The organism is Kitasatospora sp. NPDC051702, assembly GCF_040681575.1.
Classification (GTDB): domain Bacteria; phylum Actinomycetota; class Actinomycetes; order Streptomycetales; family Streptomycetaceae; genus Kitasatospora.
On record NZ_JBFAZB010000002.1, the window covers coordinates 217,657 to 327,710 of the forward strand.

Annotated in this window: 105 protein-coding genes and 1 riboswitch (1 of these 106 running past the window's edge); of the genes, 50 read left to right on the top strand and 55 right to left on the bottom strand. The window is 74.5% G+C overall.

All coding sequences use genetic code 11. From position 1 onward, the window contains the following. Window positions 1–200 precede the first annotated feature (200 nt). From AB0N04_RS02830 to AB0N04_RS02845, 4 genes are all read right to left on the bottom strand, one after another. Window positions 201–1,376, bottom strand: a complete 1,176-nt coding sequence (locus tag AB0N04_RS02830) for an alpha/beta hydrolase (protein WP_360208101.1) — start codon at window positions 1,374–1,376, stop codon at window positions 201–203. Between the two features lie 213 nt (window positions 1,377–1,589). Beyond that, window positions 1,590–2,660 carry a serine hydrolase domain-containing protein gene (locus AB0N04_RS02835; protein WP_360208098.1) on the bottom strand — a complete coding sequence of 357 codons (1,071 nt, stop codon included), beginning with the start codon at window positions 2,658–2,660 and terminating at the stop codon, window positions 1,590–1,592. 303 nt (window positions 2,661–2,963) lie between these two features. Further along, the gene (locus AB0N04_RS02840) at window positions 2,964–4,055 is read right to left on the bottom strand and encodes a glycoside hydrolase family 19 protein (protein WP_360208095.1); all 1,092 of its coding nucleotides are present in this window, start codon (window positions 4,053–4,055) and stop codon (window positions 2,964–2,966) included. 333 nt (window positions 4,056–4,388) lie between these two features. Further along, on the bottom strand, window positions 4,389–4,814 hold the full coding sequence (locus AB0N04_RS02845; RefSeq protein ID WP_360208092.1) for an HIT family protein: 426 nt from the start codon (window positions 4,812–4,814) through the stop codon (window positions 4,389–4,391). Window positions 4,815–4,983: 169 nt separating this feature from the next. On the opposite strand from AB0N04_RS02845, the gene AB0N04_RS02850 reads away from it, so the two are divergent. Further along, entirely contained in the window at window positions 4,984–5,172 is a 189-nt protein-coding gene (locus AB0N04_RS02850; RefSeq protein ID WP_360208089.1) for a DUF1508 domain-containing protein, read from the top strand. A gap of 214 nt (window positions 5,173–5,386) precedes the next feature. Here the strand turns inward: AB0N04_RS02850 and AB0N04_RS02855 are convergent, their stop codons facing one another. Continuing rightward, entirely contained in the window at window positions 5,387–6,082 is a 696-nt protein-coding gene (locus tag AB0N04_RS02855) for an MSMEG_1061 family FMN-dependent PPOX-type flavoprotein (protein WP_360208086.1), read from the bottom strand. Between the two features lie 166 nt (window positions 6,083–6,248). On the opposite strand from AB0N04_RS02855, the gene AB0N04_RS02860 reads away from it, so the two are divergent. Further along, complete coding sequence (locus AB0N04_RS02860; RefSeq protein WP_360208083.1) at window positions 6,249–6,563, top strand: antibiotic biosynthesis monooxygenase; 315 nt, start codon at window positions 6,249–6,251, stop codon at window positions 6,561–6,563. Between the two features lie 144 nt (window positions 6,564–6,707). On the opposite strand, the gene AB0N04_RS02865 is transcribed toward AB0N04_RS02860, so the two are convergent. Continuing rightward, on the bottom strand, window positions 6,708–6,956 hold the full coding sequence (locus AB0N04_RS02865; protein ID WP_360208080.1) for an SCO4226 family nickel-binding protein: 249 nt from the start codon (window positions 6,954–6,956) through the stop codon (window positions 6,708–6,710). Between the two features lie 299 nt (window positions 6,957–7,255). Then, window positions 7,256–7,383, top strand: a riboswitch (FMN riboswitch). A gap of 209 nt (window positions 7,384–7,592) precedes the next feature. Here AB0N04_RS02865 and AB0N04_RS02870 point away from each other — a divergent pair. The 10 genes from AB0N04_RS02870 to AB0N04_RS02915 all read left to right on the top strand — a co-directional run bounded on the left by AB0N04_RS02870 (window position 7,593) and on the right by AB0N04_RS02915 (window position 16,402). Continuing rightward, window positions 7,593–8,255, top strand: a complete 663-nt coding sequence (locus tag AB0N04_RS02870) for a riboflavin synthase (RefSeq protein ID WP_360208077.1) — start codon at window positions 7,593–7,595, stop codon at window positions 8,253–8,255. 56 nt (window positions 8,256–8,311) lie between these two features. Then, entirely contained in the window at window positions 8,312–8,899 is a 588-nt protein-coding gene (locus tag AB0N04_RS02875; protein WP_360208150.1) for a nicotinamide mononucleotide transporter family protein, read from the top strand. Further along, a complete protein-coding gene (locus tag AB0N04_RS02880; protein ID WP_360208075.1) occupies window positions 8,896–10,155 on the top strand; it encodes a bifunctional 3,4-dihydroxy-2-butanone-4-phosphate synthase/GTP cyclohydrolase II in 1,260 nt (419 codons plus the stop codon). The genes AB0N04_RS02875 and AB0N04_RS02880 overlap by 4 nt, the downstream gene beginning before the upstream one ends. A gap of 62 nt (window positions 10,156–10,217) precedes the next feature. Next, complete coding sequence (gene ribH / locus AB0N04_RS02885) at window positions 10,218–10,691, top strand: 6,7-dimethyl-8-ribityllumazine synthase (protein ID WP_360208072.1); 474 nt, start codon at window positions 10,218–10,220, stop codon at window positions 10,689–10,691. 159 nt (window positions 10,692–10,850) lie between these two features. After that, entirely contained in the window at window positions 10,851–11,123 is a 273-nt protein-coding gene (locus AB0N04_RS02890; protein WP_030242547.1) for a phosphoribosyl-ATP diphosphatase, read from the top strand. 51 nt (window positions 11,124–11,174) lie between these two features. Further along, window positions 11,175–12,023, top strand: a complete 849-nt coding sequence (gene hisG / locus AB0N04_RS02895) for an ATP phosphoribosyltransferase (RefSeq protein WP_360208070.1) — start codon at window positions 11,175–11,177, stop codon at window positions 12,021–12,023. Window positions 12,024–12,167: 144 nt separating this feature from the next. Beyond that, on the top strand, window positions 12,168–12,605 hold the full coding sequence (locus AB0N04_RS02900; RefSeq protein ID WP_360208067.1) for a PH domain-containing protein: 438 nt from the start codon (window positions 12,168–12,170) through the stop codon (window positions 12,603–12,605). Between the two features lie 326 nt (window positions 12,606–12,931). After that, window positions 12,932–14,275, top strand: a complete 1,344-nt coding sequence (locus tag AB0N04_RS02905) for a hemolysin family protein (protein WP_360208064.1) — start codon at window positions 12,932–12,934, stop codon at window positions 14,273–14,275. Beyond that, the gene (locus tag AB0N04_RS02910; RefSeq protein WP_360208062.1) at window positions 14,272–15,318 is read left to right on the top strand and encodes a hemolysin family protein; all 1,047 of its coding nucleotides are present in this window, start codon (window positions 14,272–14,274) and stop codon (window positions 15,316–15,318) included. Before AB0N04_RS02905 ends, AB0N04_RS02910 begins: the two co-directional genes overlap by 4 nt. A gap of 97 nt (window positions 15,319–15,415) precedes the next feature. Further along, complete coding sequence (locus AB0N04_RS02915) at window positions 15,416–16,402, top strand: NAD-dependent epimerase/dehydratase family protein (protein WP_360208059.1); 987 nt, start codon at window positions 15,416–15,418, stop codon at window positions 16,400–16,402. A gap of 100 nt (window positions 16,403–16,502) precedes the next feature. Here AB0N04_RS02915 and AB0N04_RS02920 read toward each other — a convergent pair whose 3' ends face one another. Both AB0N04_RS02920 and AB0N04_RS02925 read right to left on the bottom strand, forming a co-directional pair. Next, window positions 16,503–18,530: an AAA family ATPase gene (locus AB0N04_RS02920; RefSeq protein WP_360208148.1), complete on the bottom strand. Its 2,028-nt coding sequence runs from the start codon at window positions 18,528–18,530 to the stop codon at window positions 16,503–16,505. A gap of 408 nt (window positions 18,531–18,938) precedes the next feature. Next, window positions 18,939–19,517, bottom strand: a complete 579-nt coding sequence (locus AB0N04_RS02925; RefSeq protein ID WP_360208146.1) for a hypothetical protein — start codon at window positions 19,515–19,517, stop codon at window positions 18,939–18,941. A gap of 265 nt (window positions 19,518–19,782) precedes the next feature. On the opposite strand from AB0N04_RS02925, the gene AB0N04_RS02930 reads away from it, so the two are divergent. Then, entirely contained in the window at window positions 19,783–20,946 is a 1,164-nt protein-coding gene (locus tag AB0N04_RS02930) for an acyl-CoA dehydrogenase family protein (protein WP_360208056.1), read from the top strand. Window positions 20,947–21,132: 186 nt separating this feature from the next. On the opposite strand, the gene AB0N04_RS02935 is transcribed toward AB0N04_RS02930, so the two are convergent. Then, window positions 21,133–21,585: a hypothetical protein gene (locus tag AB0N04_RS02935; RefSeq protein ID WP_360208054.1), complete on the bottom strand. Its 453-nt coding sequence runs from the start codon at window positions 21,583–21,585 to the stop codon at window positions 21,133–21,135. A gap of 297 nt (window positions 21,586–21,882) precedes the next feature. Between AB0N04_RS02935 and AB0N04_RS02940 the strand changes: the two genes are divergently transcribed. The 5 genes from AB0N04_RS02940 to fxsA all read left to right on the top strand — a co-directional run bounded on the left by AB0N04_RS02940 (window position 21,883) and on the right by fxsA (window position 26,931). After that, the gene (locus tag AB0N04_RS02940) at window positions 21,883–22,323 is read left to right on the top strand and encodes an Lrp/AsnC family transcriptional regulator (RefSeq protein ID WP_030243361.1); all 441 of its coding nucleotides are present in this window, start codon (window positions 21,883–21,885) and stop codon (window positions 22,321–22,323) included. A 31-nt stretch (window positions 22,324–22,354) separates the two neighbouring features. Further along, a complete protein-coding gene (locus AB0N04_RS02945; protein ID WP_360208052.1) occupies window positions 22,355–23,995 on the top strand; it encodes an amidohydrolase family protein in 1,641 nt (546 codons plus the stop codon). Between the two features lie 48 nt (window positions 23,996–24,043). Continuing rightward, entirely contained in the window at window positions 24,044–24,502 is a 459-nt protein-coding gene (locus AB0N04_RS02950) for an N-acetyltransferase (RefSeq protein ID WP_360208050.1), read from the top strand. A 154-nt stretch (window positions 24,503–24,656) separates the two neighbouring features. After that, window positions 24,657–26,297, top strand: a complete 1,641-nt coding sequence (gene lnt, locus AB0N04_RS02955; RefSeq protein ID WP_360208047.1) for an apolipoprotein N-acyltransferase — start codon at window positions 24,657–24,659, stop codon at window positions 26,295–26,297. A gap of 55 nt (window positions 26,298–26,352) precedes the next feature. Further along, entirely contained in the window at window positions 26,353–26,931 is a 579-nt protein-coding gene (fxsA, locus tag AB0N04_RS02960; RefSeq protein WP_360208045.1) for an FxsA family membrane protein, read from the top strand. Window positions 26,932–27,093: 162 nt separating this feature from the next. On the opposite strand, the gene AB0N04_RS02965 is transcribed toward fxsA, so the two are convergent. From AB0N04_RS02965 to AB0N04_RS02975, 3 genes are all read right to left on the bottom strand, one after another. Next, on the bottom strand, window positions 27,094–27,468 hold the full coding sequence (locus AB0N04_RS02965) for an RNA polymerase-binding protein RbpA (RefSeq protein ID WP_355365562.1): 375 nt from the start codon (window positions 27,466–27,468) through the stop codon (window positions 27,094–27,096). Window positions 27,469–27,744: 276 nt separating this feature from the next. Beyond that, window positions 27,745–29,361 carry a hypothetical protein gene (locus AB0N04_RS02970; protein ID WP_360208042.1) on the bottom strand — a complete coding sequence of 539 codons (1,617 nt, stop codon included), beginning with the start codon at window positions 29,359–29,361 and terminating at the stop codon, window positions 27,745–27,747. 114 nt (window positions 29,362–29,475) lie between these two features. Continuing rightward, complete coding sequence (locus AB0N04_RS02975) at window positions 29,476–29,670, bottom strand: hypothetical protein (RefSeq protein WP_360208039.1); 195 nt, start codon at window positions 29,668–29,670, stop codon at window positions 29,476–29,478. Between the two features lie 384 nt (window positions 29,671–30,054). Here AB0N04_RS02975 and AB0N04_RS02980 point away from each other — a divergent pair, with 384 nt between their 5' ends. The 3 genes from AB0N04_RS02980 to AB0N04_RS02990 are packed head-to-tail and all read left to right on the top strand — an operon-like array spanning window position 30,055 to window position 32,148. Next, window positions 30,055–30,468, top strand: coding sequence for an ankyrin repeat domain-containing protein (locus AB0N04_RS02980; RefSeq protein WP_360208036.1), 414 nt, complete (start codon window positions 30,055–30,057; stop codon window positions 30,466–30,468). 24 nt (window positions 30,469–30,492) lie between these two features. After that, the gene (locus AB0N04_RS02985; protein ID WP_360208033.1) at window positions 30,493–31,005 is read left to right on the top strand and encodes a GNAT family N-acetyltransferase; all 513 of its coding nucleotides are present in this window, start codon (window positions 30,493–30,495) and stop codon (window positions 31,003–31,005) included. A 48-nt stretch (window positions 31,006–31,053) separates the two neighbouring features. Further along, window positions 31,054–32,148 (top strand): serine hydrolase domain-containing protein, encoded by a 1,095-nt coding sequence (locus AB0N04_RS02990; RefSeq protein WP_360208031.1) that lies wholly within the window; start codon window positions 31,054–31,056, stop codon window positions 32,146–32,148. Window positions 32,149–32,173: 25 nt separating this feature from the next. On the opposite strand, the gene AB0N04_RS02995 is transcribed toward AB0N04_RS02990, so the two are convergent. From AB0N04_RS02995 to AB0N04_RS03005, 3 genes are all read right to left on the bottom strand, one after another. Next, a complete protein-coding gene (locus tag AB0N04_RS02995; RefSeq protein WP_360208028.1) occupies window positions 32,174–32,821 on the bottom strand; it encodes a vitamin K epoxide reductase family protein in 648 nt (215 codons plus the stop codon). Window positions 32,822–32,906: 85 nt separating this feature from the next. Next, complete coding sequence (locus tag AB0N04_RS03000) at window positions 32,907–33,725, bottom strand: thioredoxin domain-containing protein (protein ID WP_360208025.1); 819 nt, start codon at window positions 33,723–33,725, stop codon at window positions 32,907–32,909. A 137-nt stretch (window positions 33,726–33,862) separates the two neighbouring features. Then, a complete protein-coding gene (locus AB0N04_RS03005) occupies window positions 33,863–34,537 on the bottom strand; it encodes a hypothetical protein (protein ID WP_360208023.1) in 675 nt (224 codons plus the stop codon). Window positions 34,538–34,921: 384 nt separating this feature from the next. Between AB0N04_RS03005 and AB0N04_RS03010 the strand changes: the two genes are divergently transcribed. Further along, the gene (locus tag AB0N04_RS03010; RefSeq protein ID WP_360208020.1) at window positions 34,922–35,809 is read left to right on the top strand and encodes a CHAD domain-containing protein; all 888 of its coding nucleotides are present in this window, start codon (window positions 34,922–34,924) and stop codon (window positions 35,807–35,809) included. Window positions 35,810–35,981: 172 nt separating this feature from the next. Here AB0N04_RS03010 and AB0N04_RS03015 read toward each other — a convergent pair whose 3' ends face one another. Beyond that, window positions 35,982–36,767, bottom strand: a complete 786-nt coding sequence (locus tag AB0N04_RS03015; protein ID WP_360208018.1) for a uracil-DNA glycosylase — start codon at window positions 36,765–36,767, stop codon at window positions 35,982–35,984. Between the two features lie 148 nt (window positions 36,768–36,915). On the opposite strand from AB0N04_RS03015, the gene AB0N04_RS03020 reads away from it, so the two are divergent. Then, a complete protein-coding gene (locus tag AB0N04_RS03020) occupies window positions 36,916–37,905 on the top strand; it encodes a slipin family protein (protein WP_360208017.1) in 990 nt (329 codons plus the stop codon). Window positions 37,906–37,980: 75 nt separating this feature from the next. Then, the gene (locus AB0N04_RS03025) at window positions 37,981–38,436 is read left to right on the top strand and encodes a CBS domain-containing protein (RefSeq protein ID WP_360208014.1); all 456 of its coding nucleotides are present in this window, start codon (window positions 37,981–37,983) and stop codon (window positions 38,434–38,436) included. 43 nt (window positions 38,437–38,479) lie between these two features. Here the strand turns inward: AB0N04_RS03025 and AB0N04_RS03030 are convergent, their stop codons facing one another. Then, complete coding sequence (locus tag AB0N04_RS03030) at window positions 38,480–38,890, bottom strand: PaaI family thioesterase (RefSeq protein ID WP_360208012.1); 411 nt, start codon at window positions 38,888–38,890, stop codon at window positions 38,480–38,482. Between the two features lie 54 nt (window positions 38,891–38,944). After that, a complete protein-coding gene (locus AB0N04_RS03035; protein ID WP_360208009.1) occupies window positions 38,945–41,866 on the bottom strand; it encodes an FAD-binding and (Fe-S)-binding domain-containing protein in 2,922 nt (973 codons plus the stop codon). Window positions 41,867–41,986: 120 nt separating this feature from the next. Between AB0N04_RS03035 and AB0N04_RS03040 the strand changes: the two genes are divergently transcribed. After that, on the top strand, window positions 41,987–42,610 hold the full coding sequence (locus tag AB0N04_RS03040; RefSeq protein WP_360208008.1) for a hypothetical protein: 624 nt from the start codon (window positions 41,987–41,989) through the stop codon (window positions 42,608–42,610). 83 nt (window positions 42,611–42,693) lie between these two features. Here the strand turns inward: AB0N04_RS03040 and AB0N04_RS03045 are convergent, their stop codons facing one another. The 3 genes from AB0N04_RS03045 to AB0N04_RS03055 all read right to left on the bottom strand — a co-directional run bounded on the left by AB0N04_RS03045 (window position 42,694) and on the right by AB0N04_RS03055 (window position 46,094). Next, the gene (locus tag AB0N04_RS03045; protein ID WP_360208005.1) at window positions 42,694–43,707 is read right to left on the bottom strand and encodes a glycosyltransferase; all 1,014 of its coding nucleotides are present in this window, start codon (window positions 43,705–43,707) and stop codon (window positions 42,694–42,696) included. Window positions 43,708–43,947: 240 nt separating this feature from the next. Continuing rightward, entirely contained in the window at window positions 43,948–44,625 is a 678-nt protein-coding gene (locus AB0N04_RS03050) for a transglycosylase SLT domain-containing protein (protein ID WP_360208002.1), read from the bottom strand. Between the two features lie 608 nt (window positions 44,626–45,233). Beyond that, window positions 45,234–46,094, bottom strand: a complete 861-nt coding sequence (locus tag AB0N04_RS03055; RefSeq protein ID WP_360207999.1) for an EI24 domain-containing protein — start codon at window positions 46,092–46,094, stop codon at window positions 45,234–45,236. A gap of 141 nt (window positions 46,095–46,235) precedes the next feature. Between AB0N04_RS03055 and AB0N04_RS03060 the strand changes: the two genes are divergently transcribed. Beyond that, window positions 46,236–47,036 (top strand): serine protease, encoded by an 801-nt coding sequence (locus tag AB0N04_RS03060; protein WP_360207997.1) that lies wholly within the window; start codon window positions 46,236–46,238, stop codon window positions 47,034–47,036. 136 nt (window positions 47,037–47,172) lie between these two features. Here AB0N04_RS03060 and AB0N04_RS03065 read toward each other — a convergent pair whose 3' ends face one another. From AB0N04_RS03065 to AB0N04_RS03075, 3 genes are all read right to left on the bottom strand, one after another. Beyond that, window positions 47,173–48,387: a helix-turn-helix transcriptional regulator gene (locus AB0N04_RS03065; RefSeq protein ID WP_360207995.1), complete on the bottom strand. Its 1,215-nt coding sequence runs from the start codon at window positions 48,385–48,387 to the stop codon at window positions 47,173–47,175. Window positions 48,388–48,611: 224 nt separating this feature from the next. Then, window positions 48,612–50,054, bottom strand: coding sequence for an amino acid permease (locus tag AB0N04_RS03070; RefSeq protein WP_360207993.1), 1,443 nt, complete (start codon window positions 50,052–50,054; stop codon window positions 48,612–48,614). 244 nt (window positions 50,055–50,298) lie between these two features. Further along, window positions 50,299–50,583 carry a hypothetical protein gene (locus AB0N04_RS03075; protein ID WP_360207990.1) on the bottom strand — a complete coding sequence of 95 codons (285 nt, stop codon included), beginning with the start codon at window positions 50,581–50,583 and terminating at the stop codon, window positions 50,299–50,301. Window positions 50,584–50,715: 132 nt separating this feature from the next. On the opposite strand from AB0N04_RS03075, the gene AB0N04_RS03080 reads away from it, so the two are divergent. Continuing rightward, entirely contained in the window at window positions 50,716–51,798 is a 1,083-nt protein-coding gene (locus tag AB0N04_RS03080; RefSeq protein WP_360207987.1) for a Ku protein, read from the top strand. A gap of 45 nt (window positions 51,799–51,843) precedes the next feature. Next, a complete protein-coding gene (locus AB0N04_RS03085; protein ID WP_360207985.1) occupies window positions 51,844–52,125 on the top strand; it encodes a hypothetical protein in 282 nt (93 codons plus the stop codon). Window positions 52,126–52,158: 33 nt separating this feature from the next. Here AB0N04_RS03085 and AB0N04_RS03090 read toward each other — a convergent pair whose 3' ends face one another. After that, entirely contained in the window at window positions 52,159–53,547 is a 1,389-nt protein-coding gene (locus AB0N04_RS03090; RefSeq protein WP_360207982.1) for an NADP-dependent succinic semialdehyde dehydrogenase, read from the bottom strand. 155 nt (window positions 53,548–53,702) lie between these two features. Beyond that, the gene (locus AB0N04_RS03095; RefSeq protein ID WP_360207980.1) at window positions 53,703–53,981 is read right to left on the bottom strand and encodes a DUF6158 family protein; all 279 of its coding nucleotides are present in this window, start codon (window positions 53,979–53,981) and stop codon (window positions 53,703–53,705) included. 186 nt (window positions 53,982–54,167) lie between these two features. Between AB0N04_RS03095 and AB0N04_RS03100 the strand changes: the two genes are divergently transcribed. After that, complete coding sequence (locus tag AB0N04_RS03100; RefSeq protein WP_360207977.1) at window positions 54,168–55,151, top strand: adenosine deaminase; 984 nt, start codon at window positions 54,168–54,170, stop codon at window positions 55,149–55,151. Between the two features lie 106 nt (window positions 55,152–55,257). On the opposite strand, the gene AB0N04_RS03105 is transcribed toward AB0N04_RS03100, so the two are convergent. From AB0N04_RS03105 to AB0N04_RS03120, 4 genes are all read right to left on the bottom strand, one after another. Then, window positions 55,258–55,875: a vitamin K epoxide reductase family protein gene (locus AB0N04_RS03105; RefSeq protein ID WP_363363110.1), complete on the bottom strand. Its 618-nt coding sequence runs from the start codon at window positions 55,873–55,875 to the stop codon at window positions 55,258–55,260. Further along, window positions 55,872–56,663 (bottom strand): thioredoxin domain-containing protein, encoded by a 792-nt coding sequence (locus AB0N04_RS03110; RefSeq protein WP_360208342.1) that lies wholly within the window; start codon window positions 56,661–56,663, stop codon window positions 55,872–55,874. The genes AB0N04_RS03105 and AB0N04_RS03110 overlap by 4 nt, the downstream gene beginning before the upstream one ends. Window positions 56,664–56,805: 142 nt before the next feature. Continuing rightward, window positions 56,806–57,465 carry a hypothetical protein gene (locus AB0N04_RS03115; RefSeq protein WP_360208345.1) on the bottom strand — a complete coding sequence of 220 codons (660 nt, stop codon included), beginning with the start codon at window positions 57,463–57,465 and terminating at the stop codon, window positions 56,806–56,808. Window positions 57,466–57,563: 98 nt separating this feature from the next. Beyond that, complete coding sequence (locus AB0N04_RS03120) at window positions 57,564–58,016, bottom strand: SRPBCC family protein (RefSeq protein ID WP_360208348.1); 453 nt, start codon at window positions 58,014–58,016, stop codon at window positions 57,564–57,566. A gap of 142 nt (window positions 58,017–58,158) precedes the next feature. On the opposite strand from AB0N04_RS03120, the gene AB0N04_RS03125 reads away from it, so the two are divergent. Further along, window positions 58,159–59,028, top strand: coding sequence for a DNA-formamidopyrimidine glycosylase family protein (locus tag AB0N04_RS03125; protein WP_360208351.1), 870 nt, complete (start codon window positions 58,159–58,161; stop codon window positions 59,026–59,028). 48 nt (window positions 59,029–59,076) lie between these two features. Here AB0N04_RS03125 and AB0N04_RS03130 read toward each other — a convergent pair whose 3' ends face one another. Beyond that, window positions 59,077–59,937 carry an SAM-dependent methyltransferase gene (locus AB0N04_RS03130; RefSeq protein ID WP_360208354.1) on the bottom strand — a complete coding sequence of 287 codons (861 nt, stop codon included), beginning with the start codon at window positions 59,935–59,937 and terminating at the stop codon, window positions 59,077–59,079. Window positions 59,938–60,168: 231 nt separating this feature from the next. On the opposite strand from AB0N04_RS03130, the gene AB0N04_RS03135 reads away from it, so the two are divergent. The 5 genes from AB0N04_RS03135 to AB0N04_RS03155 all read left to right on the top strand — a co-directional run bounded on the left by AB0N04_RS03135 (window position 60,169) and on the right by AB0N04_RS03155 (window position 66,150). Beyond that, complete coding sequence (locus AB0N04_RS03135; RefSeq protein WP_360208357.1) at window positions 60,169–61,008, top strand: polysaccharide deacetylase family protein; 840 nt, start codon at window positions 60,169–60,171, stop codon at window positions 61,006–61,008. Window positions 61,009–61,163: 155 nt separating this feature from the next. Continuing rightward, window positions 61,164–61,496: a hypothetical protein gene (locus tag AB0N04_RS03140; protein WP_360208360.1), complete on the top strand. Its 333-nt coding sequence runs from the start codon at window positions 61,164–61,166 to the stop codon at window positions 61,494–61,496. A 252-nt stretch (window positions 61,497–61,748) separates the two neighbouring features. Next, the gene (locus AB0N04_RS03145) at window positions 61,749–62,621 is read left to right on the top strand and encodes a sulfurtransferase (RefSeq protein WP_360208362.1); all 873 of its coding nucleotides are present in this window, start codon (window positions 61,749–61,751) and stop codon (window positions 62,619–62,621) included. A 169-nt stretch (window positions 62,622–62,790) separates the two neighbouring features. Then, the gene (locus tag AB0N04_RS03150) at window positions 62,791–64,356 is read left to right on the top strand and encodes a M1 family metallopeptidase (protein WP_360208364.1); all 1,566 of its coding nucleotides are present in this window, start codon (window positions 62,791–62,793) and stop codon (window positions 64,354–64,356) included. A 222-nt stretch (window positions 64,357–64,578) separates the two neighbouring features. Beyond that, window positions 64,579–66,150, top strand: a complete 1,572-nt coding sequence (locus AB0N04_RS03155; protein WP_360208367.1) for an MFS transporter — start codon at window positions 64,579–64,581, stop codon at window positions 66,148–66,150. 65 nt (window positions 66,151–66,215) lie between these two features. On the opposite strand, the gene AB0N04_RS03160 is transcribed toward AB0N04_RS03155, so the two are convergent. Continuing rightward, the gene (locus tag AB0N04_RS03160) at window positions 66,216–67,187 is read right to left on the bottom strand and encodes an NAD-dependent epimerase/dehydratase family protein (RefSeq protein ID WP_360208370.1); all 972 of its coding nucleotides are present in this window, start codon (window positions 67,185–67,187) and stop codon (window positions 66,216–66,218) included. A 118-nt stretch (window positions 67,188–67,305) separates the two neighbouring features. Next, complete coding sequence (locus tag AB0N04_RS03165; RefSeq protein WP_360208373.1) at window positions 67,306–68,706, bottom strand: condensation domain-containing protein; 1,401 nt, start codon at window positions 68,704–68,706, stop codon at window positions 67,306–67,308. Window positions 68,707–68,887: 181 nt separating this feature from the next. On the opposite strand from AB0N04_RS03165, the gene AB0N04_RS03170 reads away from it, so the two are divergent. Then, entirely contained in the window at window positions 68,888–69,037 is a 150-nt protein-coding gene (locus AB0N04_RS03170) for a hypothetical protein (RefSeq protein WP_360208376.1), read from the top strand. 73 nt (window positions 69,038–69,110) lie between these two features. On the opposite strand, the gene AB0N04_RS03175 is transcribed toward AB0N04_RS03170, so the two are convergent. Further along, the gene (locus AB0N04_RS03175) at window positions 69,111–69,338 is read right to left on the bottom strand and encodes a hypothetical protein (RefSeq protein WP_360208379.1); all 228 of its coding nucleotides are present in this window, start codon (window positions 69,336–69,338) and stop codon (window positions 69,111–69,113) included. Between the two features lie 425 nt (window positions 69,339–69,763). Here AB0N04_RS03175 and AB0N04_RS03180 point away from each other — a divergent pair, with 425 nt between their 5' ends. Continuing rightward, on the top strand, window positions 69,764–69,967 hold the full coding sequence (locus AB0N04_RS03180; protein ID WP_360208382.1) for a cold-shock protein: 204 nt from the start codon (window positions 69,764–69,766) through the stop codon (window positions 69,965–69,967). 143 nt (window positions 69,968–70,110) lie between these two features. Here the strand turns inward: AB0N04_RS03180 and AB0N04_RS03185 are convergent, their stop codons facing one another. Both AB0N04_RS03185 and AB0N04_RS03190 read right to left on the bottom strand, forming a co-directional pair. Beyond that, entirely contained in the window at window positions 70,111–70,623 is a 513-nt protein-coding gene (locus AB0N04_RS03185; RefSeq protein WP_360208385.1) for a DUF5994 family protein, read from the bottom strand. Between the two features lie 196 nt (window positions 70,624–70,819). Continuing rightward, window positions 70,820–71,632 carry a class I SAM-dependent methyltransferase gene (locus AB0N04_RS03190; protein ID WP_360208388.1) on the bottom strand — a complete coding sequence of 271 codons (813 nt, stop codon included), beginning with the start codon at window positions 71,630–71,632 and terminating at the stop codon, window positions 70,820–70,822. 349 nt (window positions 71,633–71,981) lie between these two features. On the opposite strand from AB0N04_RS03190, the gene AB0N04_RS03195 reads away from it, so the two are divergent. Further along, window positions 71,982–72,440: a DinB family protein gene (locus AB0N04_RS03195; protein WP_360208550.1), complete on the top strand. Its 459-nt coding sequence runs from the start codon at window positions 71,982–71,984 to the stop codon at window positions 72,438–72,440. Between the two features lie 21 nt (window positions 72,441–72,461). Here the strand turns inward: AB0N04_RS03195 and AB0N04_RS03200 are convergent, their stop codons facing one another. Both AB0N04_RS03200 and AB0N04_RS03205 read right to left on the bottom strand, forming a co-directional pair. Continuing rightward, on the bottom strand, window positions 72,462–72,986 hold the full coding sequence (locus AB0N04_RS03200) for an ATP-binding protein (RefSeq protein ID WP_360208390.1): 525 nt from the start codon (window positions 72,984–72,986) through the stop codon (window positions 72,462–72,464). 244 nt (window positions 72,987–73,230) lie between these two features. Beyond that, window positions 73,231–74,799, bottom strand: coding sequence for a CehA/McbA family metallohydrolase (locus AB0N04_RS03205; RefSeq protein WP_360208393.1), 1,569 nt, complete (start codon window positions 74,797–74,799; stop codon window positions 73,231–73,233). 347 nt (window positions 74,800–75,146) lie between these two features. Between AB0N04_RS03205 and AB0N04_RS03210 the strand changes: the two genes are divergently transcribed. Next, window positions 75,147–76,115, top strand: a complete 969-nt coding sequence (locus tag AB0N04_RS03210) for a polysaccharide deacetylase family protein (RefSeq protein ID WP_360208395.1) — start codon at window positions 75,147–75,149, stop codon at window positions 76,113–76,115. 121 nt (window positions 76,116–76,236) lie between these two features. Here AB0N04_RS03210 and AB0N04_RS03215 read toward each other — a convergent pair whose 3' ends face one another. The 9 genes from AB0N04_RS03215 to AB0N04_RS03255 form a co-directional block, all read right to left on the bottom strand. After that, window positions 76,237–76,620 carry a barstar family protein gene (locus tag AB0N04_RS03215; RefSeq protein ID WP_360208398.1) on the bottom strand — a complete coding sequence of 128 codons (384 nt, stop codon included), beginning with the start codon at window positions 76,618–76,620 and terminating at the stop codon, window positions 76,237–76,239. A 103-nt stretch (window positions 76,621–76,723) separates the two neighbouring features. Continuing rightward, on the bottom strand, window positions 76,724–77,377 hold the full coding sequence (locus AB0N04_RS03220) for a 4'-phosphopantetheinyl transferase superfamily protein (RefSeq protein ID WP_360208401.1): 654 nt from the start codon (window positions 77,375–77,377) through the stop codon (window positions 76,724–76,726). Window positions 77,378–77,555: 178 nt separating this feature from the next. Continuing rightward, entirely contained in the window at window positions 77,556–79,922 is a 2,367-nt protein-coding gene (locus AB0N04_RS03225; RefSeq protein ID WP_360208403.1) for an arylsulfatase, read from the bottom strand. Further along, window positions 79,919–81,505, bottom strand: coding sequence for an ABC transporter ATP-binding protein (locus AB0N04_RS03230; protein WP_360208406.1), 1,587 nt, complete (start codon window positions 81,503–81,505; stop codon window positions 79,919–79,921). Before AB0N04_RS03230 ends, AB0N04_RS03225 begins: the two co-directional genes overlap by 4 nt. Further along, window positions 81,502–82,356, bottom strand: coding sequence for an ABC transporter permease (locus AB0N04_RS03235; protein WP_360208409.1), 855 nt, complete (start codon window positions 82,354–82,356; stop codon window positions 81,502–81,504). The genes AB0N04_RS03230 and AB0N04_RS03235 overlap by 4 nt, the downstream gene beginning before the upstream one ends. Before the next feature lie 4 nt (window positions 82,357–82,360). Then, window positions 82,361–83,305: an ABC transporter permease gene (locus tag AB0N04_RS03240; protein WP_360208411.1), complete on the bottom strand. Its 945-nt coding sequence runs from the start codon at window positions 83,303–83,305 to the stop codon at window positions 82,361–82,363. 18 nt (window positions 83,306–83,323) lie between these two features. Then, on the bottom strand, window positions 83,324–84,910 hold the full coding sequence (locus AB0N04_RS03245; RefSeq protein ID WP_360208414.1) for an ABC transporter substrate-binding protein: 1,587 nt from the start codon (window positions 84,908–84,910) through the stop codon (window positions 83,324–83,326). 79 nt (window positions 84,911–84,989) lie between these two features. Beyond that, entirely contained in the window at window positions 84,990–86,234 is a 1,245-nt protein-coding gene (locus tag AB0N04_RS03250) for an ROK family protein (RefSeq protein ID WP_360208417.1), read from the bottom strand. A 22-nt stretch (window positions 86,235–86,256) separates the two neighbouring features. Further along, the gene (locus AB0N04_RS03255; RefSeq protein ID WP_360208420.1) at window positions 86,257–87,207 is read right to left on the bottom strand and encodes a TauD/TfdA family dioxygenase; all 951 of its coding nucleotides are present in this window, start codon (window positions 87,205–87,207) and stop codon (window positions 86,257–86,259) included. Window positions 87,208–87,705: 498 nt separating this feature from the next. On the opposite strand from AB0N04_RS03255, the gene AB0N04_RS03260 reads away from it, so the two are divergent. Then, window positions 87,706–88,746 carry an enolase C-terminal domain-like protein gene (locus AB0N04_RS03260; RefSeq protein WP_360208423.1) on the top strand — a complete coding sequence of 347 codons (1,041 nt, stop codon included), beginning with the start codon at window positions 87,706–87,708 and terminating at the stop codon, window positions 88,744–88,746. A gap of 102 nt (window positions 88,747–88,848) precedes the next feature. Here AB0N04_RS03260 and AB0N04_RS03265 read toward each other — a convergent pair whose 3' ends face one another. Beyond that, window positions 88,849–89,046, bottom strand: a complete 198-nt coding sequence (locus tag AB0N04_RS03265; RefSeq protein WP_360208425.1) for a hypothetical protein — start codon at window positions 89,044–89,046, stop codon at window positions 88,849–88,851. A 255-nt stretch (window positions 89,047–89,301) separates the two neighbouring features. Here AB0N04_RS03265 and AB0N04_RS03270 point away from each other — a divergent pair, with 255 nt between their 5' ends. The 7 genes from AB0N04_RS03270 (at window position 89,302) to AB0N04_RS03300 (ending at window position 94,810) form a co-directional block, all read left to right on the top strand. Continuing rightward, window positions 89,302–89,787 (top strand): cysteine/serine endopeptidase inhibitor, encoded by a 486-nt coding sequence (locus AB0N04_RS03270; RefSeq protein ID WP_360208428.1) that lies wholly within the window; start codon window positions 89,302–89,304, stop codon window positions 89,785–89,787. Window positions 89,788–89,941: 154 nt separating this feature from the next. Continuing rightward, a complete protein-coding gene (locus tag AB0N04_RS03275; protein WP_360208431.1) occupies window positions 89,942–90,439 on the top strand; it encodes a flavoprotein in 498 nt (165 codons plus the stop codon). A 105-nt stretch (window positions 90,440–90,544) separates the two neighbouring features. Continuing rightward, entirely contained in the window at window positions 90,545–91,933 is a 1,389-nt protein-coding gene (locus tag AB0N04_RS03280) for an FAD-binding oxidoreductase (RefSeq protein WP_360208433.1), read from the top strand. A gap of 111 nt (window positions 91,934–92,044) precedes the next feature. Continuing rightward, on the top strand, window positions 92,045–93,004 hold the full coding sequence (locus tag AB0N04_RS03285; protein WP_360208435.1) for a DUF6528 family protein: 960 nt from the start codon (window positions 92,045–92,047) through the stop codon (window positions 93,002–93,004). A 265-nt stretch (window positions 93,005–93,269) separates the two neighbouring features. After that, window positions 93,270–93,581 (top strand): hypothetical protein, encoded by a 312-nt coding sequence (locus AB0N04_RS03290; protein ID WP_360208437.1) that lies wholly within the window; start codon window positions 93,270–93,272, stop codon window positions 93,579–93,581. Continuing rightward, window positions 93,578–94,123, top strand: a complete 546-nt coding sequence (locus AB0N04_RS03295) for a thioesterase family protein (protein WP_360208439.1) — start codon at window positions 93,578–93,580, stop codon at window positions 94,121–94,123. The genes AB0N04_RS03290 and AB0N04_RS03295 overlap by 4 nt, the downstream gene beginning before the upstream one ends. Window positions 94,124–94,414: 291 nt before the next feature. After that, complete coding sequence (locus AB0N04_RS03300) at window positions 94,415–94,810, top strand: DUF2267 domain-containing protein (protein WP_360208441.1); 396 nt, start codon at window positions 94,415–94,417, stop codon at window positions 94,808–94,810. Here AB0N04_RS03300 and manA read toward each other — a convergent pair. From manA to AB0N04_RS03335, 7 genes are all read right to left on the bottom strand, one after another. Beyond that, window positions 94,774–96,108 carry a mannose-6-phosphate isomerase, class I gene (gene manA, locus AB0N04_RS03305; RefSeq protein WP_360208443.1) on the bottom strand — a complete coding sequence of 445 codons (1,335 nt, stop codon included), beginning with the start codon at window positions 96,106–96,108 and terminating at the stop codon, window positions 94,774–94,776. The two genes, AB0N04_RS03300 and manA, sit on opposite strands and share 37 nt — an antisense overlap. Before the next feature lie 24 nt (window positions 96,109–96,132). Beyond that, window positions 96,133–97,083, bottom strand: a complete 951-nt coding sequence (locus AB0N04_RS03310) for an ROK family protein (RefSeq protein WP_360208445.1) — start codon at window positions 97,081–97,083, stop codon at window positions 96,133–96,135. A gap of 135 nt (window positions 97,084–97,218) precedes the next feature. After that, window positions 97,219–100,263 carry a glycoside hydrolase family 38 C-terminal domain-containing protein gene (locus AB0N04_RS03315; protein ID WP_360208447.1) on the bottom strand — a complete coding sequence of 1,015 codons (3,045 nt, stop codon included), beginning with the start codon at window positions 100,261–100,263 and terminating at the stop codon, window positions 97,219–97,221. Window positions 100,264–100,461: 198 nt separating this feature from the next. Next, window positions 100,462–101,718 carry a glycosyl hydrolase gene (locus AB0N04_RS03320; RefSeq protein WP_360208450.1) on the bottom strand — a complete coding sequence of 419 codons (1,257 nt, stop codon included), beginning with the start codon at window positions 101,716–101,718 and terminating at the stop codon, window positions 100,462–100,464. A 67-nt stretch (window positions 101,719–101,785) separates the two neighbouring features. Then, a complete protein-coding gene (locus AB0N04_RS03325) occupies window positions 101,786–102,757 on the bottom strand; it encodes a carbohydrate ABC transporter permease (protein ID WP_360208452.1) in 972 nt (323 codons plus the stop codon). A gap of 4 nt (window positions 102,758–102,761) precedes the next feature. After that, complete coding sequence (locus tag AB0N04_RS03330) at window positions 102,762–103,634, bottom strand: sugar ABC transporter permease (protein ID WP_360208454.1); 873 nt, start codon at window positions 103,632–103,634, stop codon at window positions 102,762–102,764. Window positions 103,635–103,733: 99 nt separating this feature from the next. Beyond that, a complete protein-coding gene (locus AB0N04_RS03335; RefSeq protein WP_360208457.1) occupies window positions 103,734–105,023 on the bottom strand; it encodes a sugar ABC transporter substrate-binding protein in 1,290 nt (429 codons plus the stop codon). Window positions 105,024–105,166: 143 nt separating this feature from the next. Here AB0N04_RS03335 and AB0N04_RS03340 point away from each other — a divergent pair, with 143 nt between their 5' ends. From AB0N04_RS03340 to AB0N04_RS03350, 3 genes are all read left to right on the top strand, one after another. Beyond that, window positions 105,167–106,345, top strand: a complete 1,179-nt coding sequence (locus AB0N04_RS03340; RefSeq protein WP_360208460.1) for a LacI family DNA-binding transcriptional regulator — start codon at window positions 105,167–105,169, stop codon at window positions 106,343–106,345. Window positions 106,346–106,684: 339 nt separating this feature from the next. After that, entirely contained in the window at window positions 106,685–109,135 is a 2,451-nt protein-coding gene (locus AB0N04_RS03345; RefSeq protein ID WP_360208463.1) for a discoidin domain-containing protein, read from the top strand. Between the two features lie 48 nt (window positions 109,136–109,183). Next, window positions 109,184–110,054: the beginning of an NEW3 domain-containing protein gene (locus AB0N04_RS03350; RefSeq protein ID WP_360208466.1), read on the top strand. 3,374 nt of this gene lie beyond the right edge of the window; 871 of the gene's 4,245 nt are visible here — the first part of the coding sequence; it begins with the start codon at window positions 109,184–109,186; the stop codon falls past the right edge of the window.

Below are 110,054 nucleotides of genomic sequence, written 5' to 3' on the forward strand. Positions count from 1 at the left end.
GACTTCCCGTGCGGTAGCCCGCCGCAGCCAGGCCACCCCACCCCCGCCGGGCAGGGCCCGTCGATTCCACAGCCCCGAAGGCCCACGCCCGCCGGGCGCGGCGAGAAGCGGCGGCGCAGGAAGTCGACGTGGCCGACTTCCTGCGCGGTGGGTTCATCGTCGGTGACCCGGGTGGGGAGCTCGCCGCGGACGAGGGCGGGTCAGGGGTGGAAGGTGACCTCGGGGGCGGAGGTGGTGGGGCCGTCGAGGACGGGTTGCGGCTTGTCCTTCAGCTGCAGGTCGAAGAAGGCCGCCACGTAGGAGCGGGTGAGCTCGACGCCGCGTTGCGCGGACATCGTCGTGCCGGGCGGGACGGGCAGGTGGTAGGGCTCGGCGAACAGCGGGTTGTCGGTGAAGGTGCCGTGGTTGGAGCCCTCGAAGGTGAGCCAGCGCTTCCAGCCGTCGAGCCGGGCCCAGCTGGTCGTCCAGGTCGGGTCCTCGGTGCCGGGCAGCGGGTGGCCGATCATCAGGAAGGGCTTCCCGTTCAGCCCGGACTCGGGGACCGTGAGGTCCATGGTGCCGTCGAGGTTCACACCGGCCCGGATCCGGTCGTCGGTCAGCAGGGCCGGGACGGCTGCGGCGCCGCCGAGCGAGTGCCCGGCCATGCCGATCCGGTCCTCGTCGATCATGCGGGCGTAGCGCCAGGCCGGGTGGGGGTGGGAGGTCAGCTGGTCGACGACGAAGGAGACGTCCTTGGCGCGGCTCGCGGACACCGCCTCCGCGCCGCCGAAGTCGTCGAGGTGGCCGCAGACGACGCAGGTGAGCGTGCTGCCGTCGGGGAAGGTGGTCCCGGTGTTCTCGTAGGTGTGGTCGACGGAGGCGACGACGTACCCGCGGCTGGCCAGGTCCTCGGCCAGGCTGGTCAGTTCGCTGCGCGGCATGGTGAAGCCGGGGGAGAGCACGACCAGCGGGAACCGGCCGTGCTGCGGGCGGGCGCCGGACTCCGCCCAGGTGCGGGCCCCGGTCACGGCCTCGACCGGGATGACGTTGCCCGGGACCTTCTCGGCCAGCAGCAGCCGGGCGGCCTCCGGCGTCATGTACGGTGCGGGGCCGCCCGTCCCCGCCTTGGCGGGGTAGTACATCGACACCATCAGCTGGCGCGGCCCGGCGGACGGGACCCACGGGTCGGGCCGGTCCTGGTCCACCAGGTGCAGGACCTCCCGCCCGACCGCGTTGGGACCGGTGGGCCGCGGCAGGTCGACCCGGATCGCGGGCGTGGCGGCGGAGGGGGAGGCGGTGGTGGGCGAGGGCGCGGCCAGGGCGGGCGCGGCGGCGACGGAGAGCGGCAGGGCAAGCAGGAGGGCTGCCGCGGCGGAGGTTCGACGGAGTCGGCTCATGTCTTCGACCGTAGGCTTCCGGCACGGCATCTGACGTCGCCTCAGGGGCGTAGGGGTGGCTCCGGAGACGGTGGCGGCGGTCGCTCCGGGGCACCTCCGTGGGGACCCCTAGGGGGTACGGGCCTCGCACCGCACGACCTCCCGCGATGGCACGGCCCCACGGCCCCACGGCCCCACGACCGCAAGCCCGCAGGCCCCCGTGCCCCCACGGCCTCACGCCGCCGCGAATTCGTTCTGCAGCGTGCGCAGCAGGGCCGTCCCGGCCGCGTCGACCGAGCGGCGGGTGTTGGCGAGGACCACCACGCCGACCTGCTTCTCCGGATCGAAGGCGACGAACGAGCGGAAGCCGCCCGTCTCCCCGTTGTGCCAGATCTGCAGGTGTCCGCCCTGCTGGGTGTGCAGGCGGTGGCCGAGCCACCCCAGGTGCATCCAGGCGAACGGGTTGACGCGGTGTCGGGTCTCCCGGGTGAGGGTGATCGCGGGCGACAGCGGCGCGTCCGGCTCGTGTTCGGCGGCCAGCTGGGCCCGCAGGAGTATCGCGAGGTCGGCGGCGGTGGAGCGGAGCCCGCCCATGCCGGGGATGTCCGCGAGGTCCCAGTGGGGCACCGGACGGGCGCCGGCGGTGTGCCCGTGCGCCATCCGCTCCGCCTGGGCTGCGTTCGGGTGCAGGCAGGTGTCCACCAGGCCCAGCGGCGTGCAGACCTCACGCGTCACCAGCTCCTCGTAGCCGGTGCCGGCCCGGTGGGCGAGGGCGAGCCCGAGCAGTCCGGCGCCGAGGTTGGAGTAGCGGAAGGCGCGCCCCGGGTCGGCCCGCAGCCTCGTCCGGGCGAGGCCGTCGAGGACGTGTGCCGCGGTGCAGTGGGCGTACGGATCGGGCTTGTTGGGCCTGAGCAGGGCCGTCGCCGTCATGCCCCGGGGCAGGCGGGGGAGCCCCGAGGTGTGGGTGGCGAGGTGTCGGAGGGTGATGGGTGTATCGCCCCTGCTCGGCACGGTGGCGCCGCCGGGCCGGGCGTCGGCGAGGACCTCCGCGAGCGGTGCGTCGAGTTCGACGGAGCCGTCGAGCACCAGCCGTGCGAGGACGATCGAGGTGAACACCTTGGTGACGGAACCGATTTCGAAGAGGGTGCGCGGCCCGGGCACGCCGCCGCCCGGGCTCGTCCGCCCGGCGCCGTGGATCTGCACGGCGCCGCCGGCCAGCCCGGCGACCACCGTGCCGACCTGCTGGCCGGCGAGCCGGTCGGCGGTCTGCTGGACGAGGTGGTCGAGGCGGGCGAGTTCGTTCATGGTGGTGAGCCTAGAGCGTCGCGACCAGCGAAATCGTCCGCCGGAACGACGATTTCCACCGGTCCCGACTGCTCCTCCAGGCGTACGCCCCACTACGCTCCGCACGGTACGCACCACGCAGGTCGGTACGCACCTCGAAGCACCGTCCAGCGCCACGAAGCGCAATGCGGCACCACGAAGCGCAACGAAGCGCAACGCGGCACCGGGAAGCGCCACGCAGCGCGACGCGGCACCCGGAAGCGCCGCGCCGCGCCACGGCACCCCGCCCGGGCGGAGCGGGACGCCCGCCCGGGCGACGGCCCGTCAGCAGCTCAGGTTGCCCCCGGGAACGGTGCCGAGGATCTGCGTGAAGCTCTGGTAGAGGCTGATCCGGTGCTGCATCTGCGCGGTGTTGTTGCCGTTGCACTCCAGCGAGCCGTTGATGCTGCGGATCGTCTCACCGAAGCCGGCGCCGTTGACCATGGCGTTGTGCGCGGTCATGGTGCCGGGCCCGTTCTGGGTGTTCCAGTACCAGAGACCGGTCTTCCAGGCCACGGCCGGGTCGGTCTGCACCAGGTTCGGGTTGTGCAGCAGGTCGATCCCGAGCGCGTCGCCGGCGGCCTTGTAGTTGAAGTTCCAGCTCAGCTGGATCGGCCCGCGGCCGTAGTACGCGGCCTGCCCGGCCGGGCACCCGTAGGGCTGCGAGGTGTCGCAGTAGTGGGGGTAGTTGGCGGTGTTCTGCTCGACCACGTAGACCAGTCCGCCGGTCTCGTGACTGACGTTGGCGAGGAACGCGGCGGCTTCCTGCCGGCGGACGGTGTCGCTGCCGGTGGCCGCGAAGCCGGGGTAGGCGCCGAGCGCGTCGACCAGCCCCTGGTAGGTGTAGAAGGCGTTCCGGCTCGGGAACATCTGGTTGAACTGGGCCTGGCTGACGGGGAATCCGCCCGGGTTGGGGGTCGGGGTCGGGTCGGGCGTCGTGCCGCAGGCGTACGGCTCCCAGTACCAGGTGCTGATGACCGGGTCGTAGCCCGGGTTGTCGTGGGTCGCGCGGTAGTAACCGCCGTTGGTGTAGCGGACGATCGCGCCGGTGGTGTAGGTGCGGCCGGCGACCCAGTCGGGGTAGCTGCAGGTGCCGGGGGTGGGCGTCGGCGTGGGCGTCGGGTCGGTGGACCCGCCGCAGCCGCCCTGGTCGGCCCAGACGCCGGAGCCGCCGGCGCTCGGGGGCTCGTTCTGGGTCCACCACTTGGCGGTCCAGTTGTGCCCGTTGTACGAGACGGACGCGCCGCCGGTGTACACGGCGGTCGCGTTCCACGGCGTGCCGCAGGCGGCCGCGCTGGCGGAGGCGGGGAGGAGCACCGCGACCGCCAGCGCCGTGACCACGGCGCAGAGCAGTGCGAGCAGGCGTTTCGTTGACACGTCATCACCCCTTGTGCGGTGGGGGCCGCACGTCGTCGGGACAGGGACCTGAGCGGGGCTGGGAGCCTGGCCCCGGGTGGGGGCGCGTCGTGGGGGACGGCCGACCGGGGTGTGGGCCGGTACGGGGCCGACACCGACTCAAGCGGAGTGGTCTATACCTGTCAAGAGGGTCGGTGAAAGCGGCTCAGTGTGGGCGGGGAACGGCACCGTCCGCGCCGCCCACGAACCACCCCGGCCCCGACCGCCCCGAACCCCCCACCGGCGCCCCGCCGGTCTCCCAGCCCCCACCAACCCCCCACCAACCCGCCCCGACGCCCTACCTGCCCCCGCCCCTCACTCCTCGAGCGCCGCCCGCAGCCGGGCCGCGACCTCCGCCGCCGCCGCCTCGTCCGGGTACGTCCCGCGCGGCCAGAAGAACCCGCGCAGCCCGTCCTTCGGATTGCGCGGCACCACGTGGACGTGCAGGTGCGGCACGGACTGGCTGATCCGGTTGTTCGCCGCCACGAAGCTGCCCGCCGCGCCGAGCCCCCGCTCCACCGCGGCCGCGATCCGCTGGACCCGGAGGAAGAACGGCCCCACCTCGGCGGCCGGCAGGTCCGCGAGGGTGCCGTGGTGGGCGCGCGGCACCACCAGCACGTGGCCGGGGAAGAGCGGCCGCCGGTCCAGGAAGGCGACCGCCGCCTCGTCGTCCAGCACCAGGTGGGCGGGCGCCCCGCCCGCCACCACCGCGCAGAAGACGCAGTCCGTCCGTCCGTCCATCCGTCCATTCAAGCCAGCGGCGGCGGGACGGGCACCCCCGGGAACGGGCCCGTGCCCCGCGTCACCCGTCCGGCCCCGGACGGGGTGCGGCGGCCGGGCGGCGGGGCGCACCGTGCTGGAGGGGGCCGACCAACGTGCGCACTGCGCGCCCCAGGAGGAGGTGGCCCGGATGGCGGGCAAGTTCGAGGTCTACGAGGACGCCGGCGGCAAGTACCGGTTCCGGCTCAAGGCGGGCAACGGCGAGATCGTCGCCACCGGCCAGGGCTACTCCAGCAAGGAGGCCGCCCACAAGGGCGTGGAGGCCGTCCAGCGGGCGGCGGACGGGGCGCCGGTGGTGGACCTCCCCAGGGCCGCCTGAGCGGCCGCCTGAGCGGGGCCGGACCCACGGTCGTGCACGGCGCGGGTGAGCGCCGACCGCGCGCCCACCGTGCCGAACACGGCCGGGGGCCGGTCCACCCGGACCGGCCCCCACCGTGCCGACTGCTCCCGGGCGCCACTCGTAACACCCGGCGCGGGTGGTCGGGCACTCACGTCCAGCGGGCGCCGAGCGGGAGCCCACCGGCAGCGGGCGCTCACTCGTAGCGGTAGAGCAGCGCCTCCCGCTCGTTCTGCTCGATCATCTCGATGGTCAGCGAGTCGTCCCGCAGGTGCGAGAGCGTGACCTCGGCCGAGGTCGGCTGGGCGTCCTTGGCCAGCCAGTTCTCCGGCTTCCAGGCCGAGCCGCGCAGGAGGGCCTTCGGGCAGTGCGCGTACACCTCCTCGACGGCGACCACGATCGCGCTGCGCGGGGGCTTGCCGACGGCGACCAGCCGGCTCAGCAGCTCCGGGTCGGTGGAGACGCAGGCCCGCCCGTTGACGCGCAGCGTGGTCTCCCGGCCGGGCACGACGAAGAGCAGCCCGACCCGGCCGTTCTCGAGGATGTTGTGCAGGGTGTCCAAGCGCTTGTTGCCGGTGGCGTCCGGAATGGCCAGGGTGTACTCGTCGAGGACGGAGACCAGGCCGGCCGGCCCGCCGCGCGGTGAGACGTCGCAGCGCCCGGCGGCGTCGGAGCTGGCCACGAACACCAGCGAGGAGCAGGCGATCAGCTGCCGCGCGACGTCGTGCAGCCGGTCCACCTGCTTGCGCCGGGCGTGGTCGCCGGGCTGCTCGTAGACCTCCCGCAACTGGTCCGGGTCGGTCAGGGCCGTGGCGCTCAGCGCGGCGAACAGGCTGCCCGGCGTGCCCGGGGCGGCGGTTGACGGACTGGCAGCTTCCGGTGTGGTGGTCATACCGCGAATCTAGTCCAGGCCCGAACGGTCACCTCGGGCCGGTCCTGGTGCCGGCTTTCGCAAATACCGGCCGTCCACCCCTCCCCACCAGCGGTTCCACCCGGATAATGGGGGCCAGGGGCGCCCGCTCCCGGGGCGCCGGGGCTGCCGCTCGGAGGTGGTGGTCGTGATCGTCAGGATCTGGGCCGGGCAGGTCATGGCCGGCCACGTCGAGGAGTTCTGCGCGCTGCTGACCTCGCAGGTGATCCCGCAGCTCGGGCGGACCGACGGCTGCCTGGGCGGCGAGCTGTTGCGCTCGGTCACCGAGGACGGGCACCGGGTGCTCGTGGTGAGCCGCTGGCGCGACGAGGATGCCCTGCGGGGCTACGCCGGGCCGATGTGGCGGATCCGGCCGGTGTGGGCGGAGGGCGAGCTGCGCTACCTCGCGCACCCGCCGGTGGTCAGCCACTTCACGCCGATCGCCGCACCCGCCGCGCCCTGAACCGCCGCACCCGCCACGCCCCGGATCACCGCAAGCGCAAAGCGCACCCGCCAGGCCAGGCCCTGCGCGGACCCCGTGAGTCCCCCGAGCCCCCGGGAGCCACCAGGGCTCAAGCCCCGGAGGCCACCCCGGGCGGCGCAGCCGTCACACCTCGAGCGGCACCGGGTGGATCTCGTCCGCCGGGTGCCCCGTGCGGGTGTGGATCCGCTGCACGGCTTCCCGGGACGGGGCCTCGGAGAGGCAGTACACCGTGCCCGATTCGGGATCGGCCCACGCCTGCTCGAACTGCACGCCCTCCTCGCCCTGGATCGCCAGGTCGGCCGCGTGCGCCTGCCTGAGCATGTCCGCGGTGATCCCGGACATCCCGTGGTGGACGTCCATGAACTTCGCCATCGCCCTCGCCTCCGTACCTTCGCTTCACGGGCGCGTGCCCGTCCGCGGCGTTCGCGTGCAGGACGTTCCCGTCGGCGGGCGGCCGGGCCTTACCACCAGCCTGGCCCCGGCCGCCCGGCTCCGCCACCAGACGGCCCCACCCGCCGCAGCCCGTCGCCCCGCCCCACCCCACCCCCCGCCGCCACCGCGTAGCACCCCGGCGCACATTCCCCGCACCCGCGTGAAACAGACCACAGCGGACGGCTCTCCCTGGCCTTGCGTACGGCGTGGCACAATGACGGCATCAAGCAGTGACGTTCAGCGCACTCCGGGGTCGGTGAAAATCCGAACCGGCGGTTACAGTCCGCGACCCGTCCGCAGCCAGCGGCCGGTTGACCAGGTGAAATTCCTGGACCGACGGTTAAAGTCCGGATGGGAGGCGTGCGCGGGCGGACGTAGAGCGGTACCCGTGGTCCCCCGGTGGACCACGGTCAGGTGGACGGCGGGAGCGGTGTCTCCCGTGCCGGGCGAGCGATCTCCCGGCGGTCCCGGCACCCCCGGCGACGGGTCGTGCCGTCGGCCCGTGCGCCGCTGCCCGTCCGTGTCATCTCCCTCTGCCGCCCCGGAGTCCGCGCCCCAAGCGCGAGGAGAACCCGGGTGTTCACCGGCATCATCGAAGAGCTCGGCGAGGTCGTGTCGATCGAGGAGATCGGCGACTCCTCGCGGATCCGCCTGCGCGGCCCGGTGGTCTGTTCGGACGCGCACCACGGCGACTCCATCGCGGTCAACGGCGTCTGCCTGACCGTCGTCGACAGCCCCGAGGAACTGGCGGCCGCCGGCGGCGAGTTCAGCGCCGACGTGATGGCCGAGACGCTGCACCGCTCCAGCCTCGGCGAGCTGAAGCCCGGGTCCCGGGTGAACCTGGAGCGCGCCATGGCGCTCGGCGCCCGGCTCGGCGGACACCTCGTCCAGGGCCACGTCGACGCGACCGGGCGGCTGCTGTCCCGCGAGCCCGGTGAGCGCGACGCCGCGGGCGAGCTGCGCTGGGAGGTGCTGCGCTTCTCGCTCCCCGACAGCATCTCCCGCTACCTGGTCGAGAAGGGCTCGATCACGGTCGACGGCGTCAGCCTCACCGTGGTCGAGGCGGCCCGGGACAGCTTCACCGTCAGCCTGATCCCCGCCACCCTCGCGCTGACCACGCTGGGCGCCAAGGCCGTCGGCGAGAGCGTCAACCTCGAGGTGGACGTCCTCGCCAAGTACGTGGAGCGGCTGCTCGACTCCCGCACCCTCCCCCCGACCATCGCCGGGGAGTCCGAGTGAGCTGGCTCAGCGGAGAAGCGTTCACCGTCCTCGGCGAGCACGTGAAGTGGGCCGACATGTTCGGCAACCTGCTCGGGCTGTCCGCGCTCGCGCTCGGCTGGCGCCGTTCGGTGTGGAGCTGGCCGGTCCAGCTCCTGTCCGGCGCCGTGCTGATCACCGCCTACCTCGGCGGCCACGTCCCCGGTCTGATCGGCAAGCAGCTGATCGTGGTCGTCACCGCCGCCTGGGGCTGGACCCAGTGGCGGCGGGGGCGCCGGGACACCGGCACGATCGCCGTCCGGTTCGCCACCTGGCCCGAGCGGGCCGCCCTGGTGGCCGGCACGGCGGCCGGCACCGTCGGTCTGGCCCTGCTGTTCCAGTCCTACCCCAGCCTGTCCTGGAGCCCGTGGTCGGACGCCTACATCTTCGTCGGCACGCTGGCCGCGATGGTGGCCCAGGCCCGCGGCTGGCTGGAGTTCTGGTTCGCCTGGATCGCCGTCGACGTGGTCGGCGTCCCGCTCGCCTTCAACAGCGGCTACTCCTTCTCCGGACTCACCTACTCGATCTACTTCGTCCTGGTGCTGCTCGGCCTGCGCTCCTGGTGGCTGAGCACCCGTGAGCCGCGCGTCCAGTCCGCCACCGTCCCGCAGGGAGTCACGGCATGACCGAGAACCAGACCGACGGCCTCGAACTCGTCCTCGACCCGGTCGAGCGGGCGATCGCCGACATCGCGCTCGGCCGCGCCGTGATCGTGGTCGACGACGAGGACCGCGAGAACGAGGGCGACATCGTCTTCGCCGCCTCCGCGGCCACCCCCGAGCTGATGGCCTTCACCATCCGCTACAGCTCCGGCGTGATCTGCACCCCGATGACGGGGGAGGAGCTGGACCGCCTCAAGCTCCCGCCGATGACGCAGGTCAACGAGGACCGCAAGGGCACCGCCTACGCCGTCTCGGTGGACGCCCGGGACGGGGTGGACACCGGCATCTCCGCCGCCGACCGCGCCCGCACCGTCCGGCTGCTGGCCTCCTCCGGCACCGAGCCGGGCGACCTGACCCGCCCCGGGCACGTCTTCCCGCTGCGCGCGGTCGAGGGCGGCGTGCTGGTGCGGCCGGGCCACACCGAGGCCGCCGTCGACCTGGCCCGGCTCGCCGGGCTGGCGCCGGCCGGCGCGATCGCCGAGGTGGTCAACGACGACGGCACGATGGCCCGGCTGCCCGAACTGGTGGCCTTCGCCCGCGAGCACGGCCTCGCGATCATCTCCATCGAGGACCTGATCGCCTACCGGCGCCGCACCGAGCTGCACGTCGACCGGGCCGCCACCACCGCCCTGCCCACCGTCCACGGCGAGTTCACCGCGGTCGGGTACCGGGGCACCATCGACGGCGTCGAGCACATCGCGCTGGTGGCCGGCGGCCTGGGCGCCGACGGCCGGCTGCCCGAGGACGAGGACGTCCTGGTCCGGGTCCACTCCGAGTGCCTGACGGGTGACGTCTTCGGCTCGCTGCGCTGCGACTGCGGCCCCCAGCTGGAGGCCTCCCTGGAGCGGGTCGCCGAGGCCGGCCGCGGCGTGGTGCTCTACCTGCGCGGCCACGAGGGCCGCGGCATCGGCCTGGCGCACAAGCTGCGCGCCTACGAGCTCCAGGAGCAGGGGCGCGACACCGTCGACGCCAACCTCGACCTCGGACTGCCGGCCGACGCCCGGGACTACAGCATCGCGGCGCAGATGCTGGTGGACCTCGGGGTCCGCTCGCTCACCCTGCTCACCAACAACCCGGACAAGCTGACCGCGCTCACCGAGCACGGCCTGAAGGTCAAGGGGCGCGAGGCGGTCGAGATCGCGCCGGGTGAGCACAACCTGCGCTACCTGCGCACCAAGCGCGACCGGATGGGCCACGACCTGCCCGGCCTCGGCTCCTGAACTCCCCCCGCCCCACAGCGACACCACGACACCACGAACCACGACGGACAGGAAGTACCCCCATGAGCGGCCACGGAGCCCCCGAGCTGACCATCGACGGCGTCGCCGACCTCAAGGTCGCGGTCATCGCCGCGCAGTGGCACGACCAGGTGATGAACGGCCTGCTGGACGGCGCCCACCGGGCGCTCAAGGAGCTGGGCATCGCCGAGCCGACCGTACTGCGCGTCCCCGGCACCTTCGAACTGCCGGTCGCCGCCAAGCGCCTCGCCGACCGCGGCTACGACGCCGTGATCGCGCTCGGCGTCGTGATCCGCGGCGGCACCCCGCACTTCGACTACGTCTGCCAGGCGGCCACCGCCGGCCTCACCCAGGTCAGCGTCGACACCGGTGTCCCGGTCGGGTTCGGCGTGCTGACCTGCGACAACGAGGAGCAGGCGCTCGACCGCGCGGGCCTGCCGGGCTCCGCCGAGGACAAGGGGCACGAGGCCGTCACCGCGGCCGTCGCCACCGCCGCGGTGCTGCGCGCCGCGCTCTGACCGCAGCGCTCCGGCGGCCGCGCCGGAGCGACCGCGCCACCACCGGCGCCCCCGCACGACCTGCGCGCCGACCCCCCGGACCGTGGACGTCCACCGGACTGTCCACGGTCCGGGACCGTTTACCGCCCGTCAGCCCGCACGCCGTATGGTGAGTCCATCATGGCTTCGAAGACATTCGAGGAGCTCTTCGCCGAGCTCCAGCAGAAGGCCGCCACCGGCGACCCCTCGTCCTCCCGCACCGCGCAGCTCGTCCAGCAGGGCGTCCATGCGATCGGCAAGAAGGTCGTCGAGGAGGCCGCCGAGGTCTGGATGGCCGCCGAGTTCCAGTCGGACGAGCAGACGGCCGAGGAGGTCTCCCAGCTGCTCTACCACCTTCAGGTGATGATGATCGCCCGTGGGCTGACGCTCGACGACGTCTACAAGTACCTCTGAGACCGGCCCGGAACCGCACACCCCTCCCAACAGGTAAGGAACCAACCTCCCATGCTGCGCATCGCCGTCCCCAACAAGGGTTCTCTCTCGGGTCCCGCGGCGGAGATGCTCCATGAGGCCGGCTACCGCCAGCGGAAGGACCCCAAGGAGCTCGTCCTCGTCGACCCGAACAACGAGGTGGAGTTCTTCTTCCTGCGCCCGCGCGACATCGCCGTCTACGTCGGCTCCGGCCGGCTGGACGTCGGCATCACCGGCCGCGACCTGCTGCTCGACTCGCACTCCAACGCCGAGGAGGTGCTCGCCCTCGGCTTCGCCGGGTCGACCTTCCGATTCGCCCGCCCCGAGGGCGTCGACGTCGAGGACGTGAAGGGCCTGGAGGGCCTGCGGATCGCCACCTCCTACACCGGCCTGGTCGAGCAGCACCTGGCCGACCACGGCGTGAAGGCGACCGTCACCAAGCTGGACGGCGCGGTGGAGACCGCGGTCCAGCTCGGCGTCGCCGACGTGATCGCCGACGTCGTGGAGACCGGCACCAGCCTGCGCAACGCCGGCCTGGAGGTCTTCGGCGAGCCGATCCTGATCTCGGACGCCGTGGTGATCCGGCCCAAGGGCGCGGGCGACGACCCGGCGGTGGAGCAGTTCCTGCGCCGCCTCCAGGGCGTGCTGGTGGCCCGCCGCTACGTGCTGATGGACTACGACATCCGTGCCGAGAAGGTCGGCGCCGCCGTGGCGCTCACCCCGGGCCTGGAGTCGCCGACCGTCTCCCCGCTGCACACCGAGGGCTGGGTCGCGGTGCGGTCGATGGTGCTCCGCAAGGAGGCGCAGCAGATCATGGACGACCTCTGGGGCATCGGCGCCCGCGCCATCCTGGTCACCAACATCCACGCCTGCCGCCTCTGACCTGCCGGTCGTCACCGGGGTAAGACACGGTTGAATGGGGCGGGGGCGCCGAGCGGCGCCCCCGCCCCATCGCTGCGAGCACCCCGGAACGGCCGGACGGCCCGCCGCAGTCGAACCGCCCGAAGCACCCACCGGAGATCCCCCGTGTCCACGCCGCCCGTCGAGTTCCCCGTCACCTGGGCGCCGCGCCGCACCCGCGCCGTGCTGCTGCCGGTCTGCGCCCTGCTGGTGGTGCTGTTCGCCGCGATGGCCGTGCTGCTGCCGGCGAACTGGCAGCTCAACGACCGGATCATGATGGTGTCCAGCGGCGTGCTGTTCGCGGCCGTCGGCCTGATGCTGGCCCGCCCGCGGGTCCGCGCCGACGCGCAGGGCGTGACGGTGGTCAACTTCGTCCGCAGTCGCCGGCTCGCCTGGGCGGAGATCGTCCGGGTCAACTTCCGCCAGGGTGACCCGTGGGCCACCCTCGACCTGGCCGACGGCACCTCGCTGGCCGTGGTCGGCATCCAGTCCGGGGTCGGCAAGGCCCAGGCCATCGCGGACGCCCGCGCCCTGCGCGACCTGGTCGAGCAGCACGCCGCCTGAGCGACGCGAGGGGACGGGGGTCCGTCCGGCCCTCCACCCCGCGGTCCCTCCACCCCGATCGGCTCCCGTCCCGGCCGGCTCCCGGCCGGCTCCCGTCCGCCCCCGTCCGGCCCTCGACCGGAGCGCCACCCGGCCTGGGATTCCGGGGCAGGTGCGTCCGAACACCCTTCCTACCGTCGCCCGGGTATGGTCTACGCTGGTAAAAGCGGGGCAAAGTCCCCGCCCTTTCCGACCCGACCTGAGGAGTGACACCCCCCCTCGATGGACGATCCGTCCGGTAGTACCCACGCCGTCGACCTTCCCCCGAGCGGAAGGCAGGCGGCACTGTGATCACCGCCTGGCTGCTGTTGCTCGCAGCCCTCCTGCTGATCCTCGCCAACGGCCTCTTCGTGGCGGCCGAGTTCGCCTTCGTGACCGTCGAACGCGGTGCGGTGGAACGTTCCGCCGGGAGCGGCGACGCCAAGTCCGCCCGCGTCTCCCGGGCCCTGCGGCACCTCTCCTTCGAGCTCTCCGGCGCCCAGCTCGGCATCACCGTCACCTCGCTGGTGGTCGGCATGCTCGCCGAGCCGGCGCTGTCGACCCTGCTCGGCCCGGTCATGACCGGCATCGGCGTGCCCGAGTCGGCCGCCCGCGGCACCGCCGTGATCGTCGGCATGGTGCTGGCCACCGTCGTGCAGATGGTGATCGGCGAGCTGGTCCCGAAGAACTGGGCGATCTCCCGCCCGCTCCAGGTGGCCCGCGCGGTCGCCGCCCCGCACATGGCCTTCTCCTTCGTCTGCCGCCCGCTGATCAGCTTCCTCAACGGGGCGGCCGACCGGACGGTGCGCGCCTTCGGCGTCGAGCCGCAGGAGGAGCTGGACCACGCCCGCACCCCGGCCGAACTGGTCTCGCTGGCCCGCCACTCGGCCAAGGCCGGCGCGATAGACGAGGAGTCGGCGACCCTGTTCGTCCGCACCCTCGGCCTGGGCGAGCTCACCGCGGAGTCCGTGATGACCCCGCGGGTCGACGTCGCCGCCCTGCAGCGCGACGCCACCGCCTCCGACGTGGTCAACCTGACCCGCGCCACCGGCCTGTCCCGCTTCCCGGTCTACGCCGACAGCCTGGACGAGGTCACCGGCATCGTGACGCTCAAGGACGCGCTGGCCGTCCCGGCCGCCCGGCGCGGCCTGGTCCGGGTGGCCGAGCTGGCCTCGGCGCCGCTGCTGGTGCCCGAGACGCTGCCCGCCGAGCGGCTGCTCGACCGGCTGCGCCGCCTTCAGCCGATGGCCATCGTGGTCGACGAGTACGGCGGCACCGCCGGTGTCGTCACCGTCGAGGACATCGTCGAGGAGATCGTCGGCGAGGTGCAGGACGAGCACGACCCCGCGGACCGCCCCGAGCTGTTCCCGCTGCCCCCGGTGGACGGCCTGCCGGTCTGGGAGGCCGACGGCCGCGCCCGGATCGACCAGCTGGAGGCCATCGGCCTGAACGCCCCCGACGGCCCGTACGAGACCCTGGCCGGCCTGGTCGCCGACCTGCTCGGCAAGCTGCCCGCGGTGGGTGAGCAGGCGGTGCTGCCGGGCTGGCGCTTCACCGTGACGGGTGTCGACCGGCACCGCACCAGCCAGGTCCGGGTGGAGCGCACCAGCGCTCCGTCCGTGTTCGACGACAACGACGGGGACGACCGATGACCGCGCTCCAACTGGCCGTCGCCGTCCTGCTGCTGCTGGGCAACGCCTTCTTCGTCGGCGCCGAGTTCGCCGTGGTGTCGGTGCGCCGCAGCCAGATCGAACCGCTCGCCGAGGCGGGCCACAAGCGCGCCCGCACGGTGCTGCACGCCCTGTCCAACGTGTCCGCGATGCTGGCCGCGGCCCAGCTCGGCATCACCGTCTGCTCGCTGGGCCTCGGTGCGCTCGCCGAGCCGACCATCGCGAGCCTGCTGGAGGGTCCGTTCCACGCGATCGGCGTCCCCTCCGGCCTGATGCACCCGCTCTCCTACGGGATCTCGCTCGCCGTCGTGGTCTTCCTCCACATGGTGATGGGCGAGATGGTGCCGAAGAACATGGCGATGGCCGGCCCGGAGAAGGCCGCGCTCTGGCTCGGCCCGCCGCTGGACCGGCTGGCGCGCTGGCTCGCCCCGGTCATCCGGATGCTGAACTCGCTGGCCAACGGCGTGCTGAAGCTGTTCCGGGTCGAGGCCAGGGACGAGGTCGAGTCGGTGTTCACCACCGAGCAGCTGATGTACCTGCTGGTCGACTCCCGGGACGCGGGCCTGCTCGACGAGGGCCGCCAGGAGCGCCTGGAGGACGCCCTGGAGCTGGGCCACCGCCCGGTCACCGAGGTACTGCTCAAGCCCGAGCAGCTGGTCACGGTGGACACCAAGGTGACCGCCGCCGAGGTCGAGGAGCTGGCGCTGCGCACCGGCTTCTCGCGCTTCCCGGTCACCGACGGCGACCCGGCCGGCCACGGCTACCTGGGCTACCTGCACCTCAAGGACATCCTCGACGTGGACGACCCGTCCGCGCCGGTCCCGGCCCGCCTGTGGCGCCCGATCACGGTGCTGCGCGGCAGCCTCCCGCTGGACGACGCGCTGGGCGCGATGCGCAGGGCGACCTGCCACCTGGCCGCCGTGCTGGACCAGGACGGGCGCACGCTCGGCGTGGTCACGCTGGAGGACGTGCTGGAGGAGCTGGTGGGCGAGATGCACGACCCCGACCACCGCTCCGCCGCCTGAGGTTCCCGGTTCCGCCGACGGCGTGTCCGCCGTCGGCGATTCTGCCCAGAGCAGGGAGCCGTTCCCATGCCGGCCACCCCGGGGCAGGGTGGTCGGCATGAGGCTTCTGCTGCTGGGTGGAACGAAGTTCGTCGGACGGGCCGTCGCCGAGGAGGCGCTGGCCAGGGGCTGGGAGGTGACGGCCCTCAACCGCGGCACGCGGCCCGCGCCCGAGGGCGTGCGGGTGGTGCGGGGCGACCGCACCGCCGAGGGCGGGCTCGCGGCGCTGGCCGCGGGGGAGTGGGACGCGGTGGTGGACACCTGGTCCTGGGCCCCGGCGGCGGTGCGCGACAGCGCCCGCCTGCTGAACGGCCGGGTGGGGCACTACGCCTACGTCTCCAGCCGCTCCGTGTACGCCTACCCGTCGGGGGCCGGGGCGGACGAGTCGGCGGGGGTCGTCGAGGCCTCCCCGGACGCCGGGGAGGGGGCGCCGTACGCCGAGGCCAAACGCGGCGCCGAGCTGGCCCTGGAGGCGGAGTTCGGCGGGAGCGCCCTGCTCGCCCGGGCCGGGCTGATCCTCGGCCCGTACGAGGACGTCGGCCGGCTGCCCTGGTGGCTGAACCGGATCGCCCGCGGCGGCCCGGTGCTCGCCCCCGGTCCGCGTGACCTCGCCCTGCAGTACGTCGACGCCCGCGACCTGGCGAGCTGGACCCTGGACGCCGCGGCGGCCCGGCTCGGCGGGGCCTACAACGTGGTCAGCCCGGCCGGGCACACCACGATGGGCGGGCTGCTGGAGGCCTGCGTGCGGGCCACCGGCTCGGACGCGCGGCTGCGCTGGACCGACCCCGAGCGCATCCTGGCGGCCGGGGTGGAGCCGTGGACGGAGCTGCCGGTCTGGCTGGCGCCCGGGGAGCTGTACGACTTCCTGCACGGCGCGTCGGTGGAGCGGGCGGTGGCGGCCGGGCTGCGCTGCCGCCCGGTGGCCGAGACGGTCGAGGACACCTGGGCCTGGCTGCGGTCGCTCGGCGGCGGTGCCCCGCAGCGCGCCGACCGCCCGAAGGTCGGGCTGGACCCGGAGCGCGAGGCGGCGCTGCTGCAGGGCTGAGCCCCGGCCCCGGGAGCCGGGTCCGGCCGCGGGGAACCCCTCTCGGCCCCGGGGCCGATAGCACCCCCGGGAGCCGGGGCCCGGCAACGCGGAGCAGGTCTCAGCCGCGGCCGTCGATCAGCTCCCCGTAGGCCTGGACGAGGTCGGGCAGCCGCAGGGTCGCCAGGTCCTCGCGGCCCGGCGGCTCGCGCAGCAGCGAGAGCCGCAGGTCGCGGTAGGCGCAGGACTTCTCGTACAGGGTGCGGATGAACCGGCCGTTGCCCAGTTCGTCGATCCAGCCCTCGCGGACCACGTGGGTGCAGATGCTGGCGAGCTCCTCGGCCGCGTCCTCGTCCCAGCCGTCGCCGTCCCGGCCGGCCAGGGCCGCGCCGATCGCGGTCAGTTCGTTCGGGCGGTAGCTGGGGAAGTCCACCCGGGTGGTGAACCGGGAGTTGAGGCCGGGGTTGGTGGCCAGCAGCCGGTTCATGCCCTCGGGGTAGCCGGCCAGGATCACCACCAGCCGGTCGCGGTTGTCCTCGGCGCGCTTCAGCAGCACCTGGAGCGCCTCGTCGCCGTAGGCGTCGCCCTTGGTGTAGCCGGAGTTGGAGAGGCTGTAGGCCTCGTCGATGAACAGCACGCCGTCCAGGGCGGAGTCGATCAGCTCGTTCGCCTTGACCGCGGTCTGTCCGAGGAACTCGCCCACCAGGTCGGCCCGTTGGGCCTCGACCAGGTGGTCGCCGGAGAGCAGCCCGAGGGCGTGGAAGACCCGGCCGAGGATCCGGGCCACGGTGGTCTTGCCGGTGCCGGAGGGCCCGGAGAAGACGAAGTGGCGCTTGGGCGGCTGGACGGGCAGGCCCTGCGCGGCCCGGAGCCGGGACATCCGCAGCTGCGCGGACAGCGCCCGGACCTGGCGCTTGACCGGCTCCAGGCCCACCATCAGCGCGAGTTCGGCCAGTGCGGCGTCCAACTCGTGTTCGTCGTCGACCGGTTGGGCGGCCGTCGGGGAGGCCGCCCGGGGCTGGGCCTCGGCGTGGACCGGGAGCGGCGCCTGGGCGGCGGAGCCGGCCGGCGCCCCGGACCGCTCGCCGGCCGCCTGCGGTGCGGCGCCCGTCGGCGGGCCGTCGCTCCGGGGCGGGCCGTCCCCGAAGCCCGTCCCGCCGGTGAAGGCCGGCCCCTCGGTGTACGCGGTGGCCCCCTCGGGGTACCCGGCCGGGTCGGGGTACCCGGACTCCCCGGACTCCCCGGCGAGGTCGGCCGGGTCGGCGAAGCCCGTGAACCCGGTGGCGCCGTCGTCGAAGCCGCCGGCCCCGGCGTACCCCGTGCCGTCCTGGAACTCCGCCCCCTCCGGCCCGAGTTCCTCGATCCCGGCGGATCTGCCGCCGGCCGGCGGGCCGCCGGTCAGCAGGCCGTCCGCGAGGCCGTCGGTGAGTCCGTCCGCGAGGCCGTCCTCCGCCGCGATCGCGGCCAGCCGGGCCGCGGTGTCCATGAACACCGGGTCGGCCCGGTGCACCGCCCGGTAGAGCGGCAGTGCGGCGGCACTGCGCCCGGCCCCCTCGTAGGCCCGGGCCAGCCAGTACCGCAGCTCCTTGCGCTGCGGCTGCTCCGAGCGGCAGCGGGCCAGCGAGGCGGCCAGCGGGGCCTGGGCCTGGGCGCACATGTCCAGCCGGACGCGGGCCATGCCGGCGAACAGGCCGGCCTCGATGCCGAGCAGCGGGTCGTCCAGCAGCCGGTCGGTGTCCCGGATCAGCTGTTCCCAGTCCTTCAGCAGGTAGGAGCGGCAGGCGTAGAGGAACTGGGCGGACGGGTCCTCGCTGGGGGCCGGGCACTGCTCCAGCGCGCGGTCCAGCTCGGCCAGGTGCCGGCCGTCCAGCCAGTGCGAGGCGTGGGCCAGGGCCAGGTCGCGGGCGTCCTCCAGGACGGGCTGCACCCACCAGCCGAGCCAGTACCAGGAGCTCAGTGAGCGTCGGTGCCGGCGGCGCTGTTCGCCGAACCGTTTCTGGTTGCGGTACATGGCCAGCAGTGCGGCCGAGGTGTCGCTGCGCAGCGCGTGCAGGCCGAGCCAGGCGTCGGCCATCCCCGGATCCAGCCGGACGGCCGCACGGAACTCCTCCTCGGCGCGCGCGTACGCGCCGGCCGTGTAGGCGTCCATGGCACGCAGCCAGGCGCGGTCGGCGAGCAGGTCCGGGCCGCCCGCGTTGCTGTCGGAACTGTCCACCGTCGTCACTCACGCCCCCCGCGGTGTGGCCCGGGGCTCGGTGGCGGTCGCCTTCGCGCTGCCGGGCCGGTGGTCGGATGCCCCCGGGCGCATATGCGCCTGCCAGGAATCGTACCGGGGCGGAGCTGATCCGGAAGGGTGCCGCACGGGGTCAAATGCGATCGCGCGCGCGGCCGTTGAGCGGGTGCGGGCTCGTTCCGGCGGTGGGGGAGCGGGATTCGGAAGGGGACCGGACGGCGCCCCCGACTCACGGGGGAACAAGCCGGGGGCGCCGGGTCCGAGGCGGCCGGAACATCCCGTTCCGGCAGCTGAGGAGAACCTAAGTCCTGGCGATACCGCAGGTCAAGGGCTTGTTGAAGGTTCACCGACGGTGCCCGGCGTGATTCGTCCGGTCACCCCGTCGACCTTCGTCGCCGCGTGCGGGCGGCTCGGGTCCGCGGCGAAATGCGCCGATTCGGCCCGGGCCCAGTCCGCCCAGAAATCGGCCAGTTCCGGACCGTCCCGCCGCTCGCCCCGGAGGCGGGCCGCACCGGCGTCCAGCTCCATCCAGATCACCCGGGCCAGCCACGGCCGCACCGCCCGCCGTCCGGCCCCGACGCCCTCCACCAGCACCACCGGGGCGGCCGGCACCGGGGCCGTCCCCTCGAAGCGGCGCAGCGTCCAGTCGTACACCCGGTACGCGGCGCCCCGGCCCGCCGCCAGCGGTTCCAGCACCTGCTCGCGCAGCCGCTCCGTCCAGCCGAACGGCTCGGCGTGGGTGGCCAGGTCGTCGAGGTGGACCACCGGCGCCCCGTCGAGCGCCGCGGACAGCCGCCCGGCGAAGGTGGTCTTGCCGGAGCCCGCGTGCCCGTCCACCGCGACCAGCCGCACCGGGCCGCAGGACGGCGGCAGTGCGCGCAGCTCCGCCGCGAGGGCGCCCATCGCGGGGCCGTACTCGGGCGGGACGGCGGAGGCGGGGGTTCCGGAAGCAGCCACAACGGCAACCCTACGGTGCCGTAGCCAACCACTCCGGCCAGTTCCACCAGACCGATCGTGACGGAGCCGCCGGTTTCCGGCATACTTCGCAGCGCCCCGCCTGTGAACGGCCGTTCACCGCAATCCGGTGCCGGTCGGGCCGACCTGCCACACCCGCGCCGGACCCGCCACACCACGGTCCCGGCGCCCGATCGAGGAGGCGACCGCCGCCATGACCCCGTCCCCCGCGAAAGCCGTGGAGCGCCAGCTGCCCAGCGAGGAGGCCCGCGAGCTGCTGAGCCTCACCCGGGACCTGGTCCAGCGGGAGCTGCAGCCCCGCGCTGCCGAGGACGAGGCCGCCGGGCGCTTCCCGCGGGAGGTCTTCCGCACCCTCGGCGAGGCCGGCCTGCTCTCCCTCCCGTACGACGAGAAGTACGGCGGCGGCGAGCAGCCCTACGAGGTGTACCTGCAGGTGCTGGAGGAGCTCGCGGCCGGCTGGCTCGCCGTCGGCCTCGGCGTGAGCGTGCACACCCTCTCCTGCCACGCGCTGGCCGGCTTCGGCACCGAGGAGCAGCGCGCGCAGTGGCTGCCCGGGATACTCTCCGGCGAACAGCTCGGGGCCTACTGCCTCTCCGAGCCGCAGTCCGGCTCGGACGCCGCCGCGCTGCGCACCCGCGCCGACCTCGACGGCGACGCCTACGTGGTCAACGGCACCAAGGCGTGGATCACGCACGGCGGTCAGGCGGACTTCTACAGCGCCCTGGTGCGCACCGGCGGCGAGGGCCCCAAGGGCATCAGCTGCCTGCTGCTCCCCGGCGACGTGCAGGGCCTGTCGGCCGCGCCGCCGGAGCACAAGATGGGCATGAAGTCCTCGCCCACCGCGCAGCTGCACTTCGACGGCGCCCGGGTGCCGCGGGAGCGGCTGATCGGCGAGGAGGGCCAGGGCTTCCAGATCGCCCTCGCCGCGCTCGACTCCGGCCGCCTCGGCATCGCCGCCTGTGCGGTCGGCGTCGCGCAGGCCGCGCTCGACCTCGCGGTGGACTACGCGCGCACCCGCCGCCAGTTCGGCCGCCCGATCGCGGACTTCCAGGGCCTGTCCTTCATGCTCGCCGACATGGCCACCCAGATCGAGGCCGGGCGCGCGCTCTACCTGTCCGCCGCCCGACTGCGGGACGCGGGCCGGCCGTTCTCCAAGGAGGCGGCGATGGCGAAGCTGTTCTGCACCGACGCCGCGATGCGGGTGACCACCGACGCCGTCCAGGTCCTCGGCGGCTACGGCTACACCCAGGACTTCCCGGCCGAGCGCTACATGCGCGAGGCGAAGGTGCTGCAGATCGTCGAGGGCACCAACCAGATCCAGCGCCTGGTGATCGGCCGCCACCTCACCAAGGGCTGACCTCCCGCGAACCGCGGGCCTGCCTCCCGAACCGCCGGCCCGCCCCCCGAACCGCCGGCCGGCCCGCCGAACCGGGGCCGGCCCGGCGGGACCGAGGGCTGACCTCCCGAACGGCCTCCGGCCGTCACTCCAGGGTGCGGAGTGACGGCCGGAGGCGTGTCCGGGCCGGGGCCGGGCCCCGGCGGGTCAGCGGCGGACGAGGCGGCGGCGCTGCTCGGGGATCACCGGGGTGACGGCGGCGGTGCGCACCGGCCGGTGCGCCACCGCGTGCGAGAACGGCTGGGTGCGCCAGTCGAGTTCGGTGGGGAGCGCGAACAGTGCGGCCAGGCCGGTCGGTTGGGCGTCGTCCGGGGTCTCCACCTCGGCCAGGTCGTCGGTCGGCGTGCCCGAACCCGGGCAGAGCGCGGGGGCGAAGGGGTTCCAGGCCGTCGGCAGCAGCGCGTGCTGCGGCAGCCGCTCCTCGTCGGCCACCAGGGCGATCGGGCGGCGGCACTCGGGGCAGTGCACCCGGAAGATGTCCCAGGTGTCGGCCTCGCCCGGGTCGACGCCCGGCGCGAGGTCGTGATCGACCGCGAGGTCGTCGCGGCCGGTCGTATCGTCGGTCTCGTCGGCGCCCAGGGCACGCTGGTCAGTCGGCATGAGGATCCCCCTCGGATCGGGCCCGGCGTGGTCGCCCGGGGCCACAACCAGCACTTCCCTGTGATCCGGGCTCATAACCCTGCGGTCAGGTGCACCGTGATGCACCGGGTGTGTCCTTGGCCACATCGGACGCCACATTCACCCGGCATGTGCCGTGCGGACACCCGCCGTCGCCCCGGCCGCCCACCGGATCGCCCCCGTGCGCCCTTGACCGGAAGCCGGGGGCGCGCCCCGGGCCGGGGCGTTGCGTGACGCCGCGTGCGCCCCCCGTGCCCCGACCGGGTAGGTTTGCGCACTGTGGAAGACCTCGACCAACGCATCGTCCAGCTGCTCCTCGAGGACGGCCGGATGAGCTACACGGACCTGGGCAAGGCCACCGGCCTGTCCACCTCGGCGGTGCACCAGCGGGTGCGCCGCCTGGAACAGCGCGGGGTGATCCGCGGGTACACCGCGATCATCGACCCGGACTCCGTCGACCTCGCGCTGACCGCGTTCATCTCGGTCAAGCCCTTCGACCCGAGCGCCCCGGACGACACCCCCGAACGGCTGGCCGGCCTCCCGGAGATCGAGGCCTGCCACAGCGTCGCCGGTGACGAGAACTACATCCTCAAGGTCCGCGTCGGTGCCCCCGGCGACCTGGAGGACCTGCTCGCCCGCATCCGCAGCGCGGCCGGCGTCTCCACCCGCACCACCGTCGTGCTCTCCACCCCCTACGAGGCCCGACCCCCGAAGCTCTGAGGGCGAACCCCGCGGGTGCAGACTTGGCGGCATGACCGAACGCACCCTCCCCCCGCGCCCGTCCTCGGGCCGGAGCGGCCCACGAACCGTCCTGCTGCGCGGCGGCGCCGTCTACAGCCCCGCCGACCCCTTCGCCACCGCGATGCTCGTCGAGGGCGAGCACGTCGCCTGGGTCGGCAGCGACGGCGCCGCCGAGGCGTACGCCGCGACGGCCGACGAGATCGTCGAGCTGGACGGCGCCCTGGTCACCCCCGCCTTCGTCGACGCCCACGTGCACGCCACCGCCACCGGCCTGGCGCTCACCGGCCTCGACCTCACCGGCAGCCCCTCGCTGGCCGCCGCCCTCGCCGCCGTCACCGCCTTCGTCGAGGAGCGGGGCGAAGCCGACGGGGTGCTGCTCGGCCACGGCTGGGACGAGACCGGCTGGCCCGAGGGCCGCCCGCCCACGCTCGCCGAACTCGACGCGGCCGCCCGCGGCGCCGCGCTCTACCTCTCCCGCACCGACGTGCACTCCGCGCTCGCCACCACCGCGCTGCGCGCGCTCACCACCGGCCTGGCCGAGTGCGCCGGGTACGCGGCGGAGGGCCCGCTCACCAAGGACGCCCACCACGCCGTGCGGCAGACCGCGCTGGCCCGCCTGACGCCCTCGCAGCGGCGCCGGGCCCAGCGGGCCACCCTCGCCAGGGCCGCCGAACTCGGCATCGGCGCGCTGCACGAGTGCGCCGGCCCGCAGATCTCCTCGGAGGCGGACCTGAGCGCCCTGCTGGCCCTGGCCGCCGAGGGCGACGGTCCCGAAGTGTTCGGCTACTGGGGAGAGTTGGGCGGCGTCGAGACGGCCGCTCGGCTCGGCGCGGTGGGTGCCGGCGGCGACCTCTTCGTGGACGGCGCGCTCGGCTCGCACACCGCCTGCCTGCACACCCCGTACGCGGACGCCGAGCACACCGGCACCGCCTACCTGACCGCCGAGCAGGTCGCCGACCACGTGGCGGCCTGCACCGAGGCGGGGATCCAGGCCGGCTTCCACGCCATCGGCGACGCGGCCGTGGCCGCCGTCGTCGACGGCGTCCGGGCGGCCGGCGAGCGGGTCGGCGCGGCCCGGGTCAGGGCCCTGCGCCACCGGGTCGAGCACGCCGAGGCGCTGGACGACAAGAGCATCGCGGCCTTCGCCGAGCTCGGCCTGACCGCCTCCGTCCAGCCCGCCTTCGACGCCGCCTGGGGCGGCCCGGAGGGCATGTACGTCCGGCGCCTCGGCGCCGAGCGGGCCGCCGCGCTCAACCCCTTCGCCGCCCTGCTGCGGGCCGGCGTCCCGCTGGCGTTCGGCTCGGACGCGCCGGTCACCCCGCTCGACCCCTGGGGCACCGTCCGCGCCGCGGCCTTCCACCGCACCCCGGAGCACCGGATCTCCGTCCGCGCCGCCTTCACGGCGCACACCCGCGGCGGCTGGCGCGCGATCGGCCGCGACCAGGACGGCGTGCTCGTGCCCGGGGCCGTCGCCAGCTACGCGATCTGGGCCGCCGACGAGCTGGTCGTGCAGGCCCCGGACTCCCGGGTGGCCGGCTGGTCCACCGATCCGCGCTCCGGCACCCCCGGCCTGCCCGACCTCACCCCCGGGCGCCCGCTGCCGGCCTGCCTGCGCACCGTCGTCCGCGGCCGCACCGTCCACCGGGCCTGAAATCCCCCCGGGCCGGTGGTTCGGAAGCCGGCCCCTAGGTTGGCCGGTATGACGACCGACCCACTGGTGCCCGCCGACTTCACCGTCCCGCGCGAGCTGCTCGCCCCGGAGTTCCGCCTGGAGCCCCTGGGCGAGCAGCACAACGCCTCCGACCACGCCGCCTGGACGGGCGGCATCGCGCACATCCGGGCCACCCCCGGCTTCGCCGGCCGCCGTTGGCCGCCCGTCACCGGGATGACCCTCGAACGGAACCTCGCCGACCTGCGCCGGCACGCGGCCGACTTCGCCGCCCGGACCGGCTTCGCCTACACCGTCCTGGAGCCGGACCGGGACGAGGTGATCGGCTGCGTCTACGTCTGCCGGGACCGCGAGGACCCGGCGGTCGTGAACGTCAGTTCCTGGGTCCGGGCCGACCGGGCCCACCTGGACGCCCCGCTGCACCGCGCCGTGTCCGCCTGGCTCGCCGGCCGGTGGCCGCTCGGCCCGATCCGCTACGCCGCCCGCTGACCAGCGGGCCCGGGGCCCGGGGCAGGGGGCGCGGGGCCGCCCCCGGGCCGCCGGTCGCCCATCACCCTGACCTCACGCTTCCCTGGCGTTCCGGGGTACCTTCTTCGGACAGCGTCCGAACAGCAACACGCAGGAAGATGGTGCGCCGGTGGCCATGCCCGTCACCCAGGAGCGGTCCGGGGCCGCACCCGAGCCGGCCGAGCCGGCGCCCGCGCCCGGCCGGGTCACCCGCGCGCTCGCCCGGGTCCGCGCCGGGCTGCCCCGCACCGGCCTGGCCGCGCTGGCCGGACTGCTGCTGGCGCTCGCCTTCCCGCCCTTCGACCTGTGGCCGCTCTCGCTGCTGGGCGTCGCCGCGCTCTCGCTGCTCACCCGCGGCCGCACCGCCCGCCAGGCGGCCTGGACGGGCTTCGCCTTCGGCCTGCCGTTCTTCCTGATGCTGCTCAGCTGGCTGCGGGTGGTCGGCTGGGACGCGACGGTCGGCCTGTCGGTCGTGGAGGCGCTGTTCCTCGCCGTGCTCGGCAGCGGGCTGGCACTGACCTCCCGGCTGCCGGCCTGGCCGCTGTGGGCGGCCTGCCTGTGGATCACCCAGGAGTGGGCCCGGGACCGGCTGCCGCTCGGCGGCTTCCCGTGGGGGCGGCTGGCCTTCGCGAACACGGCGACCCCGTACACCCCGCTGGCCGCGCTCGGCGGCGCCCCGCTGGTGACCTTCGCGGTCGCCCTCTCCGGCGCCCTCCTGGCCTGGGCGGCGCTGCGCCTGCGCGGGCCGGGCCGGGCCCCGAAGGCGGCCGCGCTGGCGGCGCTGGGCGCGGTGGCCGCGCTGCTGGCCGGCTACCTGGTGCCGGTGCCGACCGCGGCGGCCGACACCGTGAAGGTCGCCATCGTGCAGGGCAACGTGCCCAACCCGGGCATGGACTTCCTCGGCCGACCGATGATGGTCCTGAACAACCACGCGGTGGCCACCGAGCGCCTCGCCGCGGACATCAGGGCCGGCAGGGTCGAGCGCCCGGACATCGTGATCTGGCCGGAGAACTCCTCCGACCTGGACCCGTTCAGCGACCCGCTCGCCTACCAGCGGATCGACCAGGCGGTGAAGACCGTCGGCGTGCCCACCCTGGTCGGCACCCTGGTGGACGGCCCGGACGCCCAGCACGTCCAGAACGAGGGCATCGTGTGGGACCCGAAGACCGGCCCGGGCGCCTCCTACACCAAGCAGCACCCCGTCCCGTTCGGCGAGTACGTGCCGTTCCGCGCCCAGCTGATGAAGGTGATCACCCGCCTCCAGCGGGTCGCCCGGGACTTCTACCCCGGCGACCACAACGGCGTGATGCAGCTCGGCCCGGCCCGGATCGGCGACGTGATCTGCTTCGAGGTCGCCTACGACGAGATCGTCCGGGACACCGTGGACAGCGGCGCCCGCGTCCTGGTCGTCCAGACCAACAACGCGACCTACGCCAGGACCGGCCAGCCGGAGCAGCAGCTCGCGATGAGCCGGCTGCGCGCCGTCGAGCACGGGCGGGCCGTGCTGATCGCCGCGACCAGCGGCATCAGCGCGGTGATCTCCCCGGACGGCACGGTGCAGCAGCGCACCGAGGAGCTGACGCCGGCCGAGCTGTCGGCGACGGTCCCGCTGCGCGACGGCACCACGGTGGCGGACCGGGTCGGTGCCGCGCCGGAGTGGACGCTGGCCGTCGCGGGCCTGCTGGCCTGCGGCGCGGGCGTACTGGTCGGGCGCCGCCGCAGGGCCGCCGCCGGAACACCGGCCGCGACGGATTCGTTGGACCGGGTGGTGCCGTAGCCGGCCCGGACCTCCCGTGCGGCGCGCAGAGCACCGCCTGGAGTGGATCCGTACCGTGACCGAGCAAGCCGCCCCCACCCGTCCGGCCCCGCGCGGAAGGCTCCGCCGGCTGCTGCCGTTGCTGATCACCGCCTGGCTGGTGCTGGAGATCTGGCTGCTGGTCCAAGTGGGCTCGTGGCTGGGCGGATTCGTCGTGCTGCTGCTGCTCGTCGCGGGCGCGCTGATCGGCGGCTCGCTGATCAAGCGGGCCGGGCTGAAGGCGCTGTCCGCGGCGATCGAGCAGAGCAAGGACCCGAAGTCCCAGCAGCCGCAGACCGGGACGAGCATGACGGTGCTGGCCGGCGTGCTGCTGATCGTCCCGGGCTTCCTGTCGGACGCGCTGGCGCTGACCCTGCTCTTCCCGCCGACCAGGGCGCTGTGGCGGGCGGCCGGCCGCCGGGTGGCCGACAAGGCCCTGCGCAGCACCGCCGCCGCCGGGTCCGCCCCGTTCGCGGACGCGATGCGGCTGCAGGAGCAGCTGCGCATCCACCGCCCGGACGGCAAGGTGATCCAGGGCGAGGTGGTGGAGCCGGGCGCCGCTCCGCGGGACCAGCAGGGCCCGGACACCACCTACCGCCCGCCGATCGCCGGCTGATCCGATCCTCCGCTCCTCCGGCCCGGACGGCCGTGCCCGGACGGCCGCCCGGCGGGCCGTCCGGCGGCCGGGCGGCCTGCCCCGGGCGGGGCCGGAGGACGCGAAAGGGACCCTGGTGACCAGGGTCCCTTTTCGCGTCCTCCCGCCGTGGCGGGAGAGAGATCAGGCGCTCTTGCGGGTGTCCCGCGGATGCACCGCGAGGTTCATCCCGCCGGAGCGGAGCACGGCCAGCCGTTCGGCCAGCACCTCCTCCAACTCCTCGCGCGTCCGGCGCTCCATCAGCATGTCCCAATGGGTGCGCGTGGGTTTGACCTTCTTCTCCTCCGGCTCGTCGCCGTCGAGAAGTGCTGCCTCCTGGCCACAGAAGCGACATTCCCAGGTCGCGGGGATCTCCGCCTCGACCGAGAAAGGAACCTCGAATCGGTGTCCGTTCTGACATGCGTACTCGACGGTCTGGCGGGGAGCCAGATCGATACCGCGGTCGGTCTCGTAGCTAGTGGCCCCGAGTCGCGTGCCGCGGAGAGCTCGCTCGCTCATGAATCGTGCCTCCCGGGCTTATGGCCCACAGGACTAGTGGTCGCTGTTCTTCGTCGTTCGGTCAACGCTCGGCTTCCGACGAAGATTCCCGTCCCGGGACATGCGTCGTCTGTCGTGCCGCCCCTGTTTGTACCCACCGGCGCCCGATTTGTCACATCTGGCCGCGGATATCACCCCAGGTGTCACCTATTTCACATCTGGTGATCGGTCGGCCTTTCCACCACGAGCGTACCGGGACGGGATTCGACGCCCGTCGCCGCCCCCGTCCCCGGGCGGTTACGAGATCGGACGGGAACGGATCATCGGTTCGTCCTTGCCGAGGGCGACCGGCAGGGTGAGCGGCGATCCGTCGGCCCGCAGGGCCGTCGGCGGGTGCTCCGGCCGGGGCGGCAGGTCGGCGGCGGCCTCGGTCCGGGTGTCGCGGTGCGGCAGCAGGGCGATCACCGCGTCCCGCAGCGGGGCCGGGGCCTCGTCGTCGAGCGGGTCGACGGTGGTGGGCACCTGGAGCCGGACGGGCGCGCCGTTGCCGATCCGGGCGTAGCCGCGGCCGATCGGGGCGTGCGCGGCGGGCACGATGTCGAGCGGGGCGCCGAGCGCTGCGTGGCCCTCCTCGGGGCCGGCGGGGCCGAGCACCACCCGGGCCCGGGTGGTGGCCCGCACGGTCGGGGTGATCCGGTCCCGGGCCTCGAGGTCGTCGGCGATGACCACGGTGACCCGGGCGGCGCGGCCGTGCCGCAGCGGCAGTTCGAGCAGGTCCTGCGGGTCCGGCCGGCCCTCGGCGTGGGCGAGCTCGCTCAGCTCGGTCGGGTGGTCCAGCAGCAGCCAGAGCGGCCGGGTGACGTCCTCGGGCGGGGCGGTGCCGGCGTGCCGGGAGGCGTTCAGCGCGGCGAGCCGGCGGTCGGTCTCCTGCACGGCCCACTCCAGGGCGGCGAGTGCGCCGTGCAGGCTGGTCTCCACCGTGTGCACGCCGGGCCGGTTGACCAGGCAGGCGTGCTCGCCGGTGCCCGCGCCGTCGACGACCACCAGGTCGGCGTACGGCAGGGCCTGGAGCGCGACGGAGCGGATCAGGCTGGAGGTGCCGTAGCCGGTGACGCCGAGCGCCAGCAGGTGCGGCTCGGCCGAACGGGGGCCGGTGCGCCAGACCACCGGCGGCTGCTGGGCGATCGCGCCGCCCCGGGAGACCGGGATGGTGCGGGCGGTGCCGTCCTCGTCGGTGAAGCCGAGCACGATCTCGCCGGGGGCGGCCACGAAGCGCTGGGCGACGATGTCGGTGGGCAGCGGGGTGAGCGCGGCGATCCGCAGCCGGTTGGACTCCTCGTCCCAGTCGAAGCGGTACTCCCGGGCCCGGCCGGCCTTGCCCTGGACGACCTGCTCGATCCGGGCCCGGGCGGTGGGCTCGGTGTCGGTGAAGTACGCCGGGTAGCCCAGTTCCAGCCGGGAGAGCCGGCCCTCGGCGTCGAACTCCCAGGAGCCGAAGGCGTCCTTGTAGCTGCCCTCGAAGTGGTACAGCGGGTTGGCGTCCTCGGGGCCGCACAGGTAGGGGGTGAGCGCCGCGTAGAGCGCGCCGAGCTTGACGTCGGCGACGTCCGGGGCGGCCGGTGCCGGGGCAGCCTTGGGGGCCCGGCCGGCCCAGGCGGCGCTGGCCATCAGGGCGATCAGCGCGAACAGCAGGCCGTGCGGCAGCAGGTAGACGCCGACCGCCATGGCGGCGACCAGGAACAGCGTCGGGCCGCGGCGCTCCTTGGGGGTGGTCTGCCAGCGGTCCTTGGTCCAGCCGGCGTGGTGGCGCAGTCCGCGGCCGATCACGGAGAGCGGGGCGAACATGTCGGAGGCGTGGTCCCCGGCGGTCCGGGCGATCTCGCGACCCTTGCTGAGGTGGCGGTTGAGCGGCATTCCTTGACTCCCCGGGCGGGTGGGACGGGTGGGGTGGCGGGGCGGGGCCGGTGGTACGACGGGGCCCGGGGCGGTGGGATCCGCGCCCGGGCCCGTACGGGGGAGTGACGCGCCCTAGAACCTCAGGCCGCCGAGCAGGCTCGCCAGGCTGGCGCCGCCCGCGGTGATGCTCGGGGCGATCGAGGAGCCGGCGATGTAGAAGCCGAGGAGGGCGCAGACGATGGCGTGGGAGACCTTTAGTCCGTCCCTGCGGAAGAACAGGAAGGCGATGGTGCCGAACAGGACGATGCCGGAAATCGAGAGGATCACGCTCTGCTCCTCGGGGAGGGGGACAGGGACGGTGTCACGGAAAGTGCCTTAATCGTGACAAAAAGTAATAGATGATGGAACGGGGCAAATGGGTGGTTTCCCGCCCCGATACCGTCCTGGAGTCCGGACGGAGGTATGCGAACCGGCCCGGGTGGGGCCGTATCCGCGCCGTTTCGGCGCGGCGAGGCATTCCCGCCGCGGGGGGCGGGGGTTTCCCGGCGGTCGGGGAAGTTCGCCCGAACGGCCCCGGAGCGTTCCGGCACACGTGTCGCACCGGCCGGGCGCCGTCCGGAATCCGGACGCACGCTGGCCCGCGCCGCCGCCCGGCCGCTACGGTGCGGTACGCGCAGCACCCTCCACCCGCAGACCGGAAAGGCCGCCGCCATGACCGACGCCCACCAGCAGCCCGCCGACGCCCCCGACGCCGAGGTGATCGCGCTCGCCGGGAAGCTCTTCGACGCGGCCCGGGCCGGCGAGACCGACACCCTGGCCGCCTACGTCGACGCCGGCGCGCCCGCCGACCTCACCAACGACCGCGGCGACACCCTGCTGATGCTCGCCGCCTACCACGGCCACGCCGCCACCGTGGAAGCCCTGCTGCAGCGCGGCGCCGACCCGAACCTCGCCAACGACCGCGGTCAGACCCCGCTCGCCGGCGCCGTCTTCAAGGGCGCCGAGGACGTGCTGACCGTCCTGCTCGCCGGCGGTGCCGACCCGGCCGCCGGCACTCCGAACGCGCTCGACACCGCCCGGATGTTCGGCAAGGACGACCTGGTCGCCCGGTTCGAGGCCCGCTGACTCCCCGCCGTAGGCTCTTTCCTCATGAAGAGCACCACCGCGGCGGCGGACACCGTCGAGTTCCGCGTCACCGGCTACGCCCACCCCGATGCCCAGGCCCTCTCGGCGGAGGTCCAGCAGGAGTACGTCCGCCGCTACGGCGACCCCGACGAGACCGTGATGCACGCCGAGGACTTCGAGGCGCCGTCCGGACTGTTCCTGATCGCCTACCTGGGGGGCCGGCCGGTCGCCTGCGGCGGCTGGCGGGCCAAGCAGGCCGGGCCGGACGGGGTGCGCGACGGTGACGCGGAGATCAAGCGGATGTTCGTGATCCCGGCCGCCCGCGGCCGCGGCCTGGCCCGGGCGGTGCTGCGCCACCTGGAGCGGACCGCCGTCGAGGCCGGGCTCACCCGGGCCATCCTGGAGACCGGCACCGAGCAGCCGGAGGCCGTGGCGCTGTACGAGTCCGAGGGGTACGCGGCGATCCGGAAGTTCGGCATCTACCGCGAACACCCGATGAGCATCTGCCTCGGCAAGGAACTGTCCGCGACGGCCTGATCCGCCCGCCCGCCGGGTAGGCTCCCCCGACACCTCCGAGGGGGACGGATGAGCCACCGAGCACCCGGAGCCGAGCGGCTCCCCGCCCTGGCCGCGCCCGGCGGGGAGCTCGACCGGCTGGTCGCCGACGGCGCCCGCACCGTCGGCGCCGGCGCCGTGTGGGCCGTCGGCGACGCCCGAGGCCGGATCGGCGGCGGCGCCCACGGCGTGCTCGGCCGGGGCCGGCACGCCCGGCTCGCGGCCGGCCCGGACACCCGGTACGACCTCGCCAGCCTCACCAAGGTCGTCGCGCTCTGGCCCTGTGCCGGGGCGCTGTGGCAGGCCGGCCGGCTCCCGCTCGACGAGCCCCTCGGCCGGTGGTGGCCGCCTGCCGCCGGGCACCCCGTCGGCGTGGTGACGGTACGTCAACTCCTCGCCCACACCGCGGGAATGCTCCCGTACACCGGCTTCGAGCAGCGCTACGGACGCGACCTCGCGGCGATCCGGGCCGGGGTGATCGCCGCCCCGCTGCACCGCCCGCCCGGGACGGCCGTCGAGTACACCGACCGCGCCGCCGTGCTGCTCGGCCACCTCGTCGAGGACCTCGGCGGCGCCCCGCTCGACCGGCTCGCCGACCGCCAGGTCTGGCGGCCGCTCGGCATGACCGACACCCGGTACGGGCCGCTCGACCCCGCCGAGGCCGACCGCACCGCACCCACCGAGTACGACGAGCGGACCGGGGCCCACCTGTGCGGCGTCGTCCACGACCCCTCCGCGCGACTGCTCGGCGGGGTCTCCGGAAACGCCGGGGCCTTCTCCACCGCCCGCGACCTCGCCCGCTTCCTCACCGCGGTGCTCGCCCCGCCGGCCGGGCCGCCCTGGGGCGAACCCTGGATGGCCGAGTCGCTGCGCGAGCAGACCGGGGGCCTCGCGCCCGCCCGCGGCCTGTCCTGGCTGTACGCCCCCGGCACGGAGCCGGCCGAGGGCACCTTCGTCCACTACGGCTTCACCGGCACCGGCCTCTGGGTCTCCCGGCGGCTCGGCCGCTGGGCGCTGCTGCTCACCAACAAGGTGCACTACGACCGCGGGATCCAGCCGCTCACCGACCTGCGCAACGCCTACCGCCGGGCGGTGTTCGGCCAGGGTTCCCCGAGCACGCCCTGACCGGGCACCGCCGGGCGGCGCACCGTCAGAGGAGCGTGCTCCAGTAGTACCAGAAGCGGTTGAGGACCAGCAGCGCGATCACCGCCGCCCACAGCACCGGCAGCGCCCAGTGGTAGCGCGCGGCCTCCCGCACCACCGGCCGCAGCCGGGGGCCGACCGGGATCACACCGGCCCGCAGGTTGTGCAGCGTCGTGTACCAGAACAGCGTCACCACCGTCGCCCACACCACCATGCAGTACGGGCACAGCGCGCCGATCTCGTACAGCGCCTGGTCCACCAGCCAGTGCACGAACACCACGCCCAGCAGGGTGCCGGCGTGCAGGCCCAGCCAGAACCACCGCCGGTACGCGGCACCGGCCAGCAGCCCCGCCCCGATCGCCGCCAGCGCGCCGAAGGCGGCCAGCCCCAGCAGCGGATTGGGGAAGCCGAGGACCTCCGCCTGTTCGGTGCGCATCACCGAGCCGCAGCTGATCACCGGATTGAGGTTGCAACTGGGGACGTAGGAGGGGTTCTCGAGGATGCGGAGCTTGTCGAAGGTCAGGACGGCCGAGGCGGCCAGCCCGACCAGGGCGCCGAGGAACAGCAGCAGGGAGAACGCCCGGCCCGCGCCGACCGGGGCCCGGTCGGCGGCGGGGGCGGGGCGGGGCGGGTGCACGGGGGTCGCGGCGGTCATGGTGGCAGCACACTCCGGTGGCTGGGAGGAGCCGGCCCGGCCGGGGTTCGGCCGGGCCGGTGGTGCCCTGCGTGGCAGACGTGCCTCAGAGGCCGGCGGCCTGCCGCACCTGCGCGGTGAACTGCTCCGGCGTGACGGTGGCCTTGCCGCTGAACAGGCTGATCGGCTTGCCGTCCACCGTCACCGTGGGGGTGCCGGTGACCCCGCTGTCGTTGAACGCGTCCGCGACCTTCGCCGCCCACGGCGCGTAGGTGCGGTCGGTGACCGCCTTCACGAAGGCGTCCGTCTTCAGGCCGGGCACCTTGCCGGCCAGGTCGAGGATGCGGTCGACGTCACCGAAGCCGTCCTCGCGCTCGTCGGGCTGGTTTGCGTAGAGCACGTCGTGGAACTGCTTGAACTTGTCCACCCCCTCGTTCAGCGCGGCCCCGGCCGCGGCCAGCGCCGTGCGCGAGCCCTTGCCGCCGAGGTTCTTGTCCAGGAAGGCCGCCAGGTGGAACTCCACCTTGACCGAGCCGTCCTCGGTCAGCTTCTTGACCGTCTCGCCGTTCGCCGCCTCGAAGTGCTTGCACACCGGGCAGCGGAAGTCCTCGTACACCGCCATGGTGTGCGGGGCGTCGGCCTTGCCGTAGGTGATCACCGTGCCGTCCGGGCCGGAGGCGTTCGCCGGCACGACCAGCTCGGTCGGCGCGGGCGCACCGGCCGCGGCCGGCTTCCCGTCCTTGCCGGACGCCGAGCCGATCGCCAGCGCGGTACCGCCCGCGAGGGCCAGCACGACGACGGCCGAGACGGCCACCACGATCCGCTGGCGGCGCTTCGCGGCCAGCTGCTCGACGCGCTGCGCCTCCTGGATCCGCTCACGGGCACTGATGCGCTTGGCCTGCTGCTTGCTGGGGGCCTGAGCCATGGGAAGTCAACTCCTGTACGCGGCGCGCGAGGGCGCGCGGGAAGCCGCACCTGGTGCGGCGTGATCGATGGACGCGGGAGTCGTGCGCACTGCCTGCGGGCGTACCGGGGCCGGGGACCGGCCGGGGTGACGGAGGATCAGCAGGCAGGCGCGAGGACCGGCGGGCCACGCCGGGGAGCCGGGCTCAGGACCACGTCCTCGCGGCGCGGCCGCGGGCGGTCCGACACCGGCAGCGGCACCCGCAGCACCGGCCGGGCCGGGGCCGGGACCAGCAGCAGGACCAGGGCGCGCAGCGGGCGGCCCAGCGACTGGCGCAGCGCACGCAGCGCCCGGACCAGCCCGGACAGGGCCGCGTCGCCCAGCCGCAGCCAGGCCGCGGCCGCCAGGGCGATCACCAGGTGCGCCAGCAGGAGCAGCAGTTGGGTCGCCGCCGGCGCCAACTGCCCGGCGTGGCCCAGCGGGCCGCCCAGCAGCGAGCCGTCCACCGACCCGCCGCCACAGACGATCAGGTTCACGCCGCGCGCGGGCACGTGCTCGGACAGGATCGGCCCACAGCCGGTCTGCCCGAGGTTGAAGGTCGTGTTCAGCAGCAGCTCGACCGGCACCATCACGACGGTGATGTGCAGCAGCCGCCGCTCCCCGCCGGCCAGTGCGGCCGCGACCAGGAAGACGACGGCGGTCGCGGCGGCCACCAGGGTGAGCGGCAGCGGGCGACCGGTGATGACGACCTGGCCCAGCGCGGACAGCGGCACGGCGAGCGCGGTGAACACCGCGGCCCGCAGGGCCCTGGTCGCACGGGTGGAGGTCGTCACGCCCGGAGTATGTCACGACGCTTACACCCGGCACGAGGGCGCGTACCCGGTCGGCGGGCGCCCGTTGCCCCTCGGAGGCCGCCCGTTCACCGCCCTGAGGGCCCTTCAGCGCAGGTACCGGGGGCGCTCTCGGCGTGCGCGGGGGGGCGGGGCGTAGTGCCCCGCCGCGTGAACGAACTGACCTTCCGGGGTCGGGACCGGTTCCGCCCGCCCCGCTCGCACGTTCTCGCGGTACGGGGTTCCCAGACCGTTCCCGAGACCCCGCCCGGGCCGCCGCGCCCCGGCGGCCCCGGCAGCCCCGCCCGGCCCGTGCGGCCCGGCACCGCGCCGTCGCGTTCAGTAGCCTGGAAGGCGTTCCCGAGTCAGGCGAGGGGGTGAGCGCGCATGGCCCGTTCCCAGGCCACCGCGGGCCAGGTCCTGCTGGCCCGCGTCGAGGCCCAGGCGGCGGTGCTGGCCGGCCTCGACGGCGCCGTCCGGGCGGACCGGCCCGACGCCGTGCACCGGATGCGGGTCGCCTGCCGGCGGCTGCGCAGCGCCCTGCGGACCTTCCGCCGGCTCCTCGCACCCGGCTCCGCCGACCACCTGGTCGCCGAACTGCGCTGGCTGGCGGCCGCCCTCGGCCGGGCGCGGGACCACGAGGTGCTCGTCGAGCGGCTGGCCGCCCAGGCCCGCGAACTGCCCGCCGAGTGCCGGCCCGAGCGGGTCGCGGCCGAGCTGGAACGGTGGGGGCGGGCCGAGTACCGGCGGATCCGGCCGGAGGTGGTCGCCGCGCTCGACGACCCGCGCCGCCGGGGCCTCGCCGACGCCCTCGACGCCTTCCTCGCCGACCCCCCGCTGCGCGGCCGGGCCGCACGCGCGGCGGTGCCCGAACTCGCCCGGATCGCCGGGCGCGAGCAGCGGCGCACCGGCCGGCGGGTCGAGGCGGCCCTCGCCGCCGGGTCGGCGCCCGCCGAGGAGCGCGACCGGGCCCTGCACGAGGCCCGCAAGGCCGCCAAGCGTGCCCGCTACGCCGGGGAGACCGCCGCCCCGGCCGTCGGGGCGGCGGCCGAGCGGTACACGGAGCGGATGAAGGCCGTCCAGGAGGTCCTCGGCGAGCACCAGGACGCGGTGGTGGCCGCCGCGGCCCTGGCTCGGCAGGCCGGGAGCAGCACCGAGCCCTTCGGGTACGGGGCGCTCTACGGGCGGCAGCTGTCGGCGGAGGCGAGCGCCCGGGGCCGGCTGCCGCAGGCGTGGGCGAGGGCCTCGCGCCGGTGGCTGGCCCGCTTCGGCTGACGGCGCCGCGCTCGGGCTGACACCGGCCCGCTTCGGCGGCCTGGCTGCTGAGCGGCCGCGCCTCGTACGTCGCCGGCGTGACGCTCCCGGTGGACGGCGGCACCACGGCCACCCGGCGGTTCGACTCAGGGCCGCCCCCGCGGTGCCGCACGGGGGTCGGCACCGCGGGGGCTCAGGGCTCCCGGGCTTGCGGGTCGAGCCCGGCGGACTCGGCGGCCGTGCGGAGCAGGGCGCGGAGCATCGGGGTGGTGAGCCGGCCGGTGTTGGTGTTGCGCGGGCTGACGTGGTAGCAGCCGAACAGCTGGATGGCGGGGCCGCCGTCGGCGGCGGGCAGGGTGACGTGGGAGGCGTGGCCGAAGACCGGCCGGGGGCGGGGGACGAGCCAGCCGGCCGCGGCGAGGGCGGGCAGCAGGGCCTGCCAGGCGAAGCCGCCGAGGGCGACGACCGTCCGTACGGTGGGGCGCAGCAGTTCGAGTTCGCGGGTGATCCAGGGCCGGCAGGTGTCGCGCTCGCCGGTGCTGGGCTTGTTGTCGGGCGGGGCGCAGCGGACCGGGTCGGTGATCCGGACGCCGTGCAGGCGCAGCCCGTCGCCGTGCCGGACGGACTCGGCGCGGTTGGCGAGCCCGAGGTCGTGGAGGGCGGCGTAGAGGAGGTCGCCGGAGGGGTCTCCGGTGAAGATCCGGCCGGTGCGGTTGGCGCCGTGGGCGGCGGGGGCGAGGCCGACCAGGAGGAGCGGGGCGTCGGGCGGTCCGAAGCCGGGGATCGGGCGGGCCCAGTAGTCCCAGTCCTGGTAGGCGCGGCGTTTGGTGCGGGCGGTCTCCTCGCGCCAGGCGACCAGGCGCGGGCAGGCCCGGCAGTCGGTGACGACGCGGTCCAGCACGGTGAGGTCGGCGGCGCGGGCGGCCGCCTCGGCGGGGTGCCGGGGGTGGCCGGGGTCGTCGGCGGGGGACTGCGGCATGGACAGGATCCTAGGGAGTGGGGCCGGGGGCGGAGGTTCGTTCCGGCTTTGACCGGGCAGGCGTAGCGTGGAAGCAGCTGCTCCGGCGGCCTCCGGCCGGGCCGGGCGGGCCGGCGCGAGGAGGCCGCGGAGCCGCGAGGAGGCCGCGATGATCGTCGATGCGGTGCTGGGGGCGATCGGGGGGCTGGTGGGGCTGGGGGCGATCTGGGCTGCGTTCAGCATCCGCGTCGTCCAGCAGTTCCAGAAGGGTGTGGTGTTCCGGTTCGGCAAGGTGCGCCGGGAGGTCCGGGAGCCCGGGCTGGTGGCGCTGATGCCGATCGCGGACCGGCTGCGCAAGGTGAACGTGCAGATCGTGACGATGCCGATCCCGGCGCAGGAGGGCATCACCCGGGACAACGTGACCGTCCGGGTGGACGCGGTGGTCTACTTCCGGGTCGAGGACCCGGTGAAGGCGACGGTCAACGTGCAGGACTACAACTTCGCGATCTCCCAGGTCGCGCAGACCTCGCTGCGGTCGATCATCGGCAAGAGCGAGCTGGACGACCTGCTGGCCAACCGCGAGCCGATCAACCAGGGGCTGGAGTTGATGATCGACAGCCCCGCGCTCGGGTGGGGCATCCAGATCGACCGGGTGGAGATCAAGGACGTCGCCCTGCCGGAGTCGATGAAGCGCTCGATCGCCCGGCAGGCGGAGGCCGAGCGCGAGCGGCGGGCCCGGATCATCACCGCCGACGGCGAGTTCCAGGCCTCGGCCAGGCTGTCGGAGGCGGCGGCGGTGATGAGCCAGACCCCGGCGGCGCTGCAACTGCGTCTGCTGCAGACCGTGGTGGAGGTGGCGGCGGAGAAGAACTCGACGCTGGTGCTGCCGTTCCCGGTGGAGCTGCTGCGCTTCCTGGACAGCGCCGCGGAGAGCCAGCAGCTGGCGGTGCTGTCGGCCGCCGCAGCCGCGGCCGGGGCGAAGGCGGCGGAGGAGGTCGCCGAGGAGCGCGACCTGGGGCCGGACGCGGGCCTCGGCGGGAAGCTCGAACCGGAGCCCGAGCGTCACGAACTGCCGCCGCTGGAGGAGCTGTTGGAGCACTCGCCGCTGGAGGACGCGGAGTCCCCGGACGGGCACGGGGATCCGGACGCGCGGGTCTGACCGGTGCCCGGTGGCGTCCGTCGCGGGCCGGGACCACGATGGACGAGGGGCTGGAAGCCAGCCAGGAGGCGGACCATGACCAGAGCCAGCGACATCATGCACCCGGGCGCGGAGTGCATCCGCGAGCACGAGACCCTCGCCGCCGCCGCCCGGATCATGCGGGAACGGGACGTCGGTGCCCTGCCCATCTGCGGGGAGAAGGACAAGCTGCTGGGGATCGTGACCGACCGCGACATCGTGCTGCGCTGCATCGCGGAGGGCCGCGACCCGGAGCAGGTGACGGCCGGCGAGCTGGCCATGGGCCGGCCGATGACGGTGGAGGCGGACGAGGACACCGAGCAGGTGCTGCGGGTGATGGAGCAGTACCGGGTGCGCCGGCTGCCGGTGATCAACCACCCGGAGCACAAGCTGGTCGGCATGATCAGTGAGGCCGACATCGCCCGGGGGATGCCGCAGGCCCGGGTGGCGGAGTTCGTGTCGGCGGTCTGCTCGGAGGAGCCGCCGGTGGTGGCGCAGCTGTCCCAGGGCTGAGCCGGCCAGGGCGCGGCCCGGCCCGTGACCGGGGCCGCGCCGCTCAGGCCAGGGCGTACACCGCGGTGGCGTGCGCGGCCGGCTCCTCGGCGCCCTCGGCGGTGAGGGTGACGTCGAGGAAGGCGAACCGCCGGCCGAGCTTGGTCACCCGGGCGTGGACCAGGACGTCCTGCCCGGTGACGGCGCGCTGGAAGGTGGTGGACTGCTGGACGGTGGTCATCGGACCGAAACCGCCGCGGGCCGCCGACACCGCGATCACGCTCGCCGTGTCCGCGGCGGCCATCAGCGCCTGACCGGACATCCCGCCGCCCTCCCGCGCGAGCTGCTCGGACCAGGGCAGCCGCAGCACGGCGTGCCGTTCCCCGGCGCCGGCGACCGACAGTCCGAGGGCCTGGACCCAGGGGGCGAAGTTGTCGGCCAGGATCTTGTCCGCCTCGGCGGTGGTGAGGGTCATCCCGCCATTGTGGCAAGCCCGGTGGCGCCGTGTCAGGCCTCTGCGCGTGCGCGGTCAGCGCGGCGCCCCGCCGGCCTGCTCCCGCAGGGCCCGGGCGATCAGCTCGGCCAGGTGCAGGGCCTGCCGGCCCTGGGCGAGCTGGGCGATCTGGGTGCGGCAGCTGAAGCCGTCCGCCAGTACCACCGTGTCGGGGCCGGCGGCCCGCAGCTCGGGGAGCAGGACGCGTTCGGCGATCGCCTCGGACACCTCGAAGTGGCCCTGTTCGAAGCCGAAGTTGCCGGCCAGGCCGCAGCAGCCGGAGTCCAGCACGCGGTTGTGCAGGCCGAGCCGGGCCTCGACCCGGCGGTCGGCGGCGCTGCCGAGGACGGCGTGCTGGTGGCAGTGGGTCTGGGTGACGGCCTCCAGCGGGACGCGGGGGAGCGGGGCGTCGGGGGCGTGTTCGTCGAGGAACTCGGCGAAGGTGCGGGTGCGTCCGGCGAGCGGCCGGCCGTCCGGGCCGAGCAGTCGGGGCAGGTCCTCGCGCAGGGTGGCGGTGCAGCTCGGGTCCAGGCCGACCACCGGGGTGTCGGCGGGCAGCCCGGCGGCGTCGAGGGCCCGCAGGCTGCGCCGCAGCACCCGGCGGGCGGTGCCGAGCTGGCCGGTGGAGTACCAGGTGAGCCCGCAGCAGACCGGGCCGGCGGGCAGCCGGACGTCGAAGCCGAGGTGCTCCAGCACCTCGACGGCGGAGCGCGCCACGCCCGGCTGCAGGTGGTCGGAGAAGGTGTCGGGCCAGAGCAGCACGGGCCGGGCGCCGGCCGGGGCCGGGTGGGCGGCGCGGTGGCGGCGGTACCAGCGGGTGAAGGTCTCCGGCGGGAGGACGGGCAGCACGCGGCGCCGGTCGATCCCGGCGAGCCGCTTGAGCGCTCCGGCGGCGGGGGAGCGGGCGAGGGTGTTGGCGGCGCCGGGGGCGAGGGCGGCGGCCCGCAGCCAGAGCGGCAGCCACCCCATGGAGTAGTGGGCGAGCGGGCGCGGCCGGTGCCGGTAGTGCTGGTACAGGAACTCCGTCCGGTAGGTCGCCATGTCGACGTGGACCGGGCAGTCGCTCGCGCAGCCCTTGCAGCCGAGGCAGAGGTCGAGCGCCTCGCGGACCTCGGCGGAGCGCCAGCCGTCGCGGATCGCCGCGTCCGCCCGCTCGGTGCCGCGCAGGAGTTCGGCGAGCAGCCGGGCCCGGCCGCGGGTGGAGTGCCGCTCCTCGCCGGTGGCCATGTAGCTGGGGCACATGACGCCGGTGGTCGGGTCCACGCACTTGGCGACGCCGATGCAGCGGTGCACGGCGGTGGTGAGGCTGCCGCCGTCCTGCTCGTACGGGAGGGCGAGGGGGAGCGGGCGGTGCGGGGCGGCGACGAAGCGCAGGTCGGCGTCGAGCGGCCGCGGGTCGACCAGGGCGCCCGGGTTGAGCAGGTTCTCCGGGTCCCAGATCCGTTTGAACGCGCGGAACAGGTCGATGATCCCGGGCGGGTACATCCGGGGCAGCAGTTCGGCGCGGGCCTGGCCGTCGCCGTGCTCGCCGGAGAGCGAGCCGCCGAAGGACACCGCGAGGTCGGCGGCCTGCTCCAGGAACTCGCGGAAGACCAGGACGCCGGTCGGTTCGGTGAGCGGGAAGTCGATCCGCAGGTGCACGCAGCCGTCGCCGAAGTGCCCGTACGGGACGCCGCGCAGGCCGTGCCGGCGGAGCAGGGCGCGCAGCCCGCGCAGGTAGTCGCCGAGCCGCTCGGGCGGGACGGCGGAGTCCTCCCAGCCGGGCCAGGCCTCGCCGCCGCCGGGCAGCCGGGTGACGATGCCGGCGCCGGCCTCCCGGACGGCCCAGAGCTGGCGCTGTTCGACGGGGTCGGTGACCAGGGCGACGGCGGCGGTGCGTTCGCGGCGCACCGCGTCGGCGAGCCGGCGGGCGGCCCGGTAGGCCTCGACCGGGGTGCCGCCGCCGGTCTCCAGGAACAGCCAGCACTCGCCGGCGGGCAGCCGGTCCAGGGCGGGCGGCCGGGGGCCGGCGGCGAGCAGTGCGGCGATCAGGTCGGCGGACATGCCCTCGGCGGTCAGCGGGCCGAGCGGCAGCAGTGCGGGGACGGCGTCGGCGGCGGCCCCCTCGTCGGGGTAGCCGGCCACCACGAGGGCACGGGCGGGCGGCTCCTCGACCAGCCTGACGGTGGCGCCGAGCAGCAGTGCGCAGGTGCCCTCGGTGCCGGTGAGCGCGCGGGCCAGGTCGTGGCCGCGTTCGGGCAGCAGGGCGTCGAGCGGGTACCCGGAGGTGCGGCGGGGCAGCTCGGGCATCCCCCGGCGGATGGTGGCGAGGTTGGCGTCGGTGAAGTCCTGGAGCTCCCGGTGGAGTTCGCCGGCCCGCCCGGGCAGCTCGCGCAGTGCGGCGCGCTCCCGCGGGCCGAGCGGGCCGCCGACGCTCAGCTCGGTGCCGTCCGCGAGGAGCAGGTCCAGCCGTTCGACGTTGTCCGCGGTGCGTCCCCAGGCGAGCGAGTGCGCGCCGCAGGAGTCGTTGCCGATCATGCCGCCGAGGGTGCAGCGGCTGTGCGTGGACGGGTCGGGGCCGAAGCGCAGCCCGTGCGGCCGGGCGGCGCGCTGCAGGTCGTCCAGGACGGTGCCCGGCTGGACGCGGGCGGTGCGGGCGTCCGGGTCGACGTCGAGCACCGCGCCGAGGTGGCGGCGGAAGTCCAGCACGACCGCGCCCGGCCCGATCGCCTGCCCGCCGATGCTGGTGCCCGCGCCGCGCGGCACCACCGGCACGCCGTGGCGGCGGCAGAGCGCGAGGGCGGTGCGGACGTCGTCGAGATCGGCGGGTTTGACCACGCCGAGCGGCAGGTGCCGGTAGTTCGAGGCGTCGTGGCTGTAGACGGTCCGTTCGGCGGCGCCGAAGCGGACCTCGCCGCGCAGGACGGCGGCCAGCTCGCGGGCCAGCTCCGCCCCGGGGGCGGTGGACGGACGGCTCACCAGGGACCTCCCGGGCGGGTGCGGCGACGGCTCCGCCGATCATGGCAGCCGCGCGGCCGCAGGGACACCGGCCACCCCGGCCTTCCGCCGACGGGGTGTCATGTGGCAGGCTCGGCGGCCATGATCACCGAACCCGCGGACGGCGGCTCCGGCGCCGACGAGTACCTCGCCCGGCTGCCGATCGGCGAGCGCCCGCCGCTGCCGGTGGACGGCGCGCAGACCTGGGACATCTTCCCGTTCGAGGGCGAGCTGCAGGTCCGCCCCCTGGCGGCGCCGGAACGGCCCGAGCCGCCCCGGCACGGCGAGGAGGGGCCGGAGACCTGCCGCGAGTGCGCCCGCCCGGACTCGGAGTTCCTCTGGACGGACGAGCACTGGCGGCTGGGGACCACCGAGTCGCCCTCCGGGCTGCCCGCCGTGGTGCTGCTGTGGCCGCGCGCCCACCACGACCTGTTCGACCTGCCCGCCGAGCAGGCGGCGCAGCTGGGCCCGCTGCTCCAGCGGGTCGAACGGGCCCTGCGCTCGCTGGACGGGGTCGCCCGGGTGCACGTCAACCGCTGGGGCGACGGCGCCGCGCACCTGCACCTGTGGCTGATCGCCCGCCCCGAGGGACTGCTGCAGCTGCGCGGCTCGACACTCTCGCTCTGGATGGACGTGCTGCCGCCGCTCCCGGAGCGGACGTGGGCCGCGAACGCCCACCGGATCGCCGCCGCGATGGCCGCGGACGGCGGCACCGCCCACGTCTGAGCCCGGCCACGTCTGAGCCCGCCGGCGGCCGGGCCCGCCGGCGTCCGGGCCCGGCCGCCCCGGCGCCGGTCCCGGTGGCCGGGTCAGGAGCGGCGGCCGGAGCCGGTGAGCGTGCCGCGGGCGATGTGGGAGAGCTTGGCCACCTCGAACGCCGGGTAGGCGCCGCCGGCCAGCAGCGAGAACTTGATGCCCTCGCGGCCGCCCGGGCGGCGGTGGCCGGGCGGCTGGAAGCGGCGGTGGTGCTCGGCGGCCCGGTGGAAGAACTGCGGCCGCTCGGCGCGGGTGACGCAGCCGGCGAGGTCGAAGACGAACAGGTAGTGCCGGATCATCCGGACGAACAGGGCGTCCCGCACCGCGTACAGGTGCGGCTGGTCCTCCAGCAGCGCGAAGCTGTGCTCGTACTGGTCGAAGAGGTCGAAGACGCTGCTGCCGGGGGAGCCGGTGGGGTGGACGGTCTCGCGGCGGCGCAGCTGGACGCACTCGCGCGGCAGCACGGCGACCTTGCGGGCACCGAGCAGTGCGGCGTGCACGACCGGGATCTCCTCGTAGCGGCCGTCGGGGAAGGCCAGCCGGAGGTCCTCCCAGTGGCTGCGGCGGATCAGCCGGTCCCAGACCAGCGGCGGCGCACCGAACAGCGCCGGCTGGTCGAAGGGCGCGAACACGTCCGGGCCGGCCTCGGCCAGCAGGGCCTCGGCGCCGCCGGGCCAGTCGCGGTCCTTGTGCCGGCGGGAGTGGCCGAACAACAGGAGGTCGACGGGGCCGGTCTGCTGGAGCCGGTCGGCGAGGGTCTGCAGCGCGTCCCTGGGCAGCAGGTGGTCGGCGTCGAGGAACAGCAGGTAGTCGCCGGCCGCCCGCGCCGCCCCCGCGTTCCGGCTCACCCCGACCCCGACCGCCGCGTTGAGGTGCAGCACCGAGAGCCGCGGGTGCCGGGCCGCGTACGCGTCGGCGAGCTCGACCGCGCTGTCGGGCGAGCGGTCGGCGACGACGATCACCTCCAGGTCGCGCAGGGACTGCGCGAGCAGCGAGTCCAGGCAGTCGGCGAGCTGTTTGTGCTGGTCGTAGGCGGGCACCACGACGCTGATCAAGGGTGAGGGCATGACGCCGGAGCGTAAGAGGGCAGGCGAACCGTGGCAAAGCCCTGACGGTCCGTGATTCACCGCATTGCATGGCAAAACGTACGCCCGTGCGCCATATCTTCACGTGGCCTTCCGGACGCGTCCACGTCAGGCGTCCGGGTGCGTCCACGTCAGGCCGGGAGCACCCACGGGCCCGCGACGCGGGTGCGACGCGGGCCCGGGGGTGCTCGGTGCCGTGGGTGCCCGGCGCCGGGGGGGCGATCAGTACCAGTGGTGCTTCTGCCAGAACGACCAGGCGCCGCAGGGGCTGCCGTAGCGGGAGTTCATGTAGTCCAGGCCCCACTTGATCTGGGTGGCCGGGTTGGTGCGCCAGTCGGAGCCGGCCGAGGCCATCTTGGAGCCGGGCAGGGCCTGGACCAGGCCGTAGGCGCCGGAGGAGGCGTTGACGGCGAGCGGGTTCCAGCTGCTCTCGCGGAACACGATGTTGCTGAAGCACTGCAGCTGGCCGGCCGGGACGATCTGCGCGGCGATCTGCTGCGGGGTGCCGGAGTAGCCGGAGAGGCTCTGGCGCTGCTGGGAGCGGGAGGCGGCCGCGTCGGCGTCGGCCTTGGCCTTGGCGTCCGCCTGGGCCTTCGCCTCGGCCTCGGCCTGCGCCCGGGCGGCGGCCTGGGCCTGGGCCTGGGCGGCCGCGGCGGCGTCCGCGTCGGCCTGCGCCTGGGCGGCCTGCTGGGTCTGGGCGGTCTGGGCGGCGGCAGCGGTGCCGGCCTCGGCCTGGTCGGTGACCGGCTTGCCGTCCACCGAGACCGCGGCCACCGGGGCGGCGGCCTCGGCCTTGTCGCCGACCTGCGGGATGGCGAGTGAGGCGGTGGCGGCGCTCGCCACGACGAGGGTGGCGACACCGGTGATCAGCGAGTTGCGGCGGGCATGGCTGAGCTGCATGCGGACGAGATCCTCTTCCGTCGGGGGCCGTGCCGGTGGCACTGGGCGCGGGGCATCGCACGGGCGCCCGGATGAGCGGGGCCCGCGCGGCCGTCCGGGACGGCCGTGGCGCCCCGGCGGAACTGGCGGGGCGGGCGGGCTGCGCGGCGGTCGGGCCGGCCGCGCTGCCTGGCGACGGGCCATTCTTGGCAGGGTCGGCGGTGAGTGGCAAAGCCGTGGGCTACTACGGTGGATCGTGGCCGCCGGGCGGCCGTGACGGTGAGCGGCCGAGGCGTTTGGGTGATTTGCCCGATTTGTGAAATTCGTTGCCCGGGGTGGCCTCCGGCGACGGATCGCGAGGGCGGCAGGGGCGGTGGCCTGCGTTCTTCGGGGTCACCCGGACCCCGGCGGACGGGATGCCGCCCCGGTCCGGGCGGTCACGCACCGTCGCGTCCGGGGGTGTCCACTATCGGGGGCAGTAGAGGGCGGAACGCCTGTGGGCGGCTTCACACGGGCGACGGGCCGAGGTGGGCACAGGGTGACCGGGCGGTCACCGGTTCGGGAGCCCGCCCCCGCGACCACCGTCACCGGTTCGGGAGCCCGCCCCCGGCGCCCGGGCGGTCGCCGGTTCAGGAACCCGCGTACGGGTTCCCGGGGACGGGCTGCGGCCGCTCGGCCGGGGCGGGCGGTACGGGCGGTGCGGCCTGGGCGGCCGGGCCGTGCTCCTCGCCCTCCCCGTCCGCCGGGGCCGGCTCCGCCGGGACGAGGTCCCGCGCCAGCAGGGTGGCGCCCGCGACCGCCCCCGGCATGGCGAGCACCGTCACCAGCGGGACCAGGAAGGCCAGGATCAGCGGGGTGCCGAAGCCCAGCGCCAGCCCGAGCCGGGCGCGCAGCAGCCGGATCCGCTCGCGCTGCGGGACGCCGCGCCGCTGCAGGGCGACGGCCGTCAGCTCGACGGTCAGGAAGAAGCCCGACACCAGGAAGCCGAGGGCGGGCACCACCGTCTGGCCCACCACCGGGATGAACCCGCAGGCGAACAGCACCACGCCGAACGCCGCGACCCGGAGCAGCACGGTCACGCTGTCCGCCACCGCGGTGACCAGCTCGCGCCAGAGCGGGACCTCGGGCGGGGTGGGTGCGCCGCCCTCGGACTCGTCGACCGCGGCGCAGAGCGCCTCGTAGAAGGGCTGGCCGACCAGCAGGGTGACGGCGGTGAAGGTCAGCAGGGAGAGCAGCAGCCCGCCGCCGAAGACGACGGCCGCCAGCGCGTCGCGCAGCAGCGCCTGCCAGGGGGATCCCCAGTGGTCGGCGAACGGGGTGGCCCAGGCGGCCAGGTCGGTGGACCAGGCGCCGAGGAGGACGAGCGCGACGGCGTACCCGACCAGTGCGAGCAGGGCGGGAATCATCCCGATCCCCCACCACCGGCCGTGTCGGCCGACCCACTTCTGGCCCCCGACCAGGTACGTCATCCCCGCCGCAAGATCTCGCATGGGCGATCACCTTAGGGCTTCCCGGCCCGGAACCCCGCATTGCCGTGTTCCTGCCAGATCGGACCGGCAGGCTCCACCCCCTCCTGCCGCGCCGCCGGCCGGGCGACCCTCGTGCTCCCCGACCTGTCTTGGAGGAGCCTGATGAAGCGTCAGTTCGGCAGAATCCTAACCCTGTTCACGGCCGCGATACTCGGGGTCGGCGCATCGGTGCTGCCCGCCGCGGCCGCGCCCGCACCCTCTCCCACGCCCTCGCCGAGCGTCGTCGGCGGCACCCGGGCGTCGCAGGGCGAGTTCCCGTTCGTGGTGCGGCTCTCGATGGGCTGTGGCGGCGCGCTCTACACCCCGCAGATCGTGCTCACCGCCGCCCACTGCGTCGACGGCACCGGCAGCGACTCGAGCATCACCGCGACGGCCGGCGTGGTCGACCTGCGAGGCAGCGGCGCCGTCAAGGTGCGCTCCACGTACGTCTACCAGTCGCCCGCCTTCACCGGCGCCGAGAACGGCGACGACTGGGCGCTGATCAAGCTGGCCTCGCCCGTCACCGGCGGTTCGGTGAGCACGCTGCCGATCGCCACCTCGACCGCCTACGACAACGGCACCTTCACCATCATGGGCTGGGGCGCGGCGACCGAGGGCGGGTCGCAGCAGCGGTACCTGCTCAAGGCCACCGTGCCGTTCGTCGACGACGCCACCTGCGCCCAGGCCTACCCGGGTCTGAACACCGGGGCCTCGCTGTGCGCCGGGTACGTCGCCAAGGGCGGCGTGGACACCTGCCAGGGCGACTCCGGCGGCCCGATGGTGCGCCGGGACGCGGCCGGGCGCTGGGTCCAGGTCGGCATCGTCAGCTGGGGCAACGGCTGCGCCCGGGCGGGCTACCCGGGGATCTACACCCAGGTGAGCACCTACGCGGCGGACATCGCCGCGGCGGCGGCCTCGCTCTGACGGCACGCGGCCGGGTGCCCGGGGGCGGTTCGCCACCCCCGGGCACCCGGCCGTTCCGCGCGCCGGCGGGCGGCCGCTCTCCGTCCGCGCCCGCCGCGCCGTCGCCCGCCGCGCCGTCGCGGGGCGGACCGCAGGCTCAGCCCTCCGGCGTGGGTTGCTCGGCCCCGGGCGGGCCCTGGCGGGTCGGCGCGCCGCTCAGCCAGCCGCGGGCCCGGCGCTGCTCGTGGGCGACGCGCCCGGTGGGCTCGGGCGGCAGGCGGGAGAGCGTCGCGGCGGCGGCCTCGCGGCGCCCCGCCCGGGCGTAGGCGCCGGCCAGGCGGCCGGTGATCAGGGCGTGGTCGTGCGGATGCTCGGCCGGGTCCAGGTGTCCGAGCGCGGCGTCCAGGTGGGCCACCGCCGCGTGGGCGTGCGCGGCGCGGCCGGTGCGGACGGCGAGGTCCCGGTGGCAGGTGCCGTGCGCGACGCCGAGCACCAGCGCGGCGCGGGTCGGCCGGGGCTCCGCCCGCCCGGCCCGCCGGTCCGCCTCGGTCAGCCGCTCGGCCTCGACGAGCGCGCGCCAGGCCTCGGGCGCGGCGCCGTTCAGGGCGTGGGCGTGCGCCTCGGCGAGGGCGGCCCAGGACTGCAGGCCGGGCACCCGTCGCGCGGCGGCGCGGGCGGCCTCGGCGTGGGCGAGCGCGCCGGCCGGGTCGCCGTTCCACCAGTGCAGGGTGCTCTGCCGGGTCAGCAGGGCGGCCGTGGTGGGCTGGTCCCCGGCCGCGCGGGCCCACTCCAGTCCGGCCGTGAACCAGCCGAGCGCACGGGTCCGGCGGTCCCCTTCGAAGTGCGCCCAGCCGGCGAGTTCGGCGTACTGGGCGGCGAGCGACCGGACGGCGGTGACGGCGCCGCGCGGGGTGGAGTGCTGCCAGCCGGCCAGGGTGCGGGCGTGGTGTTCGAGGACGGCGGCCAGGGGTTCGCCGCCGGTGCGGGCAGCGGCGGCGCGGTAGACGCCGAGCAGCTGGCGGAGCACCTCGAAGGTGGCGGCGTCCGGTGGGGTGGCGCCGCGCAGGGTGGCGCCGAGGGGTGGTCTGGCGGGTGCGACGAGCTCGCCGAGGCGTTCCCGCTCCTGTCGGACGGGCTGCCAGAGGGCGGCCAACTCCCCTCCGGTGAGCAGGAGTTCGTCAGCCCGGGCGGGAAGTCCGGGTGGTGGCCAGCGGCGGGCGTTCTCGACCCGGCTGATCAGCGAGTTGTGGTAGCCGAGCCGGCGGCCGAGTTCGGCCTGGCTGAGCCCGCGGGCCTCGCGCCAGTGGCGCAGCCGGTGGCCGAAGCGTTGGCGCGCCGAGGCGTGCGGCGTGGGGGCAGGGGGGAGGGGCACGGGGTCTCCCGGGAGGGGGTGGGGGAGCGCTCGTGGGGGAGCGCCATGGCCCAGATATCCCCCTTGACGTGCCATCGTCAAACTGGCCCGCGCCGGAGCCGCTCGGGCGTGTCCGCCGGGCGCGCCCGGCGGTGAGCGCCGGACGGGCCCCGGACAACGGCGCCGGGCCCGGGAGCCTCCGCAACGGCTCCCGGGCCCGGCGTTCCACGCGCGGTGCGGACGGGTCAGGACTCCGCCGCCACCGCGGCCCGCCGCCGTCGGCCCACCACGGCCGAGGCCACGAGCACGATCGCCGCGGCGACCAGCGACAGGTACATCTGCTTGCGCCCGTCGGAGTCGGTGAACATGTACGCCATCACGAACCCGATCATGCCGATGGCCGCCCAGGTCAGGTACGGGTACAGCCACATCCGGACGGTCAGTCGCTCGGGGGTCTCCCGCTCGATGATCCGGCGCATCCGCAGCTGGGAGAAGCAGATCACCAGCCAGACGAAGAGCGCAACCGCGCCGGAGGAGTTGAGCAGGAAGGCGAACACCGTGTCGGGCGAGGTGTAGTTGAAGAAGACCGCGACGAAGCCGAAGACCACCGAGGAGAGGATGGCCACCCGGGGTACGCCCCGGTCGGTCACGGTCGCGAAGGCCTTCGGCGCGTCGCCGCGCTGCCCCAGCGAGAACGCCATCCGGGAGGCCGTGTACATCCCGGAGTTGAGGCAGGACAGCACGGCGGTCAGCACGATCACGTCCATCACCTGGCCGGCGCCGGGGATGCCCACGTGCTCGAGCACCGCCACGTACGGGCTGCCCTTGACGGCGGCGGAGTCCCACGGGAGCAGGGTGACCACGAGCAGGATCGAGCCCAGGTAGAAGATCCCGATGCGCCAGATCACGCTGTTGGTGGCCTTGCTGACGGCGCGCTCCGGGTCCTCCGACTCGCCCGCGGCCAGGGTGACGATCTCGCTGCCCATGAAGGCGAACACCACGGTGAGCATGCCGGTGAACACCGCGCCCACGCCGTGTGGCAGGAAGCCGCCGTGGCCGGTCAGGTTCTCGGTGCCGACGGCGTGCGTGCCGGGCAGCAGGCCGAAGGCGGCGAGGGTGCCGATCACCAGGAACGCGGCGATCGCGACCACCTTGATGCCGGCGAACCAGAACTCGAACTCGCCGTACGAGGCCACCGAGAACAGGTTGGTGGCGGTCAGCACCGCCATCACGATCAGTGCCCAGCCCCACTGCGGCACGCCCGGCACCCAGTTGTTGAGGATCTTGGCGCCGGCGGTGGCCTCCACCGCGAGGACCACGACCCAGAAGAACCAGTACAGCCAGCCGATGCTGAACCCGGCCCAGCGGCCGAGCGCGCGGTCCGCGTACGCCGAGAAGGAGCCGCTCTGCGGGTCCGCGGCCGCCATCTCGCCGAGCATCCGCATCACCAGCACGACCAGCACACCGGCCAGCGTGTAGGAGAGCAGGATGCCCGGGCCGGTGGAGGCGATGCCCGCGCCGGAGCCGACGAACAGGCCGGCGCCGATCACGCCGCCGATGGCGATCATCGACAGGTGGCGGTTCTTGAGCCCGGCCTTCAGGTGGCCGTCGCCGCCGCCGTGCCCGGCCGGCCCCGACTGGTGGGGGACGTGGGGAGCCGCCGTCGACTTGGTGGTGTCCGCACTCATCAAAGGGTGCCCTGTGCCTTTCCCGCGCGGCTGACCCTCGGCTCGTCGCGCCGGAGGGTGGGGGGATTGACCCGCGCATTGCGGTGCAACCTAACGACTACGCACGAGTATCGGAACAATGGTTTGGTAACTGTTCGCTCAGCGGACACGAAAGAGCAGGTCAGAGGGGGTGGAAAGGGGTCCCGGAAAGCTCAAATCTGACGCATCGTCATCGGTTGGGGCGGCTCCGAAGCTCTGCTGGAGCTCAGATCTCGCGCAATTCCAGCACGGTGATCCGAAGATCATTCGGCTGCGAACGTCCGCCCGGTCGATCACCCGGCCGTCCACCCGGTCGCTCACCGGGGTGCGCGGCTAGGCGGGCGGCCAGGCGCGCGGCCAGGATCCGCGGGACGTCGCCCTCCCCGGAGTACCCCGGCACCACCTCGACCTCGTCCCGGCGCGTCCCGGGCTCCCCGGCCACGGCGTACGTCACCCGGTACCTGGTGCGGTCCGGCGGCGGGGCCTGCCCGGGCCGTCGTCCGGCCGTCATCCGCGTCCACCTCCTCGGCCCCCGCGAGCCCATTGTGTGCTTCCCGTGCGGATCGGGGGAAACGCGGGCAGAGTGGAGACTCCGGAGCCCGGAAGCTCCGTCGGACGGGAACCTCCGGGAAGGAGCGACCCCATGCAGACCACCTGGAAGGGGACGATCAGCTTCGGGCTGGTCAGCATCCCCGTCCACCTGTACTCGGCCACCCAGGAACACGACGTCCCGCTGCACCAGGTGCACGCCAAGGACGGCGGACGGGTCCGGATGAAGCGGTACTGCGAGCAGGAGGAGAAGGAGGTCCCGTACGCGGAGATCGCCAAGGGCTACGAGTCCCCCGACGGCCGGACCGTCACCCTGAGCGACGACGACCTCGCCGACCTGCCGCTGCCCAGCAAGAAGATCATCGATGTGCTGGCCTTCGTCGACGCCGGCGAGATCGACCCGCTGATGTTCTCCAAGGCCTACTACGTGGGCGTCGCCGACAAGGCCGCCGCCAAGCCCTACGCGCTGCTGCGCGACGCGCTCACCGAGTCCGGGCAGATCGCCGTCACCAAGATCGCCCTGCGCACCCGGGAGTCGCCCGCGGTGCTGCGGGTGCACGACGGCACCCTGGTGCTGCAGACCTGCATCTGGCCCGACGAGGTCCGCCCGGCGGCCGGCATCGCGCCCGAGGAGGACGTCGCCGTGCGGCCGCAGGAGCTCAAGATGGCGCGCTCGCTGATGGACACCCTCTCCGAGGACTTCGACCTCTCCCAGCTGCACGACGACTACCAGCAGGCGCTCCAGCAGGTGATCACGGCCCGGCTGGAGGGCGTGGAGGTCCCGCACGAGGAGGAGCCCGGCGAGGCGCCCGACAACGTGATCGACCTGATGGAGGCGCTGCGCACCAGCCTCAAGCAGGCCAGGAGCGGGCGGGGCCAGGGCCCGGCGGAGGACGCGCCGGAGGAGGCCCCGGAGGAGGAGGGGAAGCCCGAGCCCCGCCGGCGCGCCCCGGCGAAGAAGAAGGCGGAGCCCGACGCGAAGGCCGCCGCGGCGAAGCGGACCACGACCCGGAAGACGACGGCCGGCGGCACCGCGGCCGGCGGACCGTCGACGGGCAAGAGCACGACGGGCAGGAGCACGAAGGCCAAGAGCACGGCGGCCAAGACGGCGACGGCCAAGTCCACGACCGGAAGGACCACGACCGGAAAGTCCCCGGCTCCGCGCAAGGCCTCCTGAGCCCCGCGGATCCGGCCAGCCCCCCGAGACCCGGAGGCGATCCCGATGGACCTGCTGACCTACAAGGAAACCGAAACCGGCCCCGACGCCCCGGCGAACCCCAGCCGGATGCACCGGGCCTGGCACTGGCTGCTCAGCCTCAGCCCGACCGTGGTGACCGTCATGATCGCGCTCTCGATCGGTCTGTGCATGGTCGCCGTCCAGATCAGCCAGACCTGGGTGATGGTCGTCCTGGCGATCTTCTGGGGCCTGACGGCCGTCGCCATGGTCGGCGTGCTCGCCCGGTGGATGACGCCCGGCCCGGGCAGGCACCGCGTGGCCTCCTGACCCGGGCCGGGCACCGGTGCGGTCCGGGAGCGCTCAGCCGAGCCACACCGTGGTGACGTTGCAGAACTCCCGGATCCCGTGCCCGGACAGCTCCCGCCCGAACCCGGAGCGCTTGACGCCGCCGAACGGCAGGGCGGGGTGGGAGGCGGTCATCCCGTTGAAGAACACCCCGCCGGCCTGGACGTCGCGCACGAAGCGCTCCTGCTCGCCTTCGTCCCGGGTCCAGACGTTGGAACTCAGGCCGAACGGCGTGTCGTTGGCCAGCGCCACGGCCTCGTCCAGGTCGGCGACCCGGTAGACGGTGGCCACCGGGCCGAAGGTCTCCTCCAGGTGGATCCGCATCGCCGGGGTGATGCCGGTCAGCACCGTCGGCTCGTAGAAGTACCCGGTGTCCCAGCCCTCCGGGCGCCCGCCGCCGCACTCGACCCGGGCGCCGTGCGTCCGGGCGTCCTCGACCAGCTCCTCCAGGTCGTCCCGGCCCTGGCGGCTGGCCAGCGGGCCGACGTCGGTCGCCTCGTCCATCGGGTCCCCGACGCGCAGCGACCGCATCCCCTCGGTGAAGCCCGCGGTGAAGCGGTCGTAGACGTCGGTGTGCACGATGAAGCGCTTGGCGGCGATGCAGGACTGGCCGTTGTTCTGCGCCCGGGCGCGGACGGCGGTGCGCACCGCCGCGTCGACGTCGGCGCTGGGCATGACGACGAACGGGTCGCTGCCGCCGAGCTCCAGCACCGCCTTCTTCACCTCGTCGGCCGCCGTGGCGGCGACCGCCCGGCCGGCCGGCTCGCTGCCGGTGAGGGTCACCGCGGCCACCCTGCGGTCCCGGATGACGCCCTCGACCGCGCCCGAACCGATCAGCAGGGTCTGGAAGCAGCCCTCCGGGAAGCCGGCCCGCCGGAAGAGCTCCTCCAGCGCCACCGCGGTGCGCGGGACGTTGGAGGCGTGCTTGAGCAGGCCGACGTTGCCCGCCATCAGGGCCGGCGCGGCGAACCGGATCACCTGCCAGAACGGGAAGTTCCACGGCATCACGGCCAGCACCGCGCCGATCGGACGGTAGCGGACGTAGGCCCGGGCGGCGCCGGAGTCGGCGACGTCGGCCGGGTCCGGGTGCTCGTCGGCCAGTAGTGCCTCGGCGTGGTCGGCGTACCAGCGCATCGCCTTCGCGCACTTGGCGGCCTCGGCCCGGGAGGCGGTGAGCGGCTTGCCCATCTCCTCGGTCATCGTGCGGGCGACCGTCTCCTGGTCCTGGTCCAACAGGTCGGCGGCCCGGCGCAGCAGGTCGGCGCGGGCGGCGAAGGGGGTGGTGCGGTAGCTGTGGAACGCGGCCTCGGCGCGGGCCAGTCTGCGTTCGACGCCGGCCGCGTCGAGCGGCTCGAAGGTCTCCAGGATCTCGCCGGTCGCGGGGTTGACGCTGGCGATGGGCATGCGGGGCTCCCAGGGGGGTCGGGGTCCGGTGCGGCTGCGCCTCTCACCCTCCCCGACGGCCCGCCCGCGGGCACGCCACCGGCGCCCGGCGTGTCCCCGCCGGGCGCCGCCGCGCGGCCGGTCCGGACGCCCCGGTCGGCCGCCGGGGCAGGCCGCTACTCGGGCAGCGACTCCACCCGGGCCGCGGCCTCGCGGGCCCGCGCGCCGGCCCTGGTCCGGCCGGCCGTCACCAGTCGGTCGGGAAAGCGGTGCAGGTACTCGGCCTCCAGCTGTCCGGTGCGCAGGGTGTGCCGCCGGAGCGCGTCCTCCGAGCCGTGCAGGAAGGTCTCGTGACGGGTGCGGTGCAGCTGTTCCAGCTCGTGCAGGAGCGTGTCGTTGCCCAGGGCGTGCGGGGAGATGCCCTCGGGCCGGACGTGCGGGTCGACGTGCCGCATCTCGGTACCTCCTCGGCGGAAGCCCCCTCCTACCCGGTGCCCGCTGGCCGCCCCCGGTACACCCGCGGGGGTGACGCCCGCTGCGCCGCGAGCACCTCCGGAGGGCGCCGACCGGGAGGGAGCGGAACGTAGGATGAATCCTTCCGGATCATCCGTTTCGTCCCCTACAGCTCGGACAGATCTCCCATGCCGCTTCCCAAGGCCGAACTCCACCTTCACATCGAAGGCACCCTGGAGCCCGAACTCGCCTTCGCCCTCGCCGCCCGCAACGCCGTCACGCTGCCCTACGCCGACACCGAGGAGCTGCGGAAGGCGTACTCCTTCAGCGACCTGCAGTCCTTCCTCGACCTGTACTACGCGCTGATGGCCGTCCTGCGCACCGGGCAGGACTTCACCGACCTCGCCGACGCCTACCTCGCCCGGGCCGCCGAGCAGGGCGTCCGGCACGCGGAGATCTTCTTCGACCCGCAGGCGCACACCGCGCGCGGCGTGCCGCTCGGCACCGTGGTCGACGGGCTGACCGCGGCGCTGGAGCGCAGCGAGGAGCGGTACGGGATCAGCACCCGGCTGATCATGTGCTTCCTGCGGGACGAGTCCGCCGAGTCCGCGCTGGAGACCTTCGAGGCCGCCCGCCCGTACTTCGACCGGATCGCCGGCATCGGCCTCGACTCGGCCGAGGTCGGCCACCCGCCGGCCAAGTTCCGCGAGGTGTACCGGCGCGCCGCGGAGGCCGGCCTGCACCGGGTCGCGCACGCGGGGGAGGAGGGCCCGGCCTCCTACATCACCGAGGCGCTGGACGTCCTCGGCGTCGAGCGGATCGACCACGGCCTGCGCTGCCTGGAGGACGGCGAGCTGGTCGCCCGGCTGGTGCGCGAGCGGATCCCGCTCACCCTCTGCCCGCTCTCCAACGTCCGGCTGCGCTGCATCGACACCCTCGCCGACCACCCGCTGCGCGAGATGCTGGAGGCCGGCCTGCTGGTCACCGTCAACTCCGACGACCCGGCGTACTTCGGCGGCTACGTCGAGGACAACCTCCGGGCCGTGCAGCAGGCCCTCGCCCTGGACCAGGAGACCCTCCGGCTGCTCGCCGCGAACTCCTTCCGCGCCTCCTTCCTCTCCGAGGAGCGCCGGGCCGAGCTGCTCGCCGAGGTCGCGGCCCACCGGTTCTGAGCCGACCGCTTCCGAGCCCGCGGGCAGTGCGCCCGCCGGCAGTGCGCCCGCCACCCCCGGGAAGGGAGGTGGCGGGCGCGGGCCCGGCGGGGTGCTCCGGCGGTGCTCAGAGCAGGGTCGACCAGTAGTACCAGAACCGGTTGAGCACCAGCAGCGCGATCACCGCGTACCAGAGCGCCGGGACGACCCAGTGGTAGCGGGCGGCCTCGCGGACCACCGGGCGCAGGGCGCGGCCGGTCGGGATGACCCCGGAGCGCAGGTTGTGCAGCGTGGTGTACCAGAACAGCGGGATCATCGCGGCCCAGACCACCATGCAGTACGGGCAGAGCGCCCCGATCGAGTACAGCGCCTGGTACATCAGCCAGGTCACGAAGCCGATGCCGAAGACCGTCCCGGCCTGCAGCCCGAGCCAGAACCAGCGCCGGTACGAGGCCCCGGCGAGCAGCCCGGCGCCGACCGCGACGACCACGGCGAAGCCGACCAGGCCGAGCAGCGAGTTGGGGAAGCCGAAGGCCTCCGCCTGGTCGCTGCGCATGATCGAGCCGCAGCTGATGATCGGGTTGATGTTGCAGCTCGGGACGTACGACGGGTCCTTCAGCAGCCGGATCTTGTCCAGGGTGAGGACCGCCGAGGCGAACAGCCCGACCGCGCCGCCGATCAGCAGCAGCCAGGCGAACGGGCGGCTCGCACCGTACGTCCGCGCGGCGGGGGCGGCGGTCGTCATCCGGTCACCTGCTTGACCAGCGCGGTGAACTGCTCGGGGCTGACGGCCTTGCCGCCGGTGAGGACGTCCAGCTTCTTCCCGTCCAGCTTGACGGTCGGGGTGCCGGTGACGTCGCTGTTGTTGAACTCCTCGTTCACCTTGGCCGCCCACGGCGCGTAGGTGCCGTCCTGGACGGCCTTGACGAAGCCGTCGGTCTTCAGGCCGGGGACCTTGCCGGCCAGGTCGAGGACGTGGTTGACGTCGCCGAAGGCGTCGCTGCGCTCGTCGGGCTGGTTGGCGTAGAGCACGTCGTGGAACTGCTTGAACTTGTCCACGCCCTCGTTCAGCGCGGCCCCGGCCGCGGCCAGCGCGGTGCGCGAGCCCTTGCCGCCCAGGTTCTTGTCCAGGAACGTCGCCAGGTGGTACTCGATCTTGTAGGTGCCCGCGTCGGCGAGCTGCTGCATGGTCGCACCGGTGGTGGTCTCCAGCTGCTCGCAGAACGGGCAGCGGAAGTCCTCGTAGACCTCCAGGGTGTGCGGGGCGTCGGCCTTGCCGTAGGTGATCACGGTGCCGTTCGGGCCGCCCGCGTTCGCCGGGACGACCAGCGGGCCGTTCGCGGCCGCGTCGCCGGAGCCGGAGGAGCCGCCGACGGCGAGGGCCACGCCCGCGGCGAGGGCCAGCACGGCGGCGGAGGCGGCGCCGACCACCACCCGGCGGCGGATCCGGTCGGAGCGCTCGGCCTGGGCGCGGGCGGCGCGCATCCGCTCGGTGGCGTTGGTCTTGGCGGCGGTCTTGCGGGTGTTGCTCATGGGTGTCGTCGTCCTGTGCTCTCGGGCGTGCGGAGGGGCGGCGCGCGCCGGCTCGGGGGCGGGGCTGCGCGCGGGCGAGAGGACCGGTCGAGGCGGGGACGCGTCGGGAGCGGTCCGTGGGGACCGCGGGACGCGCCGGGGCTCAGCCGGCCGGGGCGAACGCCGGCGGACCGCGCCGGACGGCCGGGCGGACGACGACGTCCTCGGCGGGCACCAGGGCCCGGCTGGCCCGGGGGAACGGCACCCGCGCCACCGGCCGGGCCGGGACGGGTGCGGCGAGCAGCCGCAGCCAGCGGGCGGCCGCCGGGACGTGCCGGTGCAGGAAATCGCCCAGCATCCGGACGGCGCGGGCGAGACGGGCCAGCGCGGCGTCCGCCCGGCGCAGCCAGAAGGCCGCGGACAGCGCGATCACGGTGTGCAGCAGCAGGAGCAGCAGGACGCCGGTCTGCTGGGAGACGCCGTGGCCGAGCAGGAAGCCGCCCAGCGAGCCGCCGCCGCAGAGCAGCGGCTGGAAGCCGTGCGCGGAGCCGGGCGGCAGGGACGGGCAGGAGGTCTGCGCGAGGTCGAACAGGGCGCTGACGCCGAGCTCCAGCGGCAGGAACACCGCCGCGACCGCCGGGTAGCCGCGTTCGCGGCCGGCCACGGCGAAGGCCGCCGCGAACACGGCGACGGAGGCGAGGGCCAGCGTGCCGACCGGCAGCGCGCGGCCGGTGACCACCACCTGGCCGAGCCCGGCGAGCAGCACGACGAGCGCGGCGAAGACCGCCGCGCGAAGCGTCCTGGTGACCGGGCCGATGTCCATCGCCATCGAGTCTGCCACAGGTCGACGGCGAACCCGGCGGCCCGAGGGCCCGCTGTGAACAGCCTCACCACCCGCTCTGAGCTGGCCTTATGTCGTCCTTACCGGTCCGGCCCCGGCGGACTCACCCGGGCCTCGACCAGCTCGCGGAAGTGCTCCAGGTCCCCCCGGACCGCCCGCTCGATCGCCCCGGCCAGGGCGAACCCGCCGGGCCCGCCGATCGCCTCGCGCAGCGCCGCCGGGTCGTACTCCACCCGGATCTGCACCCTGGTCCGCCGGGCGTCCAGCGGCAGCAGGGCGAAGGCGCCGCTCAGCGGGATCCCGTCGAGCGTGCGCCAGGACATCACCCGGCCCCGGCCGCGGTCGGTGATCTCGGTGTCCACGGCCCGCTCGGCGCCGCCGATCGCCACCCCGAGGTGTGCCAGGTTCCGGCCGTGCGGGTGGGCGCTGTGCACGCCGTCGACGAACCGCGGGTACTCGTGGACCCGGTGCAGCTGCTCCCAGGCGGCGAGGACGGGGGCGGCGACGTCGATCTGTTCCTCAAGGGTGTTCATGCGCCCTCCTCAGGTACCAGCCTGCGCCCGCGGACGGTGCCCGGGCAAAGCGGGTGCGGCCCGGCCGCCGGTCCAGGGCCCGCACCGGCCGGCGGTCGGGCACCGGCGGGCGCCCGGCGCGGGGCTGCGGGAGACTGGGCGCATGCCGGAGCTGCCGGAGGTCGAGGCGCTGAGCGCCTTCCTGGCCGAGCGGCTGACCGGGCGCGAGATCGCCCGCGTGCAGCCGGTGGCGATCAGCGCGCTGAAGACCTACGACCCGTCGGTGACGGCGCTGGAGGGCCGGACGGTCGGCGGGGTGAGCCGGCACGGCAAGTTCCTGGACGTCGAGGCCGGCGGGCTGCACCTGGTGGTCCACCTGGCCCGGGCCGGCTGGCTGCGCTGGAAGGACGCGTTGCCCGCCGAGCCGCCCCGCCCGAGCCCGCGCAACCCGCTGGCGCTGCGGCTGCGCCTGGCGGGGGAGGCGGGGGACGGCTTCGACCTGACCGAGGCCGGCACCAAGAAGGGCCTGGCGGTCTACGTGGTGGCGGACCCGGCCGAGGTGCCCGGGGTGGCCCGGCTCGGTCCGGACCCGCTGGACCCGGCGTTCACCGCGGCCGACTTCGCGGCCCTGCTGCACGGCGAACGGCGCCGGCTCAAGGGCGTGCTGCGGGACCAGACCGTGCTGGCCGGGGTGGGCAACGCCTACTCGGACGAGGTGCTGCACGCGGCCCGGATGTCGCCCTTCAAACTGGCGTCCAGCCTGACCGACGAGGAGACGGCACGGCTGTACGAGGCCCTCGGGACCACCCTGCGGGACGCGGTGGAGCGCTCGCGCGGGCTGGCGGCGGGGGAGCTGAAGGCGGAGAAGAAGCTCGGGCTGCGGGTGCACGGCCGCACCGGTCTGCCCTGCCCGGTCTGCGGGGACACCGTGCGCGAGGTCTCCTTCGCGGACTCCTCGCTGCAGTACTGCCCGACCTGCCAGACCGGGGGCAAGCCGCTGGCGGACCGGCGGCTGTCGCGGCTGCTGAAGTGAGCGGAACGGGCCCGGTGGGAGTCGCGGCCTCCCATCGGGCCCGTCCGGTCAGCGCTTCACGGCGACGCCGCCCCAGTAGTAGGCGGCCTTCGGGTCCGCCGGCGGCTCGCCGTCCGGGCGCCAGCCGAGGACGGGGGCGAGCCCGGGCTCGACCAGGTCCCAGCCGTCGAAGAAGCGCAGGACGTCGTCGTGGGTGCGCGGGACGAGGGTCATCCCACCGGCCCGGGCGGCCTCGGTGACCTTGCCGACGGCCACCGGGTCGAAGTCCTGGGTCGGCGTGGTGAGGGCGAGGCAGCTGCCGGCGGGCAGGGCGTCGCGCAGGGCGGCGACCCGGCCCCAGGGGTCGTCCTCGTCGGCGATCAGCATCAGTACGGCGATCATCAGCAGCCCGACCGGCTGGGTGAGGTCGAGGGTGGCGGTGAGCGCCGGGTCGGCGAACAGCTCCTCGGGCTTGCGCAGGTCGGCGTGGATGTAGGTGGTGCGGCTGGCCGGGCTGGACACCATCAGGGCGCGGGCGTGCGCGAGCACGATCGGGTCGTTGTCGACGTAGACCACCCGGGTGCCGGGGCTGACGGCCTCGGCGATCTCGTGGGTGTTGGGCGAGGTGGGGATGCCGGTGCCGAGGTCGAGGAACTGCCGGATGCCGTGCTCCCGGGCGAGGTGGCGGACGGCCCGGCCCTGGAAGGCGCGGTTGGCCTTGGCCATCTCCTTGACGCTCGGCACGGCCTCCTCGATTGCCTGCCCCATGGCGCGGTCCGGCGGGAAGTTGGTCTTTCCGCCCAGCCAGTAGTCGTACACGCGTGCGGAGTGCGGGGCGGTGGTGTCGACGCCGAAACGTTCCCACTGGCTCGGCTCGGCGGCGTCCTCGTCGCGGGTGCCCTGGTCGGGGAAGTCCTGACTTGTCGTCATGGCCACGTCCTCTGATGGCAGATCATCATACTGGGGAGGCTCAGCGTAGCGGCCCCCCGGGGGCGCCGGGTGCCCGGTCCGGGAAGTGTGGCGTACGGACGGCCGGGGGTGCGGCCGCCTTGGGCCGTCGGAGTGGTGATCGGGTCCGTCGGGGTCACGCGCGGGGAGCGGCGATGTCCGCCGGGGGAAGCATTCGACATGTCGTCAGATCGTCAGATTACTTCGCGAAGATTGCTGCTGGTCGCCGCCGGGATGTCCCTGCTCGGAGCCGCCGCCGGCTGCCGGAGCCCCTGGGGCGGTGGGGGCGGCCCCACCGCGGCGGCGGCGCCCGAGGGGTTCAACGAGTCCCTGGCCGGCCCCGAGGCGACACCGGGCGCGGCCCCGGTCACGCCGTCCGCCGCGCCCTCGGCGCCACCGGCCGCCGCCGCCCCGGCCGGGCCGAGCGTCGAGACCGTCCGCCACACGATCTCCACGGCGGAGAGCAAGCCGGTGTACGAGCTCGACGCGGAACGGCGGGTGGTGGCCCTCACCATCGACGACGGCCCGGACCCGCGGTACACGCCGACCGTGCTGTCCCTGCTCCAGCAGCACGGGATCCGGGCGACCTTCTTCCTGATCGGGGAGAACGCCGTCCAGTACCCGGAGCTGGTGCGGGAGATCGCCGACCGGGGCCACCACATCGCCAACCACACCTGGACCCACCCGGACCTGCGGAACCTGTCCGAGGGCAAGGTCCGGGACGAGCTGGAGCGCACCTCGGACCTGCTGCACCGGACCACCGGCCGGCTGCCCACCTGGTTCCGGGCGCCCGGCGGCGACTGGTCGACGGAGTCGCTCAAGGTGGCCGCGGACCTCGGGATGCGGAACATGGCCTGGTCGGTGGACCCGCGGGACTGGGCCCGGCCCGGCACCTCGGCGATCACCGACCGGATCCTCAAGGACGTCCGGCCCGGGGCGATCGTGCTCAACCACGACGGTGGCGGGGACCGCTCGCAGACCGTCGCCGCGCTGAAGGCGTACCTGCCGGTGCTGGTCGACTCGGGCTACTACTTCACGGCTCCGCCGAACTGAGGGGGCCATGGGTGAGCCGAAAGGTCGCGGCCTTTCCGCTTAAACCACTCGAAAGGGTGCACTAGATGAACCGTTTCTGCGGATTTTCGGCCTCTAGGGTGATCTCGCACCAATGAACCCGGTACCGCCGCGTACCACCTGAAAGGCCCTCACCCATGCGTCTGCGCAACACCGTTCTGGCCCTCGCCAGCGCCGCCACCCTCGTCCTCGCCGTCCCCACCTCCGCCACCGCGGCCACCGGTGACTTCCTCTACAGGGTCGGGGTCCCGCCGATCGGGATCCCGACCGGACTGGCCGACCCGGAGAGCCGCGTGTGCATCGACCTGCCGGACATCGGGAACCTGCCGGCCTTCGCGCCGGAGAACTTCACCACCTCGACGGCCACCGTCTTCCTCGACGCGCACTGCGACGGCGACACCTACTACGTGATGAACCCGGGCAAGAAGCTCGGCGACCGCCTGAGGCTCCGCTCGGTGATCTTCTCCTGAGGCGGACGGAACCCGCCGACCCACGGGACGGCCCGGTGACCGGCAGCGGCCGGGCCCCGGGCCGTCCGGCGTTCGTGGGCGTCCCCGATCGCGGGCCCACTCCCGGGGTGGCCCGGGTGCCGCGTCCGACGTACGTTCGATAGTGGCCGGTCCGTCCGCGGTGCACCGGTGCGTGCGCGCCCGCGGGCCCGGTCCAGTGCGGTCCCGGGCGCTCCGCCCGGCGGCCCCGGGCAGAGCGAAGGAGGCCCCCGGATGACCGGCAACGGCTACGCGCACCCCGAGACGCTGGTCCGCACCGAGTGGCTGGCCGACCACCTGGACGACGGGACGGTCCGGGTCGTCGAGGTGGACGAGGACAGCACCGCCTACGACCGGGACCACATCCCCGGCGCCGTCGGCTGGAACTGGACCACCGACCTGCACAGCCGGATCGGACGCGACTACGTCGACCGGGAGGGCGTCCAGCACCTGCTGCGGGCGGCCGGGGTGGAGGACGACACCGGCGTGGTGCTCTACGGCGGCAACAACAACTGGTTCGCCGCCTACGCCTACTGGCTGCTGCGGCTGCGCGGCTTCGGCCCGGTGCGGCTGCTGGACGGCGGGCGCAAGAAGTGGGAGCTGGAGGGGCGGGCGCTCACCCAGGAGGTGATGGACTACCAGCACACCTCCTACCGACTGGCCGGGCCGGAGCGGCCTGAGCTGCGCGCGCTGCGCGACGAGGTGCTCGGCAAGGCCGAGGTGTTCGCCAAGCCCGGCTCGGACGCGGTGCTGGTCGACGTCCGCTCACCGGCCGAGTTCCGGGGCGAGCTGATCGCCCCGCCGCACCTGCCGCAGGAACAGGCGCAGGTGCCCGGGCACATCCCGGGCGCGGTCAACGTCCCCTGGTCGCAGACGGCCAACGACGACGGGTCGTTCCGCTCGGCGGAGGAGCTGCGGGCGCTGTACGCGGCCAACGGGGTGGAGCCGGAGCGCGAGGTGATCGCCTACTGCCGGATCGGGGAGCGCTCCGCGCACACCTGGTTCGCGCTGACCGAGCTGCTCGGGTACGAGCACGTGAAGAACTACGACGGCTCGTGGACGGAGTACGGCTCGCTGGTGCGGGCGCCGGTGGCGCTCGGGGGGTGAGGGCCCTGCGGGGAGCGGCGCGTGGGGCCGGTGCGGCCCCCGGGAGTGTTGAGGCGGGTGTCCGGGGCGCGGCGGCGTGATTTCGGCCTGTTTCTTATCATGAACATCTCACAATCCGGGAGTGGAGCGGGGCGCACCGGGACAAGGATCGATCCGACCCTTCGTCCCAATGATCCTGGAGGACCACGTGCGCAAGAGGCTGATCGTCTCCGCCGCCGCCGGCGCCCTGAGCCTGCTCCTGACCGTCCCCGCCGCGGCCGCCGACTTCAAACCCGGCGCGGCCGGGGCCGGCGACGCCTACTACCCGACCTACGGCAACGGCGGCTACCGCATCTCGCACTACGACATCCGGCTGAAGTACCAGCCCGCCACCGACGAGCTGGAGGGCACCACCACCATCCTCGCCACGGCCACCGACAACCTCTCCCGCTTCAACCTGGACTTCGCGCTGGACGTCCAGGAGGTCCGCGTCAACGGGCGGCCCGCCGCCTTCGCCGCCAGCGGGGAGCAGGAGCTGGAGGTCACGCCCGCCCGGCCGCTCGCCAAGGGCGCCCAGGCCACCGTGGTCGTCCGCTACAAGGGCGTCCCGTCCACCGTGAAGAAGTACGGCTTCACCGCCTGGCAGCGCACGCCCGACGGTGCCGTCGCGGCCGGGGAGCCCGAATCGGCCTGGTGGTGGTTCCCCAGCAACGACCACCCGAGCGACAAGGCCACCTTCGACGTCTCCGTGCTGGTGCCGGACGGCAACGAGGTGATCAGCAACGGCGTCCTCGCCGGGAAGAGCTCGCAGGCCGGGTGGACCCGCTTCAGCTGGCGCGAGAACAAGCCCCAGGCGACGTACCTGGCCACCCTCGCGGTCGGGAAGTTCGACGTCACCACCGACACGACCCCGGGCGGGCTGCCCGTCTACAACGCCTACAGCAAGGACCTCGGCGACAACGCGGACGCCGCCCGCGCCAGCGTCGAGCGCACCGGGGAACTCGTCGACTGGCTGAGCGGCTACTTCGGCGAGTACCCGTTCAGCTCCGTCGGCGGGTACGTGCCCAACACCAGGACCGGCTTCGCCCTGGAGACCCAGACCCGCGTCTACTACAGCCCCCGGCAGTTCGCGAAGGGCTCCAACACCTCGGTGGTCGTCCACGAGCTGGCCCACCAGTGGTACGGCGACAGCGTCTCGCTCTCGGGCTGGAGCGACATCTGGCTGAACGAGGGCTTCGCCCGGTACGCGCAGTTCCTCTGGTCCGAGCACGAGAACGAGGGCACCGCGCAGGAGCTCGCCGACTACGTCTACGCCTCGCACCCGGCCGACGACAGGTTCTGGACCGTCAAGCCGGGTGACCCGGGCCCGGACAACCAGTTCGACGGCGCCGTCTACGACCGCGGTGCGGTGGCCGTCCAGGCGCTGCGCAACACCGTCGGGGACGACGCGTTCTTCCGGATCCTCAAGGGCTGGCCCACCGAGCGGCGCTACGGCAACGCCACCATCGCGGACTTCCGGGCGTACGCGGAGAAGGTCTCCGGGAAGAAGCTCGGCGACCTCCTGAACACCTGGCTGTTCACCGCCTCCAAGCCGGCCCTCGGCCCGGTGCCCGCGGGGGCGCCGGCGAAGGCCTCGCTCGCACCGGGCGCGGACGCGGGGCGGGCCGACGGGCAGTCCGGCGGCGGGGTGCCGGTGGAGCCCAAGTCCTGGAAGAAGATCCAGGAGACCAACTCGGTGCACGACGAAGGGCACTGACGGGGGCCCGGGCCCGAGGCGCCCGGTCACCCGGCGCGAGGCCCCCGCGCCGGGTGACCCGTCCGCACCGCTCCGTCGGGCGGCCCGTCGGGCCCGGCCCTAGCATGAGATCCGCCGAACCAACGGCAGCAGCCGGGCTCGCCCCGCCGGGGTACGGGCCCGTCCCACAGGTGATCCGCCGGCAGTCGACGCGCGGACGCACCCCGGAGGGAAGAGCGAACCGTGAGCACTGCTCCCGCCGGCGGATCCCCGCGCTACCTGGTGCTGGCGGCGATGATCTTCGCCGTCTCGATGACCTTCATCGACCAGACCATCGTGTCGATCGCCGTACCGAACATCCAGCACGAGCTGGACCTCACCAGCACGGGCGTGCAGTGGGTGGTCAACGCCTACCTGCTCACCCTGGCGGCGTTCTTCGCCTTCGGCGGGCGGCTCGCCGACACCGTCGGGCACCGCAAGATGGTGGTGCTCGGCGTGCTGGTCTTCGCCGGCGCCTCGGCCTGCTGCGGCTTCACCCCCACCGGGAGCCTGGCCGAGGCCTGGCTGATCGCCTTCCGCGCCGTCCAGGGCGTCGGCGGCGCCATCATGTTCCCGGCGGCGCTGGCGATCGTCGTGCAGAACTTCGCCCTGCGCGAGCGGGGGCGGGCCCTGGCCCTGTTCTTCGGCATCGCGGGCGGTCTGACCGCGATCGGCCCGGTCCTCGGCGGCTACCTGACCGAATGGACCTGGCGGGCCATCTTCTGGGTGAACCTGCCGGTGGCCGCGATCGCGCTGGTGCTGATCGCGATCTCCAAGCCGGTGACGCAGAGCCGGCCCGCGCCCATGGACTACCGGGGCCTGGTCCTGATCGCCGGCGGCGTCGGGCTGAGCGTCTTCGGGTTCCAGCAGTCGCAGGTCTGGGGCTGGTCCAACCCGGCGATCGGGCTCTGCATCGCGGCGGGGGTGCTGCTGCTGGTCGTCTTCGCGGTCGTCGAGAAGCGCACGGCCTCGCCGCTGATCCAGGTGGACATCTTCCGCATCCGCGCGTTCTCCGTGCAGAACGTGGTGCTCGGCATCTCGATGCTGGCGTTCGTCCCGGTGTTCTTCTTCTCCAGCGAGTACGCGCAGATCGCGCTCGGCGACTCCTCCTCCGAGGCCGGCATCTTCCTGCTCTACTTCTTCATCGGGTTCGTGATCGCCTCGCAGCTCGGCGGCCGGATGCTCGACCGGGGCGGCGCGAAGCGGCCGGTGGTGCTCGGGTGCGTGCTGGCCGCCGTCGGGTTCTACCTGTGGGCGGGCGATGCCACCACGCTGAGCTTCAGCGAGCAGCAGTGGGACATCGTGCTGGCCGGCGCCGGTATGGGCTTCATGCTCAGCCCGGCCAGCACGGACGCCGTCAACCGCGCCTCCCGGCTGTCCTACGGCGAGGCGACCGGCATCACCCAGACCGTCCGCAACTACGCCGCGAGCCTGGGACTGGCCGTGCTCGGCACCGTCCTGGTCACCGACCTGCGGTCCGGGCTGACCGACTCCCTGGTCGCCCAGGGCCTGCCGCAGGACCAGGCGGAGTCCACGGCCGCGCACCTCTCCCAGGTCCAGGCCCAGAGCGGTGGCGGGAGCACCTCGGCGATCCCGGACTTCTTCCGGGTCGACTTCGCCCACGCCACCCAGACGGTCCTCTACTGGATGGCGGCCTTCATGGCCGCCGCCGCGGTGGTGGCGATGGTCGGTCTGCGTCCGGGCGTGCAGGCCGAGGCCCCGGCCGAGGAGGAGGAGGAGTCCCTGTCGGCCGGCGGCGGACCGGGCCAGGTCTGAGGCACGCCCGGCGCGGATCCGGCCGGGTGAGCGCCCCTTCAGCGGGACCGCGGCACCGGGACCGGTCAGCGCGACCGCGCGACGCTCGCCAGGGCGAGGGCCTCCTGCTCGGGGGTGAAGCCGTGGCCGAGCGGCGGCTCGCCGCGCTCCCGGTCCCAGGCGAGGACGTCGGCGGCCGTCACCGCGAGCGGGGTCGCCGGCAGGCCGGCCGCGCGCGCCCGGGCCGCGCTGCGCTGCTGGCCGGACCAGGTCGGCTCCGGCCGCACCAGCGGGAAGAACATCTGCGGTGAGCTCTCCGGCGGCACCGGGACGACCTCCGCCTCGGTGCCCGCCGCCTCGGCACAGGTGGCGATCAGGGCGCCCAGGGTGGTCGGCTCGGCCGGACCGACGGCGTGGAAGGCGCCCGCCCGGTCGTCCCGGACCAGCCGGACCACCAGCCGGGCCAGATCGCGCACGTCGACCAGCTGGACGGGCTGCTCCGGGCGCCCCGGCAGTGCGATCCGCCCGCCCTGGGCGGCCCGGCGGGCCCAGTAGGTGAGCCCGCGCTGGTCGTCGTGCGGGCCCGCCACCTTTCCGGGCCGCACGATCGTCGCCCGATCGCCGTAGCGGGCCCTCACGTCGTCCTCGCAGGCCACCTTGAGCCGGCCGTACGTCGCGTCGGTCAGCTGCGCCGCCTCGCGCAGCGGCGCCCGGAGCGGGGCGGACTCGTCCGAGCCGGGCGCGAGGCCCTCCTGCTCGTAGACCGAGTGGCTGGAGACGAAGAGGTAGCGGCCGACCCGGTCGCCGAGTGCGTCCATCGCCTGGTCGACCTGGTGCGGGCGGTAGCCGGTGACGTCCACGACGGCGTCCCAGGAACCGCCGCGCAGGGCGTCGTAGTCGCCGGTGTCGCGGTCGCCGATCAGGTGGACGGCGTCCGGGAAGAGGCCGGGGTTGGTCCGGCCCCGGGTGAACAGGGTGACCTCGGCACCGCTGCGCAGGGCGTCGTCCGCGATCGCGCGGCCGACGAAGGAGGTGCCGCCGAGAATGAGGATCCGCATGGGCTCAGCCTACGGTCGGGACGGGCGGCGCTGCCGTGATTCGACTGCGGGGTGCGGTGGTTGAACACGAGGGATGGTCAACCACCGCGCCCGCGGCCGCACTTGCCGGGCCGGACGGTCAGGCCCGCGGGTCCGACCCGGAGTGGTCGGCCCCGACGGTGTGGGCCTCGGTGAGGATCAACTCCTCGATCCCGTAGAGGAAGCGCTCCATCGCCGGGCGCGGGAGCACCGCCGGGTCGGCGGTCATGGCCAGGCTCAGGGCCTCGGGGGACTGCAGCGCGTCCAGGGCGTAGGTCAGGCCGGGGCGCGGCTCGAACTCCACCGGCCAGCTGAGGGTGGTCTCCTGCCGAGGGCCCCCGTCGGGCTCCGGTGCCGCCGGGACCAGCTCGCGCGTGTCGTTGAAGACGCACGACCGGTCGGCCAGCGGAACGCCCTCGGCGGCGAGCCGCTCGATCTCGGTGCTCAACCGGAGCTTGTCGTAGTAGGCGTGCCGGTAGGAACCGATCGCGGCGGCGTGGGTGCGCCGGACGACGTCGCCGAACTCGGCCGTGGCGTCCGGGAGGTGGAACAGGCCGTCGCCCGCGACGACGCTCACCGCGTTGGTCAGCTCGGGCAGGAAGCGGTTGTTCACCACGACGTTGAGTACCGCCTCCGGAGTGCCGGACAGCCGGGCCGTCATCGCGGCCGTCGCCGCCAGCAGCACCGAGGAGGAGCTCACCCGGTGCGCGGCGGCCACCCGCTCCACCGCCGCGGGCAGGGCGGGGGAGCGCAGGACGGCGTTCGGGAACGGCGCGGCGGGGGCGTCCGGTGCCGGCGGGGCGGGCGGCGGGAACAGCCGGGCCGGGCCCAGGCGCAGCTTGCGCAGGAACTGCTTGCGGGCTCCCGCGTCGCGCTTCCGGCCGCGTTCGGAGTCCTGGAACGCCGCCTCCTCCAGCGGCTGCCGGGCGGGCTCGCGCAGCTCGGCCAGGTCCGCCGGTGAGCTGCCGAGGCAGAGCGCGGTGAGGTCCGCCACCAGGCGGTTCATCCCGGAGCCGTCGACCGCCGTGTGCGAGAGCACCAGGCTGACGTAGCGGGCCAGCCCGTCGGCCTCCACCACGCCGACCCGGAGCGGCCACTGCTCGGCGGTGTCGAACGGCCGGGCGGACAGCTCCTCGTGCAGCCGCGCGCCGGCCTCCGCCACGCCGGTGCTGCCCGGGCCGGCGCTGCCCGGGCAGGTGCGGACCTCCACCGCCAGCCGTCCGTCCGGGTCGACGACCTGGCGCAGACCGCCGTCGCCGTCCGGCAGCAGCCTGGTGTGCAGGGAGTCGTGCAGGTGCAGCAGCTGCTCCAGGCCGCCCAGCACGACGGGGAGAGGCAGCCCCGGGTCGATCGGCGCCGCCGTGCCGATGTTGTACCGCGGTGCGTCGGCCGCGGGCAGCCGGCTCACGGCGTCCCAGATGGCGCGTTGCCCCCAGGTGGCCGGGCCGGCCCCGGACCGGCCGGACGAGAAGGGGATCTCCAGCAGTTGACGAGTGGTCACCGTGTGGCTCTCCGTTGTGGCGGTGGGTCGCGACGTCGTACCGGTGCGTTGGGAGCGCGGGTGCTGCTGGGGAGAGTGTGGCGCACCGCCCGCCCGCCGTCGAGGGTGGGCCCGTCGGGGCGGTCCGGGGCGTCCGGGGAACGACGAAGCCCCCACCGGAGCACGGCAGTACCGTGCTCCGGTGGGGGCTTCCTCGTCGGCGGCCTGGCCCGTGGCCCGGGCCGCCGTCCTGCCGCGCGGCGTTCTCGTGGTGTGCGGCGTCGGTGCGGTGCGCAGAGTGCTCGTGGTGTGCGGCGGCGTGCCCCACAACACGCCGACCGCCCACCACTGACTCCAACGGCGCTGCCCCGCGCTTCGGTTCACCGGCTCCCGGGGAGGGGCCGGTGCCGTCGTCGGAGCGCCGGTCAGAGGACGAACATCGCCGCGTACGGCGGCGTTATCCGCTCCTGTCGCGAGCCGAAGTCGACCAGCACCGCGGCGCTGGCTCCGTCCTCCACCTCGATGACGCGGCCGAGACCGTACCTGTCGTGGGTGACGCGGTCACCCACCGCGAAGTGCTTGGGCGGTTTGTCGGGCTTGGCTTTGAAAGGGCTGGTGGGAAGGGGGCGTCGGACTGCCGGTGTTTTACTCATCGTGGCCAGTATGCTCCGAAAACCCGCCCGCCGGGCCGGTGGGGAGCAGCGGATTTCCCGTCGCCGGGAATCCTCCGGTCGGGGGGCGGGGTGGCAGCCCGGAGAAAGATTCCGGACCGGGCGGCGTGGCGGGGCGTGGCGGCAAGTTCCTCCCGGACCAAGGGCGTTCCGGGTGCGGCGGGGCCGGAGGTACCGCCATCCGGTGGCCGGGCCGGAAAATTCCCCCGGATTTTCCGCCGGTCGGGACCGGATCCTGCTACAGTCGAGGTAGTTGCAGTTGTGGTTCCCATGGACTTTGTGTGCGCCTGCTGATCGCTGCGGGCGCATTTTCTGTTTTTCCGGATCTTTCCCGGTGGGTTCTCATCGCGGCGACGCGAAAGTCTGCACCGTGCAGGCTTCGAAAAGTCTCTCGAAGGAGATCTCCCATGGCCACCGGTACCGTGAAGTGGTTCAACGCGGAAAAGGGCTTCGGCTTCATCGAGCAGGAGGGTGGCGGCCCCGACGTCTTCGCCCACTACTCGAACATCAACGCCAGCGGCTTCCGCGAGCTGCTCGAGGGCCAGAAGGTCGAGTTCGACGTCACGCAGGGCCAGAAGGGCCCGCAGGCCGAGAACATCCGCCCGCTGTAGGACCACCGCCCCCGGCCGGGGGCGGGGCGCGGGCCCGGGCCCGCGTCGTCCGAACCGGCGTTCTTGAAGGTCACAGGCCGTTCCCACCGTGAGGTGGGGACGGCCTGTGACGTTCCGGGGCCCGCGCGGGTCCCGGGGCGTGCTCAGATCGGGAGCCGTGTCGGGGGTCCGTCCGGTGCGTCCGGGCCCGGGCCGCTCCGCATTGCGCGGGCGAGCAGCAGTTCGGCCGCCGGCGTGTGGTTCCCGGTCGCCGAGGCGCCGGCCATCGCGGAGGCGGCCGTCAGCGCGTCGGTGCCGGGTGGCACCACCAGCAGGAGGATGTGGTCCTGGAAGCCCCGGGTGACGCTGATCGTCGCGTCGCTCCCGGCGAACCAGTTGATCTTGATCATCAGGCCGTTGACCACGACGGACCTCGGCACCCCCGCCCAGGTCGCCGTGTCGAGACCGACCCGGACGATGCGCCCGAAGTGGGCACCGAGCGCGGTGATCAGGTCGGGCAGCTCGGCGGCGACGCGGTTGGAGCGGGGCCACCAGGCCCCGTCGAAGACGCCGCCCCGCGTCATCGTGGGCTCCAGCAGCAGGCGCGGCAGCAGCGGGGAGCCCTGCGGCGGCCACGGTCCGGAGGGTGAGGGATAGGGGAGAGGAACCGGCATCATGCGAAGCCGCCCGTCCGGTCCGCGAGGGACCCGTCAGACCCAGGGCGACGCCGACGCTGATGCCGGTGTGCGGAATGTCCTCGGTTGCCTCCCACGCTACTCCGTCGCGGTCGCCGCCGGGCCGCCGCCACGGAACCGTCCGTGAGGCCGTCCGGGGCGGGCACCGGTGGGTGGTGGTGGGCAGCGGCGGACGGGCTCAGGCGAGATCGGCGGTGACGACGTGGTAGTCGAGCAGGCCGGTGCGCCAGGCGTGGTGGAAGTTGCGGCTCCAGTGGCCGGGCGGGACGGTGTCGGCGAGGTAGCGGTCGAGGCCGGGCCAGACGTCGGCGCCGATGGACGTGGCGGTCACGTCGCCGAAGCCGGCCTTGCCGAGGTCGGCGGTGAAGGCCGAGAGCGGGTGGGGGACGTCGAGGCCGTCGGCGAAGCTGCCGAGCAGGATGCTGAGGCGTTCCGCGACGTCGGGCCCGTCGGCGGTGAAGAAGGTGGTGACGACCAGGCGGCCGCCGGGGCGCAGCACCCGGACGGCCTCGTGGGCGAAGCCGGTGAGCTCGCGGAAGTGCTGGGCGGCCTCGACGGAGTAGACGCCGTCCAGGGAGCCGTCGGCGAAGGGGAGGTCGTCGGCCGGGCCGAGGGTGTAGGCGAGGCGGTCGGGGTAGGTGGCGAGGGCCTTGGCGTTGACCGCGCGGGCGCGTTCGACCTGGTCGGGGTGGATGTCGACCCCGGTGACGGTGGCGAAGCGGAACTCGCGCAGCGCGAGGGCGGCGCCGAGGCCGCGGCCGCAGCCGACCTCGGCCAGCCGCCGGTGCTCGCGCGGTTCGGGGAACTCCCACAGCACCCGGCGGTACAGCTGCTCCTGGCTGTGCACCCGGTCCTCGGGGGTCGGGGCGGTGAGGTCCATGCCCTGCCAGTAGCCGAAGTTGATGAAGCCGCCGCCGAATGACGGGGCGGTGCTGAGGTCGTCCGCGCCGTACGTCCGGCGGACGGTCGGGGGGATGCGGTTCTGGTCCATGGGTCGTCCGGTCTCCTGCTGCTCGCCTGGTCGCCGCGCCCGGCCCTCGGGCGCGCCGAGGTACGTACCCAAACCGGTGAGATCGTGAACACGGTGAGTGAGCGGAGTGGAGTTCCGGGGCGGGGTGCTGCCGGAGGGAAAACCGGTGGGGGTGCGGTGGCCGTTTCGCTACAGTCCGCTGGGGCCCGTCCTCGAACCCGCGTCTGCGGGGCGGCGACAGGCCCGAGGGTCCGGCGGTCGTCCGGGCCGGGGAGCCCGGCCCGCGGGGGCCGGGCGCGGAGCAGGGAGAGCCGACACCGTGAACACCGACGAACGCCCCGCCCCGCCGCTGACCGGCGGCGAGCGCGAGATGCTGCGGGCCTTCCTGGACTTCCACCGGGCGACGCTCGCGATGAAGTGCGAGGGGCTGACGGACGAGCAGCTGCGCCGGCGCTCCAGCCCGCCGTCCACGCTGACCCTGCTCGGGCTGGTGCGGCACATGGCGGAGGTGGAGCGCACCTGGTTCCGTCGGGTCATCGACGCCGAGGACGTCCCGCTGGTCTGGTCCCCGGACGGTGACTACCAGGTGGCCTACGACGCCTCCGGCGCCACCCGGGCCGAGGCCTTCGCCGCCTGGCAGGACGAGGTCGAGCACTCCCGCCGGATCGAGCTCGCCGCCGCCTCGCTGGACGTCACCGGCTACCAGCCGCGCTGGCAGGCGGAGGTCTCGCTGCGCCTGGTGATGCTGCACCTGATCCACGAGTACGCCCGGCACAACGGCCACGCCGACTTCCTGCGCGAGGCCATCGACGGCACGGTCGGCGCGTAGCGCCCGGGGCGGCGGGGCGGGCTACCAGCCGAGCAGGTGGGTGCGGTGGGTCAGCGCGTCCAGCACGGACTTGGCGGTGGTCTCGGGGGTGAGCCCGGCGGTGTCCAGCACGTGGGCGTCCCGGGCCTCCCCTGCGTCCGGGGCCTGCGGATCGTCGGCGGCGGCACCGGAGCGCAGGACGACGTAGTGGAGGGCGGCGCCGGTGGTGCGGCTCTCGCGGCGGAAGGTGTCGAGGGCGGGCGGGACGGCCGGGCACTCGACGACGACCTGGTACCCGCCGGTGGCGTACGCGAAGGCGGCCTGGGCGGCCGCGGCGAGGGCGGTGGCGTTCTGCCGCCCGGCCTCCGGCAGGTGGGGCGGCAGCTGACCGTTGCGGATGACCCGCACGAAGTCGTGCGCGCGCAGGTGGACGCTCGGTCGCAGCTCGGCAGCGAGCAGCCCCGCGACCGCGCTCCTCCCGGCCCCGGACGGGTCGACGAGGACGAGGACGCCCCCGGCACCCCGGCCGCCCCCGAGCTCCGGCCCACCTACGGTCGTACGGTTCACAGCTGCTGATCCCTTCGCGGGCCGGGGACGGACGGGTAGCCGGGGCGAGGCGGTCGGAGTGCGAAAGGGCCGGTCGGACCCGGATGCGGACAGCCGACCGCCTCGTCCCTACGACTGATGCTTTCGGGGATCAACCTAGTCCACGCCGGTGCCCCGAGTCGTCCCCCCTCATGGCCGGACCGGTTCCCCGGGGCGGCCGGGCCCGCCGCACGGCCCGGCCCGGAGCCGTCCGGGCCGTTCCGGCTCACTCCTCGGCGCGCAGCACGACCGGGTTGGTGAGGGCGGCCATCGGGCCCCAGGGGAGGTCCGGTCCCATCGCGTTTCCCCGGCCGGGCGTCCCGTCGGGCCGGGGGTGGCGCACCTCGGCGCGGACGTAGGCGGCGAGCGAGGCGGTGGTGCGCCAGACCACCGTGCCGGCGCCGTCGGCGGGCAGCGACTCCTGGTGCAGCTGGCCCTCGTCGGTGAGCAGCCGGACCGTCCCGCCCGGGACGCCGGAGACGGTGAGCCGAACGTCCAGCGGGGCGTCCGCCGGGACGGTCAGCTCCTCGCCGATGCCGGCCCGGCGGCCGTGCCCGGTGACGGTGAACTCCAGCCGCACCGCGGAGGACTCGGCCAGCCAGCTGCGCCCGGCGCGGATCCCGTCGAGGACGGCGTCGCGGGTGAGGTCCTCGGCCAGCACCACGGTGTGCGGGGAGCCGATCACCTGCGGGGCGCTGTGCGCGTCGCTGTTGCCCATCGCGGGCAGCCAGGAGCGGCCCTCGCGCAGGGCGACGGCGAGCCCGGCGTCCCAGGTGTCGACCGCGGACTCGTCGTCGTAGGTCCACGGTCCGTTCCAGACCTCGACGGCGTCGGCCTGCTCGTAGCCGAACTTCCACTGGCAGGCGACGTACGGGCAGTACGGGTGCGCGGGGACGACCAGGCCGCCGGAGCGGTGCACCTGGCGGACGAAGCGCGGGTACTCCTCGTCGCGGGAGCGGTAGCGCCAGTCGACGAACTGGCCGGCCTCCAGTCCGAGGGCCAGCCAGTGGCCGTTGCGGGTGGTGACCTCCTCGCCCGGCAGGATCAGCAGGTCCGGCCCGGCCAGCGGGCCCCAGACGGCGTGCGAGGAACTGGTGTTGTGGTCGGTGGAGACGATGAAGTCGAGGCCGGCGGCGCGGGCGCCGGCCGCGACCTCCTCCGGCAGGCGTCGCCCGTCGGAGTGCACGGTGTGCAGGTGGCAGTCCCCCCGGTACCAGGCCCGGCCGCGGCCTCGGGCCCGCTCGGGCGGGTAGTGCGGGGTGAACTCCGGCCCGGGGGCGCCGAACCGGAGGGTGACCTGGACGCGGTAGTCGAGCCCCTGCGGGGCGATCTGGTAGGGGCCGAGGACGATGTGCCAGGTGCCCGGGTTGATCGGGCCGGGGAGGTAGCCGGGGGTGGCGGAGTCGCGGGCGATGCTGAACTCGGTGCGGAAGCCGCCCGACCAGCCGCGGAAGCCGGGGCCGCCGAGGTCGGTGCCGCGCTCGTCGAAGACGCCGATGTCGCAGGAGTTCCCGGGGGTGCCGGCCGGGACGGTCGGCTTGTCGTAGCCGTAGGAGACGGCCAGCTCGCGCACGCCGTCCGGGACTTCGACCGGGAGGTGGACGAAGTCGGGCGCGCCGGTGGGGAGATGGCCGGTGAGCACGAGGGTGCGGTCGGCGGGGGTTGCGGCGCCCGGTGCGGCGGCGGCCCGGCCGCCGCCCGCGGCGAGGCCGAGGGCGGTGGTGGCACCGGTGGCGAGGCCGGTGCGCAGCAGGTCGCGGCGGGCGGGGCGGGGGGAGCCTGGGTCGGTGGGCATGGGTGGCCTCCGGGCTGGGGATCGGGTCCGCCGGCGTTCCTACCCGGGGCGGTGAACCGGGGGTGAGCCGGGGCCCACGGGGGTGGGGCGGGTCGGTGAAGGAGGGGCCGGGGGCGGGGCAGCGAGTTGCGGGGCGTGATGAATCGTCGGTTCATATTCATGGGTGAAGGCGGTGACGGCCTCGCGGTGAGGGCTGCGTCCTGCCGCACGGCCCTGCACCGTGCGGTGCCGCGTCGCGTCCGACGGGCCGGAGCGGGACCGGACCGTCGCGGAGTCGGACCGTCGCGGAGCCGGACCGGTCTGACGCCGGATCGCCCTGACATCGGATCGTCGTGGAGGAGGCGGGTGTGACACTGAACCGACGGACACTGCTGATAGCGATGGCCGGGAGCGCGCTGACCGGGTGCGCGGCCGCCGGGCGGGGCGGACCCGCCGCGACGGCCCCGGCACCGGTGACGGGAGCGGCCGGGACGGCCGCCGCGGTCGAGCAGGCCTCCGCCGCGACCGGAGCGGCCTCCGGCGTCCGGACCGCGATACCGTCCGCGGCCCCGTCCGCCACCGAGGCGGGGCCGGCCACCCCGTCGGCCACCCCGCCCACCGCGGGCCGGCTGCCGACCAGGGCTGAACTGGTGGAGCGCTACGGCGGCACCGCCCCCGCGGAATGGGGGCTGGAGGTCTCCGGGGTGATCACCGAACTGCCCGACGGAGAGCGCGCGACGGCGCTCACCTTCGACGCCTGCGGAGGCCCCGGCGGGAACGGCTACGACGCCGACCTGATCGACTTCCTGCGCGCGAACGCCGTCCCGGCGACCCTGTTCCTGAACGCCCGCTGGATCGACGCCAACCCGGACGTGTTCGAGCAGCTCGCCGGGGACCCGCTGTTCGAGATCGGCAACCACGGGACCGCGCACCGGCCGCTCTCCGTCACCGGTCGCTCCGCCTACGGCATCGCCGGCACCGACGGCGTCGGCGCGGTGCACGACGAGGTGGCGGGCAACGCGCAGAAGCTGGCCGGGCTGCTCGGCCACCCGGTGCGGTTCTTCCGCTCCGGCACCGCGCACTACGACGACGTCGCCACCCGGATCGTCGCCGACCTGGGCGAACGGGTCGCGGGGTTCACCGTGAACGGGGACGGCGGGGCGACGCTCGGCGCCGCCCAGGTCCGGCAGGAGGTCGCCGCCGCCCCGCCGGGGTCCATCGTGATCGGGCACCTGAACCACCCGGGCGGCGGCACCGCCCCCGGCGTGGCGGCGGCGGTGCCGGGCCTGCTGGCGGCGGGGCGGCGGTTCGTCCGGCTCTCCGACGTCCTCGGGTGAGGGCCGGGCGCCCCGGCGCGGGCGGGCGTCACCCGGGTGGACCAGGGCCCGGGCCGGGCGGCGTGCCGGCCGCCCTCGGAACGGCCGCCCTCGCGCCGGCCGCGCTCCGACCGGGCCGGCCTCAGCGCAGACGCAGGCCCCCCGGGTGCTCCTCCTCGATGATCCGCACCAGCCAGTCGAAGACCGTCGGCCCCCGCCCGGCCCGGGCGGCGGCGAGCTCGGCGCGCACGTGCTCGCGGTTGGCGGGGTGGCAGCGGCCGAGCCGCAGCTCCAGCTGACGGACCGTCTCCGGGTGGCCGAGGTGGCGCCGGGAGGTCTCGTGGTCGCGCCACTCGATCACGTAGTCGCCGTCCTCGGGGGTGCCGTAGCCACCCCGCAGGCAGTCGGCGAAGGCGTCGAGGTTGCGGCCGAAGTAGCCGTCGGCGCCGATGGTCTCGCCGACGACGTCCCAGAAGTCGTCCAGGGTGTCGATCCGGGTGCCATCGATCACATAGGTCACGGTCACGGGGTCGAGGATATGCCGCCCTCCGGGGATCGCTCCGGTCGGACCGGGGGCGGCCCCCGGCCGGACCGGGGCGGCGGAGCTCAGGCGGGCCGGGCGGCGGCGCTCAGGCCGGTACCGCGATGGCCGTGGCCAGCAGGCCGTCGCGCACGGCCCAGCGGCCGTGGAAGCCCTGGACGAGCCGGCCGCCGACCACCGGGCCCGGGACGAGCAGCCGGGCGGTGAACGTGCCGTCGGGGGAGAGGGCCAGCTCGGCCTCGTTGAAGTCCAGGAACAGCTCGGTCAGCGGGAACCAGGCCTTGTAGACCGACTCCTTGGCGCTGAACAGCAGGCGGTCCCACGGGGTGTCCGGGTGGGTGGCGAGCAGGTCGGCGATCCGGCGCTGCTCGGAGGGCAGGGCGACGGCCTCCAGGACGTCGTCCGGCAGCGGCAGTGCGGGCTCGGCGTCGATGCCGATCGAGAGGAGGTCGCCGGAACGGGCGACGGCCGCGGCGCGCAGGCCGTCGCAGTGGGTGAGGCTGCCGACCACGCCGTCCGGCCAGGTCGGCGCCCCGCGAAGGCCGGGGACCAGCGGGCGGTAGGGGACACCGAGCCGGGTGAGGGCGGTTCGGGCGCAGTGGCGGACGGTGGTGAACTCGCGGCGGCGCTTCTCCACCGCCCGGGCGACGGCCTCGGCCTCCTCGGGCTCCAGCCGGGCCTCCGGCGGGTCGCCGTAGGCCACTTCGGTCACCACGGTGTCCGGCAGCAGGTCCCCGATCACTCTCTCCCCCTCGGTCGAACGCGCGGCCGGGCACCGCGCCGACCGAGCCTAACGCGGGTGGCGGCCGTTCGGGAGGGGGCACTTGTGGCTGGTGGGAGGCCTGGGGCAGGAGGGAGCGGGCCCCGGGTCGGCACCCGGGGCCCGCGGCCGCCGTCGTCACCCGGAGGTGCCGCGGCCGTCACTCGAAGGCGGCCGCCGCCTCGCGCAGCGCCCGGGCGACCGTCTCCGGGTCGTACGGGGCCGGTTCGCCCGGCAGGTAGGTGACGGAGTGCAGGGCGCCGGTGTAGCGGAACGAGCGGTGCCGCTCGTACACCGGCCAGGACACCGGGGACTTGCGGTCCACGCCGACGCTGACGCCCTGGAACGGCGCCATGCCGATCAGCTGGTGGACCGGGCCGAGCCGGCCGCCCTCGACGCCGTCGACGAGCAGCCGGAACTCCCATTTGAGGTCGGCGACGGCCGTCGCCTCGACAACGACCAGCCGGGTACCGGCCGGCACGGGCCCCGCGTCGGCCTCCAGCAGCTCGCCGTACTGGTTGTAGGCGAACCGCAGCCGGCCGTCCTCGACGTACAGGCTGTAGCCGCCGCCCTGGTCGCCGTGCGAGACCAGCACGCCCTGGTCGCCGTCGCGGTGCCGGTCGAGGGCGACCTCGACGACGAAGGAGCGGAAGGAGATCAGCCGGGAGGAGCGGTAGCGCTCCAGCTCGGGGGTGCCGGCCAGCAGGGTGACGGGGCGTCGCAGGCGCTCGTCCTCGGGGCCGCGCAGGGCGAGGGCGCCGCTGCCGTCGGCGAGCGGGAAGACTCCGTCGCGCCAGGCGGAGGCCTCCCAGGCGGCGGACAACTCCTTGACCAGGTCGGGGTGTTCGGCTGCGACGTCGTGGATCTCGGTGGGGTCGGTGCGCAGGTCGTACAGCGCCCACTCCTCGTCGTCGTAGGGCGCGCCGAAGCGGTGCAGGGTGACGAGCTTCCAGCCGTCGCGGTAGTAGCTGCGGTTGCCGGTCATCTCGCAGTACTGCTCGGGGTGGGTGCTGGGGGCCGCGCCGTCGCGCAGGACGGAGCCGAAGGCGATCCCGTCCAGCTCCTGCACGGGGTGCTCCGACCGCCGGGAGGGCCGTTCCACGCCGGCGAGTTCGAGCAGGGTCGGCAGCACGTCCGTGACGTACTGGTACTGCGCGCGGACTCCGGTGTCGCCCTCGGCGCGGGGCAGGCCGGCCGGCCAGGAGAGGACGAACGGGACGCGGACACCGCCCGCGTAGGTCTGGCCCTTGTAGAGGCGGAACGGGGTGTTGGAGGCCATGCCCCAGCCGCGCGGGTAGTGCACCAGGCTCTGCGGGCCGCCGATCAGGGAGATCTCGCGCTCGACGTCCGGGTTCCAGTCCTCGGGCAGGCCCGGGTGGTGGACGAAGCGGCTGAAGTAGCTGCGGGTGCCCTCGGCACCGCCCTCGCCGGTGCCGCCGTTGTCGGAGGTGAAGACGATGATGGTGTCGTCGAGTTCGCCGAGGGCTTCGAGGGTGTCGGTGAGGCGGCCGAGGTTCTGGTCGACGTTGTCGACCATCGCGGCGTAGACCTCCATGTAGCGGGCGTACAACTTCTTCTGGACGTCGGTCAGTTCGTCCCAGGGGCCGACCTCGTGGCCGGCCTCGGAGTTGCGCTCGGGCAGTTCGGTGCCGGGCGGGAAGTGCCCGGCGGCGAGCTGGCGGGCGAAGCGGCTGCGGCGCAGCTCGTCCCAGCCGCCGTCGTAGCGGCCGCGGTGGCGTTCGAGGTCGGCGGGCTTGGCCTGGAGCGGGCCGTGGACGGCGTTGTGGGCGAGGTAGAGGAAGAACGGCTTCTCGGCGTCGTGGGCGCGCAGCGACTTGACCATCTTGACGGCCTGGTCGGTGATGTCGTCGGTGTAGTAGTAGTCGTCGGGGAACTCGTCGATGTCCAACGGGCTGTTGTCGCGGACGAGTTGGTGGGGGTGGAAGAGGCTGGTGAGGCCCTCCAGGACACCGTAGTACTGGTCGAACCCCTTCTGCAGGGGCCAGTTGGCGCGGTCGTCGGCGGCGTTGGAGGCGGAGTCGCGGGTCAGGTGCCACTTGCCGACGGCGTAGGTGGCGTAGCCGGCGTCGTGCAGCAGCTCGGCGAGGGTGGGGATGTCCCCGGCGACCTCCATGCCGTAGCCGGGGAAGCCCGGGTCGGCGTTGGCGACGAAGGAGTAGCCGACCCGGTGCGGGTTGAGGCCGGTGAGCAGCGCCGCCCGGGCGGGGGAGCAGAGCGGCATGGTGTGGTAGTTGGCGAGCCTGACGCCGGTGGCGGCCAGGCGGTCGAGGGTCGGGGTGGGGATCTCGGCGCCGAACGGGCCGATGTCGCTGTACCCCATGTCGTCGATCAGGACGACGACGATGTTGGGGGCGCCCTCGCGGGGGCGGACGCGCCGGGGCCAGGCCGGGGTGGACTCGCGGAAGGTGCGGCCGACGGTGCCGGGGAAGCCGGCGTAGGGGTCGCGCCGGTGCGGGTCGGCGCCGTGCGGGCCGGTGGGCGGCTCGGTGGTCGGGGTGGCGGTCATGCGGTGCTCCGGGTGGTGGGTCGGGCGGCGTCCAGGGCCGGTACGGCGGCCAGGAGTTCGGCGGTGTAGGGGTGTTCGGGTGCGGTGACGACGCGGTCGGCCGGCCCGGTCTCGACGATCCGGCCCCGGTGCATCACGGCGATCCGGTGGCTGACCCGGCGGACGACGGCCAGGTCGTGGGCGATGAAGAGGACGGCGAGGCCGAGTTCGCGCTGCAGCCGGGCGAGCAGCTCGATCACCTGGGCCTGGACCGAGACGTCCAGCGCCGAGACCGGCTCGTCGCAGATCAGCACGCTCGGCTCGGGGGCCAGCGCCCGGGCGATGCCGATGCGCTGGCGCTGGCCGCCGGAGAAGGCGCGGGGGTGGCGGTCGGCGGCCGACGGATCCAGGCCGACCTGGGTGAGCAGTTCGGCGACCCGGGCGGCCCGCCGTTCGCGGTCGCCGAGGCGGTGCGCGATCAGCGGCTCGGCGATGATCCGTCCGACGGTCATCCGCGGGTTGAGCGAGGAGTACGGGTCCTGGAAGACCATCTGGATCTCCCGGTGCGGCGCGCGGCCCGCCTCCTCGCCGCGGAAGCGGATCCGGCCCGCGGACGGCTGGTGCGCGCCCACCAGGGCCCGGGCCAGGGTGGACTTGCCGGAGCCGGACTCGCCGACCAGCCCGAGGGTCTCGCCGGGGTGCAGGGTGAGGTCGACGCCGTGCAGGGCGGTGACGCTGCGCCGTCGTGAGCCGTAGGTCTTGCCCAGCCCGCTGACGGTGAGCAGCGGGGTGGCCCCCGGCGTGCTGTTGGCGGCGGCCGCCGAGGGCTCGTCCAGCCGGGGGACGGCCGCGAGGAGCTCTCGGGTGTAGGGGTGCCGGGGGGTGCCGAGGACGTCCGCGGTGTCGCCCCGCTCGACGACCCGGCCGCCGCGCATCACCAGCAGCCGGCGGCAGGTGTGGGCGATCACCCCGAGGTCGTGGCTGATCACCACCAGGGCCGTGCCGGTCTCCCGGTTGATCCGGGTGAGCAGTCGCAGGATCTGCCGCTGGACGGTCGGGTCGAGGGCGGTGGTCGGTTCGTCGGCGACCAGCACCTCGGCGTCGTGGGCGAGGGCGAGCGCGATCATGATGCGCTGGCGTTGCCCGCCGGAGAACTGGTGGGGGTGGTCGCGCAGCCGTCCGGCGGCGTCCGGGATCCCGACCAGGTCGAGCAACTCGGCTGCCCGGGCGGCCCGTTCGGCGCGGGGGCGGCTGCCGTGGGCGCGCAGCGCCTCGTCGAGCTGGCGGCCGACGGTGAGGACGGGGTTGAGCGAGGACATCGGGTCCTGGAAGATCATCGCGATCCGCCGGCCGCGCACCGCGCGCAGCTCCTCCTCCGGGAGGGCGGCGAGGTCCCGGCCGGCGAGCTCGACGGAGCCGGCGGTGATCCGGCCGCCGGGCGGCAGCATCCGCAGCAGGGCGAGCGCGGTGGTGGACTTCCCGGAGCCGGACTCGCCGACGATCCCGAGCGTGTCCCCGGCCGCGAGCTCGAAGCCCACGCCGTCGACGGCGGTGGAGCCGTCGAAGGCCACGGTGAGGTCGTCGACCCGCAGGACGGTGTTCATCGGCGGATCCCCCGGTTCAGGGCCTCGGCGATCAGCGTGAAGCCGAGCACCAGGGCGGTGGTGGCGGCCAACGGGGCCGCCGCGAAGGTCGGGTCGGTCGACAGGTAGGCCACCGACTGGCTGAGGATGCTGCCGAGGGTGGGCTCCGGCGGGCGGACGCCCAGGCCGAGGAAGCTGAGCGCGCCCTCGATGAACACGCCCAGCGAGAGCGCGAGGGCGGTCTGCACGATCAGCGGGTCCACGGCGTTGGGGACGACGTGGCGCAGCAGCACGCGGGCCCGGGAGGAGCCGCCGACGCGGGCCGCCAGGGCGTACTCCCGCTCCCGCTGGACCAGGATGCCGGCCCGCAGCTGCCGCCCGAAGCCCGGGATCTCGACGAGCGCGATGACGATCACGACCGGCCAGCGCCCGGGGCCGAGGACGGCGGTGACGGCCAGGCCGAGGATCAGCCCGGGGAAGGCGAGCAGCAGGTCGAAGCCGCGCTGGACGGCGAGGTCGGCCCACCGGGAGGTGGCGGCGAGCAGGGCGGCCGCGCAGCCGAGCGCGGCGCCGATCGGCACGGCGGTGAGGATGATCGTCAGGTCGGTGCCGACGCCGTGCAGCACCCGGCTGAGCACGTCGCGGCCCAGGTCGTCGGTGCCGAACGGGTGCCGGGCGCTCGGGCCGGCCAGGGCGAGGGCGCTCTGGGCGTTCGGGTCGAGGCCGGTGAGCAGCGGTGCGAGCAGTCCGGCGAGGCCGGTCACGCCGACCAGGGCGAGGCCGGTGAGGCCGCGCCAGGTCAGCAGGGCGGACAGGTGGCGGTGGCGGCCGCGCGGACGGGCGGTGCGCAGGGCCGGGGCGGTGATGGTCATCGGGTCACTCCCACCGGACGCGGGGGTCGAGCCAGGTGTAGGCGAGGTCGGTGAGCAGCTGGACGGCGACGTAGCAGGCGACGACCAGCAGGAGCAGGTCCTGCACGACGGGGTAGTCCCGGCGGACCACGCCCTGTTCGATCAGCTGGCCGAGGCCCGGCCAGGCGAAGATCCGCTCCACCACCACGGCGCCGGCGATGAGCTGGCCGACCTGCAGGCCCAGTACGGTGACCGCGGAGGGCAGCGCGTTGGGCAGCGCGTGCTGCCAGACGATCCGCCGCCGGGAGACGCCGAGGGCGGTCGCGGTGCGGACGTAGTCCTCGGCGAGGGCGCGCCGGAGGCCGTCCTCGAGGTGGCGGGCGACGACGGCGGCGCTGGGCAGGGCCAGGCAGAGCGCGGGCATGGCCAGGTACTGGACGGCCAGGTCGGGGGCGTCCAGCAGGGACTCGTGCCCGCCGGCGGGGAGCAGCCCGAGCGTGACGGCGAGGACCAGGACCAGCAGGACGCCGGTGACGAAGGGCGGTACGGCGAGCACGGCGGTGGTGAGGGCCCGGACGGCGGCGGCGACCGGCCGGCGCCGGGTGGTCGCGCCGGCCACCGCCAGCGGCAGGGCCAGCAGCACGACCAGGAGCAGGGCGCCGAGGGTGAGCTGGACGGTGGCGGCGATGCCGTTGCCGATCAGGTCGGAGACCCGGCCGCCGATCGCGTAGCTCGGCCCGAGGTCGCCGCCGAGCACGCCGCCGAGCCAGTGCAGGTACTGGCCGGGCAGCGGCTGGTCGAGCCCGAGCCGGTCGCGGACGGCGGCGAGGGTCGCCGGGGAGGCGTCCGGTCCGGCCAGGGCGGTGGCGGGGTCGCCGGGGATGAGCCGCAGGATGAGGAAGATCAGGAAGGAGGCGAGGACGAGGACGAGCAGCCCGCTGGGCAGTCGTTTGAGGAGGAAGGTGCGCATGGGGGTCGGGGCTCCCGCTCAGGCCGTCAGGTAGGCGTCGTCGAGGTTGAGGTAGCTGAACTTGTTGAGCGTCACGCCCTGCACCCCGGCGCCGGCCACCTCGACCAGCCCGGCGATGGCCAGGTCGATGACGAACTCCTCGTCCAGCAGCACGTCGGTGATCTGCTGGTAGAGGGCCCTGGCCTCGGGGCTCTCGCTGTCGCTGCGGTTCCACGCCCGCTGGACCACGTCGGTGTAGGCGGGGGAGCTGAACCGCGAGCTGTTCTTGGCCTCGTTGAAGGGGTAGGCGCTCACCGCGAGGGTGGCGGGGTGGAGCTGGGCGAAGCCGTGGCTGAGCGTCCACAGCGCGGGCATGCTCTGCGCGATGAGCTGCTTCTGCATGGTGGGCGAGTCGGTGGGCTGCAGCACCACCTCGATGCCGACCTGCTGGAGGTCGTACTGCAGGATCTGCGCGACGGCGGTCGACCCCGGGTCGTTGGAGTGCGCGAACGGGAGGGTGAGGGACTCCGCGCCGGCCTCCCTGAGCAGCGCCTTCGCCTTCTCCGGGTCGTGGCGGTAGTGGGCGGCGCCGGCCTCGGTGTAGGCGGGGGAGGACTTGGGCCACGGCACCGAGGAGACGGTGCCGTACCCGCCGAGCGCCTGCTGGACGAAGCGCTCGCGGTCCACGGCCCAGGCGATGGCCTGCCGGACGCGCTTGTCGCCGACGTGCTCGGCGGTGAGGTTGACGCCGATGTAGTAGGCGCCGGAGCCGGTGTCGTACTGCCTGATCCGGAACCGCGGGTCGTTCCTGAGCGTGGCGACGTCCTTGCCGCGGACGGCGTAGGAGAGGTGGGTCTGGCCGGTCCGGAGCGAGGAGAGCAGCGACTCGGCCTGCGGGACGACCCGGATCTCCACGCCGTCGAGGTAGGGGCGGCCGGGGTTCCAGTACTTCTCGTTGCGGGCGAGGGTGAGCGAGGAGCCGGGCTTGCGGTCGGTGAGGGTGAACGGGCCGGTGCCGATCAGCCTGTTCCCGGCGAGGGCGTCGGCGACGCTGGCCGAGTCCGGGACGATCATGAACTCGAAGAGGTCGAAGAGGTTGCTGACCGGGTGGGCGAGCACCAGGGTCAGCTCGAAGTCGCCGTTCTTGCGGAAGTCGGTGACGGCGGCGGCGGTGGAGCGCAACTGGGCCGCCCGGGAGGGGTCCTGCAGGTTCCTGACGGCGAACACCACGTCGTCGGCGGTGAACCTGCGCCCGGAGTGGAAGGTGACGTCCTCGCGCAGCTTCAGGGTGACGCTCAGGCCGTCCGCCGCGACCTGCCAGGAGGTGGCCAGCTCGGGCTGCGGCCGGAGCTGGTCGTCGTACCTGGTCAGGGTGTTGAAGACGAGCCGCTGGACGAGCGTGTTGGCGCTCTGCGCGAAGAGCAGGCTCGGGGTGAAGTCGACGCCGGTGGCCACGGACAGGACGCCGCCGCGGCGCGGGCCGCTCGGAGCGCCCGCGGCGGAGGCCGCGGTGTCGGCGGCGGAGCGGCAGGCCGCCAGCGTCAGCAGGCCGGCGCCGGCGAGGCCGCCGCGCAGCAGGGCGCGGCGGGACAGGCCGGGAGCGGAGGGGCGGGTGAACGCGGTCATGGCGGTCCTTCGGAGACGGGCGGGCGGCGTGCGGGCGGGCGATCGGGTGCGGACGGACGGACGGACGGACGCGGCACGGTCAGGGCGCGGGCGCGGCGGCCAGGGCGCGGAACGGGCGGGCGTACAGCTCGCCGAGCACCGGGGCGCCGGCCGCCACGGCGAGCGCGTCGGCGCCGCGGGTCTGGGCGATCAGCAGGTCGGCGCTGCGGTGCAGGTGGGAGTGGCGGGCGAACTCGGCGCGGACCACGTCGAGGTAGCGGGGATCGAGGACGGCGAAGGTCTCGGTGAGGACCAGCAGGTCGGGGTTGACCACGTCGGCGAGCAGGGCCAGGGCGCGGCCGATCGTCCCGGCCCGGGCGCGGACCAGCCGGTCGGCCCGCGGATCGCCCCGCCGGACGGCGTCGACCAGCCGGGCGCGGTCCGGCCCGGGGGTGATCCCCTCGGCGGCCGCGGCCTCGAACAGGGTGGTGTCCGAGGCGGCGGTCGAGAGACAGCCCGGGCGGCCGCAGTGGCAGCGGGCGTCTCCCCCGGGGACGGGCTGCCCGGGCGGCCCGGCGACCGGGAGGTGGCCGAGGTCGCCGGCGGCCGAGGGCGGGCCCAGGTGGACCGTCCCGGCGACGGCCAGCGCCGCGTCCACCACGTGGCCGACGAACAGGTGGACCATGCTCCGGCGGGCCGCCGGGTGGCCGAAGAGGATCTCCGCCAGGGTGAGCGCCCGGGCGTGGTTGTCCACCTGGACGGGCAGGCCGGTGGCGTCCGCCAGCAGGTCCCGGAGCGGCAGGTCCGTCCAGCCCAGGGGCCCGTGCCGGAGCGTCAGGCCGCGCTCCGGGTCGACGGTGCCGCCCGTGACGGCCCCGAGGCCGACCACCGTCCGGCCGCCGCGCACCGCGGTGAGCAGCCGGGGCAGCCGCTCCAGCAGCGGCCGCAGGACGGCGAACCCGGTGCGGCCGCGGTTGGAGATCTCCTGCCGGTGCAGCACCCGCCCGCGCAGGTCGAGCAGGGCGAAGGTGGTGTACGGGACGCCGAGGTGCAGCCCGGCGACGGCGAGCCGGTCGGTGTCCACGGCCACCGGCAGCTGCGGGCGGCCGAGTGCGCCGCCGGCGCGGGCGGCCGCCAGCTCCGGCCGCTCGCGCAGCACGCCGAGCCGGACCAGGTCCACCACCTGCCGGGACACCGCCGAGGCGCTGAGCCCGGTCAGGGCGGAGACCCGGCTGCGGGCGACCGGCCCGTGGTCGAGCACCGTCCGCAGCACGGCGGCGGCGTTGGCGTCCCGGCGGTCGTCCCCGGTGCGGGCGGCCGGGCGGGGGAGCAGGGTGGTGGACATGGCGGTGGCACCCGGCTTCCGGTCAGTTGGCGGCTTCGAGCTCCTCGGCGGGCACCAGACCGGCCACCCGCGGCGGGTCGGCCGGCTCCAGCAGGCGGCTCGGGACGCCGTCGACGCCGTGCGGCAGGTCCCCGTCCAGGGTGATCCGGCGGACCAGGCGCGGCTCGTCGCCGTAGTCGTTGACGGCGTAGTGCTGGGTGGCGCGGTTGTCCCAGATCGCCACGTCGCCGACCTGCCAGTCCCAGCGGACGGTGTTCTCCAGCCGCTCGACGTAGCGCTGGAAGAGGTCGATCAGGGCCCGGCTGTCGGCCCCGGAGACGCCCTGGATCCGCTGCGCGAAGGCGCCGAGCAGCAGCGACTTCTCGCCGGTCACCGGGTGCACCCGGACCACCGGGTGCTCCGTCTTGAAGGCGGTGGAGACGAACACGTCGCGGAACAGCCGGGCGATCTCGGCGTCGTCCGCGAGCTCCGGGCGCAGGGCCAGCCGGGCCGCGTAGTCGTAGTCGTTGGTGTGCACCGCCCGCAGGCTCTCGGCCAGGGTCTTCAGCGGTGCGGGCAGGTCCTGGTAGGCGGCGGCGGTGTTGGCCCAGACGGTGCTGCCGCCGGCCGGGGGCAGTTCGAGCGAACGCAGGATGGACGCCTTGGGGTAGGAGGGCACGAAGGTCACGTCGGTGTGCCAGTTGTTGGCGCGCACGCCCTTGGTCGCGTCGAGCTCGAAGACGTAGCGGCCGTCGGCGCTGGGCACCGTCGGGTGGCCGACCGGGTGGCCGAGCAGGCGGGCGAAGGCCTCGTGCCCGGCGTCGTCGAGGTGCTGCTGGCCGCGGAAGAACAGCACCTTGTGCTCGTACAGCGCGTTCTCGAGGGCGGCCACGGTCTCGGCGGGCAGGTCGCCGTCGAGGCGGACGTCGTGGACGACCGCGCCGATGCGGCCGGCGGCGGGGGTGAGGCGGAGTTCGGTCAGGGCAGTGGTCATGACGGATCCCTTTCAGGGGAGATGGTGACGGTGAGTGATGAGAGGGGAGGCCTTCGCCCGCCCTGACAGCCGGTGCCGGGGCAGCCGGAACGGCCCGGCGGGGCCGTGGGGCGGGGTGGCGCAGAGCGGCCGGCCGGGGGTGCCGGACGGTCAGGAGGCGAGCGCGCCGGGACAGCTGCGGCGCGGGCGGCAGGCCGGGACGGGGCGGACAACGCGGTTCATCGCCCCTCCTTCCGGTTCGCTGCGAGTGGGCTCGGCGCCCATCGTGCTGAAGGGCACGGGGGGCTGTCAATCGGCATCTTGGCTGCTGGGAACGGGTGTTGCTGGTGCATTGCGGCAGATGACGGCCGGTGTCGCGAGGGTGACGGGCGCACGTCGCGCGGATGTTCGGCCTTGTGACGGGCACATGTCGGTTACTAACTTGCCGAGCGGAAGTAAGTCCGGACGCCGGGGGGCAGCCCTCCCGGGGCCGGTGGTTCGCGAAAGGGGGGCGGGCGGGTGCCCGTGCTGGAGCTGCTGCAGGCCCGGGTGTCCGCGGGGACCACCTGGCGGGTGGTGCAGCTGACCGATGGTGACGGAGCGTACGGGCTGGGCGAGTACTCGGACGCCGGGCCCGGGGCCGACGGGGTCTGGGCGGCGGTCGCGGCCGGGCTCGCCGAGGGCGGGTCGGTCTCGGCGGTGGTGGCCGGACTGAACCGCCGGGGCCCGCTGGCCGTACGGACGGTGCGCGGCGCGCTGGAGCTGGCCGCGGCCGACCTCGCGGCGCGCCGCACCGGTCAGCCGCTCTGGCGCTGGCTGGGCGGTACGGAGCCCCGGCCCGTCGCGCGGCACGCCAGCATCGACCGGGCGCTGCGGCTGCGCACGCCGGAGGAGTTCGCCGAGGTGGCGCGGGCGGCGGTGGCGGACGGGTACCGGGCGGTCAAGTGCGCGCCGTTCGACGGCTTGCCGGCGGAGGTGCGGCTGCGGGTGGGTCTGGCCCGGGCGGTCGCGGTGCGGCGGGCGGTGCCGCAGGCCGGACTGATGGTCGACGTGCACGGGCTGTTGCGGGTGGATGACGTTCTCGCGTCGGCCCGCGAACTGGGGGCGCTGGGGCTGCGGTGGCTGGAGGACGCGGCGCCGGTGGCATCCCTGCGGGCGGTCGCCGGGATCGCTCCGCTGGCCGGCGGGGAGCTCGCCGCCGACCTCTCGGAGCTCCAACCCGCGCTGCAGGAGGGCCTGCTGGCTTGGGTGCTGCCCGACGTGAAGCACGCGGGCGGCTTCCGGGCGGCGACGTCGCTGGTGTCCGCGGCCCTGGGGGCGGGGGCGGGCGTCTCGCTGCACAACCCGGCCGGGCCGGTGGCCACGGCGGCGGGGGTGCACCTGGCGGTGGCGCTCGGGCCGTCGGTGGAGACGGAGTTCGCGTACGGCGAGACCGCCTGGCGGGCGGACGCGGTGCGCCCGGCCGAGGCCGGCGCCGGCGCGTGGCTGCGGCCCGCCGCCGGGCCGGGGCTGGGCCTGGAGCTGGACCGGCGGCGGTGGACGCTGGAGCGGGCGTGGTGACGCGGGACGGCCGCGTGGGCGGCGGGCGCCGTGGTGACGTCCGGGCGCCGTGGTGACGCCCGGCCGTCGTGGTGACGCCGGGCGGGCTCCGGGGGTGGGTGGCTACTGGCCCAGCAACCGGGCGAAGTCCAGTCCGAGGCTACCGAGCACGGGCAGGGCGCCCAGGTCGGTGACCCCGCCGACCGGGATGCTGTAGCCCTGGTTGACCGCGCGGGGCGCGGTGGTGGCGGCCGCGGCGGGTGTGGCCGCGGCCGGGATCAGGACGGTGCCGAGGAGCAGGGCGGCGAGTGCGGTGCGCATGGGGCGGGGCCTCCGGGGGACGGGCGTGGTGGCCTGTCAACACCCTGCGTCGCCGGGCGGTCACGCATCTTCGCCCCTTCGGCCGCATTCGTAAAGATCCCTGCCTTGTGTTCATGACAACAGTGCGGAGGTCTGGACCACGTAGATCGCCGACGCGTACCGTCGCCTTGCCCGTCGCCGTGAACTCGAGCGCGGCCGCGGGGAGTTCCATCGCTGTATGCATGTCATGAACATGATCAAAGCCTGGAGGGAACCATGCGCGCCATCGCCAAGAACCTCAGGATCCTCGCCGGCGCCCCGCTCGCCGCAGCCGCCCTGATCGCCCTCACCGCCGGCACCGCCAGCGCCGCGATACCGATCAACAAGCCCATGAGCGGCAAGGCCACCTACTACAACGACGCCGGCTTCGGCGCCTGCGGCACCCAGATCAACGCCGCCACCCAGATGCTCGTCGCCGTCTCGCACACCTGGTGGACCACCGCCAACCCCAACAACGACCCGGTCTGCAAGGGCATCTCGGTCAAGGTGACCTACCAGGGCAAGACCGTCACCGTGCCCGTCAGGGACCAGTGTCCGTCCTGCGACGCCACCCACATCGACCTCAGCCAGCCCGCCTTCGCCCGGCTCGCGCCCCTCGGCAAGGGCGTCATCACCGGACTCACCTGGCAGTTCGTCAAGGCCGGCCTGAACGGCACGACCGTGGCGCTCTCCGAGCCCGTCACCGGCTCCACCCTCGGCTGACCGGCCCCGCCCCGGACCGCCCGGCCCCGCCCTCGGGACCGCTCCGGCCCGCCCCCGCCCGGCCCGGCCGCGTGCGGGGGCGGGCGCCCGGGGCCCGGCGCCGCCACCGGACCTCGTATCGTGGCGGGTCGGTGACGCGAGGGGAGCCCAGGAGATGACCAAGCCGGTGCTGTACGTCGTGGTGTGCGCGGCCGGGACCGCCGGCGCCGGCGGGGTGGAGGAGCTGATCGGGGCCGCCCAGGAGCGCGGCTGGGAGGTCGGCGTGGTCGCGACCCCGCAGGCCATGGGCTTCATCGACCAGGAGGCGATCGTGGCGCGGACGGGATACCCGATCCGCTCCGCCTGGCGCAGGCCCGGCGACCCCCGCCCGCTGCCGGACCCGGACGCGATCATCGTCGCCCCCGCCACGTTCAACACGATCAACAAGTGGGCGGCGGGGATCTCGGACACCCTCGCGCTCGGCATCCTCTGCGAGTCCTACGGCCTGGGCATGCCGGTGGTGGTCCAGCCGTGCGTGAGCTCGGCGCAGGCGGCGCACCCGGCGTACGAGGAGAGCCTGGACCGGTTGCGCAGGATGGGCGTGCGGTTCGTGGACCCCGAGCCCGGCGAACACGGCTGGACGACGCACCTGCTGGACGTCGTCGCCGACTGACAGGGTGACTGGCCGGGATCGCGGATCCTGGCACTGTGCCGGTGTTCGGGGACGAACCGGAGGGAGTAGCGTCCGGGCAGGTCAGCGACGGTGCAGGAGGATCCGGTGGCGGTCAACGGCGAGGTGTCGTTCTGGTACGCGGCGAGCGGGCTCCCGGAGCCCGGGCCGCCGCTGCCCGGCGGGGCCGACGTGGACGTGTGCATCGTCGGCGGCGGCTACACCGGGCTCTGGACGGCGTACTACCTCAAGAAGGCCGACCCCTCCCTGCGGATCGCGGTGCTGGAGCGCCGCTTCTGCGGCTACGGCGCCTCCGGCCGTAACGGCGGCTGGCTCTACAACGGCTTCGCCGGGCGCGGCGCCTTCGCCAGACGGTACGGCCGGGGCGCCGCCGCCGCGCTGCAGCGGGCGATGGACGAGTCGGTCGGCGAGGTCGTCGACGTCGCGGCCGCCGAGCGGATCGATGCCGACGTGGTGCGCGGCGGGGTGCTCGAAGTGGCCAGGAACCCGGCCCAGTTGGCCCGGCTGCGGGAGTTCGCCGAGGCGGAGCGCGGGTACGGCGAGGGCCGGGTAGAGCTGCTCGGCGCCAAGGAGACGGCCGACCGGATCGCCGTCGCGGGCGCCCTCGGCGGCACCTGGTCCCCGTACGGCGCGCGGATCCAGCCGGCCAAGCTGGCCCGCGGGCTGGCCCGGGTGGTCACGGACCTCGGGGTGGCGGTGCACGAGGGGACGGAGGTCACCGCGATCCTGCCGGGCACCGCGTACGGCCGCCCCCGGGCGGTGACGCCGCACGGCACGGTGACCGCCGAGTACGTGCTGCGCGCGACCGAGGGCTTCACCGCCGGGCTGCGCGGCGAGCGCCGGACCTGGCTGCCGATGAACTCGGCGATGATCGCCACCGAACCGCTGCCCGCCGCGTTCTGGGCGGAGGCGGGCTGGCAGGGCCGCGAGGTGCTGGGCGACTTCGCGCACGCCTACATGTACGCGCAGCGCACCGCCGACGACCGGATCGCGCTCGGCGGCCGGGGCGTGCCCTACCGGTTCGGCTCCCGCACCGACGCGGACGGCGGCACCCAGGTGGAGACGGTGCGCCAGCTGCGCGCGATCCTCGACCGCTTCTTCCCCGGCGCGGCCCGGGCCCGGATCGACCACGCCTGGGCCGGCGTGCTGGGCGTCCCCCGGGACTGGTGCGCGACGGTCGAGCTGGACCGGGCGAGCGGGCTCGGCTGGGCCGGCGGCTACGTCGGCAGCGGGGTCACCACCACCAACCTGGCCGGCCGCACGCTGCGGGACCTCGTCCTGGGCCGGGACACCGGACTGACCGGGCTGCCCTGGGTGGGCCACACCGTGCGGCGCTGGGAGCCGGAGCCGCTGCGCTGGATCGGGGTGCACGCGATGTACGCGGCCTACCACGCGGCCGACCGGCAGGAGGCGGCCGGGCGGGCGACCACCTCGCCGATCGCCCGGGTCGCGGACGTCGTCTCCGGGCGGCACTGACCCGCGAGCGGCCCGCGCCCGGCCTCCGCGGCCCGCCGGGCCCGGGCGGCGGGCGCGGCCGTTCGGACGCCCCGCCGTGCGGAGCCGCCCGGCGGCCCGCACGGTGGGGGCGTGCTGAGGAGAACCCTGGTGGGCCTGTGCGCCCTGCTGCTCTGCGTGCCCGCGACCGGCGCGCGCGCCCGCTCGCCCGGCTGGGCGGTCGTCGCCGTGGACCAGGCGTCGCGCCGGGTCCTGGTGCTGCAGAGCGCCGAGGAGTTGATGGCCTACCAGGGCCCCGACCGGCTGCCGGTGGTCTGGAGCTGGAGCGCCGACCGGGCGCCCGGCCTGGCGGACCTCGCGCCCGAACGGAGCTGGAGCAACCCGGACGAGGCGAGGATCCGGATCCGGCAGGGCCGGCGCCACCTGCTGGTCACGGCCTCCGGCGGACTGGTCGCGGTGGTCGACACCGCGACCGGCCGCACCCGGTGGGCCGTCGACGTGGGCGGCGCCGCCAACCCGCACAGCGCCGAGCTGCTGCCGGACGGCAACGTCGCGGTGGTGGCGAGCGGTGGCGGGTGGATCCGGCTGTACGCGGCCTCCCAGGGCCCCCGGGCCACCGCGCACGCCGCCGTCCCGCTGCCCGGGGCCCACGGCGTGCACCGGGACGCCCGGACGGGTCTGCTCCTCGCGCTCGGCGACGACGTGCTGCTCGCGCTGCGGGTGGGCGGGACGCCGCCCGCGCCCACCCTGACCGTCGTGCGGACGACCCCGCTGCCGGACCGCGGCGGTCACGACCTCGCCCCGGTGCTGTCCGCGCCCGGCCGGTACTGGGTGAGCACGCTGGAGCACCTGTGGAGCTACGACCCGTCGGCCGACCGCTTCACCCCCGTCCACCTGGGCACTCCCGCGGCCGAACGGGACGTGAAGAGCATCGGCGACGAGCCCGGCACCGGGCGGATCCTCACCGCCGCCCCGGACCACACGGGGCCGTGCGACTGGTGCACCTCGGTGATCACCCTGCACCGTCCGGACGGGGTGCGGGCCCTGCGCGGGACGCACCTCTACAAGGCACGCTGGTGGGGAGGGCGGTAGCAGATCCGTGACGCACGGTAGCGGATTCTGCCGGTCGGGTCGGTGAAACCACCCGATCTGCCGACGGCATTCGGCTGATGGGGCATATTGTGTACCCCGGCAAACTACTCCAATGGAAGTGAGTTTCCCGGTACCGTCCGCAAACCATCCGCCGACCCGCTCCGACTGGGATAGCGTCGAAGGCGTCGGGGGGCCGACACCGATCCGGTGCATTCGAACGCTGGTTACCGGGCCGTAATGGCCGTGATAAGTCCTGGAGAAAAACATGCAGAATTGCCTTTCGGAAGACCTGCCGGGCGCGATCGACGATCTGCAGCTCGCGGTGGACTCGCTGGCGGCATTCCCGGCGCGGAATCCGGCCGGCGGCGCCGCCGTCACCGAGCGCCTCGCGGCGGTCGCCGAGCTCTGCCGCTCGGTGGACGCGGTGCTCGACAGCCTGGTCGTCCAGGCCGCCGCGGAAGCCGCCGAGGAGGGCTGGACGGCGGCCCGGATGGCGGCCGAGCACTCGGGCTACTACGCGAGGCTGCGGCGCGCCTTGCTGCCCGTGGCGGGCGGCGCCGGGTCGATGCAGCAGTGAGCGCGCTGCACCCGGGCGTGCACGTGCTGTCCTGCCCCACCCGGTGGAGCGACGTCGACGAGAACGGGCACATCAACAACGTCCGGCTGATCGGTTACGTCCAGGAGGGGATTTACGACCTGTTCTGCCACCACGCGACCGCCGTCCGGGAATCCCTGTTCTCGTCCGGATTCATCATCGCGCGGCACGAGATCGATTACCTGGAGCAGTTGCACCACCGGCCCGAGCCATTGTCGGTGCGGCTGACCGTGGAACGCCTCGGGCGGAGTTCCGCGCACGTCGTGGTGAATGTCTGCCGGGATCCGCTCACGTTTATGCGGGCGAGAACCGTGGTGGTCGCCCGGGACCGCGAATCCGGCCGGTCGAGGAAACTCAGCTCGAACGAGCGGAGATTTCTCGCCGCGTTTATGCCGGAGGCCGTGCGGGCGGTCGCGGCACCGCCCACCGCGCCTCCGGTGGCGCCGCAACAGCGCGTAGCGGCCCGGCCCGGGTTCTCCTCGACGCGCCGCACCCGGCGGCACTGTCGCGCCTCGGCGGCCTGAGGCCGGGCCGGCCACCCCGGCGGACTGCCGCGCGGCCCCGCTCCGGGCCCCGGCTCCCGGGCCCACCCCCACGGCGGCCCGGGCCGGCGGCGTGATCGACAACGGCGTCGATCCGCCCGGCCGGGCTCCCCGCGGCCCCGGCGCAGGACTACGCTGAGCAGCACGGGCACCGGTGCGGCCCACGGCCGGTCACGGGCAGCGACGGAGCCGCCGACCGGACCCCGCCGCCACCGGCGTCCGGCCCGACCGGCACCGGTCCCGCAGACTCCGCCGACCCGGAAGGAGGACGCGATGACCATCGCCTGGGAGGAGTTCCGCGCCCGTGTCGTCGAACGCGGGGAGTACCGGGGCGACGCCGAGGCGGAACACGCCGTCCGGGTCGTCCTCGGGCTGCTGGGCGAGCACCTGGTGGGCGCGGAGCGGATCGAGCTCGCCGACGCCCTGCCCGAGACCTGTGCCGCCCTACTGCGCGACGCCGCCCCCGCCCGTGAGCCGCTGACCGCCGAGCGCTTCGTGCAGGCGGTCGGCGGCTGGATCGACGGGGCGACCGGGACGACCGCGCAGTGGGACGTCGGGGCGGTCCTCAGCACCGTCGCTGACCTCGCCCCGGACGGGCTGATCGACCGGGTGCTCCAGCAGCTTCCGGACGGCTACGACCTGCTGTTCGGCCACCCGCTGCCGGCCTGAGCAGGCGCAGCCCTGCCGGCCCGCGCGGGCGCGCCGGCGCCGGACCGGGCCGGGGCGCCGGTGGTGGCCCGGGTGGGCGGTTCCCCCGTGGTGGCCCGGAACAGTTCCGAGCCCGGGCCGGTCAGCTCGACCGGCCCGGCCCCCGGCCGCAGGTAGGCCGAGGCACCCGGCGGCAGCGCCAGGTCGGGGTGCCCGGGCGCGCGCAGCCGGGCCCGGCCCGCGACGCAGAGCAGGATCTGCGGGGCGGGCAGCTCGACCCGGACGGCCGTCGCGCCCGGCCGCAGCCGGGAGAGCCGGAACTCCTCGGCGGGGGAGCGGAAGCCGGCCTCGACCGGGCCCCACGGCTGAGGTTCGAGCACCCGGGGCCCGCCGGTGCGGAAGGACGTGACCGCCAGCAGGCCGTCGACGTCGACGTGCTTGGCGGTCAGCCCGCAGCGCAGCACGTTGTCCGAGTTGGCCATCAACTCCACGCCCACGCCGCGGAGATAGGCGTGCGGGACACCGGCGTCCAGGTACAGCGCCTGGCCGGCGGCGAGCGGCACGTGGTTGAGCAGCAGTGCGGCGACCAGCCCCGGGTCCCCGGGGTACTGCGCGGCGACCCGGGCGTAGGCCGCGCAGGCCCGGGCGTACCGGCCGCCCGAGCCCGCGAGCCGCCGCAAGGCCGCTTCCACCGCAGCGAGTTGCGAACCGGTGGGCCGGTGGGTGGCCAGCGCGCCGCGCAGCAGCGCGGGCAGCGCCTGGGCGGCCGGCCGGGTCCGCAGCGCGGTGGCCCAGGGGGCGAGCAGCGGGACGTCCAGCGCCTCCAGCAGCCCGGCCGTCCCGGCGGCCGGACGGAAGCCGCACAGTGCCTCGAAGTCACCCAGGGCGCAGATGAGTTCGGGCTTGTGGCCGCGGTCCCGGAAGACCCGGCCGGGTGCGTCGCGCGGAACGCCCCGGGCGTCCTCGGCGGCGTGGCCGGCCACCGCCTGGGCCCGGGTCGGATGGACCTGGAGGGAGAGCGCCCGGTCGGCGGCCAGCACCTTGAACAGGAACGGCAGCCCGGGGCCGAACCGTCGCACCGTCTCCGGCCCGAGCAGCCCGTCCGGGTCCGCCGCGATCAGCCCGTCCAGCGGCCGCGGACCGCCGGCCCCGTCCGCGGGGCCGAGGGCGGACGGCGCGGACGGGTGCGCGCCCATCCACAGCTCGGCCTGCGGGGCGCCGGTGCCCGGGGTGCCGGTCAGCTCGGGGATCGCGGTGGTCGAGCCCCACGCGTAGGCGCGGACCGGGTTGTGCAGCAGGGCGAACGGCGGGAGCGGCATGGCGCGGGCCTCCGGTGGGGCGGGTCAGCGGCAGAGCGCGGCCGCGCCGATCAGCCCGGCGTCGGTGCCGAGTTCGGCGCGGCGCACGTCCAGGCCGCGGACGTAGGACAGCGTGGCGTAGTGGTCGAGGTGGCGGGCGAGCGGCGTGAACAGGACGTCGCCGGCGGTCGCGACGCCGCCGCCGACCACCACCCGCTGGAGGTCGACCAGGGCGGCGGTGGCCGCGATCCCGGCGGCCAGGGCCTGGGCGGCGCGGTCGAAGGCGGCGAGCGCGATCCCGTCGCCCGCGGCGGCGTCGGCGGCGACGGCGCGCGCCGAGCGGTCCTCCCCGCTCGGGCGCCAGCCCCCGGCGAGGGCGCGCCGTGCGATCGCGGTGCCGCTGGCCAGGCCCTCCAGACAGCCGCGCGAGCCGCACGGGCAGGGCTCGCCGTCCAGGTCGACGCTGATGTGCCCGAGGTGGCCGGCGTTGCCGCTGGGGCCGGGCCGCACCGCGCCGTCGAGCACCAGGCCGGCACCGACGCCGGTGGACACCACCAGGCAGAGCGCGTTGGCGGCACCGCGGGCCGCGCCCTGCCAGTGTTCGGCGGCGGCCATCGCGACGCCGTCGCCGGCGAGCCGTACGGGCAGTCCGAGGGCGGCCACCGCCGGGTGCGCGGCGACCTCGGCGACCAGCGGGAAGCCGCGCCAGCCGGGGATGTTGACCGGGCTGACGGTGCCGTCGGCGAGGTCGACCGGTCCGGCGCTGCCGACCCCGACGGCCGTCACACCGGCCCAGTCCGCGGTGTGGGCGAGCCGGTCCAGCACCCGGTGCACGACGGCGAGCACGGCCGGGCCCGGCTCCTGCGCGGGGGTGGGCAGCTGCAGCCGGTGCCGCAGCCGGCCCCCGCCGTCGACCAGTGCCCCGGCGATCTTGGTGCCGCCGATGTCGACGGCGGCGAACAGCGGGGCGGCGGCGGGCGGCGGGGTGCGGGTCATCGCGGCGGGCTCCAGGCGGGTGCGGACGGGCGGACTGGGTGGGCTGGCGGGCGGGGCGGGCCGATGGGGCCGGCGGTGCCCGGCGCCCCGGCCGGGAGGGCCGGGGCGCCGCTCAGCGTAGAACAGCGCCGTCGCTCAGCCGGCGGCGGTCAGCCGGAGCGTGACCAGCTCGAACGGGCGCAGCGCGAGGTGGACCGCGCCGTCCACCACCGACACCTCGCCACGGGTGCCATCCCAGGGCCGCTCCAGCAGGTCGCAGGGGACGGCGCCGGCGAGCGGGAAGGAGGTGCTCAGCCGGCCCCGGGCGCGGCCGCCGCCGGCCTCGTAGACCCGGACGACCAGGTCCCCGCTGCGGTCGTCGGCGAGCTTGACCGCGCTCACCACGAGCGCGTCGTGGTCCACCGCCACCAGCGGCGCGACCCGCTCGACGCTGCCGGTCATCCGCCGCTCGGGCAGGCCGATCCGGTAGCCCTCGCGGACGGCGTCGCCGATCGCCGCGCCCGGCACGAGGGCGTGCCGGAAGCGGTGCACGCCCTGGTCCGTCCTCGGGTCGGGGAAGCGGGGCGCGCGCAGCAGCGAGAAGCGGACGGTGGTGGTGGTGCCGCCGTCGGTCTCGCGCACGGTGCGGGTGACGTCGTGGCCGTAGGTGGAGGCGGTGACCAGGGCGACGCCCCAGCCGGGCTCGTCGAGGTGGACGAAGCGGTGGTTGCAGGCCTCGAACTTGGCGGCGTCCCAACTGGTGTTGGTGTGGGTGGGCCGGTAGAGGTGGCCGAACTGGGTCTCGGCGGCGTACCGCTCGGTGTGGACGTCCAGCGGGAAGGCGGCCTTGAGGAACTTCTCGGTCTCGTGCCAGTCCACCAGGGTCTCGATGTCCAGGCGCTGCTCGCCCGCCCGCAGGGTGAGCGTCTGGACGGCGGTGGACGAGCCGAAGGAGCGCACGACCCGGACGGAGACCGTCTCCGCCGTCTCCGCGAAGACGGTCAGCGAGTCCACGCCGGTCAGGTCGGTGACGGTGTTGCGGTAGAACCGGTCGACGTCCCAGGCGTCCCACATGTTGGGGAAGTCGGGGTGCAGCTGCAGCAGGTTGGCGCGGGTGCCCGGGGCGACGCTCTCCCGTCCGCTCGCGACCTCGACCACCGAGGACACCAGGCCCTCCGCGTCGACCACGACCTCCAGCAGGCCGTTGCGCAGCAAGTAGCCGCCCTCGGGGCGCTCGGCCAGCGTGCAGCCCTCCGCCGGCGGGGCCACCACGGCGGCGCCCCCGGCCGGGACCGTGGAACGCTGGTGCGGCGCCGCGTTGAACACCAGCTCGTGCTCGCCCCGGTGATCCCCGGCGAGGGCCCGCTGCGCCGACGTGATCAGCTCCCCCAGCTCCTCGGCCAGCGCCGCGTAGGTCGCCACGGCCTCGCGGTGCACCCAGGCGATGGAGGAACCGGGCAGGATGTCGTGGAACTGGTGCAGCAACACCGTCTTCCAGATCCGGTCGAGTTGCTCGTAGGGGTACTCCGCGCCGGTGCGCAAGGTGGCGGTGGCGCACCAGAGTTCGGCCTCGCGCAGCAGGTTCTCGCTGCGCCGGTTGCCCTGCTTGGTCTTGGCCTGGCTGGTCAGGGTGGCCCGGTGCAGCTCCAGGTAGAGCTCGCCGACCCAGACCGGCGGGTCCGGGTACTCGGCCTCGGCCTCGGCGAAGAACTCGGCGGGCTTCTGCCAGCGGACGGTGGCCGAGCCCTCCAGGTCCTTCAGCCGGGCCGCCTTGGCGACCATCTCGCGGGTGGTGCCGCCGCCGCCGTCGCCCCAGCCGGTCGGGCCGAGGGAGTGCCGGGCCACCCCCTTGTCCTTGAAGTTCCGTGCCGCGTGGGCGATCTCGCTGCCCTTCATGGAGCAGTTGTAGGTGTCCACGGGCGGGAAGTGGGTGAAGATCCTGGTCCCGTCGATGCCCTCCCAGAGGAAGGTGTGGTGCGGGAACCGGTTCACCTGGCTCCACGAGATCTTCTGCGTCAGCAGCCACTTCGAGCCCGCGTTGCGGATGATCTGCGGCAGGCCGCCGGTGAACCCGAAGGTGTCCGGAAGCCAGGCCTCCTGGTTCTCCACCCCGAACTCGTCCAGGAAGAACCGCTTGCCGTGCACGAACTGCCGGGCCATCGCCTCCGAGCTCGGCATGTTGGTGTCGGACTCGACCCACATGCCGCCCGCCGGGACGAACCGGCCCTCGGCGACGGCCTTCCGGACCCTGGCGTACACCTCGGGGCGGTGCTCCTTGATCCAGGCGTACTGCTGCGCCTGGGACATCGTGTAGAGGAAGTCCGGCTCGTCCTCCAGCAGCGCGGTCATGTTCGCGGTGGTGCGGGCGACCTTGCGCACGGTCTCGCGCAGCGGCCACAGCCAGGCCGAGTCGATGTGCGCGTGGCCGATCGCGCCGATCCGGTGCGCGGACGGCGCGGCGGGCGCGGCCAGCACCCCGGCGAGCTCCGAACGCGCGGCGTCCGCAGTGCCGTTGACGTCCTGAAGGTCGACGGCGTCCAGCGCCCGCTCGATCGCGCGCAGCAGCTCCCAGCGGCGGGCGCCCTCCACCGGCAGCTCGGCCATCAGCTCGCCGAGCACCTCCAGGTCCATCACCAGCTGCCAGACCGTCTCGTCGAAGACGGCGAGGTCCATCCGGGCCAGCTTGTACTGCGGCTGGTCGCCGGCCGTCTCCCGGTCGCCCAACTCGGTGGGGAGGAAGGGGTGGTAGTCCAGGATGACGGGGTTGGAGGCCGCCTCGACGTGCAGCAGCACCTGCTCGCCGCCGGCCGCGGGGGCGGCGATCCGCACCCACTGGTTCTGCGGGTTGAGGCCCTTCACCGGGGTGCCGTCCGGGCGGTAGACCAGACCCTCGCACTGGAAGCCGGGCATGTTGGCGTCGAAGCCGAGGTCGATCAGCGCCTCGACCGTCCGCCCGGCCCAGGCCGCCGGCACCGTGCCGGTCACGGTGATCCAGCTGGTGCCCCAGGGGGCGCCCCACGCGTCACCGACGGCGATCGGGGCGCGCGGAGCGGCCAGGCCCTCGGCGACCGGGACGGGCTCGCCGGGGGCCGTCCAGATGCCGACCTCCAGCGGGACGGATTCGGGGTACACGGCGGGGCGGATGCGCTCGTCCAGGACGCGCTTGAGACGGGATTCCACCAGGGTGCGGTCATCGTGCATGTCAGCGGGCTCCGTTGGGTGACTGAGGGGGTCGGACTAGGGGGTGTCTTGTGGATCTTGTCGGTTAGGTTGCGGCGTCAGGGTGCGTGCATCGCAAGGCGGAGGAGGGAGTCCATGCGGAGCATCGGCGACCGACGACAACGCGGCGAGGTGCGTGCCCTGGCGTCGCGGCCCCGGCAGTGATCCACAAGACACCCCCTACGGGCAAGGTACGTCGTCGGGGTGGACCACCTCGGTGATTCCGCGCGCCGCGAGGTGGGCGCGGTCCTCGGCGCGTTCGGCGAGGACGGTGGTCGGGCGGGCGCCGTCCTCGGCGAGGCGCATGAACGCCTCGTACACCGGGCCGCCGGGGCCGCAGACCGAGCGCTTCGGGGAGGTCACCTCGTCGCCGGTGGCGACCACCAGGGCGGTGCTGCGCGGCCGGGGCGGCCGCCAGGAGCGGCGGGCCTCGGCGGCGGCCTCGGCGAGCCGGGCGCCGGCCGGCTTGACCTTCCGCCCGGTGGTCAGCAGGCCCAGGCTGTACTCGAGTTCGGGGAAGTCGGCGAGGGACCGGTCGACATCGTGGGAGCACCACCAGGTGACGCCCCAGAGGTCCGGGCAGTCCAGCACGGCCTCGACGGTGGCGCCGGTGAACCGGGCGGCGTCCTCCGGCGTGATGTGCGGGGCCGGCGCGCCGACCTCCTGCAGCCAGACCGGGCGGGCCGGGTCGTCCGCCCAGGCCTTGGAGAGCTCGACCAGGTACGCGGCGTGCTGCGCGGTGGCGGTGGAGTGGGCGCCGTAGCGCTGGGCGGTGCCGTTGAACACCCAGGAGTGCACGGCGGTGGCGGCGCCGAGCCGGGCCGAGTGCCAGGGGGTGAACGGGTGCTCGTCCAGGTACCAGGCGGCGTCGTAGGAGGCGTGCAGGTGCAGCCGGCCGGGGGCGGCCGACTCGCAGGCGTCGAGCATCCGGCGCAGCCAGGCCTCGACCTCGGCGGGGGTGGCCCGGTCGGGGTCGGGGTGCGGCCCGCCGGAGAACTGGTTGATCTCGTTGCCGAGCGTCATGCCGAGGAAGTTGGGCCGCCCGCGCAGCGCTCCGGCGAGGGTGTGCAGGTAGGCGGCCTGGCCCTCGACGACCTCGGGGTCGGTGAAGAGGTTGCGCCGGTGCCAGGTCTGCGTCCACGAGGGCAGGAAGTCGAAGCTCGACAGGTGGCCCTGCAGGCCGTCCACCGCGACGTCCAGCCCGCGTTCACCGGCCGCGACCACCAGGTCCGCCAGCTGGTCGACGGCGCGCGGGCGGATCAGGCTGCGGTTGGGCTGGAACAGCGGCCAGAGCGGGAAGACCCGGACGTGGTCCAGGCCGAGGGCGGCGATGGAGTCGAAGTCGGCGCGCACGGCGTCGAGGTCGAAGTCGAGCCAGTGGTGGAACCAGCCGACGCTGGGGGTGTAGTTGACGCCGAAGCGGGGAGCGGTGGTCATCGGATGGCTTCCTCGACGTGGTGGGGGGGCGTGCGGACGGTGGCGCCGGGGCCGGTCCGGAGTGGACCTACCCCTTGACGGCTCCCTCCTCGACGCCCTTGAAGAAGAAGCGCTGGCAGACGCCGAACACCACGACGATCGGCAGGAAGGCGATCATCGTGCCGGCCGCGATCAGCCGGGGGTTGGCGGAGAAGGTGCCGTTGAGGTACTGGAGCCCGACGGTGAGGGTGTACTTCTGCGGGTCGTTGAGCACGATCAGCGGCCAGAGGAAGTCGTCCCAGGCGCCGATGAAGGTGAAGATCACGATCACGCTGATCATGCCGCGCACGTTCGGCAGGCCGATGTGCCACAGCCGCTGCCAGACGGTGGCGCCGTCCACCAGCGCGGCCTGGTCGAGCTCGACCGGCACGGCGGCGAAGGCGGTGCGCATCAGCAGCACGTTGAGCATGGCGATCGAGCCCGGCAGGGCGACGCCGGCCAGGGTGTCGGCCAGGCCGAGACCGCGCACCAGCACGTACTGGGAGACGATGGTGACCTCGCCGGGCAGGACGAGTGTGGCGAGGAAGAGCCCGAGGACGAGCCTGGCGCCGCGGAAGCGCAGCCGGGCGAGCGCGTAGCCGCCCAGGGTGCAGCCGACCACGTTGCCGGTGATGCAGACCGCGGCGACGATCACCGAGTTCAGCGCGTACGTCCACACCGGGATGGTCTCGGCGACCTTGCCGTAGTTGCCGAGGGTGGGCTGCTCGGGCACGAAGACGGGGGTGCGGGTGAAGACGTCCTCGGCGGGGCCCTTGAGCGAGGTGGAGAGCTGCCACAGGAAGGGGCCGACGACCAGCAGCAGGACGAGCAGCAGGAGCAGGTAGCGCACGGCGGTCTGGGCGGGGGAGGCGGTGTTGAAGCCCCGGGAGCCCCGGGAGGTGCGGGGGGCGCGGGAGGTGTGGGAGCCCCCGCGGGACCCGGCGGTCCCGGCGGCGGCCGGCTCCGCGGGGGCCGGGGCCGCTCCGGGGGCCCCCGCGGTGTTCGGGCGGACGGTGGTCACGGGATCAGGCCGCCTTCCGGTTCAGGCGCATCAGGAACAGCATCGGGCCGAGCGTGACGACGAACAGCAGCAGGCTGAGCGCCGAGGCGTAGCCGAGGTGGCCGTTGAAGCCGCGGCTGTACATCTGGATGAGCATCACCACCGACATGTCCCGCCCGCCGGGGCCGCCCTGGCCGTTGGAGAGCACGTACAGCTCGGAGAAGACGCGCAGCGAGCTCACCGAGATCAGCGCGGAGACCAGGACCATGGTCGGCCGGACCCCGGGCAGGGTGACGTGCCAGAACCGGCGGACCGGCCCGGCGCCGTCCACGGCCGACGCCTCGTGCAGCTCGCGCGGGACGTTGGCGAGGGCGGACAGGTAGATGACCATGTAGTAGCCGAGGCCCTTCCAGACGGTCAGGGCGATCGCGCTGAACAGCAGCAGCCAGCGGTCGGTGAGGAAGGAGACCGGGGAGTCGGCCAGCCCGGTCTGCCGGAGCAGTCCGTTGACCAGGCCCCGGTCGTCCAGGACCCAGCCCCAGATCAGCGCCACCACGACGGCCGAGGCGATCACCGGGGTGTAGAAGGCGGTGCGGAAGAAGGTGATGCCGGGGATCCTCCGCTGGACGAGCAGGGCGAGCAGCAGCGGCAGGACGGTCAGCAGGGGCAGGCAGACCAGCATGAAGACGATGCTGTTGAGCAGCGCGTCGGCGAGCTGCGCGTCGTCCAGCAGGCGGCCGTAGTTCTCCAGGCCGGTGAAGCGGCCGCCGCCCAGGGGCTTGGCGTTGGTGAAGGACAGGATCACCGTGTTGACGGCCGGCCAGAGGTTGAAGACGGCCAGCCAGACGATCGCGGGCCCGGCGAGCAGCCAGGGGGTGAACCAACGCCGGTGGGTCATGCGCCTGCCTTCCTGGGGCCTGGGGTGGTGCGGGTCGTGCCCGGGAGCGGCGGGTGGGGGCCCGCCGCGTCGCCGGTGGTCGGACGGAGCGTGCCGGGGTCAGCCCTTGAGCAGCTTGTCGCACTGCTCCACGGCGGTGTCCAGCGCCTGCTTGGAGCTCGCGTCGCCGCTGATGGCGAGGGCGATCTGCTGGTTGATGACGGTGCTCATCGCGTCGTCGACCTGGACGGGCTGGATCAGCTTGGCTTTGGCCAGCGAGGTGAAGGCGACCACCTTGGCGTCGCCCGCGTTGGTGCCGTCGCCCTTGCTGAAGAACGGGTCGTTCGCGGAGGCCTTGGTGGACGGGAAGATGCTGGTCAGGTGGGCGAAGGCGGCCTGGTTCTCGGCGTTGGTGACCCAGCGGGCGAGGGCGACCGCGGCGGCCGGGTTCCTGGTGTTCTTGGGGATGGACAGGCCCTGGACGTACAGCGGCGGGGTGGCGAACGCGGGTGAGGAGACGACCTTCGGGGCGAGGGTCGGGTTGTCGGTGGCGAGGCTGGTGATGTAGTTGGCGCCCGCGGTCGTCCAGGCCACGGTGCCCGCGTTGAACAGCTTGGTGTTCCCGGCGTAGGTGTTGGTCAGGACGTCCTTGGGCAGCAGGCCCTCCTTGAAGGCGTCCCGGTACTTGTCGAGCAGCGCGGCGGCCTCGGGGGTGTTGAAGGTGAAGGCCGTGCCGTCGTCGGACATGATCTTCACGCCGGCGTTGTAGAGGTCCCCGAGGCCCGGCTTGCGGCTCATCAGGTAGGTCTGGCCGCCGGACTTCTCCTTCATCACCCGGGCCTGGGCGATGAGCTCGTCCAGGCTGGTCGGGGGCTTCTTCGGGTCCAGTCCGTTCTTCGTGAGGAGTTCGGAACTCCAGTAGTTCACATCGGTGTTGAGGTACCAGGGGTAGCCGAAGACGCCCTGCCGGCCGGCGAAGCGGTAGGCGTCCACGCCGCCGGCGACGTACTCGTCGGCGAGCTTCGGGTCGGCCTTGGCGACGTCCAGCAGGAGGTCCTTCCTGCTCAGCGGGAGGGCGAAGTCCGGCGGGAGGTTGACCACGTCGGGCAGGGTGCCGGCGGCGGCCTGGCTGAGCACCTTGTCCGAGTAGCCCTCCCCGGGCTGGTCGAGCCACTCGACCTCGACGCCGGGGTACTTCTTCTTGAAGCCGTCGATCACGCCCTGCACGTAGTCGGTGAACTTCGGCTTGAGCGCCCAGGTCTGCAGCGAGACCTTGCCCTTGACCTCGCCGGTGGCGGCCGCACTCGCCACGCTGTCGCCGTTCTTGGTGTCGCCGGAGCCGAGTCCGCAGCCGGTGAGCGCCGCCGCGGTGAGGGCCGTCGTCGTCAGTGCCGCCCAGATTCTTCGCATGAGGGTCTCCCGGTCCTGGGGGGTGGGTGGGGGATCGTGCCGAGCTCGGGGGTCGTGCCGGATTCCGGCACCTGACTCACGTACTGTCCAACCAACTAAACCGGTCTAGCTATGGCAGGGACTATGCTCCCGCCTAAACTTGGATGTCAAGAGAGGAGTCGGGTCCCTTGGGCAGACCGACGATCGCCGACATCGCCCGCCAGGCCGGTGTCTCCAAGGGCGCGGTGTCCTTCGCGCTCAACGGCCGCCCGGGCGTCAGCGAGGCGACCAGGGCCCGGATCCTGCGGGTCGCGGAGGAGATGAACTGGCGCCCGCACAGCGCCGCCCGGGCCCTCGGTGGCGCCCGGTCCGACGCCGTCGGCCTGGTGATCGCCCGCCCGGCCCGCACCATCGGCGTCGAGCCGTTCTTCAGCCAGCTGCTCTCCGGACTCCAGGCGGTGCTCTCGGCCAGCTCGGTCGCGCTGCACCTGATGGTGGTCGAGGACACCGCCGCCGAGATCGGGGTCTACCGCCGCTGGGCCTCCGAGCACCGGGTCGACGGCTTCATCGTGGTCGACCTGCAGGTCAGGGACCCGCGACTGCCCGTGCTGGACGAACTGGGGCTGCCCGCCGTCGTCCTCGGCGGCCCCGGCAAGGGCGGCAACCAGCTCCGGATCTGGGCCGACGACCGGGAGGCGATGCTCTCGATCGTCGACTACCTGGCCGCCGTCGGGCACCGCCGGATCGCCCACCTGGCCGGGCTGCCGCACTTCCAGCACACCCAGCGCCGGATCCGCGCGCTGCGCGACGCCTCCCGCCGGCTCGGCCTGGAGGAAGCCGTCTCGGTGCCCACCGACTTCAGCGACGCCGAGGGTGCGGCCGCCACCCGCACGCTGCTCTCCCGCGCCCGGCGGCCCACCGCGATCGTCTACGACAGCGACGTGATGGCCGTCGCCGGGCTCGGCGTGGCGGGGGAGATGGGCGTCGCGGTGCCCGGCGAGCTGTCCATCGTGTCCTTCGACGACTCGGTGCTCGCCCGGATCGTCCACCCGCCGCTGACCGCGCTCAGCCGGGACACCTTCGCGCTCGGCGAGCAGGTGGCTCGCAGCCTGCTGGAGGCCCTCGACGGGGCCGGGCCGGGCCGGGACCTGCAGATGCCCACGCCGCGGCTGACCGTCCGGGAGTCCACCTCGCCGCCGGGCGCCCCCGGCGGTGCCCCCGCCGCTCCGGCGACCCCCTCCACGGCCGGGCCGGCCGCCGGGGCGGCGGCCCGTTCCGGGGCCGGTTCGCTCCCCGGGGTGGTTCCTGCGCGAGTCGTTGACAGCGGTTCTGAACCGGTTTAGCCTCGCAGCGCCGAGCGGGAGCCGCTCGGCGCGCTCCGCCGCACTCCGTCCGGCTCCCGCTGCGCCCCGTACGCCCGGGGAACCACCGCAGCGGCGAGGACCCCCACCCGTGCCGCCACCCCGGTACCTCCCGCACCACGCGCGCAACGGCGCCCCGTACTCCGGCACCACGCCCGTCGGCGCCACGCACTCCGGTGCCCCGTACTCCGGCGCCACGCGCCCCGGTGCCGCCCGGACCGGCACCGACCAGCTCCCAGCACCGGCACGCCCACATGCAGCCGGGCCCCGCACACCACGGCGGGCCCGCCCCCACCCCCTCCGCCCGATCGGAGCCACCGCATGTCACGACGCCTCCCCCTGCTGCTCAGCGCCGCCCTCGCGACGGCCGCCCTGACCGCCACCCCCGCGGCCCGGGCCGACCCGGCAGCGGTCGCCGCGCCCGGGCCGGCGGCCGCCGCCGCCGCGGGCAACCAGCCCTACGCCTCGTACTGGTACCCCGACACCATCCTCACCTGGGACCCGGCCACCGACCCGGACGCCCGGTTCAACCGCTCCCGCGTCCCGCTCCAGCCGCGCACCAGCGACCCGGCGCTCAGGGCCAACCCCAACGCCCGGGCCGGCGAGGGCAGGATCGCCTCGCTGGTCTCCTTCGGCCCCACCTCCAACAACCCCTCGCAGGGCTCCGCCGACCCCAACTACTACGCCTTCGGCTACTGGCAGTACGTCGACAAACTGGTGTTCTGGGGCGGCTCGGCCGGCGAGGGCCTGATCCTCGCCCCCAACCCGACCGTCATCGACGCCGCCCACCGCAACGGCGTCAAGGTCTACGGCACCGTGTTCTTCCCGCCCGCCGCCTACGGCGGCCAGACCCAGTGGGTGCGCGACTTCGTCCAGAAGTCCGGCAGCCGCTACCCCGTCGCCGACAAGCTCGCCCAGGCCGCCCAGTACTACGGCTTCGACGGCTGGTTCATCAACCAGGAGACCGGCGGCGGCGACTCCTCACTCGCCACCGAAGTGCGCAACCTCATGCAGTACACCAAGGCCCGGAGCGGCACCGAGTTCATGTGGTACGACGCCATGACCACCTCCGGCGCGGTCAACTGGCAGAACGCCCTCACCTCCGCCAACTCGCCCTTCCTCCAGGACGGTTCGAAACGCACCGCGGACTCGATGTTCCTGAACTTCGACTGGAGCCGGTCCGGCCTGGACTCCTCGCGCGCGCTGGCCCGGCAACTCGGCCGCAGCGAGTACGACCTCTACTCCGGCATCGACACCGAGGCCAACGGCTACAACACCGGCGTCGACTGGAACACCCTCTTCCCCGCCGGGCAGCCGCACACCACCTCGCTCGGCCTCTACCGGCCCGAGTGGACCTGGAAGTCCGCCACCGACCGCGCCGACTTCTACGCCAAGGACGCCCGCTACTGGGTCGGCCCGAACGGCGACCCGTCCCGCGCCGACCCCGCCGCGGCCTGGCCCGGCCTGGCCGGCTACGTCGCCGAGTCCTCGCCCGTCACGAGCAAGCCCTTCGTCACCAACTTCAACACCGGGCAGGGCGACTTCTACAACGCGGCCGGCACCCGGGTGGCCACCGGCGGCTGGAACAACCTGTCCCTCCAGGACGTCCCGCCCACCTACCGCTGGACGGTCGACTCGGCCGGCAGCCGGCTCACCCCCTCCGTCGACTTCACCGACGCCTACCAGGGCGGCTCCTCGCTGCGCCTCACCGGCACCCTGGACGCCGCCAACACCGTACGGCTGTACGAGACCCGGCTGCCCGTCGCGGCGGACACCCGGCTGGACGTGGTGGTCAGGACCCCGGCCGCCGGGCCGACCAAGCTCAAGGCCGCGGTCTCCTTCACCGACGCGCCGAGCACCTTCACCACCCTCGACCTCGGCGCGAACTCCGGTACGGGATGGGAGAAGCACAGCCTCGACCTCTCCCCGTACGCCGGCCGCACGATCGCCCAGATCGGGCTCCGGGCCGAGGGCGCCGACCCGGCGTACGACGTGCGGATCGGCCAGCTCGCCGTGCACGACGGCGCCGCCACCGCCCCCGCCGCACCCACCGGCCTGACCGTCCTCGGCGCGAGCGACGTGACCGCCGGCAGCAGCCAGTCCCTGCGGCTCTCCTGGACGGCCGCCCCGGGCGGCGACGTCCACCACTACGAGGTGTACCGCCGCAACGCCGACGGCAGTCGGACCTTCCTCGGCGCGACGCCCAACGACGCCTACTTCGTCGGCAGGCTCGACCGGGCCGGCACCGAGGACACCACCACGCTGGACGTCGAGGCCGTCTCCACCACCTACGGCCGCTCCACGGCCGCCTCCACCACGGTCGGCTGGAACGGCACCCCCTCCACCGGCAGCAACCTCGCGCTGAACCGCCCCGCCACCGCCTCCGGCCAGTGCAACGCCGCGGAGGGCCCGGCCAAGGCCGTCAACGGCAGTGTCAACGGCGGCAACGGCGACAAGTGGTGCACACTGACCAGCGGAAAGTGGTTGGAGGTGGACCTCGGCTCGGCGAAGCAGCTGTCCAGTTTCGTGGTCAAGCACGCGTCGGCGGGCGGCGAGAGCGCGTCCTACAACACGCGCGACTTCTCGATCCAGGTCCGCTCGACCAGCACCGACCCCTGGACGACCGTCGCCACCGTCACCGGCAACACCGCCGCCACCACCACCCACCCCGTGGCCACCACCGCCCGCTACGTCCGGCTGGTCGTCACCAAACCCACCCAGACCACCGACCCGGCCGCCCGCATCTACGAGTTCGAGGCCTGGGGAGTCTAGGGAGTCCACCGGACAGCCCCCAGCCCCTCCGTCGGAAAGGACCACCCCGTGCCGGTCACCATCACCGCCGTCGAGAGTACGGACCTGTTCGTCGGGCCGGAGGACGCCCCGCGCCAAGTGCTGCGGGTCACGCTCGAAGGCCCGGAGCCCGCCCGGATCACCGTCGGCGGCCCGGGCGTGCGCGGCGCGGCGACCGGCACGGGGACGGTCGACGTCCCCCTGGAGATCACCGGTGCCCGCCCCGGCGAGCACCGTGCCGTCACCGTGACGGCCGGGCACCCGGCCGCGCGGGGCGCCGGGGACGCGTCCGGGCGGGTCGCCGCCGAGGAGGCGTCCGCGCAGGGCGTCGTCGAGGTCGCCGAGCCCGGCTGGACGATGTTCCTGGTCTCGCACTTCCACTACGACCCGGTCTGGTGGAACACCCAGGCCGCCTACACCTCCCCCTGGGAGCTGCTCTCCGCCGACGCCACCACCCGGCCGCTCTGGGAGCGCAACGGCTTCGCCCTCGTCGACGCCCACCTCGACCTCGCCCTGCGGGACCCGGTCTACAAGTTCGTCCTCGCCGAAGTCGACTACCTGAAACCGTACTTCGACCAGCACCCGGAGCGCCGCGAGACCCTGCGGCGGCTGCTGGAACGCGGCCAGGTGGAACTCGTCGGCGGCACCTACAACGAGCCCAACACCAACCTGACCGGCGCCGAGACCACCATCCGCAACATCGTCCACGGCATCGGCTACCAGCGCGACGTGCTCGGCGGCGACCCGCGAACCGCCTGGCAGCTCGACGTGTTCGGGCACGACCCGCAGTTCCCCGGCCACCTCGCCGCGGCCGGCCTCACCGGCAGCGCCTGGGCCCGCGGCCCCTTCCACCAGTGGGGACCGATCCAGAAGAACTTCCGCGAGGCCAAGGACGACGCCC

What these genes read in the sequence shown, in the direction of transcription:
- AB0N04_RS03185 (WP_360208385.1), bottom strand. Translation starts at nt 70,623, where the DNA reads ATGATGCCGGTTCCTCTCCCCTATCCCTCACCCTCCGGACCGTGGCCG.
- AB0N04_RS03245 (WP_360208414.1), bottom strand. Translation starts at nt 84,910, where the DNA reads ATGACCGCGTTCACCCGCCCCTCCGCTCCCGGCCTGTCCCGCCGCGCC.
- AB0N04_RS03110 (WP_360208342.1), bottom strand. Translation starts at nt 56,663, where the DNA reads ATGAGCAACACCCGCAAGACCGCCGCCAAGACCAACGCCACCGAGCGG.
- AB0N04_RS03090 (WP_360207982.1), bottom strand. Translation starts at nt 53,547, where the DNA reads ATGCCCATCGCCAGCGTCAACCCCGCGACCGGCGAGATCCTGGAGACC.
- AB0N04_RS03250 (WP_360208417.1), bottom strand. Translation starts at nt 86,234, where the DNA reads ATGTCCACCACCCTGCTCCCCCGCCCGGCCGCCCGCACCGGGGACGAC.
- AB0N04_RS03010 (WP_360208020.1), top strand. Translation starts at nt 34,922, where the DNA reads ATGGCCCGTTCCCAGGCCACCGCGGGCCAGGTCCTGCTGGCCCGCGTC.
- AB0N04_RS03175 (WP_360208379.1), bottom strand. Translation starts at nt 69,338, where the DNA reads ATGAGTAAAACACCGGCAGTCCGACGCCCCCTTCCCACCAGCCCTTTC.
- AB0N04_RS03275 (WP_360208431.1), top strand. Translation starts at nt 89,942, where the DNA reads ATGACCAAGCCGGTGCTGTACGTCGTGGTGTGCGCGGCCGGGACCGCC.
- AB0N04_RS03255 (WP_360208420.1), bottom strand. Translation starts at nt 87,207, where the DNA reads ATGACCACTGCCCTGACCGAACTCCGCCTCACCCCCGCCGCCGGCCGC.
- AB0N04_RS03345 (WP_360208463.1), top strand. Translation starts at nt 106,685, where the DNA reads ATGTCACGACGCCTCCCCCTGCTGCTCAGCGCCGCCCTCGCGACGGCC.
- lnt (WP_360208047.1), top strand. Translation starts at nt 24,657, where the DNA reads ATGCCCGTCACCCAGGAGCGGTCCGGGGCCGCACCCGAGCCGGCCGAG.
- AB0N04_RS03225 (WP_360208403.1), bottom strand. Translation starts at nt 79,922, where the DNA reads ATGACCGCCACCCCGACCACCGAGCCGCCCACCGGCCCGCACGGCGCC.
- AB0N04_RS03235 (WP_360208409.1), bottom strand. Translation starts at nt 82,356, where the DNA reads ATGACCATCACCGCCCCGGCCCTGCGCACCGCCCGTCCGCGCGGCCGC.
- AB0N04_RS02835 (WP_360208098.1), bottom strand. Translation starts at nt 2,660, where the DNA reads ATGAACGAACTCGCCCGCCTCGACCACCTCGTCCAGCAGACCGCCGAC.
- AB0N04_RS03080 (WP_360207987.1), top strand. Translation starts at nt 50,716, where the DNA reads ATGCAGACCACCTGGAAGGGGACGATCAGCTTCGGGCTGGTCAGCATC.
- AB0N04_RS03130 (WP_360208354.1), bottom strand. Translation starts at nt 59,937, where the DNA reads ATGACGACAAGTCAGGACTTCCCCGACCAGGGCACCCGCGACGAGGAC.
- AB0N04_RS03000 (WP_360208025.1), bottom strand. Translation starts at nt 33,725, where the DNA reads ATGGCTCAGGCCCCCAGCAAGCAGCAGGCCAAGCGCATCAGTGCCCGT.
- AB0N04_RS02880 (WP_360208075.1), top strand. Translation starts at nt 8,896, where the DNA reads ATGACCGAGAACCAGACCGACGGCCTCGAACTCGTCCTCGACCCGGTC.
- AB0N04_RS02855 (WP_360208086.1), bottom strand. Translation starts at nt 6,082, where the DNA reads ATGACCACCACACCGGAAGCTGCCAGTCCGTCAACCGCCGCCCCGGGC.
- AB0N04_RS02890 (WP_030242547.1), top strand. Translation starts at nt 10,851, where the DNA reads ATGGCTTCGAAGACATTCGAGGAGCTCTTCGCCGAGCTCCAGCAGAAG.
- AB0N04_RS03240 (WP_360208411.1), bottom strand. Translation starts at nt 83,305, where the DNA reads ATGCGCACCTTCCTCCTCAAACGACTGCCCAGCGGGCTGCTCGTCCTC.
- AB0N04_RS03205 (WP_360208393.1), bottom strand. Translation starts at nt 74,799, where the DNA reads ATGCCCACCGACCCAGGCTCCCCCCGCCCCGCCCGCCGCGACCTGCTG.
- AB0N04_RS02990 (WP_360208031.1), top strand. Translation starts at nt 31,054, where the DNA reads ATGAGCCACCGAGCACCCGGAGCCGAGCGGCTCCCCGCCCTGGCCGCG.
- AB0N04_RS03070 (WP_360207993.1), bottom strand. Translation starts at nt 50,054, where the DNA reads ATGAGTGCGGACACCACCAAGTCGACGGCGGCTCCCCACGTCCCCCAC.
- AB0N04_RS03315 (WP_360208447.1), bottom strand. Translation starts at nt 100,263, where the DNA reads ATGCACGATGACCGCACCCTGGTGGAATCCCGTCTCAAGCGCGTCCTG.
- AB0N04_RS02920 (WP_360208148.1), bottom strand. Translation starts at nt 18,530, where the DNA reads ATGGACGCCTACACGGCCGGCGCGTACGCGCGCGCCGAGGAGGAGTTC.
- AB0N04_RS02965 (WP_355365562.1), bottom strand. Translation starts at nt 27,468, where the DNA reads ATGAGCGAGCGAGCTCTCCGCGGCACGCGACTCGGGGCCACTAGCTAC.
- manA (WP_360208443.1), bottom strand. Translation starts at nt 96,108, where the DNA reads ATGCCGCTCCCGCCGTTCGCCCTGCTGCACAACCCGGTCCGCGCCTAC.
- AB0N04_RS02980 (WP_360208036.1), top strand. Translation starts at nt 30,055, where the DNA reads ATGACCGACGCCCACCAGCAGCCCGCCGACGCCCCCGACGCCGAGGTG.
- AB0N04_RS02850 (WP_360208089.1), top strand. Translation starts at nt 4,984, where the DNA reads ATGGCGGGCAAGTTCGAGGTCTACGAGGACGCCGGCGGCAAGTACCGG.
- AB0N04_RS03045 (WP_360208005.1), bottom strand. Translation starts at nt 43,707, where the DNA reads ATGCCCTCACCCTTGATCAGCGTCGTGGTGCCCGCCTACGACCAGCAC.
- ribH (WP_360208072.1), top strand. Translation starts at nt 10,218, where the DNA reads ATGAGCGGCCACGGAGCCCCCGAGCTGACCATCGACGGCGTCGCCGAC.
- AB0N04_RS03125 (WP_360208351.1), top strand. Translation starts at nt 58,159, where the DNA reads ATGCCGGAGCTGCCGGAGGTCGAGGCGCTGAGCGCCTTCCTGGCCGAG.
- AB0N04_RS03075 (WP_360207990.1), bottom strand. Translation starts at nt 50,583, where the DNA reads ATGACGGCCGGACGACGGCCCGGGCAGGCCCCGCCGCCGGACCGCACC.
- AB0N04_RS03270 (WP_360208428.1), top strand. Translation starts at nt 89,302, where the DNA reads ATGCGCGCCATCGCCAAGAACCTCAGGATCCTCGCCGGCGCCCCGCTC.
- AB0N04_RS03320 (WP_360208450.1), bottom strand. Translation starts at nt 101,718, where the DNA reads ATGACCACCGCTCCCCGCTTCGGCGTCAACTACACCCCCAGCGTCGGC.
- AB0N04_RS02930 (WP_360208056.1), top strand. Translation starts at nt 19,783, where the DNA reads ATGACCCCGTCCCCCGCGAAAGCCGTGGAGCGCCAGCTGCCCAGCGAG.
- AB0N04_RS03195 (WP_360208550.1), top strand. Translation starts at nt 71,982, where the DNA reads ATGCTGCGGGCCTTCCTGGACTTCCACCGGGCGACGCTCGCGATGAAG.
- AB0N04_RS03015 (WP_360208018.1), bottom strand. Translation starts at nt 36,767, where the DNA reads ATGCCGCAGTCCCCCGCCGACGACCCCGGCCACCCCCGGCACCCCGCC.
- AB0N04_RS02935 (WP_360208054.1), bottom strand. Translation starts at nt 21,585, where the DNA reads ATGCCGACTGACCAGCGTGCCCTGGGCGCCGACGAGACCGACGATACG.
- AB0N04_RS03095 (WP_360207980.1), bottom strand. Translation starts at nt 53,981, where the DNA reads ATGCGGCACGTCGACCCGCACGTCCGGCCCGAGGGCATCTCCCCGCAC.
- AB0N04_RS03150 (WP_360208364.1), top strand. Translation starts at nt 62,791, where the DNA reads ATGATCCTGGAGGACCACGTGCGCAAGAGGCTGATCGTCTCCGCCGCC.
- AB0N04_RS03040 (WP_360208008.1), top strand. Translation starts at nt 41,987, where the DNA reads ATGATCACCGAACCCGCGGACGGCGGCTCCGGCGCCGACGAGTACCTC.
- AB0N04_RS03115 (WP_360208345.1), bottom strand. Translation starts at nt 57,465, where the DNA reads ATGGACATCGGCCCGGTCACCAGGACGCTTCGCGCGGCGGTCTTCGCC.
- AB0N04_RS02915 (WP_360208059.1), top strand. Translation starts at nt 15,416, where the DNA reads ATGAGGCTTCTGCTGCTGGGTGGAACGAAGTTCGTCGGACGGGCCGTC.
- AB0N04_RS02950 (WP_360208050.1), top strand. Translation starts at nt 24,044, where the DNA reads ATGACGACCGACCCACTGGTGCCCGCCGACTTCACCGTCCCGCGCGAG.
- AB0N04_RS03050 (WP_360208002.1), bottom strand. Translation starts at nt 44,625, where the DNA reads ATGCAGCTCAGCCATGCCCGCCGCAACTCGCTGATCACCGGTGTCGCC.
- AB0N04_RS03145 (WP_360208362.1), top strand. Translation starts at nt 61,749, where the DNA reads ATGACCGGCAACGGCTACGCGCACCCCGAGACGCTGGTCCGCACCGAG.
- AB0N04_RS03310 (WP_360208445.1), bottom strand. Translation starts at nt 97,083, where the DNA reads ATGACCCGCACCCCGCCGCCCGCCGCCGCCCCGCTGTTCGCCGCCGTC.
- AB0N04_RS02830 (WP_360208101.1), bottom strand. Translation starts at nt 1,376, where the DNA reads ATGAGCCGACTCCGTCGAACCTCCGCCGCGGCAGCCCTCCTGCTTGCC.
- AB0N04_RS03265 (WP_360208425.1), bottom strand. Translation starts at nt 89,046, where the DNA reads ATGCGCACCGCACTCGCCGCCCTGCTCCTCGGCACCGTCCTGATCCCG.
- AB0N04_RS02910 (WP_360208062.1), top strand. Translation starts at nt 14,272, where the DNA reads ATGACCGCGCTCCAACTGGCCGTCGCCGTCCTGCTGCTGCTGGGCAAC.
- AB0N04_RS02945 (WP_360208052.1), top strand. Translation starts at nt 22,355, where the DNA reads ATGACCGAACGCACCCTCCCCCCGCGCCCGTCCTCGGGCCGGAGCGGC.
- hisG (WP_360208070.1), top strand. Translation starts at nt 11,175, where the DNA reads ATGCTGCGCATCGCCGTCCCCAACAAGGGTTCTCTCTCGGGTCCCGCG.
- AB0N04_RS03335 (WP_360208457.1), bottom strand. Translation starts at nt 105,023, where the DNA reads ATGCGAAGAATCTGGGCGGCACTGACGACGACGGCCCTCACCGCGGCG.
- AB0N04_RS03030 (WP_360208012.1), bottom strand. Translation starts at nt 38,890, where the DNA reads ATGACCCTCACCACCGCCGAGGCGGACAAGATCCTGGCCGACAACTTC.
- AB0N04_RS02875 (WP_360208150.1), top strand. Translation starts at nt 8,312, where the DNA reads ATGTTCGGCAACCTGCTCGGGCTGTCCGCGCTCGCGCTCGGCTGGCGC.
- AB0N04_RS03105 (WP_363363110.1), bottom strand. Translation starts at nt 55,875, where the DNA reads ATGACGACCGCCGCCCCCGCCGCGCGGACGTACGGTGCGAGCCGCCCG.
- AB0N04_RS03120 (WP_360208348.1), bottom strand. Translation starts at nt 58,016, where the DNA reads ATGAACACCCTTGAGGAACAGATCGACGTCGCCGCCCCCGTCCTCGCC.
- AB0N04_RS03025 (WP_360208014.1), top strand. Translation starts at nt 37,981, where the DNA reads ATGACCAGAGCCAGCGACATCATGCACCCGGGCGCGGAGTGCATCCGC.
- AB0N04_RS03020 (WP_360208017.1), top strand. Translation starts at nt 36,916, where the DNA reads ATGATCGTCGATGCGGTGCTGGGGGCGATCGGGGGGCTGGTGGGGCTG.
- AB0N04_RS03085 (WP_360207985.1), top strand. Translation starts at nt 51,844, where the DNA reads ATGGACCTGCTGACCTACAAGGAAACCGAAACCGGCCCCGACGCCCCG.
- AB0N04_RS03055 (WP_360207999.1), bottom strand. Translation starts at nt 46,094, where the DNA reads ATGCGAGATCTTGCGGCGGGGATGACGTACCTGGTCGGGGGCCAGAAG.
- AB0N04_RS03180 (WP_360208382.1), top strand. Translation starts at nt 69,764, where the DNA reads ATGGCCACCGGTACCGTGAAGTGGTTCAACGCGGAAAAGGGCTTCGGC.
- AB0N04_RS02995 (WP_360208028.1), bottom strand. Translation starts at nt 32,821, where the DNA reads ATGACCGCCGCGACCCCCGTGCACCCGCCCCGCCCCGCCCCCGCCGCC.
- AB0N04_RS02985 (WP_360208033.1), top strand. Translation starts at nt 30,493, where the DNA reads ATGAAGAGCACCACCGCGGCGGCGGACACCGTCGAGTTCCGCGTCACC.
- AB0N04_RS03330 (WP_360208454.1), bottom strand. Translation starts at nt 103,634, where the DNA reads ATGACCCACCGGCGTTGGTTCACCCCCTGGCTGCTCGCCGGGCCCGCG.
- AB0N04_RS03100 (WP_360207977.1), top strand. Translation starts at nt 54,168, where the DNA reads ATGCCGCTTCCCAAGGCCGAACTCCACCTTCACATCGAAGGCACCCTG.
- AB0N04_RS02970 (WP_360208042.1), bottom strand. Translation starts at nt 29,361, where the DNA reads ATGCCGCTCAACCGCCACCTCAGCAAGGGTCGCGAGATCGCCCGGACC.
- AB0N04_RS03060 (WP_360207997.1), top strand. Translation starts at nt 46,236, where the DNA reads ATGAAGCGTCAGTTCGGCAGAATCCTAACCCTGTTCACGGCCGCGATA.
- AB0N04_RS03160 (WP_360208370.1), bottom strand. Translation starts at nt 67,187, where the DNA reads ATGCGGATCCTCATTCTCGGCGGCACCTCCTTCGTCGGCCGCGCGATC.
- AB0N04_RS03190 (WP_360208388.1), bottom strand. Translation starts at nt 71,632, where the DNA reads ATGGACCAGAACCGCATCCCCCCGACCGTCCGCCGGACGTACGGCGCG.
- AB0N04_RS03300 (WP_360208441.1), top strand. Translation starts at nt 94,415, where the DNA reads ATGACCATCGCCTGGGAGGAGTTCCGCGCCCGTGTCGTCGAACGCGGG.
- AB0N04_RS03230 (WP_360208406.1), bottom strand. Translation starts at nt 81,505, where the DNA reads ATGAACACCGTCCTGCGGGTCGACGACCTCACCGTGGCCTTCGACGGC.
- AB0N04_RS03290 (WP_360208437.1), top strand. Translation starts at nt 93,270, where the DNA reads ATGCAGAATTGCCTTTCGGAAGACCTGCCGGGCGCGATCGACGATCTG.
- AB0N04_RS02845 (WP_360208092.1), bottom strand. Translation starts at nt 4,814, where the DNA reads ATGGACGGACGGACGGACTGCGTCTTCTGCGCGGTGGTGGCGGGCGGG.
- AB0N04_RS02925 (WP_360208146.1), bottom strand. Translation starts at nt 19,517, where the DNA reads ATGGGCGCCCTCGCGGCGGAGCTGCGCGCACTGCCGCCGTCCTGCGGC.
- AB0N04_RS03340 (WP_360208460.1), top strand. Translation starts at nt 105,167, where the DNA reads ATGTCAAGAGAGGAGTCGGGTCCCTTGGGCAGACCGACGATCGCCGAC.
- AB0N04_RS02865 (WP_360208080.1), bottom strand. Translation starts at nt 6,956, where the DNA reads ATGGCGAAGTTCATGGACGTCCACCACGGGATGTCCGGGATCACCGCG.
- AB0N04_RS03140 (WP_360208360.1), top strand. Translation starts at nt 61,164, where the DNA reads ATGCGTCTGCGCAACACCGTTCTGGCCCTCGCCAGCGCCGCCACCCTC.